Genomic DNA, 109,398 nt, shown 5'->3' on the forward strand with positions numbered 1-109,398 from the left:
CTGAATCTTGGCGGGGTGGGCAACCTGACCTGGGTCGATCCGCTCTGGCCGAAACCCGAGGTCGAGGGCGCGCTGCTGGCGTTCGATACCGGCCCGGCCAATGCGCCGCTGAACGATCTGGTGGCCGAGCGGCTGGGGCTCGACTGCGACCGCGACGGCGCGCTGGCGTCGCGTGGGCGGGTCGTGGAGGGCGCGCTGGAGCTGTTCCTGGAAGAGGCCTATTTCCGCAAGATGCCGCCGAAATCCCTCGACCGGGACGATTTCGCACTGATGCTGGATCTGGTGCGCGAGCTCTCCGATGCCGACGCGGCGGCGACGATGACGGCGATGGCGGCGGCGGCGGTGATGCAGGGGCTGGAGCATTGCCGCAACCAGCCGTCGCGGCTGTTGGTCACCGGCGGCGGGCGCAAGAATCCGGTGATGATGGCGATGCTCGCGGCGGGGCTCGACTGCCCGGTGGAGCCGGTGGAGGCAGTCGGGCTCGACGGCGACATGCTCGAGGCGCAGGCCTTTGCCCATCTCGCGGTGCGGGTGATGCGCGGGCTGCCGATCTCGGCGCCGGAGACGACGGGCGTGGCCGCGCCGGTGAGCGGCGGGCGGATCAGCCGGGTGTGAGATTGTGCGGGTGGCGGTGGGCAGGATTGCCCACCCTACAGGTACTCTGCTGTGTCGCACGCGACCGGGCGCCTTGCTCCGGGCCAGAGCTGTGGGGAGCGTGCAAAGACGACAGTCGCCCTGGCGACCGGCGAGGCCCCGGATCAGGTCCGGGGCAGGTTTTTCTGAGGGTTTTGGCGGCGCGCTGCGACCCGCCTCGCGTAGGGTGGGCAATCCTGCCCACCGCACCCCAACCGTCAACTGCACACTCCCGCAGCGACCGCCCCTTGACGCGCCGCGCGTCCCGACATAGCGCATCGGACATGGCACAGGCACCGCTTCTCCAGCTCTCCGATATCTCGCTCACCTTCGGCGGTGAGCCGGTCTTTTCCGGCCTCTCGCTCAATGTCCAGCCCGGCGACCGCGTCGCGCTGGTGGGGCGCAACGGCTCGGGCAAATCCACGTTGATGAAGGTCATGGCCGGGCTCGTGGAGCCCGACACCGGCACCCGCGTGGTCCCCGCCGGCACCAGCGTCGGCTATATGGAGCAGGAGCCGGATCTTTCGGGCTTCGAGACGCTGGGCGACTATGCGGCCGAGGGGCTGGGACCGGCGGAGATGTATCTGGTCGAGGCTGCGGGGCAGGGGCTGGGCTTCGATCCCGCGCGTCCCGTGGCCACCGCCTCGGGCGGTGAGCGGCGCCGCGCGGCGCTGGCCCGGCTGATGGCGCAGGATCCGGATGTGCTGCTGCTCGACGAGCCCACCAACCACCTTGATATCGCCGCGATCCAGTGGCTGGAAAGCGAGCTCAAGGGCACCCGCAAGGCCTTTGTCCTGATCAGTCACGACCGGCGGTTCCTTGAGGAGCTGACCCGCGCGACGCTGTGGATCGACCGTGGCGCCGTGCGGCGGCAGGAGCAGGGCTTCCGCGCCTTCGAGGAATGGCGCGACAAGATCTGGGCCGAGGAGGACGAGGCGCGCCACAAGCTCGACCGCAAGATCAAATCCGAGGCGAAATGGGCGGTCGAGGGCATCTCGGCCCGGCGCACCCGCAACCAGGGCCGGGTGCGCGCGCTCAAGGCGCTGCGCCAGGAGCGCGCCGGCATGATCCGGCGGCAGGGTGTGGCGGCGATGGAACTGGCCTCGGCACCGACATCGGGCAAGAAGGTGATCGAGGCGCAGGGCATCGCCAAGGCCTTTGGCGACAAGACCATCGTGTCGAATTTCTCGCTCACCGTGCAGCGCGGTGACCGGGTGGCCTTTGTCGGGCCGAACGGCACCGGCAAGACGACGCTGATCCGCATGCTGATCGGCGATCTGGCGCCCGATGACGGTCTCGTCAAGCTCGGCACCAATCTCGTGCCGGCGGTGTTCGACCAGTCGCGTGCGCAGCTCGATCCGGACATGAGCCTCTGGGAAAGCCTCACGGGCGACAAGGAGATGCGGGTCTCGGGCAAGGCCGATCAGGTGCTGGTGCGCGGCGAGCCGCGCCATGTGGTGGGCTATCTCAAGGATTTCCTCTTCGACGAACGTCAGGCCCGCGCGCCGGTGCGCTCGCTCTCGGGCGGCGAAAAGGCGCGGCTGCTGCTGGCCAAGCTGATGGCCAGGGAAAGCAACCTGCTGGTGCTGGACGAACCGACCAACGATCTCGATGTCGAGACGCTGGACCTGTTGCAGGATCTGCTGGGCGAGTACGATGGCACGGTGCTGATCGTCAGCCACGACCGCGATTTCCTCGACCGCATCGCCACCACCACCATCGCCATGGAGGGAGACGGTCGCGCCGTGGTCTATGCCGGCGGCTGGAGCGATTATCAGGCGCAGAAGGCCGAGGCCGCGCCCGCCGCTGCCAAACCCGCGAAACCGGCGAAGGAGGAGGCCGCAAAGGCGAAACCCGCGCCGAAACCGCAGGCGGCGGGGCTGAGCTTTACCGAAAAGCACCGGCTCGAAGAGCTGCCCGGGGTCATCGCGCGGCTGGAGGCGGAGATCGGCAAGCTCGAGCAACTGCTAGCCGATCCAGAGCTTTTCACCCGCGAGCCGGTGAAGTTCCGCAAGGCGACCGAGGCGCTGACCGAACGGCAGGAGCGGCTCGCGGCGGCGGAAGAGGAATGGCTGGAGCTCGAAGAAAAGGCCGAAGCGGCGGGCTGACCCGCCGGGCCGGGCGCACAAGAGTTTTCAAAAACTCTTGCAACGTCCTTCGAAGGACGTTGCGGGCGGACTCAGCCCTCGGACAGGTTCACATGCCGTTCGGCGAGGCTCATGAAGCCCACAGTGAACAGGATCCGCACCACATGGTGCAGACTCACCAGCGCCGGATTGGCGGCGAGGCTGAGCGCCACCACCGACATCTCGGTCACCCCGCCCGGCGAATAGGAAATCATCAGCAGCAGGAAGGGCACGCCGGTGACATGCGCCAGCACCGTGGCAAAGCCCGCCCCCAGCAGCAGCATGAACAGCACCGAGGTCACGCTCAGCCCCAGCGACCGGCGCAGCATCGTCAGGCTGATGCCGGAAAACCGCATCCCCAGCGACACGCCCACCACCACCTGCGCGCCGGCGATCAGCCAGAACGGCAGGTGCAGGTCCACGAGCCCGGTCGCGGTCAGCGCCCCCGAGAGCAGCAGCGGCCCGGTGATCTGTGCCGCCGGCAGGCGGATCACCTGTCCCAGCGCCAGCCCGGCCGCTGCGGCGATGACGATCAGCACCAGCGCCAGCGGCGTCACGGGCTCTGCCGCGCTGCCGCCGAATCCTGCCGCGCTGCCCACCGGATGCCCCACCCAGAGCGACAGCGCCGCCGGCACCAGCGTCACCACGAGGATGATCCGCAGGAATTGCTGCACCGTGAGCTGCGCCGGATCGGCGCCGGCGCGCTCGCCCATCACCAGGCTCTCCATCAGCCCGCCCGGCGTGCCGGAATAATAGGCGGTGGCGCGATCGAACCCGCCGAGCCGCCGGTAGATCAGGTAATTGCCGCCATGCGCCAGCATCACGAAAACCGCCAGCATCGCCAGCGTCAGCAGCATGTCGCCCGCCACGTCCAGCAGCTCGGGCTTGACCTGCGTGCCGATCATCACGCCGATGAGCCCGATGCAGAGCGTGCGGAACCGCATGGGAAAGCTGTAATCGCGCAGCGCCCCGTCCTGGAAAAACGCGATGGCAAGCCCCGAGCTTGCCAGACTGCCCAGCATGAAGGGCATCGGCAGGTGCAGCGCCTTGGCCAGCAGGCCGCTCAGCCCGCCGCAAGCGAGCAGCAGAAGGGTGAGACCGATGGTGCGGAGGGTCAGCGTGGCGCCAAACATGGCGCGACATAAGCGGAAGCGCGCGGGATGTGCAACGGGCGCCGGGCGTTTTCCGCAGCACCTGTGTTGCGCTTTCCGCCGGTGCCGATCCGCCCTAGATAAGCCCCATGCAACGCGCGCTTTTCATCGGTTCCGAGATCTATCGCGGCTCGCGCTACGGCGCCCGCCATCCGCTCTCCATCGAACGGGTGCCGGCGGCGACCGATCTCGCCCGCCTGCTGGGCTGGCTGCCGTCACGGCTCTACCGCACCAGCCCGCGCGCGCGCCCCGCCGCGCTCACGAGCTTTCACAGCCCGGCCTATGTCGCGGCGCTTCAGGCGGCGGAGGCTTCGGGCGCTGTCAGCGACGCGATCCGCGAGCGCCACGGGCTCGGCACACTGTCGAACCCGGTCTTTCCCGAGATGTACCGCCGCCCGGCCACCGCCGTGGGCGGCGGGCTGCTCGCTGCCGAGCTGGTGATGTCGGGGCAGGTCCGCGCGGTCTATAATTCCGGCGGCGGCACCCATCACGCCCTGGCCGACCGCGCCGCCGGGTTCTGCTTTCTCAACGAGCCGGTGCTGACCATCCAGCACCTGCTGCGGCTCGGCGCCCGCCGCGTCGTCTATGTGGATATCGACGCCCATCACGGCGACGGGGTGGAGATCGCCTTTCACGGCTCCTCGCGGGTGCGGGTAATCTCTCTGCACGAGGACCGGCGCTGGCCCTTCACCGGCGCGCTTGCCGATACCGGCGGCGGCGCGGCTTTCAACCTGCCGGTGCCGCGCGGTTTCAACGACAGCGAGTTCGCCTACGCGCTGGAAGAGTTGATCCTGCCCGCCGTCGAAGGGTTCGCGCCCGACGCCGTGTTCCTGCAATGCGGCGCCGACGCGCTCACCGAAGACCCGCTGTCGCGGCTGACGCTCTCCAACAACAGCCATTTCCGCGCGGTATCGGCGCTCTTCGCACTGGCGCCGCGCCTGATCGTCTCGGGTGGCGGCGGTTACAACCCGTGGTCGGTGGCGCGCTGCTGGGCCGGGGTCTGGGCGACGCTCTCGGGACAGGATCTGCCTGAAGATCTGCCCGAAGCCGCCCGGACGCACATGCGCGGGCTCAGCTGGGCGCGCAAGGGACGTCCGGCGCCGGAGCTGCTCGCCACCCTGCGCGACGCACCGCGCGACGGCCCGATCCGCGACGAGATCCGCGCGGGCGTTACTCATCTGCGCCAGCGGCTCTGATCCCCATTTCGGGAAACCCCGAAATACCGCTCAGAGATATTTCGAGGCTTCCCGAAGCGCGAAAGGTTTCATGCGCGGTCCATGGGTCTCGAGAAAGGCCCGGGCGCGCGCCACATCGTGTTTCGACAGATCGCGGAGCCACCAGGCCACCGCCTTCTGGATGAACCAGTCGCGGTCCGGCACATAGCCCGCCGCCCAGCCCAGCACCCGGTCGCGGATCGCCAGATCCGCCTCGGTCGGGTGGTTCATGCGCGCCCATGGCAGGGTGATCACCAGCGCCGCCCGGCGCGTCCACATCAGCGGACTCTGGGTCCAGCTCTCGATCCCGGCGACCCGGCTGCGATCCGCCGTCAGCCGCCGCTGCCCGGCCTGACAGGCGTGATCGGCGATGGCCCAGCTGTCAAAGCTTGGCACCCAGCTCCGGATCAGCGCCCAGACATCCTCGTCAGGACGGATCCTTGCCTGTGTCAGCAGCTTGGCCGCCGCCAGCCGCGCCTCGTAGATATCGGTCTGCCAGAGCCCGTCCGCCAGCGCCACGCGCGCCGGCACGTCCAGGTTCTGCCGCCAGGCGCGGGTGAGATCGTTCAGCACCGGGTTCGGCACGCCGAGATAGCGCCGGTCGATCTTGTGATAGGCGCGCATCTCCTCGGCCTTGCCGGGGATCGCCCCCGCCGCGATCTCGGTCAGCGCGTCGTCCGGTGTCATGTGGCGTCGGCCTCGATCCCGGTGGGGGCACCGTCGAGCGTTGCCGCGTTCTTCTCCGCCCAGTAAGCGCGCAGCCCGTCATATCCCTTGGTCTCGGCCCAGCGGCGCAATGTGTCGCGCTCGCCGGCGAATTCCATGTAGGGCACCGCATAGCCGCAGGAATTCTGCACCAGCTCCACCGCGATCTCGCAGATCTGCCGCGCGCCGGGCAGGTCGGGAAAGAGGTCCAGCATCTCGCCCCAGCCGGGATCGCTGTGCTGGATCATCCGCGCCGTGCCATAGGCGCGCAGGATCAGCGGGCGCTTTTCGAAACCGCACCACATCAGCGTGATCCTGGGATCCTGCAACAGATGCCCCGCCGTCTCGTTGCCCGAGCCGGTGAGGTTCAGAAAGGCGATCCGGTTCGGCCCCAGCACCCGCAGCGTGTCCATGCCCTTGGGGCTGACATTCACCCGGCCCGAGGGCGCGGCGGAGCCCACGAAGAACATGTGCTGCGCCTCGATAAAGGCGATGTGATCCTCGCTCAGCGCGTCGAACTGCTTTGCCATACCAAACCTCCGAAAGACATGCCGCGCCGCAGACTATGCCCGTCTTTCATCTTTCCGCAAATACTCACCGCGACCGTGCTGCCGGGCGCGGGGCCGGGCAGGCTGTGTCGGGTCGGATTATTCCACCGTCACCGACTTCGCCAGGTTGCGCGGCTGGTCCACATCGGTGCCCTTCGCCACCGCTGCGTGATAGGCCAGAAGCTGCGCTGGCAGCGCGTAGAGCAGCGGTGACAGGCGCTCGTCCACCGCCGGCAGGGTGATCACCTGCCAGACGCCTTCGCCGGCCTGGGCCGCGCCCGCCGCGTCGGTGATCAGGCAGACCTTGCCGCCGCGCGCCATGACCTCCTGCATGTTCGAGACGGTCTTGTCGAACAGCGAGTCATGCGGCGCCATCACGATCACCGGCACGCTCTTGTCGATCAGCGCGATGGGGCCGTGCTTCAGCTCTCCTGACGCATAAGCTTCTGCATGTATATAACTGATTTCCTTAAGTTTAAGCGCACCTTCCAGAGCGAGCGGATACATCAGCCCGCGCCCAAGGAACAGCACGTCGCGCGCCTCGGAGATCTGTTTGGCGGCCTTTTCGATGGTCGCGTCGCGGTCGAGCGCCGCGTTGAAGAGCCCCGGCAGCGCGCGCAGTTCGGAGAGCAGCGCGGCGGTGTCGGACACGGGCATGATGCCGCGCGCGACGGCCGCCTTGACTGCCAGTAAAAGCAATACGTTGAGCTGGCATGTGAAGGCTTTGGTGGAGGCGACGCCAACCTCGACACCGGCATGGATCGGCAGCGCCAGATCGCTTTCGCGGGCGATGGAGCTGGTCTCCACATTGACCACGGAGACGATCTTGTCGGCTTTTTCCTTGCAATAGCGCAGGGCGGCCAGCGTGTCGGCGGTCTCGCCCGATTGCGAGACGAAGAGCGCCACGGTGCCCGGCAGCACGGGGGGCTCGCGATAGCGGAATTCCGAGGCGATATCGACCTCCACCGGCAGATGCGCCAGCCGCTCGAACCAGTATTTCGCCGTGAGACAGGCGTAGTACGCGGTCCCGCAGGCCACAAGCGTCAGCCGGTCAATCTTCGTAAAATCAATATCTTCCGAGGGTATATTGATGCTCTCCCCGTCGAGGTAGGCCCCAAGCGCATCCGCCAGCACGCTGGGTTGCTCGGCGATCTCCTTGGCCATGAAATGCTTGAACCCGGCCTTATCGACCCGCGCCGCATCCATGCGGATCTTGCGGGCTTCGCGGTTCACAAGACGGTTCTCCATGTCGAAGATCTGCGCGCCCTTGCGGGTCACAACCGCCCAGTCGCCGTCTTCGAGATAGGTGATCGTGTCGGTGAGCGGCGCCAGCGCGATGGCATCCGAGCCCACGAACATCTCGCCCTCGCCATGGCCGATGGCCAGCGGGGCCCCTTTGCGGGCGCCAATGATCAGGTCGTCCTCGCCGTCGAAGAGAAATGCCAGCGCAAAGGCGCCCTCCAGCCGCGACACGGTTTTCGCCGCTGCCTCGGCGGGGCTCAGCCCGGTGTCGAGATAGTGCCGGGTCAGCATCGCGACCGGCTCGGTATCGGTGTCGGTCTCGGGCAGGAGACCGTACTCGCCAAGCTCTTCGCGCAGCTCGCGGAAATTCTCGATGATGCCGTTATGGACCACCGCCACAGGTCCGCAGCGATGCGGGTGGGCGTTGCGGGTGGAGGGCGCGCCATGGGTGGCCCAGCGGGTCTGGCCAATGCCGGATTTGCCCGCCAGCGGCTCGTGCACCAGCAGGTCGGAAAGGTTGACAAGCTTGCCGACCGCGCGGCGCCGGTCGAGCCGACCGTCGTTCACCGTGGCGATGCCCGCGCTGTCGTAACCGCGATATTCCAGCCGCCGCAGGGCCTCGACCAGCATGGGGGCGACTTCGTGCGACCCCAGAACGCCGACAATTCCACACATATCCGTTACCCCTTGGTCTGTTTTGCTTTTTTGGCGCGCAGCATGTCGAAGAGCCGGGTTGCGAAGCCGGGTTTCATCACCTGTTTCGCACGCCCCAGCGCCAGTGCGCCCGGCGCCACGTCCTCGGTGATGACCGAGCCCGAGCCGGTCATGGCGCCGTCGCCCACGGTGACCGGGGCCACCAGCATCGTGTCGGAGCCGATGAAGGCGCCCTTGCCGATGGTGGTGCGGTGCTTGAACACGCCGTCGTAATTGCAGGTGATGGTGCCGGCGCCGATATTGCTGCCGTCTCCGATATCGGCATCGCCGAGATAGGTCAGGTGGTTGGCTTTCACGCCCTCGCCGAGATAGGCGTTCTTGATCTCGACGAAATTGCCCACATGGCTGTCTTCGGCAAGCTCGGCGCCCGGGCGCAGCCGGGCGAAGGGGCCGACCACAGCGCCGCGGCTGACATGGCAGCCTTCTAGATGGGAAAAGCCGCGAATGTGCGCACCGGATTCCACCGTGACGCCGGGGCCGAAGATCACATTGGGCTCGATTTCCGCATCGCGACCGATGGCGGTGTCCCAGGCAAAAAACACCGTGTCGGGCGCCTGCAACGCCACGCCGTCCGCCATGAGCCGGGCGCGGAGGCCTTGCTGGAACGCCGTCTCGGCGCTGGCCAGTTCGGCGCGGGAGTTGACCCCGAGCGTTTCGGCCTCGGCGCAATGCACGACGCCGGCGGAGAACCCGCGCGCGCGGGCGATGGTGACGATGTCGGGGAGGTAATATTCGCCGGCGGCGTTGTCGTTCGTCACTGCGGCGACCAGCTCCATGAGCGTTTGCGCATCGGCAGAGACAACGCCGGAATTACAAAGTTTTATGGCGCGTTCCTCATCCGTGGCGTCCTTGAATTCCACGATGCGGGTCAGCGCGTCGCCCTCGGTCACCAGCCGCCCGTAGCGACCCGGATCGGCGGCCTCGAAGCCCAGCACCACAACGTCGTGACTGGTACGGGCGCGGGCCATGGCCTCGAGCGTGTCCTGCCCGATAAAGGGCGTGTCGCCGTAAAGCACAATGGCGTCGCCCTCAAAGCCGTCGAGCTCCGGCGCGGCCTGCGCCACCGCATGGGCGGTGCCGAGCTGCTCTTCCTGGATCACCACCCGCGCTTCGGGGTCGTAATCATGCGCGGCCTTGGCCACCTGTTCTGCCTCATGGCCCGCGACCACGATGGTGCGGGCGGGCTCAAGCGTCTGGCCGGCGCGCATGGCGTGCCAGAGCATCGGCGCATGTGCGATGCGGTGCAGCACCTTGGGACGGTCGGACTCCATGCGGGTGCCCTTGCCCGCGGCAAGGATGATCAGGGCGATGCTCATGCCGGTTTCTCGTTTGTGTTCTGCCTGAGCCCGTTTTATCGGGTCAGGGAACAGGGGCAAGATGGTGCGTATCACGTTGGATTTCGGCGTGTGACAGGAAAGGGCGGCACATGCGGACGGTGATCTTCGATCTCGACGGAACGCTGGCGGATACCAGCGGCGACCTGATCGCCGCCGCGAACCGGTGCTTCGAGCGCATGGGCGGGTCGGTGCGGCTCGATCCGGTTGCCGATGCCTCGACGGCGTTTCGCGGCGGTCGCGCCATGCTGCGGCTGGGGCTGGAGCGCGCGGGCACGCCGGACGAGGCGCTGGTGGAGCGCTGGTATCCGGAACTGCTCGACGCTTATGGCGATGCGATCGACACGCACACGGTGCTTTATCCCGGCGCGGTGGCGGCGGTGGAGGCGCTGCGCGCGGCGAATGTGCCGGTGGGCATCTGTACCAACAAGCCCGAGGCGCTGGCCGAGACGTTGCTGCGCCGGCTGGGGGTGCGCGATCTTTTCGGCGCGCTGATCGGGGCGGATACGCTACCGGTACGCAAGCCGGATCCGGCGCCGCTGGCCGAGACGGTCCGGCGTCTGGGCGGGGTGCTGGCGCAAAGCTGCCTCATCGGCGATACCGAAACCGACCGCAAGACCGCCGCCGCGGCGGGCGTGCCCTGCATCCTGGTGACGTTCGGCCCCGATGGCGAGGCGGTGCGGGCGCTGACCCCCGAGGGGGTGATCGGGCATTTCGACGAACTTGGGGCCGAGTTGGCGCGGCTGACGGGGTAAGGCCGGAAAATCTTTCGGAGGAAAGATTTTCGCCGCCGGGGCGGCAAGATTTTTCGTACGAAAAATCTCCGGCGCGGCGCGGATTGACGCGGGCGCCGCGCGGGCGCATGTAAGACGCATGGAAGAGCGCTTTACCGGCAGTTTCACCCAGCAGGAGCCGATCCCCGAAGAGGGCATCGCGGCGGCGCTTTCGGTTTTGCGCCACGGGCGGCTGCATCGCTACAACGTTGCCCCGGGCGAGCTTTCCGAGACCGCGCTGCTGGAGCAGGAATTCGCCGCGATGACCGGCGCGCGCTTTGCGCTGGCGGTGGCGTCGGGCGGCTATGCGCTGGGATGCGCGCTGCGTGCGGTGGGTGTGCAGCCCGGCGACCGGGTGCTGACCAACGCTTTTACCCTGGCGCCGGTGCCCGGGGCCATTGCCTCGGTCGGCGCCGAGCCGGTCTTTGTCGGCGTGACAGAGGATCTGGTGATCGACCTCGGCGATCTGGCGGCCAAGCTCGATCGCGCCCGGGTGCTGATGCTCAGCCATATGCGCGGCCATGTCTGCGACATGGGCCGGCTGATGGCGATGTGCGACGAGGCTGGCGTCACGGTGATCGAGGATTGCGCCCACACCATGGGCGCCGCCTGGGACGGCGTGCCCTCCGGGCGGCACGGCGCGGTGGGCTGCTATTCGACCCAGACCTACAAGCACATGAATTCCGGCGAGGGCGGCTTTCTCGTCACCGATGACGAGGAGATCGCCGCGCGGGCGGTGATCCTCTCGGGCTCCTACATGCTGTATGAGCGGCATCTTGCTGCGCCGGGGCCGGAGGTGTTCGAGCGGGTGAAATACCACACGCCCAACGTTTCGGGTCGCATGGACAATCTGCGCGCCGCGATCCTGCGGCCACAGCTTCGCACGCTCGACGAGCAGGTGGCGCGCTGGAACGCGCGTTATCGCGTGGTCGAGGAGGGGCTGCGCGGCGTGCCCGGGCTGACTCTCATCGCGCGTGATCCGCGCGAGACCTATGTCGGCTCCTCCATCCAGGTCCTGCTGCTCGACTGGGCGCCTGAGGCGCTTCAGGAGGTGCTGGCGCGCTGTGCCGCGCGCGGGGTGGAGCTGAAATGGTTCGGCGGGGCCGAGCCCGTGGCCTTTACCTCACGCTACGATTCCTGGCGCTATGCCGAGACCGAGGCGCTGCCGGCGACCGACCGGGTGCTGGCCGGGATCGTTGACATGCGCCTGCCACTGACCTTCAGTCCCGAGGATTGCGCCCAGATCGCCCGGATCATCCGCGCCGAGGTCTCGGCGGTGTTTCAGCGCGGCTGAGGCGTCGGGCTACAGAACAGCGGCGCGCTGCGCGCCGGAGATATCGGTGGGAGGACCGGTCATGACCACAGTCAACACAATTCCCGAGACCGCGCTCGCCTGGCATCGCGACGGCAGGGGCGCGGTTCTGGCAACGGTGATCGAGACCTGGGGCTCGGCGCCCCGCCGCGTCGGCGCGCAGCTTGTCGTCTCGGGCGCGGGCGAGATCGAGGGCTCGGTCTCCGGCGGCTGCGTCGAGGGCGCGGTGATCGTCGAGGCGCTGGAGGCGCTGGAAGAGGGCGCCGCGCGCGAGCTGGAATTCGGCGTCTCCGATCAGGATGCCTTTGCCGTGGGGCTGGCCTGCGGTGGCACCATCCGCGTGCTGGTCGAGCCGGTGGGTAAGGTGCTGCCCGAGGCGCTGCTGGCCGGGCTCTGCGCCGAGCGCGCGGCGCGGCGGGCGGTGGCCTATGTGGTCGATCTCGACAGCGGTGCGCGGCGGCTCGACAGCACCGGCCACGAGACGCGCTTTCGCATGGATCGCTCAGGGTTCGAAGAGGAGAGCCGGACATTCGTCGCCATCCACAACCCGCCGCTCCGGCTGATCGTGGTGGGGGCGGTGCATATCGCCCAGGCGCTGGTGCCGATGGCCAAGATCGCCGGCTACGACCCCGCCATTGTCGACCCGCGCGAGACCTTCGGCGCAGACTCCCGCTTTCCCGGCGAGACGCTGCTCAACGACTGGCCCGACGAGGCGGTGGAAAAGCTCGGGCTCGACGGGCGCACCGCGCTGGTGCTGCTGACCCACGACCCCAAGCTCGACGATCCGGCGCTGGAGCTGGCGCTGCGCTCGGACTGCTTCTATATCGGCGCGCTCGGCTCCACCCGCACCCATGCCAAGCGCGTGGCGCGGCTGACGGAGGCCGGGTTCTCCGAGGCAGAGATCGCGCGCATCCACGGGCCGGTGGGGCTCGATATCGGCGCCTCGGGCCCCTCGGAGATCGCCGTGTCGATCCTTGCCGAGATGACCCGGGTGCTGAGGAAGGGCGCATGAAATTCGGCCCCGTTCCCCTGGCCGATGCGGTCGGCGGCGTGCTGGCGCATTCCGTCGAGCTTCCGGACGGGCGGCTGCGCAAGGGCAGGGTGATCGCGGCGGAGGATCTGGCGCGGATCGAGGCGGCGGGGCTGCGCGAGCTGGTGGTGGCGCGGCTGGCGCCTGGCGATGTGGGCGAAGACGACGCCGCCGCGCGGTTGGCGCGGGCACTGGTGCCCGATCCGGAAGCGGCGGGGCTGCGGCTCGGCAAGGCGGCGACCGGGCGGGTGAACCTTTTCAGCGCGCGCATCGGAGTGATCGAGATCGACGCAGGCCGCATCTACGCGGTGAATGCGATACATCCGATGATCACCGTCGCGACGCTGCGGCCCTGGGCGCGGCTGCCCTCGCGCGGCATGGTGGCGACGATCAAGATCATCTCCTATGCGGTGCCCGGCGCGGCCTTGGAGGCGGCTTGCGAGGCCGCGCCCGGCGCGCTGCGTCTGCGCCCCGTGTGCTACGGCTCGGCGCAGCTCATCGAGACGGTGATCGGCGGCAAGCCGCATCCCGACAAGGGCCGGCGGTCGGTCGAGGCGCGGCTGACGCGGATGGGGGTCGCGCCGGTCGCGGGCGCGCAGGTGCCGCATGACACCGCCGCGCTGGCGGCGGCGATCGCCGCCTCTCCGGCGGAGGTGGTGCTGATCCTGACCGGCTCGGCGACCTCGGATCTGCACGACACCGCACCCGAAGCGCTGCGCGCGGCGGGCGGGACCGTCACCCATTTCGGCATGCCGGTGGATCCGGGCAACCTGCTGTTTTTCGGCGAGATCGGCGGCAAGCCGGTGATCGGCCTGCCGGGATGCGCGCGCTCGCCGGCGCTGAACGGTGCCGACTGGGTGCTGGAGCGCATTCTCTGCGGCGTCGAGGTGACCTCGCGCGACATCATGGGCATGGGGGTGGGCGGTCTGCTCAAGGAACCGCCCTCGCGTCCGCGTCCGCGCGAAGGCTGATTCCCCGTGCAGAGGGCAGGTGGCCGCGCGGGGGAACTGCCGGGCGGCGGCGGCTCGCGTCGCGCCCGGGGCGACGACGGTCGTTCGGCAAAAAGAAAACCCGCCGGCGATGCGGCGGGTCGTTCCTTTGCCAGGGGCTCGGCGCTTATTTGGCGAGCGGTCCGATCATCATGATCATCTGGCGGCCTTCCATCTTGGGCATGTTCTCGACCTTGCCCAGTTCCTTGACGTCTTCGGCCACACGCTCCAGCAGCTCCCGGCCCAGGTTCTGGTGCGCCATCTCGCGCCCGCGGAACCGCAGCGTGATCTTGACCTTGTCGCCTTTCTCAAGGAATTTCAGTACATTGCGCATTTTCACATCGTAGTCATGCGTGTCAGTGCCGGGACGGAACTTGACCTCTTTGACCTCGATGATCTTCTGCTTCTTGCGGGCTTCGGATTCCCGCTTTTGCTGTTCGTACTTGTACTTGCCGAAATCCATGATCTTACAAACCGGCGGATTGGCGTTCGGCGAAATCTCGACAAGATCCAGCCCCGCCTGCTCTGCCAGTTCGATCGCACGACGCGGCGACTGAACGCCCAGGTTTTCGCCCTCGGCGCCGATCAGGCGGATTTCAGGGGCCCGGATACGGTCGTTGACGCGGGGGCCGGTGTCGCGCGTGGGGGGCGCGTTGTGAGGTCTGCGGGCTATGGTATCGGTCCTTTTTCCGTGAACACTTTGGAGGCGCAAAATAAGCTTGGCCCGGCAGTGATTCAAGCGCCAAATCCGCGGAACCACGCCTATGGCATGTGCGTTCCCCTTGTACTCCATCCAACCGCAAGGCACATCCCGAAACTCAATGGCAGGAACGGGACTTTGACCCGCTGCCGTTCAAACCGAAGAGGGGCAAGTCAATATGAAGAAACTGATTCTCGTTCTCATCGCGCTGGTTGTTCTGGGCGGGATCGCCTGGACGCTGAAAGGCGTGCCGTCCGGAGAGGACATGAGCGAAACCGAAGCAGCGCCGGTGGAAGAGACCGAGACCGCCGTCGAAGAGGCGTCGGATGCCGTAGAGAGCGCCACTGAGACTGCCGAAGAGGCGGCTGACGCTGCCGCCGAGACTGCTGCCGACGCGGCTGCGGATGCCGAGGCCGCTGCGAATGAGGCTGCGGACGCTGTGCGCGAGGCCGTCGAGGATGCCGCCAATGCGGCCGAAGAGGCAGGCGAAGCCGCAGCGAACACCGCAGGTGATGCGGTCGATGCCGTCAACGAAGCCGCTGAGGATATGATCGAGAGCATCACCGGCGCCGAGGACACCGCGACCGAAGAGGCCGCAGAGGCCGCCGCCGACGCGATGGACGCTGCGGAAGACGCTGCCGACAGCGCGGAAACGGCGGCGGAGAACGCCGCGGATGCCGCCACCGACACCGCTGCCGAAACCGCCGAAGGCGCTGCCGAGATGGCCGAGGATGCGGCGGAGAGCGCCGAAAGCGCAACCGAGACCGTGGTCGAGGATGCCGCCGACGCGACTGAAAGCGCGACCGAGACCGTGGTCGAAGATGCCGCTGACGCGACCGAAAGCGCGGCTAACAGCGCCGCCGAGGCCACCGAGAGTGCCACCGAAGCCGGCGATGCAGCAGCAACCGCTGCGACCGAAGAGAGCGCGGCCGATGCTCCTGAAATGCTCACGGTCGACGGGTTCGATTACGATCGTGTCATCGAGTATGTGGACAACTCCGACCTAAGCCCGGTTGTGAAGGCCACCACCAAGACCACGCTGGAGCGGGTGCGCGACAATCCCGCATTGCTCGAAGCCACTCTTGAGAAGCTGCGCGAGCAGCTGGGCATGTAAGAGGCCCTGCCGCGTAGAACGAGAAACGCCGCGCAAGGGATTGCGCGGCGTTTTTCGTTTGCGGCGGTGGCTGTCGATCAGTCGAGAAATGCCTTTTCCACCACATATTGCTTGGGATCGGAATTGGCGCCTTCCTCCAGCCCGTAATCCTCAAGCATCTCCTTCAGTTCGAGGTTGAAGGCGAGGTTGCCGCAGATCATTGCGCGATCGGTCTCGGGGTTGATCGGCTCGACGCCGAGATCGGCAAAGGCCTCGCCCGAGCGCATCAGGTCGGTGATGCGGCCCATCTTGGCGCTCTCTTCGCGGGTGGTGGTCGGGTAGTATTTGATCTTCTTCCAGAAGCCTTCGCCGATGACCTCGTTCAGCAGCTCGTCGGTCTTCAGGCTTTCGATCAGCTCGGCGCCGTATTGCAGCTCGCCCGCCTCACGGCAGGTATGGGTGATGATGACCTCGTCGTAATCCTCATAGGTCTGCGGCTCGCGCAGCAGCGAGGCGAAGGGGGCGAAACCGGTGCCGGTGGCAAAGAACCACAGGCGCTTGCCGGGCAGCAGCGCGTCATGCACCAGCGTGCCGACGGGCTTGGGCCGCAGGATGATCTGGTCGCCCACCTTGATGTGCTGGAGCTTGGAGGTCAGCGGGCCGTCCTGCACCTTGATCGAGTAGAATTCCAGCTCTTCGTCCCAGGAGGGCGAGGCGATGGAATAGGCGCGCAGCAGCGGTTTCTGCTTGCCGGTCTCGGGGTGCGGATCGCCCATCAGGCCGATCATCACGAATTCGCCCGAGCGAAAGCGCAGCGACGCGGGGCGCGTCACGCGGAACGAGAACAGGCGGTCGGTCCAGTGCTTGACCGCGGTCACGGTCTGGGCATCGGGCAGCACCATCTTTTTCGGCGCTTCGGCATTGGCGGCGTTGGCGTTGGTGTCGGTCACGGGCGTCATCTCGGTCATGGCTGATGTCTCGGGCGCTTGCATGCGTATCATTCGCATGCAAACGAAACCCGAGTCCTTTTCTAGGGTGTATTACATGATTTTGAAAGGCGACTTAACCGCGCAGACGGCTCTGATAGTCGTGTTGCCGCCAATTTGATCGGAACTGCCAGTCCGCTTCGGGCTGTCGCGCGGCCAGCTCGTCGGAGATCTCGACATCGTCGAACCCGGCGCGGCGCGCCATGGCGTACTGGTCGGCGATCACGTGGCCGCGCGCGCGCAGTCGTCCGGTATAGCCGCGCAGCCGCAGCAGCCGTGCCAGGGTAAAGCCGCGCCCGTCGGCGAAGCTCGGGAAGTCGATGCGGATCATCTCGACGCCCGGGGCGATCTCCAGCGCTGCCGGATCGGTGTCGGAGGTCAGGTCGAGCGTGGCGCCCTCCCGATCATCATTCCAGTCGTCCGGGCCGAAGCCCGCATCACTCACGATAACGCTCATGTGCTCGGTCCTTTGGTTTCTCCGGCATCCTCGCCGGGCCGCACCATGCGGCCATTGACGAAATGGATCCCGCATTCCTGTTTCTCCTCGCCGCGCCAGCGTCCGGCGCGCGGGTCTTCGCCCTCGGCCACCGGCGAGGTGCAGGGGGCGCAGCCGATCGACGGGTAGCCCCTGGCCACCAGCGGATGCCGGGGCAGGCGGTTCTCGTCCATATAGGCGCGCACATCCTCGGGCGCCCAATGCGCCAGCGGATTGACCTTGATGCGGCCGGTTTCCTCTTCGAGCTCGAAGAATTCCAGCGCCGCGCGGGTGGCCGACTGAAAGCGCTTGCGCCCGGTGATCCAGCCGTCGAAGCCCTGAAGCGCCTTTTCAAGCGGTACGGTCTTGCGCAGGGCGCAGCAGGCATCTGTGCTGGTCTGGCGCAGATCGTCGCTCGGGTCGCGCTCGCGCAGCAGCGCCTCGTCGGTGCGCAGCACGCGCAGGTCCTGAAGGTGCAGCCGCTCGGCCACCTCCTGCTGATAGGCCAGCGTCTCGGGGAAGAGCAGCCGGGTGTCGATGAACAGCACCGGCGTCTTGCGCTCGACCATCGCCACCAGGTGCAGAAGCACCACCGATTCAGCCCCGAACGAGGAGACCAGCGCGATCTGCCCGGCCTCGGGGTCGCGCAGTGCGCCCTCGAGCACCGAGACTGCGCCGTGATGCCGGTAGCGCGCATTCAGCGCATCGACACGGCCACGCAGGTCCCGCAACTCCTCGACGCTGCGCGCGGGCGCGCCTCCGGCGGGAGTATTTGGAGAAAGATGAAAGGTCATGCGCTCAGGCCGCCCTTGCCTTCTTGCCGGTTTCCTCACCGTAGAGCGCGGTCTTGAACGGCGCCATGCCGAGACGGCGATAGGCGGCGAGGAAGGGCTCTTCGGGGCTTTCGCGATGCTCCAGATAGGCCTGCACAACGCGCTCGATGGCGGGCACGATCTCTTCCGCCGAGAATCCGGGCCCGGTGCGGGTGCCGAGGCTGGCGGTCTCGGTGGCATCGCCGCCCAGGGTGATCTGATAGTTCTCCACGCCGGCGCGGTCGAGTCCGAGAATGCCGATATGGCCCACATGGTGGTGGCCGCAGGCATTGATGCAACCGGAGATCTTGATCTTCAGATCGCCGATCTCGTGCTCGATCTTGAGCTCGTCGAAACGGGTGGCGATCTCCTGCGCGATGGGGATCGAGCGCGCGGTGGCGAGCGCGCAGTAATCCATGCCCGGGCAGGCGATGATATCCGAGATCAGCCCGATATTGGCGGTGGCGAGACCGTGCGCCTTGAGGATCTTGTGGATCTCCGGCAGGTCGGATTTGTGCACATGCGGCAGCACCACGTTCTGCTCGTGAGAGATGCGCAGCTCGTCATGGCCGAAGCGGCGGGCGAGATCGGCCATCACGCGCATCTGATCGGCGGTGGCGTCGCCCGGGGTTTGCCCGTGCGGCTTGAGGCTGATCTGCGCGATGGCATAGCCCGGCGCCTTGTGATCCCAGAGATTGGTGTCGGCCCAGGCGCGGAACACCGGGTCGGACTCATAGGCGCTGTCATAGGCGTCGGTCGGCACGTTGCGGAAGGCCGGCGGCAGGAACTGCGCGGCGATCTCGTCGAAGAGCTCCAGATCGGCACCGTTGAAGGCCTGTCTGGTCTCGGCGAAACGGTCTTCGACCAGGCGGCGGATCTCGTCGATGCCGTGCTCGTGCACAGTGATCTTGATGCGCGCCTTGTACTTGTTGTCGCGCCGGCCGAGCAGGTTCCAGACCGAGACTGTCGCCTCGACGAAGGGCAGCAGCTCGGAGAGAGGCACGAATTCCGCCAGCTCCTTGCCGATCATCGGGGTGCGGCCAAGCCCGCCGCCGACCAGCACGCGGTAGCCGATGCGGCCCTCGCGCTCGACGACCTGGATGCCGATATCATGTGCCTTGATCACCGCGCGATCATTCGGCGAGCCGGTGACGGCGATCTTGAACTTGCGCGGCAGGAACTGGAATTCCGGGTGGTCGCTCGACCATTGCCGCAAGAGCTCGGCCACCGGGCGCGGATCGGCGATCTCGTCGGCGGCGGCACCGGCGAAATGATCGGCGGTCACGTTGCGGATCGTGTTGCCGGAGGTCTGGATGGCGTGCATGCCGACCTCGGCCAGCGCATCGAGCATATCGGGCACGTCGCGCAGTTTCGGCCAGTTGTACTGGATGTTCTGGCGGGTGGTGAAATGGCCGTAGCCCTTGTCCCATTTCTCCGCCAGCAGGGCGAGCTGATCCATCTGCGCGCTGTTGAGCGTGCCATAGGGGATGGCGACGCGCAGCATATAGGCGTGCAGCTGGAGATAGAGCCCGTTCATCAGGCGCAGCGGCTTGAATTCGTCCTCGGTGAGATGGCCCGCGATGCGGCGCTCCACCTGCTGACGGAACTGGCGGTTGCGCTCGGCAACGAAGGCTGTGTCAAAATCTGTGTAGCGGTACATCTTGTCTGTCTCCCCGCAAATTCCTTTCAAGGAATTTGCAAATCTTTTCGAAAAGATTTGGCGCGCGGCTCAGCCCTCGGCCTGTTTGCCATGCGCGTAGTTGGACGGGCCGGTGGCGCGGAACGTCTCGCGGAAATGCGTGGTCTGCGGACCCTCGTCGCTGGGTGCCACATCGGCGAGATAAACGCCGACCGCCTCGGCGTGACGCGCCGAGGCGTCGAGCAGCCGGATCTGGGCGACGGCCTCGTCGGTCAGAACTTCGGCCTGCGACAGCGAGCGGACCCAGCTGTCATCGGCGGCGAGATAGATCACGTCGCCCTCGAGCAGCGCGTTGGCGGTGACCACCTTGGGGGTGAAAGCCTTGGGCATCAGGAAACCTCCTGTCTTGCGATTGCGGCGGCGCGCGCGGCCTGCGGGGTAAGCCCCAGCAGCAGCACGGCGGGCCCGTCGAGCTGGGCCGCCTCAAGCGTGGCGGCGAGTGTGGCGAGGGTGGCGGGCAGCTGACGCTCATCGGCGCGCGAGGCGTTTTCCACCACGGTGACCGGGGTCATCGGGTCGGCGCCATGCATCATCAGCCGGCCCTGAAGGAAACGCGCGGCGCGCTTGCCCATATAGATCGCGGCCACCGCGCCGGGGCGCGCGAGCGTGCGCCAGTCCTGTTCGGCAAAGCCCTTGACGTCGTGCCCGGTGAGCAGGCGCAGATCGCTGTTGCGTCCGCGCTTGGTCATCGAGACGCCGAGGCTTGCGGCGGCGGCGGTCGCAGCGGTGAGGCCGGGGGTGACGCGATAGGGGATGCCGGCGGCGTCGAGCGCCTCGGTTTCCTCGTCGAGCCGACCGAACACGCCGGGATCGCCGGATTTCAGCCGCACCACGCGGGCGCCGCCGCGGGCGTGCTCGATGATCAGCGCATTGATCGCGTCCTGCTTCATCGAGGGGCCGAAGCCCTTCTTGCCGACCGGCACCAGGACCGCTTCAGGCGCGGCGAAATCGAGGATCTCCTGTGGTACGAGCTGGTCGTGCAGCAGCACCTCGGCGGCGCCGATCAGCCGCATGGCGCGCAGGGTCAGCAGCTCCGGATCGCCGGGGCCGGCGCCGACAAAGGCCACGTGGCCCTGGGGCAGAAGGGTCTGGGGTCGTGCCATGGGACGGCTCCGCGCTTGGGTGGTGTGTTCTCTCAAATATAGGATATTGTCCCGCTTTCTGGCTAGGAGGGGGCCTGTACTAAGAACTTTGTCCTGTTCAGCGGCTGTGATACGAAAATTCATCTCGCTGCGCCGCAATATGGAGAAAGCCTATGCAGATCGACGCGACCGACCGGAAAATCCTTCGCGAGCTTCAGCAGGACGCGGGCCGATCGCTCGACGATATCGCCCGTGCGGTGGGCTCGTCCAAGACGCCGGTCTGGAACCGGATTCGCAAGATGCGCGATGCTGGCATCATCGGGCCGCAGGTGGTGATCGCCGATCCGGACAAGCTGGGCTTCGAGGCCTGTTTCTTTGTGCTGATCCGCACCTCCGAGCACGATTCCGACTGGCAGCAGCGGTTTCTCAACGCGGTGCGCGCCCGGCCCGAGGTGATGGAGGCGCACCGGCTGGCGGGCGATATCGACTATATCCTCAAGGTGCGGGTGCCGAACGCGCGTGCCTATGACGTGTTCTACCAGTCGCTGATTTCCGAGGTGAAGGTGCACAACGTCACGGCGCTTTTGTCGATGGAGGAGATCAAGGCGACGACGGCGCTGCCGGTGTGAGCGCCGGGGCAGTCCGCCTCGGTTCTTTCATCTTTCTGAAAATACCCAAAAAAATCATCCCTCTGGGCCCTGTTCCGGTTTCGCCTGTTCGCGATGCCGTCTCAAGGCGACCGCGTCACGCGTGTTTGCACCCGGATCTCTCTTCCGCAATGAAAAACGCCTGCCGGGGAGTCCCGGCAGGCGCTCTTAGTTTTTTCGGAGCCGCCGGCGTGGCGGCGCGGCGGTCAGGACTTGGCGAGGTTGCGCAGCACGTAGTGCAGCACGCCGCCATGTTCGACATATTCCTTCTCGATGGCCGTATCGATGCGGCACTTGAGCTGGATCGTCTTGGTCGAACCGTCCGCGAAGGTGATGGTGCAGGGCACCTCGGCCAGCGGGGTCACGCTGTCGAGTCCGTCGATGGCCACCGTTTCCTCGCCGGTCAGGCCCAGCGTCTTGCGGGTGTCGCCGCCGGTGAACTCGAAGGGGATGACGCCCATGCCGACCAGGTTCGAGCGGTGGATACGCTCGAAGCTCTCGGCGATCACGGCTTTCACACCCAGAAGCGCCGTACCCTTGGCCGCCCAGTCACGCGAGGAACCCGCGCCGTAGAGCTCGCCACCGAAGATCACCAGCGGGGTGCCGGCCTCCTGATAGGCCATCGAGGCTTCGTAGATCGAGGTCTGTTCGCCATCGGGGCCCTTGGTGTAGCCGCCTTCGACGCCGTCCAGCATCTCGTTCTTGATGCGGATATTGGCGAAGGTGCCGCGCATCATGACTTCGTGGTTGCCTCGACGCGAGCCGTAGGAGTTGAACTCCCGCACGGGCACCTGATGCTCGACCAGATACTGACCTGCGGGGGTGCTTTCCTTGAAGGAGCCCGCCGGCGAGATGTGGTCGGTGGTGATCATGTCGCCCAGCACGGCAAGGATGCGCGCGCCCGAGATATTGGTGATCTCGCCCGGTTCGGTGCTCATGCCCTGGAAGTAGGGCGGGTTCTGCACATAGGTCGAGGTCGGCGGCCAGTCATAGGTTTCGCCGCCCTTGACTTCCACGCCCTGCCATTTCTCGTCGCCCTTGAAGACGTCGGCATATTTCGCCTGGAACGCCTCGCGGGTGACGACCTTCTCGACCAGCTCGGCGATCTCCTGGTTGGAGGGCCAGATGTCTTTCAGGTAGACGTCCTTGCCGTCCGCCGTCTGGGCGATGGGATCGTTGGCGATGTCGATATTCATGTCGCCGGCCAGTGCGTAGGCCACGACCAGCGGCGGCGAGGCCAGGTAGTTGGCGCGCACATCGGGCGAGATCCGGCCTTCGAAGTTCCGGTTGCCCGAGAGCACCGAGGTTGCGATCAGGTCGTTGTCGTTGATCGCCTTCGAGATTTCCGGCTGAAGCGGGCCGGAGTTGCCGATGCAGGTGGTGCAGCCGTAACCCACGAGGTTGAAGCCCACCGAGTCGAGATCTTCGGTGAGGCCGGCGGCGTCGAGATAATCGGTCACCACCTGGCTGCCGGGGGCAAGCGAGGTCTTCACCCAGGGCTTGCGGTTGAGGCCCAGCTCACGCGCCTTGCGCGCCACGAGCCCGGCGCCGATCAGCACATAGGGGTTCGAGGTGTTGGTGCACGACGTGATCGAGGCGATCACCACCGAACCGTCTTTCAGCTCATACTCTTCGCCATCGACCTTGGCGGTCTTGTGGATGTTGACCGGCTTCGTGGCCACCGGGCCCTCGTCGGCCATGTCCTTGGCGTCGTCCGAGATGTCGATGCCGCGATAATCGGCGACCACCTTGGTGAAGGCCGAAGCGGCTTCGGTCAGCTTCAGGTAATCCTGGGGACGTTTCGGGCCGGAGATCGCGGGCACGATGGTGCCCATGTCGAGCTCCAGCGTGTCGGTGTAGATCGGATCGTAATCCGCGCCGCGCCAGAAGCCGTTTTCCTTGGCATAGGCTTCGACCAGCGCGATACGGTCCTCGTCACGGCCGGTCTGGCGCAGGTAACGCAGGGTTTCGTCGTCGATCGGGAAGAAGCCGCAGGTGGCGCCGTATTCGGGGGCCATGTTGGCGATGGTGGCACGCTGTGCCAGCGGCAGGTTGTCGAGCCCGTCGCCGTAGAATTCGACGAACTTGCCGACCACGCCCTTGGCGCGCAGCATCTCGACGACCTTCAGCACGAGGTCGGTGCCGGTGGTGCCTTCGATCATCTCGCCGGTCAGCTTGAAGCCGACCACTTCGGGGATCAGCATGGAGATCGGCTGGCCGAGCATCGCGGCCTCGGCCTCGATGCCGCCCACGCCCCAGCCCAGAACGGCGGCGCCGTTGACCATGGTGGTGTGGCTGTCGGTGCCGACCAGCGTGTCGGGATAGGCGACTTCCATGCCGTCCTGATCCGCATCGGTCCAGACGGTCTGTGCCAGATATTCCAGGTTCACCTGGTGGCAGATGCCGGTGCCCGGGGGCACGACGCGGAAGTTGTTGAAGGCCGACTGGCCCCATTTCAGGAATTCATAGCGCTCGATATTGCGCTCGTATTCGCGGTCCACGTTCATCTGGAACGCGCGCGGGTTGCCGAACTCGTCGATCATCACCGAGTGGTCGATGACCAGATCCACCGGGTTCAGCGGGTTGATCTTCTGCGCGTCGCCGCCCAGAGCCTTGATGCCGTCACGCATGGCGGCGAGGTCGACCACGGCGGGAACGCCGGTGAAGTCCTGCATCAGCACGCGGGCCGGGCGATAGGCGATCTCGCGCGGGTTCTTGCCGCCGAGCGCGCCCCATTCCGAGAACGCCTTGATGTCGTCCACCGAAACGGTCTTGCCGTCCTCGAAGCGCAGCATGTTTTCCAGCACCACCTTGAGCGCGGCGGGCAGGTGCGAGAAGGCACCGAGCCCGGCTTCTTCGGCGGCGGGGATGGAGTAATAGGCGTAGGTCTTGCCGTTCACCTCGAGCGTCTTGCGCGTCTTGGATGTGTCCTGACCGACTGTGATGGGCATGGTTGGCTCCCTTGCAAGGACTGGAGAAAAGGGTTCGCTTGCCTCGCGTTCTGCCCCATTGGCCGCGCTCGTGCAAGGGGGATGCGCGGTTTTGTATACCGTAGAATACAAAAAAAGACGCCTATGCCGCATCTGCAAAGCTTCACTGCCTCTCGCAAAACCTTGATTGGTTATTTCAGGCGCGCTTCGCTACCTCGGAAAAGGGACACAAACAGGGATTTCGCCGCAGATGAACCGACTCACCTACTGGATCGCAGGGCTGTGTATCGCGCTATCCGGCGCGGCCGCGCGGGCAGAGGACGCTCCGGTTGTGGTGGAGCTCTTCACCTCGCAGGGCTGTTCGTCCTGCCCGCCGGCGGATGCGGTGCTGGCCGAGCTCGGCGAGCATGCGAATGTGATCCCGCTGGCTCTGCATGTGGATTACTGGGATTACATCGGCTGGCCCGACGCCTTTGCCGATCCGGGGTTCACCAAGCGACAGAAGGGCTATGCCCGTGCCGCCGGGCGGCGCTCGATCTACACGCCGCAGATGGTGATCGGCGGGCGTTACGATGTGGTGGGGTCGCGTCCGATGAAGGTTGTCGATGCGATCAACCACGCGGCCGCCAAGCCGGCGCTGGCGCGGCTGACTCTGCTGCGCGAGGGCGATACGCTGGAGATCCGGGCGGAGCCGCTGGCGGCGCTGCCGGTGACGATGGTGCATCTGGTGCGCTACACGCCGCAGACCCGGGTCGAGATTCTCGATGGTGAGAATGCGGGCCGCGCGGTCACCTATACCCATATCGCCCATGGTTGGCAGGCCCTCGGCCGCTGGGACGGCGCCGAGCCGCTCGAGCTGAATGTCCCGGTCGAGGGCGATGATCCGGTTGTGGTGATGCTTCAGGAAGAGGGTTACGGCCCCATTCTCGCCGCCGCGCGCTTGCGCTGACGCCGGGCCTGCCGCCTGGGTTTCCAGCGGCGGTGAATCCAGAACCACTGGCCGGGATCCTCGGCGATGCGCGCCTCCAGCCGCCGCGTCGCCTCCTTCATCATCTCTACCGGATCGCCATGCGGGATCGGCGCCTCGAATACCGCCTCGAAAGAGACGCCATCGGCGCGGCGGATGCCGAAGAAGGGCACAAAGAGTGCATCTGTCTTGAGCGCGATCTCGGCGGCCGAGGTCAGGGTCGGTGCGGGCTGGCCGAGAAAGTCGATGGGGGCGCCATCGCTGCTGTAGACATCGAAGAGCAGCACGCCCATGCCGCCGCCGCGGATATGCTTCAAGAGCCCCATGGTGCCGCGCCGCCCCTGTTCGAAGACCGGGTCGGAGAGCGCATGCATATTGGCGGCGTAATGCTCGTTGAAGAACGGGTTGGCCATGGGCCGGTAAAGCCCGCCAATGCGCCAGCCGCGCGCCACCAGCGCGGCGCGCGGGGCTTCGAAATTGCCGTAATGGCCGGTGACGAAGAGCACCGGACGGCCCTCGGCGCGGGCGCGCTCGATCTCGGGCAGGCCGTCGCCGGTGACCGGCGCGTGTTGCATCCGCGCCAGCAGGCCTTTGACGTCGTAATTCTCGATCATCGTGCGCCCGGCATTCTCGGCCACGCGGTCGGCGATGGCGCGGCGCTCGGCCTCGGGCATCTCGGGCCAGACATGGGCGAGGTTGTCCATGGCGCGCTTGCGGTAGCCCGCCAGCGGCGCGATGACCCGGCGGACCGCCCAGCCCATCAGCCGCAGCCGCGTGCGATGGGGCAGGGCGAGCGCCAGCCGGATCAGCCCGCGCAGCACCCGGTCCGAGATCCAGTCGCCCCAGCCGCCCCGTGCCTTCTCCTCGCCCTTCGCCACGTGTCGCTCTCCTTGTCGTGGGCGCAGAGATAGGACGCGGCGCGGCGCGGCACAAGCGGCCGGGTGGCCGGGTCTAGCCGGGGTGGGCGAGATGGAAGCTCCGCAGCGCCTGCGCGGTCTCATTCGGCGACTGGTCGGGGAAGAAATGCCCGCCGGGGATGGCGCGCGCCTGCATATGTTCCAGCCGCTCGGCCCAGGTGGCGGGCACATCCATCAACCGCGCCATGGCGCCCTCGGCACCGTAGAGCACCTGGGCAGGGCATGCCACGCGGCGGTGCAGGTCGGCGGCGTCGTGGTGAAAATCCACGTCGATGGCGGCGCGGTAATCGTTGCAGCCGGCGCGGATCGCCCCGGGCTGCGCCCAGGCGCGGCGGTATTCCGCCAGCAGCTCGGGCGCGAAATCCGTCAGCGCCGCCTTGCCGAAACCCAGCAGGCAGCGCTCGAAATAGGTTTGCGGATCGTGGCCGATCAGGGTTTCGGGGAACGGCGCGGGCTGGGCGAGAAAGAACCAGTGGTAATAGGCCCGCGCCACCTCCTGCGTGCAATGCGAGAGCAGGTGGTGCGTGGGCACGATATCCATCAGCGTCACTGCGAGCAGGCGCTCCGGCGCATCCAGCGTCAGCCGGTGGCTCACCCGCGCGCCACGGTCGTGCCCGGCGAGGTGAAACCGGTCAAAGCCCAGATGATCCATCAGCGCCAGCATGTCGGCGCCCATATTGCGAAAGCTCATCGCCTCCATCGTCTCGGGCATGGAGCTGTCGCCATAGCCGCGCAGATCGGCGGCGATCACGGTGAAGGCGTCGGAAAGCGCCGGGATCAGAGGGCGCCAGAGCGCGCGGCATTGCGGATAACCGTGCAGCAGCAGAAGCGGCGGGCCGCTGCCCGCGATCTCATAGGCGATGCTCTGTCCGTTGATATCGGCCCTGAGGGGCCTGTCATGCGTCTGGTTCATGCCGGGCAGGGAAGCCCGGTGCGCCGGGCCCGTCAAGCGGCGCGTTTCAGTCGGTGACGATAAAGGCGACGGAGGTCAGCTCGGCGGGGATCGCCTCGCGCACGCCTTGCGAGGTCGCCATGATGAAGGATTGGGAGTCATCGTCGAGCAGGCCGAACCCGGCTTCGAATACGCTTGTGGGCGTATAGACCAGCGCTGCGGCCATGGTCGCCCCGGCCAGCAGCCCGCCGGAATTGCTGCGTGCGGGGCGACCCCGACGCATGAAGGCATAGCGCATGACATGGATGGCGAGCATCACCGCGGAGACAGAGAGCAGAGCGGCCAGCGCGTAGAAGATATAGTCGTGATACTGGGCGGGAATGCTGCCGCGCAGCAGGCTCGTTTCGATGAGGTTGCGCTTTTCGGCGATGGAGAAAATCAGATAGGCCCAGCCAAAGCCAAGCAGCAGGCAAAGGAAAGGGCGTGCGGAGGTGCAGCAGGTTTGCACGTTCGCGGCATTTCCGCCTCGGAAATACTGGGGGTCGAGACGCTCTACGCGGGTATTGAAATCGTCCCGCGTCATCTTGCGGAAAGCGTATTTCCTCATTGCCTCAGTCCTTGACCGTTCCGGGTTTTGATCGCATCGCGGTATCGCTCTGGTTGGTCGCCCGGTTCGGTATGATCCGTTTCTGTTACCACAAGTGTTAACGGCGGATTGTGGCGAATTCATGTGGCGATTGCGTCGGGGCAGCGGCTTGAAGGGGGTAATTTGAGCGAAATCCCGTTTTTTGAGCAAAAAATTCGGGTTGAGCAGGGTTGGCGGAAAATCCTGAAAAAGTATGACGTTGGGTCACCTTTCACATGTGGATAACTACATGTCGCCCGTCGCGGTCGCAGCCGGATGGTCGTTGCTGCGGTGCAGCGTCAGCGGCGCGCCCACCGCCGCCAAAACCGGCCAGTCGGAGCGATCGGCGGCACACTCTTAACGTGTGTGCCGCTGTTGTGGCACTGCTGAGGCGAAACCTCAGGCGGTCATCGCGGCGAGGATGCGCGCCCAGCTGCGGATGCCTTTATGATAGCTTTCCATGTCGTATTTCTCGTTGGGCGAGTGGATCTGATCGTCATCCTTGCCCCAGCCCACGAGCATCGCGTCCATGCCCAGGATCGACTTGAAATAGCCCGCGATGGGGATCGAGCCGCCGCAGCCGGCATAGGCCGCCGGGTCCGGCCATTCGTCCGACAGCGCCATGCGCGCCGCCTCGAACGCCGGATGCTCGGTCGACATCTGCGAGGCGGGCGAGCAGCTGTGATCTTTCCACGCGATTTTGCAGTCGGCGGGCAGCTGCGCCTCGACCCAGGCGCGGAAATTCCTGCGGATCGCTTCAGGATCCTGCGTGCCCACGAGGCGGAAGCTGATCTTGGCATGGGCCTGGCTGGGCAGCACGGTCTTGAAGCCGTCGCCGGTATAGCCGCCCCAGATGCCGTTGATTTCGGCGGTGGGCCGCGCCCAGATCATCTCCAGTGGCGTGACGCTGTCCTCGCCCGCCGGCACCGAGAGGCCGACATCGCCCAGGAACGCCTCGGAATCGAAGCCCAGCCCCTGCCATTGCGCCTTCAGCTCGGGCGACAGCTCCGGCACGCCCTCGTAAAGTGCGGGCACCTGAATGACGCCGTGATCGTCGAAGAGATTGCCGAGGATGCGCGTCAGCACACGGGCGGGATTGATGGCGATGCCGCCATACATGCCCGAATGCAGATCCTTGTCGGGACCGGTGATCGTCAGCTCTTCCCCCAGCAGACCGCGCAGCATGGTCATGATCGCCGGCGTCCTGGACTGAAACAGACCGGTGTCGCAGATCAGCGCGAGATCGGCGTTCAGCTCTTCGGCGTTCTCCTTCATGAAGGGCACCAGCGAGGGCGAGCCGCTCTCTTCCTCGCCCTCAAGGAAGAAGGTGATCTTGCAGGGCAGGCTGCCATATTCGGCCTTCCACGCCCGGCAGGCCTCGATAAAGGTCATGAGCTGGCCCTTGTCATCCGCCGCGCCGCGGCCGCGGATCACCTTGCCCTTGGGCGTCTCCTCGATGGCGGGATCGAACGGGTCGCGGTCCCAGAGCTCCAGCGGATCGACCGGCTGCACGTCGTAATGGCCGTAGAACAGGATATGCGGGCCGTCGCCGTCCACATGGCCCACCACCATCGGATGGCCGGGGGTGGGGCGCTTTTCGACCGTCACACCCAGCGATTGCAGATCCGCCACCAGCCAGTCGGCGGCGCGGTCGCATTCGGCCTTGTAGGCGGGGTCGGTCGAGATCGAGGGGATTCGCAGCAGCTCGAGCAGCCGGTCGGTCGCGGCGGGCAGATCGGTGTCGATACGGGCGAGAACGGCGTCGAGAGACATGGGCGGGCTCCTGTAGCGGGAAAATCTGCCGCGACCCTAGCAGCGCGCGCCCAGCTGTCCAGACCGCCCGGGCGTCAGCCGGCGACCACGACGAGCCCGGCCAGCACCATGCCCGCGCCAAGCGCCTGTTTAAGGCTCGGCCCCTCGCCGATCCAGGCGGCGTAAAGCAGCACCATGAGGGTTTCCACCGCGATGATCGCGATGTAGATCACCGGCAGTTCGGCCTGGCGCATCAGCCAGATCTCAGAGAGGAAGGCGATGAGAAAGCCAAGCACGGTCAATATGATACCTGGCAGGCTCTGGCCCTGTGAGGCGAGTTTTATGCCGATGGTGGCAAGCGCATAGCCGGCGGCGGTGCCGAGGACGAGAAACGGGGCGGGGGGCAGTGAGACGATGAATGCCGACATCCGGACAACCTGATAAAAACGCGAAAGCAGGGCCGCCTGAACGCGGCGGCCGGAATGAAAAAAGCAATGGTGGGACGATGCGCCGATCGGCGGCGTCTGACGAGTATGGGAAACCCGACCCGCGCCTATGACCCAAAAGTCTTGATACAAATCAAGGCCGCGACTCTTAGTCTCTTTCTAAACCGTGGACAGAAAGAGATGTGAACGTTATCCATTCACGAACCTGAATGCGGATGTGTACCGCCGCAAAGAGGCCGCGCAGCATGGATAACGACGTGGCCCTAAGATGAAGGAGGAGACCACGGTGGACTACACCGCGAAGCTCGACGACGCCCTGAACCGCCTGCATGAAGAGGGGCGTTACCGCACCTTTATCGACATCGAACGCAAGAACGGTCAGTTTCCGCACGCCACCTGGCGCAAAGCCGATGGCAGCGAACAGCCGATCACCGTCTGGTGCGGCAACGATTACCTCGGCATGGGCCAGCACCCGGCTGTGCTCGCCGCGATGCACGAGGCCATCGACGCCACCGGCGCCGGTTCGGGCGGCACGCGCAACATCTCGGGCACCACGGTCTATCACAAGCGGCTGGAGTCGGAGCTCGCCGACCTGCATGGCAAGGACGCGGCGCTGGTCTTTTCCTCGGCCTATATCGCCAACGATGCGACGCTCTCGACCCTGCCCAAGCTGTTTCCGGGGCTCATCATCTATTCCGACGAGCTGAACCACGCCTCGATGATCGAGGGGATCAAGCGCAATGGCGGCGCCAAGCGCATCTTCCGGCACAACGATCTGGCGCATCTGCGCGAGCTGCTGGAGGCCGACGATCCGCAGGCGCCGAAGCTCATCGCCTTTGAATCGGTCTATTCGATGGATGGCGATTTCGGCCCCATTGCCGAGATCTGCGATCTCGCCGACGAATTCAACGCGCTGACCTATCTCGACGAGGTGCATGCGGTGGGCATGTACGGCCCGCGCGGGGGCGGCGTGGCCGAGCGCGACCGGCTGGCGCATCGCATCGACATCATCAACGGCACGCTGGGCAAGGCCTTTGGCGTGTTCGGCGGCTATATCGCCGCCAGCGACAAGATGTGCGATGCGATCCGCTCCTATGCGCCGGGCTTTATTTTTACCACCTCGATCCCGCCGGCGGTTGCGGCGGGGGCGGCAGCTTCCATCGCGCATCTCAAGACCGATCAGGCGCTGCGCGACAGGCACCAGACCCAGGCCCGTATCCTCAAGACCCGACTCAAGGGCATGGGCCTGCCGATCATCGACCATGGCAGCCATATCGTGCCGGTGATCGTCGGCGATCCGGTGCATACCAAGCAGCTCTCGGACATGCTGCTCGACGGTTACGGCATCTATGTGCAGCCGATCAACTTCCCCACCGTGCCGCGCGGCACCGAGCGTCTGCGCTTTACGCCCTCGCCGGTGCATGGTCGGAAAGAGATGGACACGCTGATCCGCGCGCTCGACGAACTTTGGTCGCGCTGCGCCCTGAATCGGCAGGAGCTGAGCGCCTGATCCGATCACGCGAGATCACCTCACGGCGTGCTTATCGAGTGACCTCCCGCGTTTCCGCGCGGGAGGTTTTTTGTGGCTCTGCCGAACGGTCGCGTTTCGGCTCGGCGCGCTCGGCAGGGCAGAGCCCGTGCGGGATTCACTATGAAATCAGAATGGGTTCCGCGCCGATCTTACGACACATTTTGACGGATGCCTGGCAGGGGGCGTTGCGCAGAACCACGCTCATGGGGCGTGGAAAGCCTGTAAAACGGGTTGTGATGTGCTAACGTAGTCTCAATAAAACACGCAGCGCGAATCGCGAAAGCGTGAGTGGGCAGGCAATTTTTTGGGACAGCGGTGACTGGGTCGAACGCATGATCGGGCGGAAATCCCTACGTAAGCCGGAAGAGGTGGCCGAGGACGGCCCGCGCGGGTTTGACGACTTCGCGCTGCGGCTCGGTGACGTCATGCGCGGCGAGCGTGCGACGATGGGCAAATCGCTGCTTGATGTGCAGCGTGAGCTGCGCATCAAGGCGAGCTATATTGCCGCCATCGAGAATTGCGACCCTTCCGCCTTCGATACCCCGGGCTTCATTGCCGGCTATGTGCGCTCTTATGCGCGCTATCTGGGCATGGATCCCGACGAGTGTTTCCAGCATTTCTGTGCCGAGAGCGGCTTTGCCGTGGCGCATGGCATGTCCGACAAGGCCTCGACGATCCGCAAGCCGCAGGCCGGCGAAACGCCGCGCCCCGCCGCACGCGATCCGTTCGAAGAGCCGCGCATGCCTTTCGCGCCCTCGGGCGACTCCTTCCTGTCGCGCATCGAACCCGGTGCCATTGGCTCGCTGCTGGTGCTGGTCGCCCTGATCGGCGGTATCGGTTACGGTGGCTGGGCGGTCCTGCGCGAGGTGCAGCGCGTGCAGCTCGCGCCGGTGGACCAGACCCCGGTGGTGCTGAGCGAGCTCGATCCGGTCGAAGGCGCGGGCCTTCCCGAGACCGATGACGTGGCGGGCGACACCGTTGCGCGCGCCGATGGCATGGGGGCCTTCTCGCCGCCCGCCTCGGAAGCGATGGACCGGCTCTACCGTCCGCAGGCGCTCGACGTGCCGGTTCTGGTGGCGCGCGATGCGCCGATTTCCTCGCTCGACCCGGCCACAGTGGGGGCCTTTGCACAGCGCGGCATGACCCCGCCGTCGCCGGTCATGGCGCCGGACGGTTCGGAACGGCAATTCGCGCAAGCGCAGCCCTCGCAGCGCATCGCCGCTTCGGCGACGCTTCCCGGCGCGGTCACGCTGGTGGCGGTGCGTCCGGCCTGGGTCCGCGTGCGCGGCACCACCGGCAATGTGATCTTCGAGCGCGTCATGGAATCCGGCGAGACCTGGACCGTGCCGCGCGACGAGGCCGAGGCCCGGCTCAATGTCGGCGAATCCGGCGCCGTCTATTTCGCCATGAACGGTCGCACCTATGGCCCCGCCGGCCCCAGCGGGACGGTGACCAGCGATCTGCCGCTGGTGCCGGAGCTGATCAACGCCGCCTACACGCCCGCCGATCCGCAGCGCGACGGCGATCTTCAGCGCGTGCTGGCCGACATGACCCAGTTCAACGGCAACGCGGGGCAGGGTGTGCCCGGCAATCCCAAGGTGCTTGAGGATGGCGCGCCCGGCGTGATGATGATTGCCGTTCGTCCGGCCTGGGTGCGGGTGCGCGCCGCCGACGGCTCGGTGATCTACGAGTCGATCATGAATGCCGGCGACACGTTCAAGCTTCCCGCCACCGAGGATCCCGCCACGCTGCGCGTCGGCGAATCCGGAGCGATCTATTTCGCGGTGAACGGCCAGACCTATGGTCCGGCGGGCGAGCGCGGCGCGGTGACCGCCAATCTCGCGCTCTCGGTCGACAATTTGACGCAGACCTATCAGGTCGCCGACGCCTCGCGCGACGCCGATCTCGAGCGCGTCGTGGCCGAGCTGAACAGCGCCGTCGCCACCGCAGACTGAGGTTCCATCCTCCGGATCTTTGTCGCTGCGGGCTTATTCCACACGGTTTTGATTTCTGGCGCCCGGGCCGAGACTGGCGTTCGCGCGCTTGAAAGAGTACGGTTGGCGCGAATTTCAAAGGCGCCCAAGAGGAGCTTCGCGGCATGAGCCACAATCCCATCCGTCCCTGGCGCAGCATCGAGCGGCGCAAGTCGCGCCGGATCATGGTGGGCAATGTGCCCGTGGGCGGCGACGCCCCGATCAGCGTGCAGACCATGACCAACACCGCGACCACCGATGTCAGGGCGACGGTGGAGCAGGTGCAGCGCGCCGCCGAGGCGGGTGCCGATATCGTGCGCGTTTCGGTGCCCGACGAGGCCAGTTCGAAGGCGCTGAAGGAGATCGTGCGCGAAAGCCCGGTGCCGATCGTCGCGGATATCCATTTCCACTACAAGCGCGGCATCGAAAGCGCCGAAGCCGGTGCCGCCTGCCTGCGCATCAACCCCGGCAATATCGGCAGCCCCGAGCGCGTGCGCGAGGTCATCGCCGCCGCCCGCGATCACGGCTGCTCCATGCGCATCGGCGTCAATGGCGGCAGCCTCGAAAAGCACCTGCTGGAGAAATACGGCGAGCCGTGCCCCGAGGCGATGGTGGAAAGCGCGCTCGACCATATCCGCATTCTCGAGGACAACGATTTCCACGAGTTCAAGATCTCGGTGAAGGCGTCCGACGTTTTCCTCTCCGCCGCGGCCTATCAGGGGCTGGCCGAGGTCACCGACAAGCCCATCCATCTCGGCATCACCGAGGCCGGGGGGCTGACCTCGGGCACGATCAAATCCGCCATCGGGCTCGGCAACCTGCTCTGGATGGGCATCGGCGACACGCTGCGCGTCTCGCTCTCCGCCGATCCGGTGGAGGAGATCAAGGTCGGCTACGAGATCCTGAAATCGCTGGGTCTGCGCCATCGCGGCGTGAACATTATCTCCTGCCCGTCCTGCGCGCGGCAGGGCTTCGACGTGATCAAGACCGTCGAGGCGCTGGAGGAGCGGCTGGAGCATATCAAGACGCCGATGAGCCTCTCGATTATTGGCTGCGTGGTGAACGGGCCGGGCGAGGCGCTGATGACGGATGTCGGCTTTACCGGTGGTGGCGCCGGCAGCGGCATGGTCTATCTGGCCGGCAAGGCCAGTCACAAGATGTCGAACGCGCAGATGATCGACCATATCGTCGAGGAGGTCGAGAAGAAGGCTGCCGAGATCGAGGCCGAGGCCTCCAGCGCGCAGGCCGCGGAGTAACGCCGTGGCCGACGGTGCCGGAAAATTGCTGGGCACCGGCTCTGAGACCGTCCCACTTGTCGACTACACACAGATCCGCCGCTTCGAGGCGCCCTTTGCCAACCGGCGCTATCTCCGCCATATGATCCTCGGGATCTGCTGCCTGCTGTTCTGGCACACCTATGGCAACGCGCTGCTGCCCGTTTGGTTCGCCACCTTCATGCTCGCGCAGCTCGTCTATGCGCAGGTGCTGCGCCGCCTGCCGGAAAACGGGCCGCCGCAGCTGATGCGGCGCGTTTTGGGTGTGCAGGCGCTCAACAGCCTGCTGTTCTGCGTGCCCGGGCTCTCTCTCTGGATTGCCGGTGACACACAGGCGTGGCTCTATTCCCTGCTGTTTCTGACCGCGGGCGGGCTCAATGCGCTGGCGATGCGTGCGCATCTCCGCGCGGCGTTGCGCATCGACCTCGCGGTGATCTCGGCGGGGGTGCTGACCCGGATTGGGTGGCTGCTCTGGCAGACGCCGTTCGCGCCGGACAGCTGGATGCTGGCGGTGGCGATGCTGTCGCTCTATGGGGTCTTCATCAAGGCGGCGCTCGACCTGCACGGCATGCATAAGCAGTTGCAGGCGCATATCGCCGAGCGTACCGAGCGCGAGCGCCAGCGCGCGCTGAGCCGCTTCACCGGCGGCGTGGCGCATGATTTCAACAATTTGCTGACTGTCGTGCTGGGCAATATGGAGCTGGCGCGGCTGAGCGACGCGCCGGTCGAGCGCGACGCGCTGATGACCGAGGCGGAGCACGCGGCGCGGCGCGGTGCCGAACTGACCGGGCGGCTGCTGACGCTGTCGAGCAAGGCGCGGCTGAGCCCGGTCGCGCAGCTTCCCGCGTCGGTGCTCGAAACCGTGGCGGGCACCGCGCGGCGCGAGCTTCTCGGTCCCGGGCACCGGCTGACGCTGCGCGTCGCGCCGGGGCTGCGGCCGGTCTATGTGGATCCGCAAAAGCTGCATTCGGCGCTGCTTGAGCTGATCGCCAATGCCCGCGACGCCATGCAATCGGGCGGCGAGATCGTCCTGACCGTCGGGCCGGGGCCGCGCGCCGAGGGGGACATGCTGCGCTTCGGGGTCGCCGACGACGGCGATGGCGTCGCCGATCATCTGCGCGACAAGGTGTTCGAGCCCTATTTCACCACCAAGCCGCGCGGGCACGGTTCCGGGCTCGGCTTGCCCATGGTGCGCGGCTTTGTCGAGCAATCCAACGGCAAGATGGCGCTTGAGGCGCGTGAGGGCGGAGGAGTGCAGATCTGGCTCGATTTGCCGGCGGTGCCTGCATCGGTGCCACCCGGTCGCGATGGATCGGGGAGCGGAGAGGCGCGCCGCTGAGGCGCGCCCCGGGAGGGTTCAGCGGTCCGAGCGGATCTGCGCCGCGATCTCGCGCATGCTGTCGAGCGGCACGTAGCCGCGCAGCATCTCGCCGCCGAAGACAAAGCTCGGCGTGCCGTTGATCTTGAGCCGCGCGGCCAGCGCCCGGGTTTCCTGGATGCGGCGGGTGATCTCTTCGTCCGACATGCGCGCGATGATCGCATCGGCATCCAGACCCAGCGTGTCCGCGAGACGCCGCAGCACCGGCTCCGAGGGGTCACCCTCGAGCGTGATCAGCGCATCATGCATGGATTTGTAGGCCTCGGGCCCCGCCTCCATCAGCGTTGCGATGGCAAAGCGCGAGGAGGTCACCGAGGCTTCGCCTAGGATCGGGAATTCCTTCATGATGATGCGGATATTGCCGTCGCTCTCGATCAGCTCCTCGACCTCGGGAAAGGCCTTGCGGCAATAGCCGCAGCGGTAATCGGAAAACTCGACGATGGTGATGTCGCCATCCGGATTGCCGCCGACCCAGGAATAGCCGTCGCGATAGAGCGCATCGGCATTGTCCGCCACGATCTGCTCGTCGGCGGCGGCCTGCTGTTCGGCCTGCTGCGCTTCGAGCACGCTCACCGCCTCCATGATGACCTGCGGGTTCTCCATCAGATAGGCGCGGACCTGCTCGCCGAAGGCCTGGCGCTGTTCCGGCGTCATGGCGGAAAAGTCGACCTCCTGCGCCCGGGACGGGGCAGGGGCGGCGGCGGCAATCCCGGCGGCGAGCGCAAGCGCGGTGGCGGGTCGGGTCAGTCGGGTCAGCATCGGATCTCCGTTTTCTGTTTTGTCCGCTGTCAGCGGTTTTTTTCGGCACGTTGCGCCGCGTCTAGCACGTCCTGCGCGCGGCGCCATGGGGCGGAACCGCGCGGCAGCAGGCCGAGCGCGCGGGTAGCGTGAATGCCGGCATCCTCCAGGCGGCCTTGCAGCGCATAGCGCTGCGCCGTGGCCTCGGAGGCCATGCCGGCATTGCCCGCCTTGGCATAGGCCACGGCAAGGTCGCGCAGCACCCGGCTGTCGCGCCAGTCGCGGCCACGCGCCTCTTCCAGCGTCTTCAGCGCGGCGCCGTACTGCCCCGCGGCGAGCTGCGCCCGGCCGAGCCCGGCCAGGATCTGGGCGTTGCGCGGCGCCAATTGCCGGGCCTGCGAATAGACCTGGATCGCCGGGCCGGCGCGGCGGGATTCGAGCAGGATCTCGCCCTTGAGATCGTAGAGGAACGGATCGCGCGGGCGCAGCGCGATGGCGGCGTCGATGGCCTTCAGAGCGCGCGGCAGGTCAGACTGCCGGTGCCGCGCCACCGCCTCGCTCATCAGCGCGATATCGCGGCTGGGCGCCCGGTCGAGCCGCCGCAGCGTCCAGTTCGGCGCGCGCAGGAAGGCTGAGAGCTTGGCGCGGCTGCGTGCGTACCAATAATCGGCCTCCGGGTGATCGGCGGCCTTGGCGCCGGCGGCGGCAACCAGACCCTGAAGCGCGCGCAGGCGGTCGCGGGTCAGCGGGTGGGTCTGCATATATGGATCCTGACGGCGGGCGGAGAGCGCCTCCTGACCGCGAAAGATCTCCTGCACTTCCAGCGCGCCGCTCGGGTCGATGCCGGCGCGCACCAGCGTGCGGATCGAGCTGATATCGGCAGAGCTTTCCTCCGCCCTCGTATGGGCGAGGAAATTGCGCATCGCGGCGCTCTGGGTGCCAAGCATGACGCCGGCGAGCGCGTCGCCGCTGCCGGTGGCCACGCCGGTCGCCGCCGCCAGTGCCGCGCCGAGGGCGGCGGCTGTGCGGGCGCTGCGCATATTGCCGAGCCGGCGGGCGATATGGCCGTTGGTGATATGCGCCGCCTCATGCGCGATCACCGCCTGCAAGGCCTCGGGGCTTTCCAGTTTCAGGATCAGGCCGGAATGGATGAAGATGTTCTGCGTGTCGATGATGAAGGCGTTCAGGCTGTTGTCGTCGACCACGATAATGCCAACCTGCGAGGGGCTGAGGCCTGCGGCGCGCAGCACCGGCGCGGCGAGCTCGGCCAGCGCATATTCGATATCGGCGTCGCGCAGCAGCGTCACCGCGCGCGCCGGCACTGCCGAGAGTATCAGCGCCGCGGCGATCAGCAGCGCGGCCAGCGGTCTTGCGGCGGCAGCGGACATTGACCCTCCCTCACATCGCCCGTAAGCGGGAACCCGAGCCACCATGGGAGAGCGAGATGCGAAACTCAAGCCGGGGGGCGGTCGATGCCTTCATTGTGATGGAAGTGATGGAGGCGGCGCGGGCTGCCGAAGAGGCGGGGCGCCACATCGTCCATATGGAAGTGGGACAGCCGTCATCGGGCGCGCCGGCCCATGCCCGCAATGTGCTGGCGGAAACAATGAAGACGGACCCTCTGGGCTATACCATGTCGCTGGGGTTGCCGGAGCTGCGCGCCCGCATCGCGCGGCATTACGGGGAATGGTACGACATCGACCTCGATCCGGCCCGCGTGGTGGTCACACCGGGTTCGTCGGGCGGATTCGTGCTGGCCTTCACCGCGCTGTTCGATGCCGGCGACAATGTCGTTGTCGGGCGGCCCGGCTATCCCTCCTACCGGCAGATCATGAAGGCGCTGGATATCCGGCCTCTGGAGATCCCCGCCTCGGAGAAAAACGGCTATCTGCTGGCGCCGGAGGACCTTGAGGGCGTCGAGTTTCAGGGGCTGATGATGGCCTCGCCCGCCAACCCCACGGGCACGATGCTCGACAGCGAGGGGCTTGGCAAGATGATCGGGCTTTGTCAGGAGCGCGACGCGGCCTTTCTCTCGGACGAGATCTATCACGGCATCGAGCACGAGCGCCGCTCGGTCTCGGCGCTGGAGATCTCCGACGATGTCTTCGTGATCAATTCCTTCTCGAAATATTTCTGTATGACCGGCTGGCGGGTCGGCTGGATGGTGGTGCCCGAGCCGCAGCTGCGTCAGGTCGAACGGCTGGCGCAGAACCTGTTCATCTGCCCGCCGCACGCGGCGCAGGTGGCAGCGCTTGCCGCGATGGATGCGACCGAGGAGCTGGAGGAGAACCGCAAAGTCTATGCGCGCAACCGCAAGCTGATGCTGGACGGGTTGCCCAGGGCAGGGTTCGACCGTATCGCGCCGCCGGACGGGGCCTTTTACGTCTATGCGGATGTCAGCCACCTGACTCATGACAGCCGCGCCTTTGCCGCCGAGATCCTCGACAAGGCCGGGGTCGCGGTAACGCCGGGGCTCGATTTCGATCCCGCGCGCGGTGGCGGCACGCTGCGGTTTTCCTATGCCCAGGGCACGGCGGAGATCGAGGAAGGGCTCGACCGTCTGCGCCGCTTCATGGAGGCGCGCGGCTGAGCCCAGATTTTTCGTACGAAAAATCTTGTGAGCGTCGCGCGGGGTGCGAATCCCGGGCGCGGCGTGGTAGGGTCGGAAAAACCATAATCGAACGGGCGGATGAGCAGGATCTTCCTTTGTATCGCGGCGCTTTTCATCGCCGCCAGCGCCGCCGCGCAGGATCTCGGCGGGCGGGCGCTTTTTACCGAGGGCCGCGTCACCGATGCGCGCTGGGGCGGGGCGGCGGATCTGTCGCTCTCGCTCAGCCAGGGCGTGCCATGGCGGGCCTTCACGCTGACCGATCCCGCCCGGCTGGTGGTGGATTTCCGCGAGGTCGACTGGACCGGCGCCGACGCGGCGCAGATGGATCGCTCCGATGCGGTCACAGCGCTGCGCATGGGCGGCTTCCGCTCCGGCTGGTCGCGGCTGGTGGCCGCCCTTGAGGCGCCCATGGTGATCGGCGAGGCGGGCATGACCGTCGCCGAGGGCTCGGGGACTGCCGAGCTGCGCCTGCGGCTGCTGCCGGCGAGCGCAGACGAGATGCAGGCCGCCTCCGGCGCTCCGCAGGATCCGCGCTGGGATCTGCCGGCGCCCTCCGTGGTGGCGCCCGCGCCGCGCGCCGCGGACGCGCCGCTGCGCATCATGCTCGATCCGGGCCATGGCGGCATCGACCCCGGCGCCGAGCGCGACGGTGTCAACGAGGCGGATCTGATGCTGACCTTCGCCCGCGAGCTACGCGACGTGCTGCGCCGCGCCGGCTTCGAGGCGGTGCTGACCCGCGACGCCGATCACTTCGTGTCGCTGGAGGGCCGCGTGGCGCTGGCGCATGAGGCGCGCGCCGATCTTTTCGTGTCGTTGCATGCGGATGCCATCGAAGAGGGCATCGCCCATGGCGCCACCGTCTACACCCTGGCCGAAGACGCCTCCGACGCCGCCTCCGCCGCGCTGGCCGAGCGCCACGACCGCGACGACATCCTTGCCGGGCTCGATCTCTCGGGCTCCGACGACCGTGTCGCCAATGTGCTGCTCGATCTCGCGCGGCTCGACAATACGCCGCGCAGCCTGTCGCTGGCGCGCCACCTCGTGGATGGCATCGAGAACGCCGTGGGCCGGGTGCACAAGCGCCCGTTGCGCCGCGCCGGGTTTTCGGTGCTGAAGGCCGCTGACATCCCCTCGGTGCTGATCGAGGTCGGGTTCCTCTCGACCGCGCAGGATCTGAAGAACCTCCAGGATTTGGCCTGGCGCGCCGGCATGGCGGCGGGCATCCGCGACGGCATAGAAGCCTGGGCCATCGAGGACGCCGCGCTGGCCCGCCTGCGGCGGCAGTAGGACGCAACGGCAACCGGCGGCGCGCCGCTTTCACAAGCGCGTGTGTTTTGACCGCGGCCCCGGCACGTTATAAAGGGGGCGGACATCTTGAGGGGCTCCCTGCGTGACTCGGTTTATCTTCTCTTTCTTCGGCGGCATCTTCAGCGTTCTGACGCTGGGCTTGATGATGATCGCGCTGACCATCGGCGCGGTGTTCTGGATGTATGGCCAGGACCTGCCGAGCCATGAGAGCCTCGCGCAATATACCCCGCCGACGATCAGCCGGATCTATTCGCAGCAGGGCCGGGTGATCGACGAATTCGCCCAGGAGCGGCGCCTGTTCACCCCCGCCGACCAGATCCCCGATCTGGTGAAGCAGGCCTTCATCTCGGCGGAAGACAAGAATTTCTACACCCACCAGGGCTATGACCCGCGCGGCATCGCCGCCGCCGCCATCGACGCGGTGAAGTCGCGCGGTCGCGACGTGCGTGGCGCCTCGACGATCACCCAGCAGGTGATGAAGAACTTCCTGCTCTCAGGCGATCGCCGCGCCGAGCGCAAGATCAAGGAGATCATCCTCGCCAGCCGCGTCGAGGGCGCGCTCAGCAAAGACAAGATCCTCGAGCTTTATCTGAACGAGATCTTCCTCGGGCAGAACTCCTATGGCGTTACCGCCGCCGCCCAGACCTATTTCAACAAGAGCCTGTCGGAGCTGGCGCCGAACGAGGCCGCCTTCCTTGCCTCGATGCCCAAGGCGCCGTCGGATTTCCATCCCGTACGCAACAAGGACCGGTTGCTCTCGCGCCGCAACTACGTGCTGCGCGAGATGATGGAAAACGGCTATATCGACGAACCAACCTATGAGACGGAGGTCGCCAAGCCGCTGCTTTCGGTACAGAACGGCGATTACGAGCCCTATCAGGATTCGCTGCCGCCGCGCGATTACTTCACCGACGAGATCCGCCGCCAGCTGACCGAGGATTTCGGCGAGGGCGAGTTCTTTTCCGGCGGTCTCAGCGTACGCGCAACGCTCGATCCCGAGATGCAGGTGGAGGCGGCAGAATCGCTGCGCATCGCGCTGGAGCAATACGACCGCGGTCTCGGGCGCTGGCACGGCACCGGCAAGACGCTCCCCGAGGACTCGCTCGGCAGCGAAGAGGCTTGGCGCGCGGCGCTGGCCGGCACATCCGTCGCTCGCGACATCGACCTTGAAAGCCAGTGGCTGCCGGCGGTGGTTCTGGAGGTCGGCGATCAGTCGATGCGTCTTGGCATCGAGGACGTGGCCACCGACGACCCGCGCGGCAATTCCGTGCCGCGCAACGATATCGCCTGGATGCGCGGCAGCTTCCGCGACAATTTCGAACCCGGCGATGTGGTGCATGTGCGGGCCATGATCGAGGATGGCGACGGCAGCTTCATCCGCTGGACGCTGCGCCAGGTGCCGGACGTGCAGGGCGCCTTCATGGCGATGGACGTCAATACCGGCCGGGTGATCGCCATGCAGGGCGGTTTCTCTTATCAGGATTCGGTTTTCAACCGTGCCACCCAGGCGCAGCGCCAGCCGGGCTCCTCCTTCAAGCCCTTCGTCTACGCCTCGGCGCTGGATTCCGGTTTTGCGCCCTCGACCATCATCATCGATGCCCCCATCGAGATCGACACGCCGCAGGGCGTGTGGCGGCCCAAGAACTCGTCGAACACCTATTACGGTCCGACGCCGCTGCGCACCGGGATCGAGCAGTCGCGCAATCTGATGACCATCCGTCTCGCGCAGGAGATCGGCATGGACACGGTGGCGCGCTATGCGGAGAAATTCGGGGTCTATGATCGTATGGGCCGGGTGCTGGCCAATGCGCTCGGCGCCGATGAGACCACGCTTTACAAGATGATCTCGGCCTACGCGATGTTCGCCAATGGCGGCGAGCGGGTGGAGCCGACGCTGGTCGACCGGGTGCAGGACCGCTATGGGCGCACGATCTACAACCACGAGAGCGCCAAGGGCAACGAACGGGTCTGCGAGGATTGCGCCGATCCCAACCTGCCGCCTGGGCGCGGCCCGACCATCCGCAACAACCGCGAGCGCATCATGGACGGGGTGACCGCCTATCAGCTCACCTCGATGATGCAGGGCGTGGTGCAGCGCGGCACCGCCTCGGGTGTGGTCAACCTGCCGGTGCCCACCGCCGGCAAGACCGGCACCACCAACGACGCCAAGGATGTGTGGTTCATCGGCTTTACCTCGAACGTGGTGGCAGGCTGCTATATCGGCTACGACACGCCGCGCCCGCTGGGCCGGGGCGCCTATGGCGCCTCCATGTGCGGGCCGGTGTTCCAGCGCTTCATGACCCAGGCGGTGAAGAAATACGGCGGCGGGCCGTTCAAGGTGCCCGAGGCCTGCGAGTTCATCAAGATCGACCGCTTCACCGGTGCGCGTCTGGGCGAGGGCGCCTCGGGCCCGAACGTGGTGGCCGAGTGTTTCCGCCGTGGCGAAGAGCCGATCTTCGGCATCCAGCTCGATGGCGGCTGGGCGATGACCGGCAATTTCGACGTGATCCAGCCCGACGGCTCGACCCGTGCCCGTCAGGTGACGACCTCCACTGGCAAGAAAGCCGTGGTGGGCCCCAAGGCGAGCTTCGGCACGCTGAGCTCGGGCGGGCTTTATTGATCCAGAGAGTGGTGGGTTTAAAACCCACCCTACGGGGTTTGCGACGGCGGCGCGAGAGGGCGGGCGGTGTGCGGTCTGGCCGATGTGGTGTGAGTATTTTTCAGAAAGATGAAGCGGCAGGTTCCGCGTCCGCGAGCGAGAGGAAGCGCGCCAGCAGGTCGGCCTCGGGATCTCGGGTCAGCAGGCCGCTGCTGCGCCAGGCGATTGAGAGGGCGCATTTCGCCGCCGCCCAGTGCAGCATCCCGGCGGGGCTGACGCCGCTTGCCGCGGCCCAGCGTGCCGCGCGGGCGCGGATGATGGCGGGATCGCGCAGGGCGTCGCCCATGCCGCGCGGATTGCGGAAGGCGTTGGCCCGCTCATAGGGGCGGGGGCCGAGCACGCCCTTGGCGTCGATGGCGCGCGGGCCCGCCCCGGTCAGGATGACATTGTCGTGGTGCAGATCGCCATGCAGCGGGCGGAGGCCCTGATCGTCGCGGAACAGCGTCTCCGCCAGCCGGATCGCGCGGCGCATATCCGCGCGCAGGCTCGGTGCGCAGTCCGCGCCGATGCGCAGCGCAAAGAGCTTTGCCGCGTAGTCGGGCAGGGCGATGGGGCGGAAATCCGGCGGGAAGCTGTGGCGGAAACTGGCCTCGGCGAGGCGGGCGAGGATCTCGCCGGCCTCTTCGTCCCGGCCCGCGCGCGCCAGATCGCCCAGCGGCGGGCCGTCGAGCCAGCCAAAGAGCGCCGCGCCTTTGTCGGGGTCGGCATGGATCACGCCGCAGGAGAGTGCTGGCCCCGCGGCCGCCAGCCAGGCGAACCCGTCGCGCTCATTGCCCGGGTGGCCGCGATGATAGAGCTTCAGCGCCGCCGGCGCGCCGCCCTGCTGCCGCACTTTCCAGACCTGCGCAAGCGCCGTGCGCGCCACCGCCTGCGGGTCGGAGAGCTGCCAGCGGTCCAGCCAGATTTCCGCCGCGCGATCTTTGTCCGTCATCTCCCGCCCTGCCGCTTGTCGAATGCCCGTCTCGTTGGTATCACCCAATCTCTGACGACACGATGCCGAGAGAGCCAGCCATGCGCGCCGAGACCCAGAAATCCGTCGACAAGATCGAGAAATCGCTGGACCTGCTGGGCCAGCGGCTCGACTGGGAGACCGCGCCGCACCGGCTCGAGGAGTTCAACGCGCGGGTCGAGGACCCCAACCTCTGGGACGATCCGCAGGCGGCGCAGAAGCTCATGCGCGACCGGCAGATGCTGGTCGATGCGATGGAGACCTATAACTCGATCAAGCAGGAGCTCTCCGACAATGTCGAACTGATCGAGATGGGCGAGATGGAGGAGGACGAGGAGGTCGTCTCCGAGGCCGAGGCCGCCATCGCAGCGCTGGCCGAGAAGGCCGGCCAGAAGGAGCTGGAGGCGCTGCTCGACGGCGAGGCGGACGGCAACGACACCTTTCTCGAAATCAATGCCGGCGCCGGCGGCACCGAGGCCTGCGACTGGGCGCAGATGCTCCAGCGCATGTATGTCCGCTGGGCCGAAAAGCGCGGCTACGATGTCGAGCTGCAATCGGAGGAGCCGGGCACCGAGGCGGGGATCAAATCGGTGGCCTACAAGATTTCCGGCCCCAACGCCTATGGCTGGCTGAAATCGGAATCCGGCGTGCACCGGCTGGTGCGGATCTCGCCCTTCGGCAAGGGCACGCGCGAGACCTCCTTTGCCAGCGTCTGGGTCTATCCAGTGGTCGACGACAATATCGAGATCGACGTGAATCCCTCCGAGATCCGCATCGACACCTACCGGTCGTCCGGCGCGGGCGGGCAGCACGTCAACACCACCGACTCGGCGGTGCGGATCACCCACATGCCCACCGGCATCGTGGTGACCTCGTCTGAGAAATCCCAGCACCAGAACCGCGATATCGCCATGAAGGCGCTGAAATCGCGGCTTTATCAGATGGAGCTGGACCGCCGGAACGCCGAGATCAACGCCCAGCACGAGGCCAAGGGCGATGCCGGCTGGGGCAACCAGATCCGCTCGTACGTGCTTCAGCCCTATCAGATGGTGAAGGATCTGCGCACCAGCCACGAGACCAGCGACACGCAGGGCGTGCTCGACGGCGATCTCGACCCGTTCATGGCGGCGACGCTGGCGCAGCAGGCCTCGGGCAAGTCGCGCGCCGACGCGCAGGCGGACTGATGCCGGCGGGGTAGTATTCCGCTACTACCCGCGCCCCGCCGCTGTGCCCTAGGCTGCGCCTGAGCACAGCAAGACGCGAGGGGGATATCGTGGCCAAAGCCATTCACAGCATGATCCGGGTTCTCGACGAGGACCGCTCTGTCGCCTTCTACCGCACCGCTTTCGGGCTGGAGATCGCCGATCGGCTCGATTTCAGCGACTTCACCCTGATCTATCTCAGCAATGCCGAGACGGGTTTCGAGGTCGAACTGACGGTGAACAAGGGCCGGACGGAACCCTACGATCTCGGTGACGGTTACGGCCATCTGGCGGTGTCCGTGGCCGATCTCGACGCCGAGCATGCGCGTTTCGAGGCGGAGGGGCTGAACCCGCGCAAGCTGGTGGAATTCGCGCCCGACGGCAAGCTGGTGGGGCGGTTCTTCTTTGTCGCCGATCCCGACGGCTATCAGATCGAGGTGCTGGAGCGCAGCGGCCGATTTCAGTAACGGGGCCTGCTGCCTTGGTCGCATGGCGCGATTGACAGCGGGGGCTATAATCTGGCCATCTGCGCGGTGTTAGCGCCGCAAGCGCCGATGGAGGAGAGTGCCGATTACCCCTGTGACCGATCATATCGACAGAGTTGTGAAGACCGTGGGTTCGGACCGGGCGGCGGCGATGTCGTCGCTGGCGGCGTCCTGGCGGCGGTCGATGCGCCATCACGGGCTCGATCCGTCCGAGCGCCGCGCGCCCGAGCGGCTCGATCAGCGCGCGCTGCACGAGCGGCGTTTGCGGGTCGAGCGGTTTCTGCTGGTGGCCGGGCCGAAGCTCGACCAGCTGTTCGGCCTGGTGGGCAGCTCCGGCTGCGGCGTGCTGCTGACCGATGACGCGGGGCTTGTGCTGGATCAGCGCTGCGCCGATGCCGACAGCGCGGTGTTCCGGGACTGGGGGCTCTGGCCCGGCAGCGACTGGAGCGAGGCCGCCGAGGGCACCAACGGCATCGGTACTTGTCTCGCCGAACAGCGCCGGGTGACCATCCATCGCGGCGATCATTTCCTTGCGCGCAATATCGGCATGAGCTGCATGGACGCGCCGATCTTCGGCCCCGATGGTAGCGTGCTGGCGGCGCTCGACGTCTCTTCGGCCCGGGCCGACCAGACCGAGGGCTTCAACCGGCTGATTGCCGCGACGGTGGCGCAGACCGCGCGCGCCATCGAGGCGGATTTCTTCCGCGCCTCCTTTCCCGATGCGCGCATCGTGGTGGGCGATGGCGACGAGAGCGAGGCGTCGGTGCTGGTGGCGGTCGATTCCGACGATCTGGTGGTCGGCGCTACGCGCGGCGCGCGCAAGGCCTTCCGGCTGGAGGCCAAGGGCGCGTTGAAGCCGCGCCCCGCCGCCGATCTCTTTGGCCAGGGCGATGGGCCCACCGGGTTCGAGAAAGCCGAACGCGCGGCGGTGGTACGGGCGCTGACCCGCGCCGACGGCAATGTCTCGCAGGCGGCGCGCGCGCTTGGGATCGGCCGTGCGACGCTCTATCGCCGGATGAAGCGGCTGGGGCTCGGCGACTAGCCTCAGATGAGCTCGGCACGGATCGCCCGCAGCCGTTCAGCCAGCGCGTCGGCCACCCGCCGAATGCGCGGGCTGCGCGCCTTGTCCTCGTGCAGCGCCAGATAGAGCGGGCGCAAGAGCACCGCGTCATCCACCGGCACCAGCCCCGCCGGGCGGCCTAGAAACACCGGCAAAACCGCGATGCCGAGGCCCTGTCGCGCCGCAGCCAGCATGCTCGGCGGATCGCCGGAATAGAGCGCCACGGCGCGGTTGCCCGCCCAGTTCCGCGCCCAGGCAAAGACTTCGCCACTGCTGTTTTCCGGACGGATCACCGCCTCTGTCGCCGCATCCGGCGCGCGGTAGGGGCGATAGGAGACCTCGGCGAGCTTGCGGGCGCGGATCGTCCGACCCTCCGGCGCGCCCACCCGGAGCGCGATGTCGATCTCGCCGCTTTGCAGATCGGACCGCGCCGCCAGCCCGTCGAGGCGGATCGAGAGATCCGGGTGATCGGCCAGCAGTCCGCCCAGCAGCGGCACCAGGATCCGCGCCTGAAACACCGGCGGCGCCGAGATCCGCACCGGCCCGCCCGCATCGGCGCCCCGCGCCCGGCGGGCGAGCGCCTGCGCGGCCTCTTCCATCGCCTCGGCCTCGGGCAGCAGCGCGTCGGCCTCCGCCGTCGGGCGCCAGCCGCGCGGCAGCCGGTCGAAGAGCTTCAGCGCCAGCGCGCGCTCCAGCCGGTCGATCCGTCGCGCGACGGTGGCGTGTTCGACCCCCAGCTCACGCGCCGCGCCCGAGAGCGAGCCCTGACGCATGAGCGCGAGAAAGACGGTCAGGTCGTGCCAGTTCATCGGGGCGTTTTCTCACATTTATGGGGCGCTTTTTCTGGATTCCCGGGAATTTCCGCACAGATATCCTTGCGGCAGTTCGCAGAGAAAGGAAATCCCTTGCTGGACAAACCCGACACCGCCGCGCCGGCGGAAATGCTGACCCGCCGCTTTCTAGAGGCGCTTTTCGCCGGGGACATGGGGCAGGTGCTCGACATGGTCGCGCCCGATGCCGTGTTCATTCCCGCGCGCCGCGAGGCTTCGGCGGCCAACCCGCTCTTTGGCACCTATTCCGGGCCGGAGGGCGCAGCGCTGTTCTTTGGCCGCTTCGGCGATCTCTTCGCGCCGGAGCGGTTCGACATCGCCGCCGGGTTTGGAGACGCCCACCGCGCCTGCCTTTTCGGGCGGCTGCGCCACATTGTGCGGGCCACCGGCAAGACATTCGCCTCCGACTGGGCGCTGGTCACCGAGTGGCAGAGGGGCAAACTTGTGCTTTATCACTTCTACGAGGACACGGCGGCGCTGGCGGAGGCCATGACCGCCTGACCCTCCGTACGGGCGCAAAGGTCTTGCGCCCGTGCCCGCTTTCCGGGTTACACTCTCCTCCAAGAGGAGTGAGTTGGGTAAAAGGGAGGGCGGGGATGACCGTGACGCCGGAGCCGGGGGTGCCCCCGCTGGCAGAGGTGCGCTTTGCCACGCTGAAGGAGGCGCTGCGCCGGGGCGTGGCCGATCTGAAACGCGCGCCGGGATTTGCGCTGGTCTTTGCGGGCGTCTATGTGCTCGCGGGTCTGCTGATGAGCTGGATCACCTGGGCGACCGGGCAGAGCTACTGGCTGGTGCTGGCGGCGATCGGCTTTCCGCTTCTGGCGCCCTTTGCCGCCGTCGGCTTTTACGATGTCAGCCGGCGGCTGGAACTAGGCTTGCCGCTGGACTGGATGCAGATCTTCAGCGTCATCCTGCGGCAATCGAAACGGCAGCTGCCGTCGATCTGCGCGGTGATCGTCATCGTCTTTCTGTTCTGGTTCTTTCTCGCGCATATGATCTTTGCGCTGTTCATGGGTCTCTCGGTGATGACCAATGTCTCGTCGAGCTACGGGGTGTTTCTGACCGCGAACGGGCTGACCATGCTGGCGGTGGGTTCGGCGGTCGGGGCGGGGTTCGCGGCGCTGCTCTACATGATCACCGTGCTGGCGCTGCCGCTGCTGCTGGACCGTGAAATCGACTTCGTCACCGCGATGATCACGTCGTTCCAGTATGTCGCCGCGCATCCGGCGGTGATGTTCGCCTGGGCGTTCTTCATCGCGGCGGTGACGCTGCTCTCGATGCTGCCGGGCTTTCTCGGGCTGTTCCTGACGCTGCCGGTGCTGGGCCATGCCACATGGCATCTCTACGACCTGCTGAAAACCGGCGCGGCAGCGGACACGGCGGCGCGACCGGTGGCGGTCTGAGCCCCGCGAGGCTCAGACGACGGGCACAGTCTCAGACAAAGGGTTCGTCTATGCGCAGCTGCTTGCGGTGGAAGGGCACCAGTTCCTCTGCCGAGGCATAGCCCGCCGTGCGCGCCGCATCGAGGATGAGCTTGGTGTCGCGACCGAGATATTCATAGACCAGCCGTGCCGCGCGCCGCCCCGTTGGGTTTTCCTGCGTGGTGCGCACGGTGTAGCCGACCCAGTAGGTCTTGGCGAGCGCCGGCACCCGGGCGAGATAGTTGAACGAGGTCGTGACCGCGCCGCGCCGGCTGACCAGCATCGCCAGCCCCTCGGCCTGCGGCATGACCATGCCGCGGAATTCGCGCGTGCGCGGGTCGGTGGGCATGTCATGCATCGACAGCGCCTCCTTTGGCTCGAAGCCGCGCAGGAAGGTGAAGCCCTCGCTGCGCGAGATATGCACGAGCCCGACGACAAATCGGTTTTCCTCGGTGAAGGCCGCGCGGGAGAAGCGGAAAAAGCCCGAAGGGAATTCCTCTTCCGACAGATGGGTGACCCCGGCGCCGATAAAATCGGAGATGAAACTGTGCCCGAGCAGGCTGCGGGGCGTCTGGCTGATCTCTTCTACCGGTTCGAGCAGGATGCGCGCATCGACGCCGAAGAATCGGCAGATCCGATGCAGGACATCCGGGCGCGGAAAGCTTTCTCCGGCCAAATAACGATTGAATTGCGTGCGATTGATGCCAAGATCCCGGCACAGAGCCGAGATTGATTGCGCATCTCGTCCCAGTTTGCGCAAATTGGCTCCGAAAACACCGCGTAATTCGGCCGGGCTTGGTTGTGTATCGTCTCGGCTTAGGTCTCTGGACATTCCGTTTCTTTCCCGCGACGGGGCTGAGCAAGGCGGAAAACCGCCATTTTTGGGCCCTATTTTCTACGGGTTACCGGAAACTGGTGCTTGTTAGCGTCATACGTGATGCCCATTCGCGCCAATTCATAGCGAAACCGACACAAAATGCAACCCAGAGACACGTTTCTTCACATGGGCGAGTGCCAGGAAATACGTAACCCTGTGACAGACGGAGCGGTAAGGGTGTGACAATGTCACAAAAGATGTATGGGGTGGTGCTATGGGCCGACCCCGGAGATCAGAAAGCTGTAATCTGGTGCGAAGACCACGGCGATCTTGCGTTCTATCACGACACAGTGACGAGCGCGCATGAAGGCGTGTCTCTCGATGCCGGGGATCTGATTCAGTTCGATCTGACGCAGGACGAGAATTTGCGTCTCGCCCGCAATCCCAGGCGATTGGTGCAGAGGCAATATCCTGATCTGGCTCAGACTCTGCGCAGCGCCAATGCCGCCGAGGGCGGGGCGTCGCGCTGCCGTGACGCGGCACGCCCGTCGGGCAAGGTCGTTTCCTTTCCCGACAGGCGGTTTCTGGCGGAGACGCTGAAGGCGTCGTGACGTGGTGGTCTGCGGGGTATCAGCTCTGGCCGCGGGCCAGGGCTGCGACGCCGGTACGCGCCACCTGAACCAGCCCCAGGGGCCGCATCAGATCCGCGAAGGCGTCGATCTTGTCCGGCGCGCCGGTGAGCTGGAAGATGAAGCTCTCCAGCGTCGAATCCACCACATTGGCGCGGAAGATATCCGCCAGCCGCAGCGCTTCGACGCGCTTTTCGCCGCTGCCCACCACCTTCATCAGGGCCAGCTCGCGTTCGACCGAGCTGCCCTCGGCGGTGAGGTCGTGCACGTCGCGCACCGAGACGATGCGACCGAGCTGCGCCTTGATCTGCTCGATCACCTGCGGCGTGCCGGTGGTGACGATGGTGATGCGCGACAGGTGCCCCTCGTGGTCGACCTCGGCCACGGTCAGGCTGTCGATATTGTAGCCACGGCCCGAGAACAGGCCGATGACGCGCGCCAGCACGCCGGGCTCGTTTTCCACCAGTACGGTGATCGTGTGCGACTCCTGCACATCCGAGAAGGTCGGGCGCAGGTTGTAGGCCGAGTGTTTGGACGAGCCCTTTTTGATCTGTAGCGCGGACATTGGCATTCCTTTCCGGTCGGAACACGAGAATTTTCATCCGAAAATTCTCGGTTGAAGCAGGGGGCGGCCCGAGATTTTTCGTACGAATAATCTCGGGCGTTCCGGGATCAGACGAGCACGGCGCCCTTGCCGGCAATGGCATTGGTCGCCTTGACGTCGCCGAGCAGCATCTTGTTGTGCGGCTCGCCCGACGGGATCATCGGGAAGCAGTTCTCATGCTTCTCGACCAGGCAGTCGAAGATCACCGGCCCGTCGTAGTTCAGCATCTCCATGATCGCATCGTCCAGATCCTTGGGATCCTTGCAAAGAATGCCCTTGGCGCCGAAGGCTTCGGCGAGCTTGACGAAATCGGGCAGCGCTTCGGACCAGCTCGACGAATAACGTTCGCCATGGAGCAGCTGTTGCCACTGGCGCACCATGCCCAGCCGCTCGTTGTTGAGGATGAACTGCTTGACCGGCAGGCGATACTGCACCGCGGTGCCCATCTCCTGCATGTTCATCAGCCACGAGGCCTCGCCCGCGACGTTGACGACCAGCGAGTCGGGATGGGCCACCTGGACGCCGATGGACGAAGGAGTGCCGTAGCCCATGGTGCCGAGGCCGCCGGAGGTCATCCAGCGGTTGGGATCCTCGAATCCCAGGAACTGCGCGGCCCACATCTGATGCTGGCCGACCTCGGTGCAGATATAGCGGTCCATGCCTTTGGTCAGCGCTTCCAGCCGCTCGAGCGCGTATTGCGGTTTGATGGTGGTTTCGGAGTTTTTGTATTTCAGGCAGTCGACCTGTTTCCACTCCGCGATCTGCCGCCACCATTTCGCCAGCGCCTCGCGGTTGACCTTGCGGCCGCGCGCCTTCCAGACCTTGAGCATGTCCTCCAGCACATGCGCCACGTCGCCGACGATCGGCATATCGGCCTTGATCACCTTGTTGATCGAGCTCGGGTCGATGTCGATATGCGCCTTTTTCGATTTCGGCGAGAACGCGTCGATGCGGCCGGTGATCCGGTCGTCGAAGCGGGCCCCGATATTGATCATCAGATCGCAGCCATGCATCGCGAGGTTGGCCTCGTAGAGCCCATGCATGCCCAGCATGCCCAGCCAGTGCTTGCCGCTGGCCGGATAGGCACCAAGCCCCATCAGGGTCGAGGTGATCGGAATGCCGGTGGCATCGACCAGTTCGCGCAGCAGCTGACTTGCCGCCGGGCCCGAGTTGATCACGCCGCCGCCGGTGTAAAACACCGGGCGCTCGGCGTTTTCCAGCGCCTCGACCAGCTGGGTGATGGTCTCCATGTCGCCCTTGACCTGCGGCTGGTAATGGCCGACCGGCGCCTTGGGCTTGGGCGTGTACTCCGCGCTGGCGAACTGCACGTCCTTGGGAATGTCGACGAGAACCGGGCCAGGCCGGCCCGAGGCCGCCACATGAAACGCCTGATGGATCACCGAGGACAGGTTCGCTGTATCCTTCACCAGCCAGTTATGCTTGGTGCAGGGGCGGGTGATGCCGACGGTATCGGCCTCCTGAAACGCGTCCGAGCCGATCATGAAGGTCGGAACCTGTCCCGAAAGCACGATGATCGGGACGGAATCCATCAGCGCATCGGTGAGTCCGGTGACGGCGTTTGTGGCGCCGGGGCCCGAGGTGACGAGCGCCACGCCGACTTTGCCGGTCGAGCGTGCGTAGCCTTCGGCAGCGTGCACCGCGCCCTGTTCGTGGCGAACGAGGATGTGGCGGATATCGTTCTGCTGAAAGATCTCGTCGTAAATCGGTAGAACCGCGCCACCGGGATAGCCGAATACCGTGTCCACACCCTGATCCTTCAGGGCCTGAACCACCATTTTCGCTCCGGTCATCTGACGTGTCATCGCGTGTCTCCGTTTACGACGTCATTCATTTTTGCGCTGCGCAATAAAAAAGCCCCCGAGAATTTCGGGGGCGCATGGGGATCCGTTATGGTTCCGAGTTACCGGCCCATGCGCCATTTTCCTACAATCAGTACGAGCCGTTCCACGGGGTGGACTCCTTGGTTGCGCGGGGCGGACATTAGGAGCATGGGGCAGGGGCGTCAACCTTGGAATCCGCGAAAAATCACATTCCGCGCGGCTTTGTTTTTGCGAAAGTTTCCAGATGGCGCTTTCAGGCGACATTTTCGGAAAGAATTTGGGCTGTTTTCGAAATGGGGCAGAGATTCAGACACATTTCTCCCGCCCGGCGCAAGGTGGCCGGGCGAGCCGGGTCAAGGCCGGCGCGCGGCTTCGTGATTTGCGTGAAACATGATTTTGCGGCAATCTGAACTTATCGGTTCAGTATCCGCTGAGGGAGGATGACATGGCCATCCATCGCACGTTCCACAAAACCGCCCGCGATTTCACCATGCTTAAGGCGGCGCTGCTTGTGGCGCTTCTAGTGCTGGCGCATCTGCTGGGGCCTGCGCGGGACGCGGGGGGCGAGATTGCTCGGGATGCGGTGAACCACCCCCGGTTGCTTCAAGTGCTGTTGAAAGACTGCGGTGAGAGCCGGGGCGCGGGGCCGTTGATCTAGGCGAACGGGATGCGCGAAGGCAAGCGCGGGTGTTCGGGCACGCCGCGCAGAGGCGCTCTCAAACGTTGACGCCGGTGCCCTGCAAGACGCCATGCTCCAGCGCATAGCGGGTGAGGCCCGCGGTAGAGCTGATGCCGAGCTTGCGCTTGATGTTCTTGCGGTGGGTCTCGACCGTGCGCACCGAGATATCCAGAGCCAGCGCCACCTCCTTGTTGGATTTTCCCTGCGCCAGCTGCAACAGCACCGTCTGTTCGCGGTTGGTGAGCTGTTCGCGCCCGCCTGTCATCACCGGGCGCAGCGCGCCCTCGGCACCGGTGCAGAGATAGCGCCCGCCCGCCATGACCGTGTCGATGGCGCGCTTGATCTCGTCGGTGGGCACGTCCTTGAGCACGTAGCCCACCGCGCCATGCCCCAGCGCCGTCGAAATATATTCCGGCGTGTCATGCATCGACAGCACCAGGATCCTCGTCTCAGGGCGCCGTTCGAGGATCATCTCGGTGGCCGACAGCCCGTTCAGGCCGGGCATGTTGAGATCCATCAGGATCACGTCGGGCGCCAGCTCGTCCAGCGCGTCGATCATCTCCTGTCCGCCGGAGAGCGTGCCCACCACGTCGATCTCGTCATAGCTATCGAGGATCGCCTCGATCCCCTCCGCCACGAGCGGATGATCGTCGACAATGGCAACTCGGGTGGGGCGGGTCATGCGCGGGCCCTCGGCGTCGAAGCGCTGCCATCCTCGGGTGGCAGCAGGTGGGACAGGGGAATTTGCGCCTCGATAACGGTGCCAGAGCGCGAGGACAAGACGCGCAGCGTGCCGCCGAGCTGGTCCATGCGCTCCTGCATGTTGCGCAGCCCGATGCCGCGATGACCCTTGCCGGTCTCCGGGTCGATGCCGTGGCCGTTGTCGGAGACCCGTAGTGTCGCGCCCCGGCGGTGGCCGCGCAGGTCCATATCGACCCGCGTGGCGCCGGAATGGCGCTCGATATTGGTCAGCGCCTCCTGCGCGATGCGGTAGAGCGCGATGCGCCCCTCCTGGTCGATGCGGTTGCGGAACACCACCGTCTCGAACACCGTCTCGATGCCGGTGCGGGCGTGGAAATCGTCGGTCAGCGCCTTCAGCGCCGGCCCGAGCCCGAGATCGTCGAGCGTGCCGGGCCGTAGGTCGCGGCTGATGCGGCGGACCTCCTGAATGGCGCCGAGCAGGTTTTCCTGCCCGCGCTCCAGCGCCTGACCGGCGCGGGCATCGCCGGTGATCAGTCGCCGCCTTGCGATCTCCAGCGCGTATTTCACCCCGACGAGGATCTGGCTGATGCCATCGTGCAGTTCGCGGGCCACGCGACCGCGCTCTTCTTCCTGTGCGTCAAAGACACGTTGGGTCAGCTCCTTGAGCTTGGCATCCGCCAGCCGTCGCTCGCGGATGTTCAGCATCAGCCCCGACAGGAACACCGTCAGCAGCGCCGAGAGGGTGATGCCGCCGATATAAAGGAAGGTGTGCCGCACCCGTTCCTCGACACCCGCCCGCGCCGCCGCCACCTGCTCGACGACATCGTCGATCCAGACGCCGGTGCCCACCGCCCATTGCCAGTCCTGAAAGCCCAGCACGAAGGAGATCATCCGCGCCTCCTCGCCGGTCGAGGGTTTCGGCCAGAGATAGGTGTGATAGCCCGAGCCCTGTCGCGCGATCTCGATCAGCCGGTCGGTGATCGGCGTGCCCTCGCTGTCCTCCAGCCCGGACCAGTCGCGCCCGATCATTTCGGTGCGGCGGGGGGAGACGAGGTTGGTGCCGTCGTAATCATAGACGAAGAACGACCCGTCATCGCCATAGATCATTGCCGCGAGGATCTGCGAGACCCGGGTCTTGGCCTCTTCGTCATCGGGGGCGGCGACACCGTAGATGAAGTAAAAGCCATTGCGCGCCTGGGTGACGTAATTGCGCAGTTCCTGCTTCTTGGTTTCGATGAGCTGGGTCTCCAGCGTGCGGATCTCGCTTTCCGCCATCGCGCGGGATTGCGAGGCCACCACGACCGAAATCGCCGCCGCCGCAACGATCAGCGGCACCGAGGCCAGAAGAAAGAGCTTCTGGCCGTAACTCAGGTGCAGACGGTCGAGAATCGCGGGCATGGCCTCGGATATCGGTTGATTCGTACCCGATCAAACCATGAAACAGGTCCGTTCCCCAACGGCATGCAGTTTTCAGAGCGCTTTATTCCAGGGCTTTCGCGCAAGAATGCTGCCCGTCTACGTAGCACTGGGTATTTTCCTTTGATTGCGCTCTCACTAGGCTGCCGGAACACGAAGATCCGCGCAGTCCGGAGGAGCGGTATTGCGCACGTCAATTCGGGAGGACATCAATGGATCGCCGTTCTTTTCTGAGGGCCACCACGGCCGGTGGCGCTGCCGCCGCCGCGACCTCGCTTGCAGCGCCTGCCTACGCTCAGGGTCGCCGCACGCTCACCCTCGTCACCACCTGGGGCCGCGGCCTCGCAGGTGTACATGACAACGCACAATACTGCGCCGACCAGATCACCGCGGCAACCGACGGTCAGCTGACCGTCGAGCTCAAGGCTGCCGGCGAGCTCGTGGGCGCCTTCGAGGTGTTCGACGCCGTGTCCGCAGGTCAGGCCGACATGTATCACGGGGTGGATTACTACTTCCTCGGCCAGCATCCGGCGATCAGCTTCTTCAGCCAGATCCCGTTCGGCATGAACTTCATGGAATATGCCAACTGGTATTACCATGACGGCGGCATGGCGCTGTGCGACGAGCTCTACTCGATCTTCGGCCTCAAGGCCTTCCCGTCGGGCAATACCGGCCCGCAATCGGGCGGCTGGTTCTCCAAGGAGATCACCTCGCCCGAAGACTTCCAGGGCCTCAAGTTCCGCATGCCGGGGCAGGGCGGTCAGGTGCTGGGCAAGCTCGGCGCATCGGTGCAGAACCTGCCGGGCGCGGAAGTGTACCAGGCGCTCAGCTCGGGCGCGATCGACGGCACCGAGTGGATCGGTCCCTGGGCCGACGAGAAGGCCGGCTTCCAGGAAATCACCAAGACCTACTATACCGCAGGCTTCCATGAGCCGGGGCCGAACCTGAACCTGACGATGAACCTTGAGGTGTACGAGAGCCTGACGCCCGCGCAGCAGGAAATCGTCTCGCAGGTCGCCCGCGCCGGCAACCTCTGGACGATGTCGCTCTTCATGGCCAACAACTCGGCGGCGCTTCAGCGTCTCCAGTCCGGCGGCGTCAAGATCATGGAATTCCCCGACAGCGTCTGGGACGCGTTCGGCGCGGCGGCCAAGGAAGTGGTCGAAGAGCCGATGGGCGACGAGCTCTACAAGCGCTGCTACGACAGCTACATGGCGTCGCTCTCTTCTTCGGCGCAGTGGATCAGCCGCTCCGAAGGCGCCTTCTCGGCGCAGCGGAACCGCGTCATGGGTCTCTGACCCGGCATATCGCGCAGTTGACGCCCCCGCGTATCCCGCGGGGGCGTATCTGCTTTCTAACAAGATCCTGCGGCGGCCCGCCCGAAAGCGGGGCAGAGCACGTCCCGGGACGACACACCGCAAACAGGGGCTCAGGTCATGGAAGACGCAGCCACGGGCGGAGCGTTCGGCGCAATCCTGAACGGCTTGGTCTGGTTCTTCAGCAATATTGCCATGTCCTTCTACAATTTCGGCTACGCGCTGACGCATCCGTCAAGCTGGCTGAACTGGTCGGACAGCGAAGCGGTCATGCGCTTCGTGTATTACGGCGCATCGCCGGAGCTGTTCTTTGTCGTGTTCACGACGGTGCTGGTGCTGACCGTCATCGGGATCTGGCGCAACAGCGTCATGTGGGGCATGGTCCGGGGGCTCGAAGCCTTCGGCAACACCGTGGGCCGCGTCGCCGCCTGGGCGGGGCTGATCATGGTGCTGCAACAGGTGGTGATCATCTTCGTGCAGCGCATCTTTGCCCGGCCCGACCTGTCCTTCGGTTTTGGCGTGCCGGTGACCTTCGATGTGAGCTGGTGGTCGGAAGAGCTTAAGCTCTACAACGCCATCGTCGTGGCGCTGTGCCTTGCCTATACCTTCATCCAGGGCGGCCATGTGCGCGTCGATCTGGTCTATGCGCCGGTGAAATACCGCACCAAAAAGATCATCGACATGTTCGGCAGCCTGTTCTTCATGCTGCCCATGGCCACGCTGATGTGGCTCTATTCCTGGTTCTTCCTGTGGCGCCATCTCATCGTGCCCAAGCCCTCGGCCTCCGAAGGGCTCGACCGGCTGCTGATGAAATCGCGCGCGCTGCGCTGGAATGTCGAGACCATCGGCTTCAGCCCCAACGGCTTTTCCGCCTATTTCCTCTTCAAGATCCTCATCGTCCTGATGTGCGGCTTCATCTTCCTCCAGGGCGTGACCTTCTTCTGGCGCTCCTACCTGGAATGGAAGGAAGGCGAGGAGAGCGAGGGCAAATATCACGATCACGACCGGGTCGAGACGGGCGAAGAAGCCTACGACCACGCGGAATTCTGAGAGGGATCTGACACATGCTATTCGGCCTGGACGGCGTCGAGATCGGTCTGATCATCGTCTTTCTCACGCTCTTTTCCGCCATTCTCTCCGGCTTCCCGGTGGCCTTTGCCATCGGCGGCGCGGGGGTGATCTCCTTTGGCATCATCGCCGCGCTCGACAGCGCGGGGCTGCTGGTGCACCAAGCCATCGACACCGGATCGGAGGCCTATAACGCGCTGGTCGCCAGCGGGGTGAAGGAAGACGCGATTTCGATCTTCCGATACCCGGAGCTGCCGCGCTACGCGATGCCGGTCTTTGACCGCGGCTGGGAAGTGGCGCTCGACCGCAATGTCTCGTTTATCGTCAACCGCATCAACGAGCGGGTGATCGCGGGCCAAAGCATCGAGACGCTGCTCGCGGTGCTGATGTTCGTGATGATGGGCATCGTGCTGGAGCGCTCCAAGATCGCCGACGATCTGCTCAAGACCATGGCGCGGGTCTTTGGCCCGCTGCCCGGCGGTCTGGCGGTTTCCATCGTGGTGGTGGGCGCGTTCCTCGCCGCCTCCACCGGCATCGTCGGCGCCACCGTGGTGACCATGGGCCTGCTGGCCCTGCCCACCATGCTGCGCAACAACTATTCGCCCGAGCTGGCGACCGGGGTCATCGCGGCCTCGGGCACGCTGGGGCAGATTATTCCGCCCTCCATCGTGATCGTGCTTTTGGGCACGCTGGCGGGCGATCTCTATTCGACCGCGCAGGAGGCCCGGGCGCAATCCATGGGCTGCACCGACGCACTGACCTATCTCGGCGAGCCGGCGGTGGTCTCTGTCGGCACGCTCTTTCAGGCGGCGCTGCTGCCGGGGATCCTGCTGGCGGTGCTCTATGCCGCCTATGCCTTCGGCTTTGCCATGTTCAACCCGTCCAAGGCGCCGCCGGTGCATGGCGAGGCGGCCATGGGCGAGCCGGTGACGCGCGGCGAGGCCTTCACCTGGTATCTCGGCGTGCCGCTGCTGCTGATCGTGGCGACCATCGGCCTTAGCCAGGTCAATATGGTCGGTTCGCAGTCGCTGACCGTGTCGAGCTTCTCCGATGTCGGTCAGACCGCCAGCCTGCGCACCAATGTCGGCGAGCAGTGCCAGGAAGCGATGATCGAGCTGCACGGCCAGTCGGCCTGGGACGAGGCCGTCGCGCAGCAGGCCGAGATCGACGCCGCCGGCGGTGTCGATCAGGGTCACCGCCTCACCGATGAGGAACGGGCGGCAGCGCTTCAGGCAAAGATCGACAATGCCGCGCCCATCGGTACCGGCATCGCGGTGATCGCTGTGCTGCTCGGAATCGTGCTGGCCTGGGGCAGGGCGGTTTCGCCCAGCTCCGAGCCGCTGCCGCTGCTCATTGGCGGCGCCGGGCTGGCGCTGGGGCTCATTGTGGATGCGCTCTTCATCGGGCCGCAGATGTCACCGGGTGCTACCGTGGCGTTGATGGCCGTGCCGTGGATCCTGGCGCTGTATGGGGCCAAGCACGCGGCGCAACGCCTGTCGCAGAACGATCTGATCCGGGTGGTCTTCCCGCCGCTGGTGCTGATCGTGGCGGTGCTGGGCTCGATCCTCGGCGGCATCACCAACCCGACGCCGGCGGCCGCGCTCGGCGCCGCGGGGGCGATCATGCTGGCCGCCTACCGCAAGCTGCGCGAACAGGACCGCTCGCCCAAGGTGATCCTGTGGTCGACCTTCGCGGTGGTGGTGATGATCCTCGTCGGCGTCAATTTCGACCTGCGGGTGAATGCGGAGTCGGTGAGTGCCGAGAGCTGGATCGCCTTCCTCGTGGCGCAGGCGGCCTATCTCTATGCGCTCTTCGGCTTGCTCTTTGCCTGCTGGGTGCTGCTCAAGGCCGGGGTTCTGGGGCCGGCGGTGCGCGAGACCGCCAAGGTGACCTCGATGGTGTTCACCATCCTCGTGGCCTCGCAACTCTTGAACCTCGTGGTGATCTCCTTCGGCGGCGAGCACTATATCCAGCAGTTCCTGCAAAGCTTCGACGACGAGCACAAGGTGTTCCTGATCGTCATGCTGGTGCTGTTCATCCTGGGTTTCGTGCTGGATTTCCTCGAGATCATCTACATCGTGGTGCCCATCGTCGGGCCGGTGATCTATGGCGGCTCCTTCGATCCGAAATGGGTGACGATCATGATCGCGGTGAACCTGCAAACCTCGTTCCTGACCCCGCCCTTCGGCTTCGCGCTGTTCTATCTGCGCGGCGTGGCGCCGGCGAGCGTAACCACGGGCCATATCTATCGGGGGGTGCTGCCCTTCGTGGCGATCCAGGTGGCGGGTCTGGCGCTTTTGTGGTTCGCGCCGGGGATCGTGACGATCATCCCGGACCTGATCCCGAACTGATCGGGAATGCTGGTCGAGGCATGGAAAAGCGGGCCTTTTGGCCCGCTTTTTCGGTTTTGGGGGGAGGGAGCGCTATACAGGCAAAGATCCCTAGCTCAATCCCCGCACCTCTGGCCCGGAATCAAGGCGAAGCCGCCGGGCCCAGCGGCTGCCCGTCCTGGCGGGCTGCCGCTTTGGTGACGTTGGCGTATAGCTGAGAGGTCCTTCGGATCTGGCTGGGATAAAGTACGGGATTCAGCGGGCAGAGCGTCAGCCCACGGGCAGCCGCTGGGCCCGGCTTCCGTTGCGCATGTTGTGCGGCAGCCTGTGCTAGACCACCACCGCAGCCCCGTTCGACGCCAGCCCGACATTCTGCCGGAACGCCTCGAACAGCTCGCGCCCGACGCCGTGACCGTTGCCCGTGAGATCCGCCGTCACCGGTTCGCGCGCCTCAAAGCCCTCTTCCAGACAGCTCAGCGTGCCCGCCACCGCGTCGACCCGTACCAGATCGCCGTCGCGCAGCCTGGCCAGCGGCCCGCCATCGGCGGCCTCGGGGCAGATATGGATCGCCGAGGGCACCTTGCCCGACGCGCCCGACATGCGCCCGTCGGTGACCAGCGCCACCTTGAGCCCGCGATCCTGCAACACCGCCAGCGTCGGGGTCAGCGAGTGCAGCTCGGGCATGCCGTTTGATTTCGGCCCCTGAAAGCGCACCACCACAATCGTGTCCTCGGTGAATTCGCCCGCCTTGAAGGCATCCTTCACCTCCGACTGATCGTGAAAGATCCGCGCCTTCGCCTCGATCACATGGCGCTCGGGCGCCACGGCGGAGATCTTCATCATGCCATGGCCGAGATTGCCGTAAAGCTGCTTGAGCCCGCCGGTGGGCTGGAACGCCTCTCCTGCCGGGCGCAGGATCTTGTCGTTCTGGCTGCCCTTCGGCGCCTCTTCATAGCTCACCACACCGTCCCGCAGCTTGGGCTCCTGCGTGTAGAGCGACAGCCCGTCGCCCGCGACGGTTTTCACATCCTCATGCAGCAGGCCTGCGTCCAGCAGCTCGCCGATGAGGAATTGCAGCCCGCCGGCGGCGTGGAAATGGTTCACGTCGGCAAGCCCGTTGGGATAGACCTTGGCCATCAGCGGCGTGACCGAGGAAATCGCGTCGAAATCCTCCAGCGTCAGCTCGATCCCCGCGGCGCGCGCCATGGCGGGCAGGTGCAGCACGAGGTTGGTCGAGCCGCCGGTGGCCATCAGCCCGACAATGCCGTTCACGAATGCCTTGGCGTCGAGGATGTCGCAGACCGGGCGATAATCATTGCCGAGCCGGGTGATCTCCAGCGCCCGCGTCGCGCCCACCGTGGTCAGCGCGTCGCGCAGCGGCGTGTTTGGGTTCACGAAGCTCGCGCCCGGCAGGTGCAGCCCCATGATCTCCATCAGCATCTGGTTGGAATTGGCGGTGCCGTAAAAGGTGCAGGTGCCCGGCCCGTGATAAGAGGCCATCTCCGCCTCCATGAGCTTGTCGCGCCCGACCTCTCCGGCGGCGTATTGCTGGCGCACCTTGGCCTTTTCGTCATTGGGCAGACCGCTGGTCATCGGGCCGGCGGGCAGGAAGATGCCGGGAATATAGCCGAAGGTCGCCGCCGCGATCACCAGCCCCGGCACGATCTTGTCGCAGACGCCGAGATAGACCGCCGCGTCGAAGGTGTTGTGCGAGAGCGCCACCCCCGCCGCCAGCGCGATCACATCGCGCGAAAAGAGCGACAGCTCCATGCCGACCTGGCCCTGGGTGACGCCGTCGCACATGGCGGGCACGCCGCCGGCCACCTGCGCGGTGCCGCCGGCGCCGCGCGCCGCATCGCGGATGATCTGGGGAAAGCGCTCAAAGGGCTGATGCGCCGAGAGCATGTCGTTATAGGCCGAGACGATACCGAGATTGGGCACGTGCCCCTCGGCCAGCGCGCTCTGGTCCACACCCATCGCCGCATAGGCATGGGCCTGGTTGCCACAGGTCAGATGCGCCCGGCGCGGGCCTTCGTCGGCGGCGCGGCGCATGCGGTCGAGATAGGTGGCGCGGCGGGTCTCCGAGCGTGCTTCGATGGCGTCTGTGACCTTGGCGATCGTGGCGTCGAGGGGCATAGCAGGGATCCTTTCTCTGGCCGCCCCGCTTGCGCGGCGGGGCATCGCTTGCCCCAGCATGTAAATCGGTTAGCGCTATCAGTAAAGCGTTAAGCCACGCGCTGGCGGATCGTGGCAGGGATTGGCGGACAGGGTGCGATGGCTCTGCCCTGTTTCCGGGCAATCGCGGACGTCGCGGCAACGCGCGCAAGCTGACTCATTTCCGTGCTTTTCTCGCTCCGGGCGCCGCGCTATGGGAGCATCATGACAGCCGAATTGCCAGTCGTCCGCCTGACGCCCAAAGCCAATGTCCGCGCCATCCGCCGCGGCTTTCCCTGGATCTATGCCAACGAGCTGGTGCTCGACCGCCGCACCAAGGCGCTGGCTCCCGGCACCGTCGCGGTGCTGGAGGATTCCGCGCGCATGCCGGTGGGGCTGGTGGGGGTCACCCCGGCCTCGAAGATCGCCGCGCGCATGCTCGACCGCGACGCAAAGGCCGGGATCGGCTATGACTGGCTGGTGGCGCGGCTGACGCGGGCGCTGGCGCTGCGCGAACGGCTTTATCCGACGCCCTATTACCGGCTGGTCCACGCCGAGGCCGACGGGCTGCCCGGGGTGATCATCGACCGCTTTGGCGACACCGCCGTGATCCAGCCCAATGCCGCCTGGGCCGAAATGCTGCTGACCCCGCTCGCCGAGGCGCTGGCCGAGGTCGCCGGCGTGCGCAATATCCTGAAGAACGCCGGCTCGCGCGGGCGCCAGCTCGAAGGGCTCGACGACACCAATGCCGTGCTGCTGGGCGCCGCGCCCGATGCGCCGCTGCCGGTGGAGATGAACGGCGCCACCTATATGGCCGATCTGACCGGCGGGCAGAAGACCGGGCTCTTCTACGACCAGCGCCCGAACCACGCCTTTGCGGCGCGGCTGGCCGGGGGGCAGGCGGTGCTCGATGTGTTTTCCCATGTGGGCGGCTTTGCCCTGGCCGCGCTGGCCGGCGGCGCCGCTTCGGCGCTGGCGGTGGACGGCTCGGCGCCCGCGCTGGCGCTGGCCGAAGAGGGCGCGCAGCGCATGGGCGCCAGCGCGCGGTTCAGCACCCGTCAGGGCGATGCCTTCGACATGCTGACCGATCTCGGCGACGACGGCGCGCGCTTCGGCCTCGTTGTCTGCGACCCGCCGGCCTTTGCGCCGTCGAAACCGGCGCTCGATGCCGGGCTGCGCGCCTATGAGCGGGTGGCGCGGCTCTCGGCGCCGCTGGTCGAGGAGGGCGGCTATCTGGTGCTCTGCTCCTGCTCGCATGCCGCCGATCTGTCGAGCTTCACCGGCGCCTGCCTGCGTGGCATCGGTCGCGCCGGGCGTCGCGCGCAGCTCCTCCACACCGGTTTTGCCGGTCCCGATCACCCGCTGCTGCCGCAACTGGCGGAGTCGGGCTATCTCAAGGCGCTGGTCTTCCGGCTGTGAAGGTGCTGCTCGACACCTGCGTGCTCTACCCCACGGTGATGCGCGAGGTGCTGCTGGGCGTGGCGGCGGCGGGGCTTTTCACGCCGCTCTGGTCGGAGCGTATCCTTGAGGAATGGGCGCGGGCGGCGCGCAAGCTCGGCCCAATGGGCGAGGTGCAGGCGCGCGGCGAGATCGCGCAGGTGCGCGCCAAATGGCCCGGCGCCGAGGTGAGCTGGAAACCCTCGCTGGAGGCGCGGCTCTGGCTGCCCGATCCGGCGGATCTGCACGTTCTGGCCGCCGCCATTGCCGGCAGTGCCGATCTGATCGTCACCGAAAACGCCAAGGATTTCCCGCGCGGCATCCTCGCCGAAGAGGGCCTGTCGCGGGTCGATGCCGACGGCTTCCTGCGCGGGCTCTACGAGGCGCAGCCGGGGCTGGTGCGCGAGGCCTGCGAGGCGGTGCTGGACGAGGCGCGGCGGCTTTCGGGCGAGGACTGGACCATGCGCCGCCTGCTGAAAAAGGCCCGCCTGCCGCGTCTGGGCAAGGCGCTGGAGGCCGGCGCCTGAACGGGCAGACCCGAGCGCGGCGATATGTAGCGCCGCAACGTCGCAGATCTGTCATCCGCCCGCGTTATGCTGAGCGCCTGTCAAGGCATTCGGGACAAACGGAAAATGAAGGATCTCATCGGCAACGGGATTGGCGCCGCGGCGCTTGCGGCGGAGCTTGAGGGGCTGCTTTCCGAACTGCGCGCCTCGGTCATCGCTGAAGCGGAGGGCACGCTTTCCGGCTGGGCGCCGGCGCTGCACGACACCGCCTTCCGCGAGCGGGCCGAGAACCTCGCGCAATATCTCGCCCTGCGCAAACGCGACCTGACGGATGTGCAGGCGGCGCTCTCGGCGCTGGGGCTGTCCTCGCTGGGCCGGGCGGAGGCGCATGTGATCGCCACGCTCGACTCGGTGATCGCGACGCTTCAGGCGCTGGAGGGCGACGCGCCGGCAACCGACCGTGCGCTGCGGCCCGGCGCGGCGCTCACGGCGCATGTGCTGCGCGACCGTGACCTGATCTTCGGCGCCGATCCCGCCGGCCCCGAGACTCGCATCATGATCACCCTGCCGAGCGAGGCGGCGGATGACCCGGCGTTGGTCGCCTCGCTCATCGCCGCCGGCGCCACCTGCGTGCGGATCAACTGCGCCCATGACACACCCGAGGCCTGGGCGCGCATGGCGCAATATGCCCGCGACGCCGCCGCGCAGCTGGGCCGGGATGTGAAAGTGGTGATGGATCTGGCCGGCCCCAAGGTGCGCACGCTGGATATCCGGATGCCCAAGGCCTTCCTCAAGCGCGAAAAGAAGAAGCGCCTGAAAAAGCTGGAAGAGGCGGGGATCGACCCGCGCGCCGCCGGTCCGAAGCTGATGAGAGGCGACCGCCTGCGCCTCGTCCGGGCGGTGACCGGGGCGGGCGATCTGCCGGAGGCCAGCCTCAGCCACCCCGAGCTGCTCGACCGTGCCGCTGTCGGCGCGCGGCTCTGGTTCGACGATGGCAAGCTCTCGGCGCGGGTGGTGGCGCGTGATGGCGACAGCGCGCTGCTGGAGGTCGAGACCGCCGCGGATACCGGCACGCGGCTGGCGCCCGAGAAGGGTGTGAACCTGCCGGGGATCGACATTGACATCCCGGCACTGGCCGAGGCCGATCAGGACGCGCTCGACACGGTGGTGACGCTGGCGGATGCCATCGGCTTTTCCTTCGTTCAGACGCCGGAGGATATCCGCGCCCTGCACACGGCGCTCGATGCGCGGCTTCCCGAAGGTGCGGCCCGCCCGGCAGTGATCCTAAAGATCGAGACCGAGCGCGCGGTGCGCAACCTGCCGCGGCTGATCGTGCAGGCGGGCAGCGCCGGACCGGTGGCGGTGATGATCGCGCGCGGCGATCTGGCGGTGGAGATCGGGCTGATCCGGCTGGCCGAGATCCAGGAGGAAATCCTGTGGATCTGCGAGGCCGCCGGCGTGCCGGTGGTCTGGGCGACGCAGGTGCTCGAGGGGCTGGCCAAGCTCGGCAGCGCCAGCCGCGCCGAGGCCACCGACGCGGCGATGGCGCAGCGCGCCGAATGTGTCATGCTGAACAAGGGCCCGCACGCGGCGGAGGCGGTGGGGTTTCTCAGCCGCATCCTTCGCCGCATGGACCGGCATTATTCCAAGAAATCCCCCCGGCTCGGGCCGCTGCGCGCCTGGCATGGGCCGCAGGATCTGTAAGGCCTGTGCCAGCTCTGCCGCCGTAGGGTTGCGGGGCGGCATGGGGGCTGGTAATCCCTTTGAGATAATCCGATATTTTTAATCGGAAAGCGCAGAGGGCAGCTCCGCTTGAAGACACCACGGCTGGAAATCCGCGATCTTGTGCGCCGCTTCGAAGGGCGCAGCGTGGTCGATCACGTTTCGCTGACGATCCAGCCCGGCCATGTCACCTGCCTGCTGGGGCCGTCGGGCTGCGGCAAGTCGACGACGCTGCGGATGATCGCCGGCGTCGACATGCAGGACGAGGGCACCATCCATGTGGACGGCAACCTGATCTGCGACACGGTGTTCCGCGTGCCGCCGGAGCGGCGCCGGATCGGGCTGATGTTCCAGGATTTCGCGCTCTTCCCGCATCTCTCGGTGGGCGAGAACGTGGCCTTTGGCCTCAAGGGTCCGAAGGCGGAGAAACGCGCCCGCGCGCTGGAGCTGCTCGAACGGGTGGGGCTCGCGCATTACATCGACGAATATCCGCACCAGCTGTCTGGCGGTGAGCAGCAGCGCGTGGCTTTGGCCCGGGCGCTCGCGCCGCGCCCCAAGATCATGCTGATGGACGAGCCGTTTTCCGGACTCGACAACCGGCTGCGCGACGGCATCCGCGACGAGACGCTGGCGCTTTTGAAAGAGGAAGGCGCCTCGGTGCTGCTGGTCACGCATGAGCCCGAAGAGGCGATGCGCATGGCCGACGAGATCGCGCTGATGCGCGATGGGCGCATCGTGCAGCGCGGCGCACCCTACAATATCTACAACGCGCCCGCCGACAAGGCGGCTGTGGCGTTTTTCAGCGACATCAACGTGTTGCGCGGAAAAGTTCAAGGAGCGCTTACAGAGACTCCCTTTGGCCAGTTCCTGGCGCCGGGGGTGCCCGATGGCGATGAGGTGGAGATTGTCTTCCGTCCGCAGCATGTGGGCATCGACTTCGACCGCGCCGGGCGCGGCCCCAACCCCACCGCCATGGCAGGCACGCCGGCGCGCGGCGTGGTGGAGCGGGCGCGGTTCATGGGGTCGGAAAGCCTCGTGGAATATCGGATGGATTTCAACGGCGAGGTGCTGAAGGCGACGGTGCCCAATGTCTTCCTGCCGAAGCCCGGCACGCCGATGTGGCTGACGGTGCGGCGCGACCGGTGCTTTGTGTTCCCGGTGAAATGACGCCCCTGCCGACACGCTCAACCGCGCCCGTATCCGCTAAGTCGGTGGTGAAGCCAGGCCTTCCCGGTCCCCTCGGAACGGCCCGGCACCTGCCCGCGTTACCGCCCATACGCGGAAGCTACGGGAGAGAACGCGCGAGATGTGGGACTGGATCGGAACGCAGGCACCGGCGCTGAACGCCGTTCTGAACGCGCTGATGCTGGTGATCTGGCTGGCCTATCTTCAGCTTTTCTTTACCAGCTTCCGGCGCGCCAACCGCACGGTGGTGCATATCGGCATGGCGTCGGAAAACGGCGAGGATGCGCGCTGCCTCGTCACCAATATGGGCTCTGACGTCGCCTATATCCTTGCCGTGCTGATCGAGCTGGATTTCGGCGACGAGCGGCGTTCGGCCACCGTCACCGATCGGGTCGAAGACGACGATCCCGTGGGCGGCGATTTCCGCGACAAAACCAATCAGGGGCCGCTGCGCGGTGGCGAGGCCATCGACATCGGGTCGCTGCGCAGGATCGTGAAGCGGGCCGCCCATCAGATGGACGAAGATATGAGCCTCGACCGCTGCGAAGCGGTCGACATCACCGTGGTTGTGGCCGCGCAGCAGGCCCACAAGCTGTCAGGCGGCAGGAAGCGCTACGAGATTTCGCGCGAGGCCGGACGGATGCGCTTCCGCCCGTCTAGCGTGCTTACCGCGCAAGTCGGGTCGCGCCGGCAACAGCGAGAGTTGCTGCAACGGGTCAATGGCTGAGACGGCTCAGCGACCCTGACGCCGCGCCATGAAGGCCAGCCGTTCGAAAAGATGCACATCCTGCTCGTTCTTCAGCAGTGCGCCGTGCAGACGCGGCAGGGCGCTGGCGCCGTCGCGCTTGAGATCCTCGGCATCGAGATCTTCGGCCAGCAGCAGTTTCAACCAGTCCAGCACCTCCGAGGTGGAGGGTTTCTTCTTCAGCCCGCTCTGCTCGCGCAGCTCGTAGAACTGGGTGAGCGCGGCGGTGAGCAGGCTCTGCTTGATGCCCGGGTGATGCACCTCGACAATGCGGCGCAGCGTCTCGTGATCGGGGAACTTGATGTAGTGGAAAAAGCACCGGCGCAGGAAGGCGTCGGGCAGCTCTTTCTCGTTGTTGGAGGTGATGATCACGATCGGGCGCACCCGCGCTTTCACCGTCTCACCGGTCTCGTAGACATGGAACTCCATCTTGTCGAGTTCCTGGAGCAGGTCGTTGGGGAACTCGATATCCGCCTTGTCGACCTCGTCGATCAGCAGCACGACCTTGTTCTCCGCCTCGAAGGCCTGCCAGAGCTTGCCCTTGCGGATATAGTTCGACACGTCATGCACGCGCTCGTCGCCGAGCTGGCTGTCGCGCAGCCGGCTCACCGCGTCGTATTCATAAAGCCCCTGCTGCGCCTTGGTGGTGGATTTGATGTTCCACTCGATCATCGGCAGGCCCAGCCCGGCGGCAACCTGGCGGGCCAGCTCGGTCTTGCCCGTGCCGGGCTCGCCCTTGACCAGAAGCGGCCGTTCCAGCGTGATCGCGGCGTTCACCGCCATGGTCAGATCGTCGGTGGCGACGTAATCGTCGGTGCCGTCAAAGCGCATTGCGGGCTCCTTTGGGATTGCCTGAAAAGGGATAGTGACACATCCCGTGCAGTGCAAGCGGCGCCCCCTGCGACGGTGCGTGACGGGGTGCAAAGCGCCTTTGTTTCCTGCGCGGAAAGCCTCTGCCCGCGGTTTGGGCATTTGTCGCCCGTTGGCCGGGAAATCGCCCGAAAAACGTACGCTTGCCATCTGATTGTGTAGTGACAACCTGCGGGGGTTCGGCTAAGTGCAGCCTCGCAAGGGGTGCTGCCGGGCGGCTGGGCAAACCAGGCCGCCGCGCGGCTTTTCAGAGGGAGCAGAAATGAAGCCCGAAACCTTCCTTCCGGACGACTACCGTCCCGCCGAGGACGAGCCGTTCATGAACGAGCGCCAGCTCGAATATTTCCGCCGCAAGCTGATTGCCTGGAAAAACGACATTCTTGCAGAAAGCCGCGACACCATCGAGGCGCTGCAGGAAGCCACCCGCAATATTCCCGACGTCACCGACCGCGCCAGCGAAGAGACCGACCGTGCCATCGAGCTGCGCACGCGCGATCGTCAGCGCAAGCTGGTCGCCAAGATCGACTCGGCGCTGCGCCGCATCGACGAGGGCGAATACGGCTATTGCGAGGTCACCGGCGAGCCGATCTCGCTCAAGCGCCTCGACGCGCGCCCCATCGCGACCATGAGCCTCGAAGCGCAGGAGCGCCACGAACGCCGCGAAAAGGTGCATCGCGACGACTGATGCCGGCGCGGGGGCCGCGCAGGGCGCGGTTTTCGGGAGAGAGATCACGATCAAAGCGCCGGGGCGACCGCTCCGGCGCTTTGCGTTCCCGGGAAAGCCCGGGCGAGAAGAAGGCAGGTTTCATGGCGCTCACGGGCAGGAAAATCATCGTCGCGGGCGGCGGCATCGGCGGGCTTGCGGCGGCGCTGGCGCTGCGGCGCCACGGCGCCGAGGTGCGGGTGCTGGAACAGGCGGGCGAGATCAACGAGGTCGGTGCCGGCATCCAGGTCAGCCCCAACGGGCTGCGGGTGATCGAGGCGCTGGGGCTGGGGGCGGCGCTGCGCGCGCGCTCCTGCCGGGGCCGGGCGGTGGTGCTGCGCGATCACCGCGAGGGCGAGGCGGTGCTGCGGCTCGATCTCGGGCGGCTGCCGGGCGGGCAGGAATATTACTTCGTGCATCGCGCCGATCTGGTGGATCTCCTCGCTTGCGCCGCGCGCGCGGCGGGGGTCGAGATCCGGCTGCTGCAAAAGGTGCGGGACATCACGTCCGGCGACCGGCCCGCGCTGGAGCTCTGCAATGGCGACCGGGTGGGCGGCGATCTGGTGGTGGGGGCCGACGGGCTGCATTCGGTGATCCGCGCGGCGCTGAACGGCGTGCTGACGCCGTCCTTCACCGGGCAGGTGGCCTGGCGCGCGGTGGTGCCGAACATCTTTGGTCATCCGCCCGAGGTGCATGTGCATATGGGGCCGGGCCGGCATCTGGTGAGCTACCCGCTGCGCGACGGCTCCAGCGTCAACCTCGTCGCCGCCGAGGAGCGCAAAGGCTGGGTTGAGGAAAGCTGGTCGCATGAGGATGCGCCGGAGAACCTGCGCGCGGCCTTTGCCGGCTTTGGCGGTGCGGTACCGGCGATGCTGGGCGCGGTGGACCGGGTCGGGCTCTGGGGGCTCTTCCGCCATCCGGTGGCGCGGCATTGGCATGCGCCGGGCGTGGCGATCCTGGGCGACGCGGCACATCCGACGCTGCCCTTCATGGCGCAGGGGGCGAATATGGCGCTTGAGGATGCCTGGTCGCTGGCGACCTGCCTGGCCTCCGACGCCGATCAGGCGGCGGCGCTGACGCGGTATCAGAGCCGGCGGCGCGACCGCTGCGCGCGGATCGTGGCCGCGGCCACCTCCAATGCCTGGAAATACCACCTGCGCAACCCGCTCATCCGCGGCGCGGCGCATCTGGGGCTGGGTCTGGCCGGGCGCCTGGCGCCCGAGCGCATGTTGCGGCAGTTCGACTGGATCTACGGTCACGACGTGACCTCGATCGCCTGAACGGCAGCTACTGCTCCGAGCCGTAAAGCGGCACGGTGGAGATCGCGAGCTTGGCAGACCCGTCGGCCAGCTCGCGCGCATGCACCAGATAGATCAGCGTCTGGTTTTCCTCGTCGAAGATCCGCTTCACCCGCAGGCTCTTCAGGATGATCGAGCGCGAGGCGCGGAACACGTCCTCGCCTTCCTGGCTGCGGTCGATATCGCCGATCTCGATGGGGCCGGTCTGGCGGCAGGCGATGGAGGCGTTGGACGGATCCTCGAACCAGTTGCCCTTGCTCAGCCGGTCAATGAGTCCCCGGTCGAAATAGGCCACATGGCAGGTCACGCCCTTCACCTCCGGATCGGCGATGGCCTCGATGACGATATCGTTGCCGGTCCAGTCGACACCGACCTCGCCGACCTGCTCGGCGCTGGCGAAGAGAGGGCTCAGGCAGAGCAGGGCGGCGAGGCGGAAAGGTTTCATCGGGCGATTCCTTGCGTAGATCAGAAGACGACGCGACCATGATCGCCCAGATTGGGCATGTCACCCGTCATGTTCGCCTTGGCGATCTCGCGCAGGAAGCTGATGCCGCCGTCGCCTTTCCAGACTTCGGCCTCATGCGGGGTGAATTTCACCAGCTGCACCGCGTCGTCCTCGCGCCCGTCCTTGAACCAGGCGGCAGAGGCAGAGTTCCACAGCTCGCCGAGCTTTTCGGAATCGCGCTCCTCGGTCAGCTTGCCGAAAACATTGGCGTATAGATGCGCTTTCGAATCGGCGATGTGGAACGATGCCTCGCCTCCGCTCTTGGCGGCGCGGTCGGCAGCTGTCCCTTTGGAGGCGATGAACCAGATCGTCGCATCTTCCTTGTCGGCATAGGGCGCCATCGGCACCGGGCGCTCGCCATCTGCGGCCAGAAGCCCGGCGCGCACATCCTTCAGTTGGCTCCAGAAATCGGATTTCAGATCCTTGGGCATAATGTCCTCCTGTTCGTTGCTTTGTCAGCTCCTCAACGCGTCCCGCCCCGTGGCTGTTCCTTTCGCTTGACGCGCGGCGGCTCGGGCGCTTAGATATGAACAAGCGTTCAATAATCGTCGGAGGAGGGCGGACATGTTCAACGCGGTCATGACATACGACCTGGGAGAGGATGTGAACGCGCTGCGCGAAATGGTGCATCGCTGGGCGCAGGAGCGTGTGAAGCCGATGGCGGCGGAGGTCGACAGCTCCAACGCCTTTCCCAACGATCTGTGGCGCGAGATGGGCGAGCTGGGCCTGCTGGGCATCACGGTGCCCGAGGAATATGGCGGCGCCGGCATGGGCTATCTCGCCCATGCCATCGCGGTGGAGGAGATCGCCCGCGCCTCGGCCAGCGTGTCGCTGAGCTATGGCGCGCATTCCAACCTCTGCGTCAATCAGATCAAGCTCAACGGCACCGATGAACAGCGGCGGAAATACCTGCCCGGGCTGATCTCGGGCGAGCATGTGGGCGCGCTGGCAATGTCGGAGCCGGGCGCCGGCTCGGATGTGGTGAGCATGAAGCTGCGGGCGGAGAAGAAAAACGACCGCTACGTGCTCAACGGCAACAAATACTGGATCACCAACGGCCCCGATGCCGATACGCTGGTGGTTTATGCCAAGACCGACCCGGAGGCTGGCAGCAAGGGCATCACCGCTTTCCTCATCGAAAAGACCATGACCGGTTTCTCGACCAGCCCGCATTTCGACAAGCTCGGCATGCGCGGCTCGAACACCGCCGAGCTGATCTTTGACGATGTGGAGGTGCCCTTCGAGAACGTGCTGGGCGAAGAGGGCAAGGGCGTGCGGGTGCTGATGTCCGGGCTCGATTACGAGCGCGTCGTGCTGGCGGGGATCGGCACCGGCATCATGGCCGCCTGTCTCGACGAGGTCATGCCCTATATGGCCGAGCGCAAGCAGTTCGGCCAGCCCATCGGGAACTTCCAGCTCATGCAGGGCAAGATCGCCGATATGTATACGGCGATGAACTCGGCGCGGGCCTATGTCTACGAGGTGGCCAAGGCCTGCGACCGGGGCGATGTGACCCGCCAGGACGCGGCGGCCTGCTGTCTCTACGCCTCGGAACAGGCGATGGTGCAGGCGCATCAGGCGGTGCAGGCGATGGGCGGCGCGGGCTTCCTTGCCGATGCGCCGGTGGCGCGGCTCTTCCGCGATGCCAAGTTGATGGAGATCGGCGCGGGCACGTCGGAGATCCGGCGCATGCTCGTGGGCCGCGAACTGATGTCGGCGATGAGCTGAGCCATGCGGGAGGAGAGAAGCCAGTACCTCGCCGGACAGGCGGGACCGGTCAGAGGGGGCGAGAGGCGGGCCGTTGAAGCCCGCCCCGCGCGAGACTGGTCAGAACTTCCAGATATAGGACATGCCGATCACCCAGGGATCGACCTCAACCGTGCCGATATCCGAGCCGTTCAGGTCCACATCCAGGTCGATGTCGATATAGCGCGCGTCGAGCCGCAGCGATGCCTTGTCGCTGATCGCGTAATCCACGCCGATATGCCCGGCGAGGCCCCAAGAATCCTTGATGTCGAGCCCGGAGATCTTCTGGTCGTCGAGATCGAGGATCGTGGTGTAGTTCACGCCGAGGCCGAAGAACGGGGTCCATGCGGTATTTGTCGGCAGGTGGTAGTTCACCGAGACGGTGGGCGGCAGGTGCTTGACCTTCACCACGTCGGAGCCGTTCAGCTCGACCTGATGGGTGAAGGGGGTGGCGGCCAGCACTTCGACGCCCCAGTTGTCGGCGAAGAAATATTCGAAGGTCAGCGAAAGCTGGGTGTCGTCATCGACATCGGTGTCGAGCGCGCCATTCGCCAGGCTGCCATTGTCATCGCTCGGGTTCACCCAGGCGAGGCCGACACCGACGGTCATGTCGCCCTTGGACTGCGCCAGCGCGCCGGTGGCCGTGAGGGCCAGCACAGCCATGGCGGAGAGGAGTGTGGTCTTGTACATTGTCGTCCCTTTCCAGATCGCACGCAGCGCCATTTCCGCAAAATCGCCCGCAGAAACGTTGATCTGAATCAAGCTTTGAATTCTGTGGGTTACGCTGTTGCCGGAATGTCATATCCGGTGTCGGGGATGCATGTTTCCGGACGGAGGGCTGTCGCATGAAGCTGCCGATGGAGGAGACGCGGCGGCGCCGGATGCTGGCGGACGGGCAGAGCTATGAGGCGCTCTGCGAGGGATTTCGCTGGCCGCGTCCGGAGCGGGTTAACATGGCCGCGCAGGTCTGCGACAGCTGGGCGGCGCTGGCGCCCGACCGGCCGGCGATCCTCGATCTGCGCGGCGGGGCGCTGCGTGTGGTGAGCTATGGCGCCTTGCAGGCGCTGTCGCGGCGGGTCGAGGCCTGGCTGCGGGCGCAGGGCGTGGCACGCGGCGACCGGGTGGGCGTGCTGCTGTCGCAAAGCCCGCTCTGCGCCGCGTCCCATATCGCCGCCTGGCGCATGGGCGCGATTTCGGTGCCGCTCTTCAAGCTCTTCAAGCACGACGCGCTGGACTCGCGGCTGGGCAATAGCGGCGCGCGGGTGGTGGTGAGCGACGAGGAGGGCGCGGAGATGCTGGCGCCGTTCGGGCTGGCGACCGTGACCGAAGAGGCGCTGCCCGAGCCGGGTGTCTGGGACGCGGTGGAGACCGGCCCCGAGGACCCGGCGGTGCTGATCTATACCAGCGGCACCACCGGCAAGCCCAAGGGCGCGCTGCACGGGCATGGCGTGCTGCTGGGGCATCTGCCCGGGGTGGAGATGAGCCACGATCTTCTGGGACAGGAGGGCGATGTGCTCTGGACCCCGGCGGACTGGGCCTGGATCGGCGGGCTCTTCGATGTGCTGATGCCGGGGCTCTATCTCGGCGTGCCGGTGGTGGCGGCGCGGATGCCGCGTTTCGACATCGCGCAATGCCTGAGGATCTGCGCGGAAGCCTCTGTACGCAATGTATTCTTTCCGCCAACCGCTCTGCGCATGCTGAAGGCGGAGGACGCGCGGATCCCGGGGCTGCGCTCGGTCGGTTCCGGCGGCGAGCCGCTCGGCGCCGAGATGTTGGCCTGGGGGCGCGAGGCCTTTGGGGTGGAGATCAACGAATTTTACGGCCAGACCGAATGCAATATGGTCGCCAGCGCCTGTGGCGCGCTGTTTCCCGTCCGTCCCGGCTGTATCGGCAAGCCGGCGCCGGGCTTCCGCATCGGGATCGTCGACGAGGCAGGTCACGAGACGCAGGGAGAGGGAGATGTCGCGGTACATCGCGGCGCGGGCTCCATGATGCTGGAATATTGGAACAATCCGCAGGCGACGGCGGAGAAGTTCCGCGGCGACTGGCTGGTGACCGGCGACCGTGGCATCTGGGAGGACGGCTATCTGCGCTTTGTCGGGCGCGAGGACGACGTGATCACCTCTGCCGGCTACCGCATCGGCCCGGCTGAGATCGAGGATTGCCTGCTCACCCATCCCGCCGTTGCCACGGTGGGCGTGGTCGGCAAGCCCGACCGGCTGCGCACCGAGATCGTCAAGGCCTATGTGGTGGTGAAGCCGGGGCAGAGCCCGAGCGCCGAAGAGCTTCAGGCATGGGTCAAGGAACGGCTCGCAACCTATTCCTATCCAAGAGAAATAGATTTCCTTGAGGCGCTGCCGATGACGGTCACCGGCAAGGTTATCCGCAAGGAACTGAAGGCCCGTGCGGCCAAGGAGAGCACATGAAACTGCAATCGCAAGCGATCCCCACATCCGAGGCGTTTCAGGCCAATCGCACGGCGCATCTTGAGGCGCTGGAGGTGGTGCGCGAGGCGGCGGAACTTGCGGCGGCGGGCGGCGGCGAGAAGGCCCGCGAGCGGCATCTCGGCCGGGGCAAGATGCTGCCGCGCGAGCGGGTGGCCAATCTGCTCGATCCCGGCTCGCCCTTTCTCGAGGTGGGCGCCACGGCGGCGCACGGGCTTTATGACGGCGCGGCACCGGCGGCGGGCATGATCGCGGGCATCGGGCGCGTTCAGGGCCGCGATGTCATGGTGGTGTGCAACGACGCCACGGTGAAGGGCGGCACCTATTACCCGATGTCGGTCAAGAAACACCTGCGCGCGCAGGAGATCGCCGAGGAGAACCGGCTGCCCTGCGTCTATCTGGTCGATAGCGGCGGCGCGAACCTGCCCAATCAGGACGAGGTTTTCCCCGACCGCGACCATTTCGGGCGGATCTTCTACAATCAGGCGCGGATGAGCGCCAAGGGTATCGCGCAGATCGCCGTGGTGATGGGGTCGTGCACGGCGGGCGGCGCCTATGTGCCGGCGATGTCGGATGTGACGATCATTGTGAAGGAGCAGGGCACGATCTTTCTTGCCGGCCCGCCGCTGGTCAAGGCGGCCACCGGCGAGGTGGTCACGGCGGAGGATCTCGGCGGCGGCGACGTGCATACGCGGCTTTCGGGCGTGGCGGATTATCTGGCCGAGGACGACGCCCATGCGCTGGCATTGGCAAGACGCGCGGTGGGCTCGCTGAAGGGCGCGGACGGGGCCGGCCCGGGCGGGCTGCCGGGGGGCGAAGCACCGGCCTACGATCCCGACGAGATCCTCGGCGTGGTACCGGGCGATCTGCGCACGCCCTATGACATTCGCGAGGTGATCGCGCGGGTGGTGGACGGCTCTTATTTCGACGAGTTCAAGCCGCGTTACGGCGAGACGCTGGTGACGGGCTTTGCGCAGATCGAGGGCTGTCCGGTGGGCATCGTCGCCAATAATGGCGTGTTGTTTTCCGAGGCGGCGCAGAAGGGGGCGCATTTCGTCGAGCTCTGTTCGCAGCGCAAGGTGCCGCAGGTGTTCTTGCAGAATATCACCGGCTTCATGGTCGGGCGGAAATACGAGAACGACGGGATCGCGCGACACGGCGCCAAGATGGTGACGGCGGTGGCCACGACCTCGGTGCCCAAGATCACCATGCTGGTGGGCGGCTCCTTTGGGGCGGGCAATTACGGCATGGCGGGACGGGCCTATCAGCCGCGATTCCTCTGGACCTGGCCGAACAGCCGGATCTCGGTGATGGGCGGCGAGCAGGCGGCAGGTGTGCTGGCGACGGTGAAGCGCGACGCCATCGAGCGCGGCGGCGGGAGCTGGTCGCAGGAGGAGGAGGCGGAGTTCAAGCGCCCGACGGTGGAGATGTTCGAGCGCCAGTCGCATCCGCTTTATGCCAGCGCGCGGCTCTGGGACGACGGGATCGTCGATCCGCGCAAGACGCGCGAGGTGCTGGCGCTGTCGCTTTCGGCGGCCTTGAACGCGCCCATCGAGGAGACACGCTTTGGCGTGTTCCGCATGTGACAGGCGCTGGTCTGGCTTTAAGCGGGCGCGCCCCCGCCGGCGGAGCTCCCGCCCGCCCACCCCGCCCCGCCGCCGGGGGCGCGGGGTCATGACGATGACGCTGCAAGACGCGCGTCTGCGCTGGCCGGGATGCGAGAGCTACCGGCCCGGTGACAGCGCGGCGCTCAACGCCGAGATCCTCGGGCTGATGCGCACGGGTGTGAAACGGGCGAGTTGCGAGGCCTGGGAGGTCTTCGAAGACGGTGCCGAGGCGCTGCCGGTCGCGGGGCGCGTGGACATCGCGCTTGACTGGCAGGGGCGCCCGGCGCTGGCCACGCGCACGCTCGAGGTGCTGCGTCTGCCCTTCGAGGAGGTGACCGAGGGCATGGCGCTCGAGCAGGGTGAGTTCCGCGACCTGGCGCATTGGCGCGCGGGGTATCGCGCCTACCTAGAGCGCGCGGGACGCTACAGGCCCGGCTTCGAGATGATGCTGGAGCGGTTTGAGCTGGTGGAGGACCTGGGCACATGAGCGGAAATGGCAGAGCGCAGGACGGGAATGGAAGCCTCTGGGAGGGAAGCGATGTTTGACACGGTGCTGATAGCCAATAGGGGCGAGATCGCCTGCCGGGTGATGGAGACGGCGCGGGCCATGGGGCTGCGCTGCGTCGCGGTCTATTCCGAGGCGGATGCCGGGGCGAAACATGTGGCCATGGCCGATGAGGCGGTCTGCATCGGCGGGGCGGCGCCGGCGGAGAGCTATCTGCGCGGCGAGGCCATCATCGCGGCGGCGCTGGAGACCGGGGCGGGGGCGATCCATCCGGGCTATGGGTTCCTGTCGGAAAACCCCGATTTCGTCGAGGCGGTGGAGGCGGCGGGGCTGGTCTTTGTCGGCCCGTCGGCAAAGGCGATCCGGGCGATGGGCCTCAAGGACGCGGCCAAGCGGCTGATGGCGGAGGCCGGCGTGCCGGTGGTGCCGGGCTATCACGGCGAGGAGCAGGATCCGCAATTCCTCGCGGGCGAGGCGGAGGCCATCGGCTACCCGGTGCTGATCAAGGCGGTTGCGGGCGGCGGTGGCAAGGGCATGCGGCTGGTCGAGCGCGCCGCGGAGTTTGCCGAGGCGCTGAAGAGCGCGCAGGCGGAGGCGCGCGGCGCCTTCGGCAACGAGGCGGTGCTGATCGAGAAATTCGTCACCAAGCCGCGCCATATCGAGGTGCAGGTCTTTGGCGATGGCGAAAAGGCGGTGCATCTTTTCGAGCGGGATTGCTCCTTGCAGCGCCGGCATCAGAAGGTGATCGAGGAGGCGCCGGCGCCGGGTATGACGGCTGAGATGCGTCAGGCCATGGGCGCGGCGGCGGTGCGCGCCGCCGAGGCCATCGGCTACAAGGGCGCGGGCACGGTGGAGTTCATCGTCGACGGCGCGCGCGGGCTGCGCCCGGACGGGTTCTGGTTCATGGAGATGAACACGCGGCTTCAGGTCGAGCATCCGGTGACCGAGGCGATCACCGGCGTCGATCTGGTGGCATGGCAGCTCCGCGTGGCGGCGGGAGAGCCGCTGCCGATGGCGCAGGAGGAGCTGGGTATCGACGGCCACGCCTTCGAGGCGCGGCTTTATGCCGAGGACGTGCCGGCGGGGTTCTTGCCGGCCACCGGGCGGCTGGCGCATCTGGGCTTTCCGGCGGATGTGCGGGCCGATAGCGGGGTGCGTTCGGGCGATGTGATCTCGCCGCATTACGACCCGATGATCGCCAAGCTCATTGTGCACGGGGCCACGCGGGAGATCGCGCTGCGCAAGCTGGCACGTGGGCTGGCGGAGACGCAGGTGGCGGGCACGGTGACCAATCTCGCCTTTCTCGGCGCGCTGGCGCGGCATGCGGGCTTTGCCGCCGGCGAGGTGGATACCGGGCTGATCGGGCGCGATCTGGAGGTGCTGACGGCGGCGCCCGGGCCGTCGCCGCAAATTGTGGCGCAGGCGGTGCAGGCGGCGGCGGGGCTCTGGGAGGCGGCCGCGCCGCAGAGCGGATTTGCGCTCTGGGCGCCGCTGGCGCGCCATGTGCTGCTGCGTCAGGGCGAGGAGGAGCTGCTCTGCGTGCTGCGTGTTGCGGGGCGTGACCGGGCGGAGATCTCGCTCGGAGAGGTCACCGTGCGCGCCGAGCGCGTCGATGGCGGCTGGCGGCTCGACGGGCGGCCGGCACCGGCGCTGTTTCACGAGGGCGCGGAGATCACTGTCTTTGCCGAGGGCGGGCAGGTCTTTGTGGCGGTCGACCCGCTGGAACGCGCGGCGGCGCTCGGCGCCGGCGGCAACCTGATCGAGGCGCCGATGCCGGGCCGGGTGGTCTCGGTGCTCGCAGAGCCCGGGCAGGTGGTGCAGGCGGGCGACCGGCTGGCGGTGCTCGAGGCGATGAAGATGGAGCACACGCTGACGGCGGCGCGCGACGGCGTCGTGGCCGAGGTGCTGGTGGCCGATGGCGCGCAGGTCGAGGCGGGCGCGGCGCTCATCCGGCTGGAGGAGGAAGAGGAGGCGGCGGCGTGATCCGGCTGCACCATGTGCCCGAGAGCCGCTCGATGCGGGTGCTCTGGCTGCTCTATGAGCTGGAGGTGCGGTTCGAGCTCGTGCTGCATCCCTTTGACAAGTCGCTGCGGGCGCAGGAGTATCTGACGCTGTCGCCGGCCGGCCGGGTGCCGGCGCTGGAGATCGAGGGCGAGTGCATGTTCGAGAGCCTCGCGATGATGGAATATCTCTGCGAGCGCTTTCCGGATGCGGGCCTGGGCCGCGCGCCGGGCAGCCCCGACCGCATGGCCTGGCTGAGCTGGCTGCATTTCTCCGAGACGATCTCTCAGCATGCGGCGGCGCTGACCCAGCAGCATCTGATGCTGCGCGAGGATCATATGCGCTCGCCCATTGTCATGCGACTGGAGGCGAAGCGTGTGGAGAAATGTTACGCGGCGCTGGAGGCGCGGCTGTCGGCGCCGCCGGAGACCCGCGATCACATGCTGACCTCAGGGTTTTCGGCGGTGGATATCGCGCTGGGTCAGGCGGTCTATATGGCGAAGCATTTCGCGGCGCTGGACGGATTTCCCGCGCTTGGCGCCTGGTATCGGCGGGTGAGCGGGCGGGCGGCGTTTGCGCGCTGTCTGCCGGAGGCGGGCGAGGGGCTCTATGATCGCGATTTCTACCCGGCCTGGGCGGAGTGATCCGGCGGGGCACGCGATGCGCGCGCAGTTTGTCTCGCCGCGCGCCTGCGGCGGCGGCTCGGGCGGGCGCCCGTGGCGGTGGCATGCCCGGGGCCTGGGCGGTTTGCCTCTGGCGCGGGTCTGCGGGAGTATTTTCAGAAAGATGAAAGGCGGGGTCTGAGAGATGAGCGGATATGTCGAGATCTTCGAGGTGGGCCCGCGCGACGGCTTGCAGAACGAGGAGCGCCGGATCGACGCGGCGGAGAAGATCGCGCTGGTGGATTGTCTGAGCCGGGCGGGGTTCCGGCGCATCGAATGCGCCAGCTTCGTCAGCGCGCGCTGGGTGCCGCAGATGGCCGACTCGGACAAGGTGCTGGCGGGGATCGCGCGGGCGCCGGGCGTGTCCTATGCGGCGCTGACGCCCAATATGAAGGGGTTCGAGGCGGCGATGGCTGCCGGCGCGGACGAGGTGGCGATCTTTGGCGCGGCCTCGGAGAGTTTCAGCCGCGCCAATATCAATGCCTCTATCGAAGAGAGCCTGGAGCGGTTCCGCCCGGTGGCCGAGGCGGCGACGGCGCGCGGGGTGAAGCTGCGGGGCTATATCTCCTGCGTGGTGGAATGCCCCTATGAGGGCGCGGTGGCGCCGGAGGCGGTGGCGCGGGTGGCGGCGGCACTGCGCGATATGGGGTGCTATGAGATTTCGCTTGGCGACACGATCGGGCGCGGCGTGCCCGAGGCGGTGGATGCGATGCTGGGCGCGGTGCTGGAGGAGATCGAGCCGGCGCGGCTGGCGGGGCATTACCACGACACCGGCAAGCGGGCGTTGGAGAATATCGAGGTCTCGCTGGCACGCGGGCTGCGGGTCTTCGATGCCGCCGTGGGCGGCCTGGGCGGCTGCCCCTATGCGCCGGGCGCCGAGGGCAATGTGGCGACCGAGGCGGTGGCGGCGCGGCTGGCGGAGCTTGGCTATGAGACCGGGCTCGACATGGGCGTGCTGGAAAAAGCGGCGGCGATGGCACGGGCGCTGCGCGGGTGAGGCGAGAAGTGGAGGCTGGATGATGGATCTGATCACGGTGACGCGCGACGCGCGCGGGGTGGCGACGCTGTCGCTGGCGCGGGCGGAGAAGCACAACGCGCTCTCGGCGCAGATGATGGGCGAGCTGGAGGCGGCGGCGCGGGCGCTGGCGGAGGACGACTCGGTGCGGGTGGTGGTGCTGGCCGCCGAGGGGCCGACCTTTTGCGCCGGCGCCGATCTGGGCTGGATGCGCGAGCAGTTCGGCATGGATGGCGAGACCCGCAAGGCCGAGTCGCGCCGCATCGCCACGGCGCTCGAGGCGCTGGTGGCGCTGCCGCAGCCGCTGATCGGGCGGGTGCAGGGCAATGCCTTTGGCGGCGGCGTCGGGCTGGTGGCGGTCTGCGATGTGAGCATCGGGGCGCAGGGGCTCAAGATGGCGTTCACCGAGACGCGGCTGGGGCTGATTCCGGCCAATATCGGGCCCTATGTGGTGGCGCGCATGGGCGCGGTGCGGGCGCGCGAGGTATTCATGAACGCGCGGGTCTTTGACGCCGAGGAGGCGGTGCGGCTGAACCTGCTGACCCGCGCAGCGCCGGCAGAAGAGCTGGATGCGGCGGTTGAGGCGGAGGTGGCGCCGTACCTCGCCTGCGCGCCCTTTGCAGTGCGCGACGCCAAGGCGCTGCTCAATGCGCTGGCCGGCGGCGTGACGCCGCAGCAGGTGGATTTCGCCATCGACGGGCTCGCCGCGAGATGGGAGACCGAGGAGGCGCAGGCGGGAATCGCCGCCTTCTTCGACAAGCGAAAGGCGCCCTGGGCGTGACGACTCAGATCGCACATCTTTATGCAACGCTTTGCCTGGCGGGGATCTTTTTCCAGATCGCGCTGATTTCGGGCGCGCCGCTGGGTGCGGTGGCGCCGGGCGGGCAGGCGCCGGGCGGACTTTCGGCGCAGGCGCGGCTGATGGCTGTGCTTTATATACCTTTGCTGGGATTCATGGCGCTGGCGGTGGTTTCGGCGGCGGGGTTTCCCGGGCTGGTCTGGCCGCGCTGGACCGGCTGGGCGGCGCTGGCGGCGCAGGCGCTGATCGCTGTGCTGCATTTTCTGTCGCGCGCACCGGCCGAGCGGCGCTTCTGGGGACCGCTCGCGGCGGTTATGAGTGCCATGGCGCTGGTGGCGATGACCGTGTGAGCGGTGCAAGCGCCGGATTTGTATGCAAAAGTCGACGGGAAAATTGCCGCAGGATCGGGGCTTTGCCAGAGGATCCCCCTTATCCTGTTAATAAATCAGCAATTTAACCTTTCGGGAATATGTGCCGAGCTTGTTGACCCCGCCACGTCACGGGGATAAGTCACGTCTTAGCAAGGCAACATCGCCATGGTCTCCGCGCCGGACGGACGGCGCGCCTCGCAAAGGAGCCAGCACGTGGAAGAGATGCTGCGGGAATACCTCCCGATTCTCATTTTTCTTGCCGTAGCCATCGCGCTCGGTGCCATTCTCATCCTCGCCGCCGTCGTGCTCGCCGTGCGTCACCCAGACCCCGAAAAGGTTTCGGCTTATGAATGCGGGTTCAACGCGTTCGACGACGCGCGGATGAAATTCGACGTCCGGTTCTACCTCGTGTCGATCCTCTTCATCATCTTCGATCTCGAGATCGCCTTCCTGTTCCCCTGGGCCACCGCCTTCAAGGATGTGAGCATGGTGGGGTTCTGGTCGATGATGGTGTTCCTGGCGGTGCTGACCATCGGCTTCGCCTATGAATGGAAGAAAGGGGCGCTGGAATGGGAGTGATGACCGGGGCGAACACCGCCGGGCCCGACCGCGAGGTCGCCACCCAGGCGCTGAACCGCGAATTGTCGGACAAGGGCTTTCTGCTCACATCCGTCGATGACGTGATCAACTGGGCCCGCACCGGCTCGCTGCACTGGATGACCTTCGGCCTTGCGTGCTGCGCGGTCGAGATGATGCAGAGCTCGATGCCGCGCTACGATCTCGAACGCTTCGGCACCGCGCCGCGCGCCAGCCCGCGCCAGTCGGATCTGATGATCGTCGCCGGCACGCTGACCAACAAGATGGCGCCGGCGCTGCGCAAGGTCTACGATCAGATGCCCGAGCCGCGCTACGTGATTTCCATGGGCTCCTGCGCCAATGGCGGTGGCTATTACCACTACAGCTACAGCGTCGTGCGCGGCTGCGACCGCATCGTGCCGGTCGACGTCTATGTGCCCGGCTGCCCGCCGACGGCAGAGGCGCTGATGTACGGGCTGATGGCGCTTCAGAAAAAGATCCGGCGCACCGGAACGATCGTGCGCTGAGGGAGGGCGAGCAATGACGCAGGCACTGAGCGAACTTGGGGCGCATCTCGAACAGAAACGCCCCGATTGCGTGCTGGGCTGGGATGTGGCCTTTGGCGAACTGACCGTCGATGTGGCGCCCGCCAATATCGCGGGCTTTGTCGAGTTCCTGAAGACCGATCCCTCCTGCCGCTTCTCCTCGCTGGTGGACATCACCGCGGTGGATTACCCCGCGCGGCCGAAGCGCTTCGACGTGGTCTATCACTTCCTGAGCATGTATCAGAACCACCGCATCCGCCTGCGCGTCGCGGCGCGCGAGGAGGAGGTCGTGCCCTCGATCACCGCTGTGCATCCGAGCGCCAACTGGTTCGAGCGCGAGGTGTTCGACATGTTCGGCATCGTGTTCTCCGGCCATCCGGATCTGCGCCGCATCCTCACCGATTACGGCTTCCGCGGCCATCCGCTGCGCAAGGACTTCCCGACCACGGGCTATGTCGAGGTGCGCTATGACGAGGAACTCAAGCGCGTGGTCTACGAACCGGTGAGCCTGGTGCAGGAATACCGCCAGTTCGATTTCATGTCGCCCTGGGAAGGTGCGCAATACGTGCTGCCCGGCGACGAAAAGGCGGAGGCGAAGTGATGCGCGCCGCTTCGAGGTCTTGCGAGATTTTTCGGACGAAAAATCTCGCCCGCACCAAGAATTTTCGTTCGAAAATTCTTGGCGCCCCCGCGATGAAAGAGGTGTGAGGATGATGGACGGTTCCAAGTTCGACGACGGCAGCACCGACGCGCTGTCCGGCGAACAGCAAATCCGCAACTTCAACATCAACTTCGGCCCGCAGCACCCGGCGGCCCACGGCGTGCTGCGTCTGGTGCTGGAACTCGACGGCGAGATCGTCGAGCGCTGCGACCCGCATATCGGGCTGCTGCATCGCGGCACCGAGAAGCTGATGGAGAGCCGCACCTATCTGCAGAACCTGCCCTATTTCGACCGGCTCGATTATGTCGGCACGATGAACCAGGAACATGCCTGGTGTCTGGCGATCGAAAAGCTCACCGGCACCGAGGTGCCGCGCCGCGCCTCGCTGATCCGCGTGCTCTACTGCGAGATCGGGCGCATTCTGAACCACCTGCTGAACGTGACCACGCAGGCGATGGACGTGGGCGCGCTGACGCCGCCGCTCTGGGGCTTCGAAGAGCGCGAAAAGCTGATGATCTTCTACGAGCGCGCCTGCGGGGCCCGGCTCCACGCCGCCTATTTCCGCCCCGGCGGCGTGCATCAGGATCTCACGCCCGAGCTGCTCGACGATATCGACGCCTGGTGCGAGAGCTTCCCGAAGGTGCTCGACGATATCGACGGGTTGCTGACCGAGAACCGGATCTTCAAGCAGCGCAACGCCGATATCGGCATCGTCACCGAAGAGGACATTCAGGAACACGGCTATTCCGGCGTCATGGTGCGTGGCTCCGGCTTCGCCTGGGATCTGCGCCGCGCGCAGCCCTATGAGTGCTACGACGAGTTCGAGTTCCAGATCCCGGTCGGCAAGAACGGCGACTGCTACGACCGCTATCTCTGCCGCATGGCCGAGATGCGCGAGTCGACCAGGATCATGAAACAGGCCATCGAAAAGCTGCGCCTGCCGGAGAACAAGGGCGACGTGATGTCCCGGGGCAAGCTGACCCCGCCGAAGCGGTCGGAGATGAAGACCTCGATGGAGGCGCTGATCCACCACTTCAAGCTCTATACCGAGGGCTTCCACGTGCCCGCGGGCGAGGTCTATGCCTGCGTCGAGGCGCCCAAGGGCGAGTTCGGCGTCTATCTGGTGGCGGACGGGTCGAACAAGCCGTATCGCGCCAAGCTGCGCGCGCCGGGCTATCTGCACCTGCAATCCATGGATCACGTCTGCAAGGGGCACCAGCTGGCCGATGTGGCGGCGATCCTCGGCTCGCTCGACATCGTGTTCGGCGAGGTCGACCGCTGAGCGTCTGAACGACAGGCCTTGGGTTCGCGTGTGTGCATCCCGGGCCATCCCGGCCCGCGCGGCCGCAAGAAAAGGAAAGAGGGGTTTGGGGACCGTGATGCTGAAGAAAAGCCTGGCGCTGCTGCCGCTCTTCGCCACCGCCGGCTGTCTGGCGCTGCCACCGCAGGGCACCGATGCCGAGGATATTGCCGCCTTCGACGAGGCGGTCGCCTCGGTCGGGTGCAGCCTCGAACGTGAATCCGATTACCTGCCGGTCGAGCTTCAGACCGGGCTGCCCCGCGAGCAGATCCAGCAGATCGCCCAGTACCGCATCGCCGGCCGTCAGGGTGTGCAGACCGAGGCCGGCGGCTTTCGCTTGACCTCGGGCGCCTGCGCGCCGGTCGAAGAGCCGGCCGCCGAGGTGGCCGAGGCGGGCTGAGCCCGGTGCCCGGCACCGCCATAACCGTTCCGGGCCGCAAGGCCCCCGCGCAAGCCGCGGATCCGACAACCTACGAGAGGCCATCCGACTGATGCTTCGCCGCCTTCATCCCGAACAGCCCGAGAGCTTTGCCTTCACCCAAGCCAACCTGGCCTGGGCCGAGGGGCAGATCAGCAAATATCCCGAAGGCCGTCAGGCCAGCGCGGTCATCCCGCTGCTGTGGCGCGCCCAGGAACAGGAGGGCTGGCTGACCCAGAAGGCGATCGAGACCGTCGCCGACATGCTGGGTATGGCCTATATCCGGGTGCTGGAGGTCGCGACCTTCTACTTCATGTTCCAGCTCCAGCCGGTGGGCTCGGTGGCACATGTGCAGATCTGCGGCACCACCACCTGCATGATCTGCGGCGCCGAGGATCTGATGGCGGTCTGCAAGGAAAAGATCGCGCCGAAGGCGCATATGGTTTCCGACGACGGCAAGTTCTCCTGGGAAGAGGTGGAATGCCTCGGCTCCTGCGCCAACGCGCCGATGGCGCAGATCGGCAAGGATTACTACGAGGATCTGACCGCCGAACGTCTGGCCGAGCTCCTCGACGAGCTTGCCGCCGGCAAGGTGCCGGTGCCGGGCCCGCAGAACGGCCGCTACGCCTCCGAGCCCAAGGGCGGGCCGGTGGTGCTGACCGCCCATGCGGAGGGCCGCGCGCCCTATAACGCCTCGGTTACGCTGGCGACGGATATCGGCGACACGGTGAAGCGCATCGACGGCACCGAGGTGCCGCTGCGCACCCCCTGGCGCGACCGTTCCAATGAAAGCGGCGATGCCGCGCCGACGCCGCACGCGCCCAAGCTTTCCGGTGGCGCGCCCGCCGACGAGACCGGCATCGACAAGCGCGAGGCGCCGGTGACCAGCGCTGGCAAGCCGGCGGCGCCGGTCGAGGGCGAGGAGGCTGTCGGCACCCGTCCCGAGGCGCTGGATGGCCCGCGCGGGGGCGGGGCGGACAATCTCAAGCTGATCAAGGGCGTCGGGCCGAAGCTCGAAGAGCTCTGCAACAGCCTCGGTTTCTACCATTTCGACCAGATCGCCAATTGGTCCGCCGACGAGGTCGCCTGGGTCGACGCCAACCTCACCGGCTTCAAGGGCCGCGTGACGCGCGACGACTGGGTGGCCCAGGCCAAGGTTCTGGCCGAGGGCGGTGAGACGGAATTCGCATCCCGTGTTAAAAAGGGCGATGTATACGATGACGACTGACACGCTCATAAGGAACTGGTGACGAGGGAGACGGGGAATGATGGATACGGCCATTGACGGCGGCTGCCAGAAGAAATGCTGGGGCGCAGCCGCAGTAATCGGGCTTCTGGTGCTGATCTTCGCGCTGGCGGGACACCGGGGGATCGTCGCGGCGATCCTGCTCGGGGTGCTTGCGGCGGTGCTGCTGGGGCTGTTGTTCGTCTGGCTGTTCTGCGCGCCCGTGCCGAAACCGGGCACCCGCCCGGTACCCGCGCCGCTGAAACCGGCGCCTGCGCCGGCCCCCGTCGCGCCGGCTCCTGTGACCACCTCTGCGCCTGCGGCACCGGCGCCCGAACCGGAACCGGCCGAGAAGGCCGCGCCCGCGGCCGAGGAGGCGCCTGCCGCGGTCCAGCCCAGCAAACCGCTGGCCGGCGAGGAAGAGCTGGCAAGCCGCAAGGGCAGCTGGACATACGAGGGCGAGGCCGAGGCGCCCGCCGCTGAAGAAGACGCCGGCGAAACCCGGCCCGAGGCACTGACCGCCGCCCGCGAGGGCGGGCCGGACAACCTCAAGGAAATCAAGGGCGTCGGGCCGAAGCTCGAGTCGCTGCTGCACGAGCTGGGGATCTTCCATTTCGACCAGATCGCCGGCTGGAGCGCCGCCGAGGTGGCCTGGATGGATTCCAACCTCAAGGGCTTCCGGGGCCGGGTGTCGCGCGACGACTGGATCGGTCAGGCAAAGATCCTTGCGGCGGGTGGCGATACCGAGTTCTCGCAGCGCGTCGACAAGGGCGAGGTCTACTGAGGACCGAAGGGACAGACGGGCTCCGGGCCGCCGCAAGGCCCGCGAGCAGGACGAAACAGGGCAGACGGGCAGGGGCCCGGGCGGCGGATCTGGCAGGCAGCGCCTGCATCCCGGGTTCGCGCCGGGCCGATGCCTTTGGAGGCCGAGGGAATGACAGACCAGGACAGCCACACCCGGCAGGGGCGCATCATCGCGCTGGTGATTGCCGGCACCGGGCTGGCCTGGATCGCGGCGACGGCAGCGGGCGAATGGCTCGGCTGGAGTCACCGCACACGGGCTTTCTTCGACCTGGCCGCACTGGCCGGGTTCGGGACGGCGATTTGGATGATCTACGGGCTCTGGCGTGCCCGCCAGAAGGACAAGGACTGATGCGATGCTGAAGGACGAGGACCGCATTTTCACCAATCTCTACGGCATGCATGATCGCACGCTGGCAGGGGCAAAGGCGCGCGGCCACTGGGACGGAACCGCCGGGATCCTCGCGAAGGGCCGCGACTGGATCGTCGACGAGATGAAGGCCTCCGGCCTGCGCGGGCGCGGCGGTGCCGGCTTCCCGACGGGCCTGAAATGGTCCTTCATGCCCAAGGAGAGCGACGGTCGCCCCGCCTATCTGGTGATCAACGCCGACGAATCTGAACCCGCGACCTGCAAGGACCGCGAGATCATGCGCCACGATCCGCACACACTGATCGAAGGCGCGCTGATCGCCAGCTTCGCCATGGGGGCGCATACCTCCTATATCTACATTCGCGGCGAATATATCCGCGAGAAAGAGGCGCTTCAGGCGGCCATCGACGAGGCCTACGATGCCGGCATGATCGGCAAGAACGCCTGCGGGTCTGGCTGGGATTTCGACCTCTACCTGCATCACGGCGCCGGCGCCTATATCTGCGGCGAGGAAACCTCGCTGCTGGAAAGCCTCGAAGGCAAGAAGGGCATGCCCCGGATGAAGCCGCCCTTCCCGGCGGGCGCGGGTCTCTACGGCTGCCCGACCACGGTGAACAATGTCGAATCCATCGCGGTGGTGCCGACGATCCTGCGCCGCGGCGCCACCTGGTTCTCGGGCTTCGGGCGCAAGAACAATGCCGGCACCAAGCTCATGGGGCTCACCGGCCACGTCAACACGCCCTGCGTCTTCGAGGAAGAGATGTCGCTCTCGGTGCGCGAGATCATCGAAAAGCACGGCGGCGGCATTCGCGGCGGCTGGGACAATCTCAAGGCGATCATCCCCGGCGGTGCCTCCTGCCCGGTGCTGCCGCGCGACGCGCTCGAGGATGCGATCTTCGATTTCGACTGGATGCGCGAGAACAAGTCGAGCTTCGGCACCGGCTGCATGATCGTCATGGACAATTCGGTCGATGTGGTGAAAGCCGTCTGGCGCCTGTCGAAATTCTTCAAGCACGAGAGCTGCGGCCAGTGCACGCCCTGCCGCGAGGGCACCGGCTGGATGATGCGCGTCATGGACCGTCTGGTCACCGGCGAGGCGGAGGTCGAGGAGATCGACATGCTGCTCGACGTGACCAAGCAGGTCGAGGGTCACACGATCTGCGCGCTCGGCGACGCGGCGGCCTGGCCGATCCAGGGCCTGATCCGGCATTTCCGCGAGGAGATCGAGGACCGCATCAAGGCCAAGAAGACCGGTCGCATGGGCGCGATGGCGGCGGAGTGAACCGATGCAGCCTGACGGGCATCATCTGGCGGAATTCAACCTCGGGGTTCTCAAATACGATTGGGACGACCCCCGGGTGAAGGATTTTGTCGACGGGATCGGTCGCGTGAATGCCATAGCGCAGCGCAGCGCCGGTTTCGTCTGGATGATGGATGGTGACGAGATGGAATCCGAGCAGCTTGCGCCCGAGGGCGTGCTTGGCGGCAATCCGCGCCTTGCCTCCACGCTGTCGGTCTGGGAAGACGCGGCGCATCTGGAGCATTTCGTCTGGAACACGGTTCACAAGCAGTTCTACGACCGCAAGGCCGAATGGTACGACGCGGTGGATGCGGTGCGACTGGTGATGTGGTGGGTGCCCGAGGGGCACCGCCCGACGACAACCGAGGCGATGGAGCGCTTCCGTCACCTTGAAGCGCATGGCGACAGCGAATTCGCATTCGGCTGGGCGCATCTGAAAGAGGCGGAGCTTTGGAAGACCAAGCAATGCGGAGAGGCGGCATGAGCGGCACGATGAATCTGGCCGAGCTGAACGTGGGCCGCCTGCTGGCGCCGACCGACGATCCGCGCGTGGCCGATTTCATGAATGCGCTCGACCGGATCAACGGCATGGGCAAGCGCATGCCGGGCTTTGTCTGGATGATGGAGGGCTCGGGCGAGCCGGGCACCGGCAATACCGAGAACAATATCGGCGACGATCCGCAATTCGTCGCAAACCTCACCGTCTGGGAAGACGTGGAAAGCCTCGAAACCTTCGTCTGGAAGACCGTGCACCGGCAGTTCTACGACCGCCGGGAGGACTGGTTCGAGATCCTCGGCAAGCAGCATTTCGTCATGTGGTGGGTGCCCGCCGGGCATGAACCCTCGCTCGACGAGGCGCTGGCGCGGCTCGAACATCTGCGCGAGAACGGCCCCTCCGAGCATGCCTTTGGCTGGGCCGAGCTGCCGCAGGCCACCGCCTGGCGCGACAAGGGCTGCCGCGAGGTGGCGGCATGAGTCTGCGCCTGCTCTCGATCCCCGCGCTTCTGGCGCTGCTGGCGGCCTGTCAGGGCCCGTCCGGCGCGGCGCTGCCGTCTGCAAACGCGCCGGCGCGCAGTGCCTCGCTGGCCGAGCGATGGGAACACCGGGTGGTGACCATCAGTGTGGCCGAGCGCATCGCCGATCAGTGCTATGCCGAGGGCATCTCGCTGGCGCCGTCGCCCTGGAGCGGGGCGGTGACCCGCGCCACCGAGGAGCTGGTGGCCGAGGGCGCCGACCGCGCCGCGCTGGACGCGGTCTATGCCAACCATGATTTCAACACCTCCGCGGCGAGCGCCGGGGCCTATCTTGCGGCGCGCGGCGCGCTGCCGGATGTGCCCGAAAGCCTCTGCGCGGTGGGTGAGGCCGAGATTGCACAGGGCTCCGAAGTGGGCCGGGTGCTCCAGAAACTGTGACGGAAGCGATGACCAACGTGACGAACCGGAGCAAGATCAACAGGGTGCTGCTGCTGGGCTGCGCGACGCTGATGCTGTCGCTGGCGGCCTGCGGGAAATATTCCAAGGCCAACCGTTTCGAATATGGCGGTGTGGTGTTTCCGGGAAGCGCCAAGGCGGTGCGGGGCGACCGCAACAGCTTTGTCGCCACTGCCGGTCCGGCGAGCGCCTCGCTCGACGGCGCCATCGCGGCGGCGCGCTATCAGGGCGTGAAATACTGCATCAACTACCTCGGCACCTCGGATATCGACTGGCAGGTGGGCCCCGACACACCGCCGGAGCAGCTGGCGATCGAGGGCGACAAGGTGACTTTCCGGGGGAGCTGCACCGAGTGAGACGCGCAGGTGTCATATCGCGCATCGGGCGCGCCGGTCCTTGCAGGGCCGGCGGTGGCGCCCCCATCTCGGTAAGCGAAGGGGGCCGTGCCAGCGCGCGCCCCGCAATCGCTATCCGGAGCTTTGACATGCGCAAGACGATGACACCGCTTTTCCTCGCTGCCCTCATGGGGCTTTCCGCGATGCCGGCTGACGCCACGGCCAAACCGCCGCTCGGCGACGTGCGCGAGATCCATGACGGGCTGCTCGCCGTGGGCATCGCCGACGAGATCCGCAAGCAATGCGGCAGCATCGGCGCGCGGATGATCACCGCCTACAGCTATCTCGGCAGGCTGAAATCGCACGCCGCCGCGCTGGGTTACAGCGACGAGGAAATCGAGGACTACGTGACCTCGAAATCCGAGAAGAAGAAATACCGTGCCGAGGGCGAGGCCTGGCTGAAGGCCCGCGGCGTGACACTGGGCGTCGAGGCGGGCTATTGCCGCGTCGGGCGCGAGGAAATCGAGAGGGGCTCATCGGTCGGTGCGCTCCTGAGGGCGTGGTGATGACGGGCGGGGCGGATATCGCGGCCCGCGCCGACATGCCTTGCCCGGGACGGCCCCTGTGCCGTGCCGAGAGAAATTCTGTCTGGGAAGATGCCAATGAGTGACCTGCGCAAGATCATCATCGACGGGAACGAGCTAGAGGTCGACGGGGCGATGACCCTGATTCAGGCCTGCGAACAGGCCGGGATCGAAGTGCCGCGTTTCTGCTATCACGAGCGGCTCAGCATCGCGGGCAACTGCCGGATGTGCCTTGTCGAAGTCGTCGGCGGCCCGCCGAAACCCGCCGCCTCCTGCGCCATGCAGGTGCGCGACCTGCGCCCTGGCCCGGAAGGCCAGCCGCCGGTGGTCAAGACCAACTCGCCGATGGTCAAGAAGGCCCGCGAGGGGGTGATGGAGTTCCTGCTCATCAACCACCCGCTCGACTGCCCGATCTGCGACCAGGGCGGCGAATGCGACCTCCAGGATCAGGCCATGGCCTATGGGGTGGATTTCTCGCGCTTCCGCGAGGCCAAGCGCGCGGTGGACGATCTCGATCTCGGGCCGCTGGTCGAAACCCACATGACCCGCTGCATCTCCTGCACCCGCTGCGTGCGCTTCACCACCGAGGTGGCGGGCATCACCCAGATGGGCCAGACCGGGCGCGGCGAGGATGCGGAGATCACCTCCTATCTGAACCAGACGCTCGACTCGAACATGCAGGGCAATATCATCGACCTCTGCCCGGTCGGCGCGCTGGTCTCCAAGCCCTATGCCTTCACCGCCCGCCCGTGGGAGCTGACCAAGACCGAGAGCATCGACGTGATGGATGCGCTCGGCTCCAATATCCGGGTCGATACCAAGGGCCGCGAAGTGATGCGCTTTCTGCCGCGCAACCATGACGGCGTGAACGAGGAGTGGATCTCCGACAAGACGCGCTTTGTCTGGGACGGGCTGCGCCGCCAGCGGCTCGACAAGCCCTATGTGCGCGAGAACGGCAAGCTGCGCCCGGCCACCTGGCCCGAGGCGCTGACCAAGGCCGCCGAGGCGCTGAAGGGCGCCAAGAAACCCGCGGGCCTCGTGGGCGATCTCGCCCCGGTCGAGGCGGCGTTCTCGCTCAAGACGATGATCGAGGGGCTGGGCGGCAATGTGGAATGCCGCACCGATGGCGCGCGGCTGCCCGCCGGCAACCGCTCGGGCTATGTCGGCAATGCCTCCATCGAGGATATCGACGGCGCCAAGTTCATCCAGCTCATCGGCACCAATCCGAGCGATGAGGCGCCGGTGCTGAACGCGCGCATCCGCAAGGCCTATCTCGCCGGTGCGCAGATCGGTCTGGTGGGCGAGGCGGTGGACCTCACCTATGATTACGCCCATGTCGGCACCGACCGCGCCGCGCTCCAGGGCCTGCTCGACAAGGACTATGGCGATGTGCGCGATGCGCCGTCGGTGGTGATCGTCGGGCAGGGCGCCTTGCAGGAGGCCGACGGTGCCGCCGTGCTCGCCGCCGCGATGAAGCTGGCCGAGGATACGCAGTCGAAATTCATGGTGCTGCACACCGCCGCCGGCCGTGTCGGCGCGATGGATGTGGGGGCTGTGACCGAGGGCGGCATGGATGCCGCCATGGACGGCGCGGATGTGATCTGGAATCTCGGCGCCGACGAGGTCGAGATCGCCGATGGCCCCTTCGTGATTTATCAGGGCAGCCATGGCGACCGCGGCGCACACCGTGCCGACGTGATCCTGCCGGGCGCCGCCTATACGGAAGAAAACGGCCTCTTCGTGAACACCGAGGGCCGTCCGCAGCTTGCGCTTCGTGCGAGCTTTGCGCCGGGCGAGGCCAAGGAGAACTGGGCGATCCTGCGCGCGGTCTCTGCCGAGCTGGGCGCGACGCTGCCCTGGGACAGTCTGCCGCAACTGCGTCAGGCGCTTGTGGCCGCCGTGCCGCATCTGGTCGAGATCGACACCGTGCCGGGCAACACCTGGTCGGCGGTCGCCCCGGGCAAGCTGGGCGACGCGAGCTTCCGCTACGCGGTGCGCGACTTCTACCTGAGCAACCCGATCGCGCGCGCCTCGGTGCTGATGGCGGAGCTGTCGGCCAATGCCAAGGCGCGCAAAGAGCGGCCGATGGCTGCGGAGTAAGCATGTGGGCGCGGCTCGGCATACCGATTCTGGCGCTGGCTGCGCTTTGTTCCTGCGAGGAAGCCCCGCAGGACGAGGCGCCCTTTGTGCCGGAATATGCGGGGGTCGAGACGCGGCTGCTCGACGGGGATCTGGTGAACTTCTTCGTCGAGATGCGCGGCGCCCGGGATGCGGGCGACGTGGAAGATTACGCGCGTTGTGCTGCGGCGCAGTATGCGCTGATCCGCGGCTACGGATTTGCGCGGCATCTGCGCACGAATGTCGCGCAAGAGGGTGGCCTCTGGCGCGGAGATGCTGTTTACACGATCTCGGCGGCGCTGCCCCGAGGGCTCAAGACCATCGACGCGGAAGTCGTCGCTCTGGCCTGTGCCGAGAACGGAATACCGATGGTGTGAGGGACACTTGATGGCAGACTTCTTTACCAACACCGGCCTTGGAATCGCTCTCGTCATAGTCGGGCAGATCCTGCTGGTTCTCGTCCCGCTTCTCGTGGCGCTGGCCTTTCTGATGTATATGGACCGCAAGGTCTGGGCCGCCGTGCAGATGCGGCGCGGCCCCAACGTCGTGGGTGTCTTCGGCGTGCTGCAAAGCTTTGCGGACTTTCTGAAATACATCGTCAAGGAGGTGGTGTTTCCGGCGGGCGCCGACAAGGTCGTGTTCCTGCTGGCGCCGATGATCTCGCTGGTGATGGCCTTCATCGCCTGGGCGGTGATTCCCTTCAATGACGGCTGGGTGGTCGCCGATATCAACGTCGCGATCCTCTACATCTTCGCCATCTCCTCACTCGAGGTTTACGGCGTGATCATGGGCGGCTGGGCGTCGAACTCGAAATACCCGTTCCTCGGCTCGCTGCGCTCCGCCGCGCAGATGATTTCTTACGAGGTGTCCATCGGTCTGATCATCATCGGCGTGATCATCTCCACCGGTTCGATGAACCTGACCGACATCGTGCATGCGCAGGACGGGGCGGGGCTCCTGTCCTGGTACTGGCTGCCGCATTTCCCGATGGTCTTCCTGTTCTTCATCTCGGCGCTGGCCGAGACCAACCGCCCGCCCTTCGACCTTCCCGAAGCGGAATCCGAGCTGGTGGCCGGCTATCAGGTGGAATATTCCGCGACGCCCTTCCTGCTCTTCATGATCGGCGAACTGACCGCCGTGGTGCTGATGTGCGCGCTGGTCTCGCTGCTGTTCTTCGGCGGCTGGCTGTCGCCGATCCCGGGCCTGCCCGACGGCATCCTGTGGATGGTCCTCAAGATGGTGTTCTTCTTCTTCATCTTCGCGATGGTGAAGGCGATCACCCCCCGCTACCGCTATGACCAGCTGATGCGGCTGGGCTGGAAAGTCTTCCTGCCCTTCAGCCTCGTCTGGGTGGTCTTCGTCTCCTTCGCAGCAAAATTCGGCTGGTTCTGGGGTGTGTTCACCCGCTGGACCACAGGAGTTTAAGCCATGACCCAAATCGACTACGGTCGCGCCGCGAAATACTTTCTGCTGGCGGATTTCATCAAAGGCTTCGCGCTGGGGATGAAGTATTTCTTCGCGCCCAAGCCGACGCTGAACTATCCGCACGAGAAAGGCCCGCTGAGCCCGCGTTTCCGCGGCGAGCACGCGCTGCGCCGCTACCCCAACGGGGAAGAGCGCTGCATCGCCTGCAAGCTCTGCGAGGCGATCTGCCCGGCGCAGGCCATCACCATCGACGCGGAACCGCGTGACGACGGCTCGCGCCGCACCACGCGCTACGACATCGACATGACGAAATGCATCTATTGCGGCTTCTGCCAGGAAGCCTGCCCGGTGGATGCCATCGTCGAGGGGCCGAATTTCGAGTTCTCCACCGAGACCCGCGAAGAGCTGTTCTACGACAAGCAGAAACTGCTCGAGAACGGCGAGCGCTGGGAAGCCGAGATCGCCCGCAACCTGGAGCTGGACGCACCTTACCGATGAGCCACGCCACGCCGCAGACCGACGCCTGCGCGACAGGCCGCCGCTTTCCCGGGCAGACCGGGGTGGCGGGCGGGCTGCGCGCGCGGCATCTGCGGAACGCGGCGGGCCGCGTGCCTGGGCGGATCGGAGCGGAAGACGGGGAGGGGACCGCATGAGCGAATCCAAGACGCCTTTCGAGCTGATGATGGGCCAGGCGCATGAGATGGCGCGGGCCTTCAATCCGGCGCTGGAGAGCTTCAGCCCCAAGGGGTTCGAGAAACTCTGGCCGACCATGCCCAAGGACGTCATGGAGTTCTGGTTCGGGCGCGGTCTCTCGAAAGAGGGGCTCGACGCCAAGACCCGGCTGCTCTTGACGCTTGCGGGGTTGACGATGCAGGGCGCTCAGGCCGATACGCCGGTGCGCATGACGGTGCGCCACCTGCTCGAAGCCGGTGCCACCAAGGACGAGATCGCCGAGACCATCGCACAGATGTCGATGTTCGCTGGAATACCCGCCATGACCCGCGCCATGGAACTTGCGCGCGAGGTCATGGAAGACAACAAGGATGACGAAGCATGACCGTGTTCGCCTTCTACCTCTTTGCCCTTTGCGTCATCGTCGGGGGGCTTTTCACGGTGATCAGCCGCAATCCGGTGCATTCGGTGCTCTGGCTGATCCTGGCCTTCCTGAGCTCCGCCGGGCTCTTCGTGCTCCTCGGCGCCGAGTTCGTGGCGATGCTGCTGATCATCGTCTATGTCGGCGCGGTGGCGGTGCTCTTCCTCTTCGTGGTGATGATGCTCGACGTGGATTTCGCCGAGCTGCGCGCGGGGATGGCGAAATACATGCCGCTGGCGCTGCTGATCGGGCTGGTCTTCCTGATGGAGCTGGGCATGGCCTTCGGCGCCTGGGAAACCTCCGAGATGGCGGCGACGCAGCTCTCGGCACCGGCGCCGGCGGATGTGCAGAACACCGCCGCGCTCGGCGTGCTGCTCTATGACCGTTACTTCCTGCTGTTCCAGCTTGCCGGGCTCATCCTGCTGGTCGCCATGATCGGCGCCATCGTGCTTACCCTGCGCCACCGCACCGACGTCAAGCGCCAGAACGTGCTGGCGCAGATGTGGCGCGACCCGGCCAAGTCGATGGAGCTGAAGGACGTGAAACCGGGGCAGGGGCTCTAGGCCTCCGCCCGCCCCGGACCCGATCCGGGGCCTACTCCGGGCACGACCTGGGGCCTCCCGCCAGCGATGGCGGGCACCGAAAGAGACAGGGGCTCTTACCGGCCCCGGAAGAAGACAATTGCCCCCAAAGGGGCAGGGATAGGGACAGCGATGAGCGTAGCCAGTTGGATAGCCATCTTTTTCGCGGGGATCTTCGTTCCCGTCGTCCTGGGAATACGTCAATCGCGGCGTCGGAACGGAGATCTCAGATGATCGGACTTGAACATTACCTGACAGTGGCGGCGGTGCTGTTCGTCACCGGCATTTTCGGGATCTTCCTGAACCGGAAGAACGTGATCATCCTGCTGATGAGCATCGAGCTCATCCTGCTCTCGGTGAACATCAATTTCGTGGCCTTCTCCTCCTATCTGGGGGATCTCGCGGGCCAGGTCTTCACGCTCTTCGTCCTGACCGTGGCCGCCGCCGAGGCCGCCATCGGCCTCGCGATCCTCGTCTGCTTCTTCCGCAACCGCGGCTCCATCGCCGTGGAAGACGTCAACGTGATGAAAGGCTGATCCGACATGGAGACGATCATTCTCTTCGCCCCGCTCGTGGGCGCCATCGTCGGGGGCTTCGGCTGGAAGTTCATCGGCGAGAAAGGGGCCCAGTGGGTCACCACCGGGCTGCTGTTCCTCGCCTGTATCCTGTCCTGGATCGTGTTCCTGACGCTGGGCGACGCGCATACCGTCTCGCTCTTCCGTTTCATCGAGAGTGGCACGCTTTCCACCGAATGGGCGATCCGCGTCGACCGGCTGACCGCGATCATGCTGATCGTGGTGACCACGGTCTCGGCGCTCGTGCACCTCTACAGCTTCGGCTACATGGCGCATGACCCGCAGTTCGAGCACACGCCCTACAGGGCGCGTTTCTTCGCCTATCTGTCGCTCTTCACCTTCGCCATGCTGGCGCTGGTGACCTCCGACAACCTGGTGCAGATGTTCTTCGGCTGGGAGGGCGTGGGTCTCGCCTCCTACCTGCTGATCGGCTTCTACTACAAGAAACCCTCGGCCAACGCCGCCGCGATCAAGGCCTTCGTGGTCAACCGGGTCGGCGATTTCGGCTTCGCGCTGGGGATCTTCGCGCTGTTCTTCCTCACCGACAGCATCCAGTTCGACCAGATCTTCAACGAGATCCCGCGCATCGCGGAAACCCAGATCACCTTCCTCTGGACCGACTGGAACGCCGCCAACCTGATCGCCTTCCTGCTCTTCGTGGGCGCGATGGGGAAATCGGCGCAGCTCTTCCTGCACACCTGGCTGCCGGACGCGATGGAAGGCCCGACGCCCGTTTCGGCACTGATCCACGCCGCCACCATGGTGACGGCGGGCGTGTTCCTCGTCTGCCGCATGTCGCCGCTGATGGAATACGCGCCGCAGGCCACCGCCTTCATCACCTTCCTCGGTGCCACCACGGCCTTTGTCGCCGCGACCATCGGTCTGGTGCAGACCGACATCAAGCGCGTGATCGCCTATTCCACCATGTCGCAGCTCGGCTACATGTTCGTGGCCGCCGGTGTCGGCGTCTATTCGGCGGCGATGTTCCACCTGCTGACCCACGCTTTCTTCAAGGCGATGCTGTTCCTCGGCGCCGGCTCGGTCATCCACGCGATGCATCACGAGCAGGACATGCGGAACTACGGCGCGCTGCGCAAAAAGGTGCCCTTCACCTTCTGGGCGATGATGATCGGCACGCTGGCGATCACCGGGGTGGGCATTCCGCTCTCGGGCTGGGTCGGCTTTGCCGGCTTCGTCTCCAAGGATGCGATCATCGAAAGCTCCTGGGCGGGCACCGAGGGCGGCTATGCCTTCTGGATGCTGGTCATCGCGGCGCTTTTCACCTCCTTCTACTCCTGGCGGCTGATGTTCCTGACCTTCTACGGCAAGGCACGGGGCGACAAGCACACCCATGAGCACGCGCATGAAAGCCCGAAGGTCATGCTGATCCCGCTGGGCGTTCTGGCCATCGGCGCGGTGTTCTCCGGCATGGTGTTCTACAAGGCCTTCTTCGGCGATCACGACAAGGTGCTGAGCTTCTTCGGCATGCCCGCGCATCACGCCGAGGCCAGCGAAGCGGGCCACGGCACCGAGACCGCCGCCGCCGGCCATGGCGAAGAGGCTGCGCAAGCGGCCGATGAGCCGGCCACCGAGGAGGCCGCCACGGAAGAGACCGCCGCCGCCGACACGGAGGAGGGCGCAGAGCCCGCCGCCGAGGACGCCGAGGCCCATGCCGCGACCGGGCTCGACTACGGGGCGATCTACATGGCCCCCGACAACGAGGTCATGGACGAGGCGCACCACGCTCCGGTCTGGGTGAAACTCTCGCCCTTCATCGCCATGGTGCTGGGCTTCGTGGTCGCCTACTGGTTCTACATCGTGAACCCGGTGCTGCCGCGCAAGCTCGCCGAGCAGCAGCGTCCGCTCTACCTGTTCCTGCTGAACAAGTGGTATTTCGACGAGGCCTATGACTTCCTCTTCGTGCGCCCCGCCAAGGCGGTGGGCCGCTTCTTCTGGAGGCGCGGCGACGGCAATGTCATCGACGGCACCATCAACGGTGTCGCCATGGGGATCATCCCCTTCTTCACCAAACTCGCGGGACGCGCGCAGTCCGGCTACATCTTCACTTACGCCTTCGCCATGGTGATCGGGATCGCGATCCTGGTGACCTGGATGTCGATCCTCGGAGGGGCCCACTAATGGATAACCTGCTGTCCATCGTCACCTTCCTGCCCGCGCTCGCGGCGCTGATCCTCGCGCTGTTCCTGCGCGGCGGAGACGCCGCGGCGGACCGGAACGCCAAGTGGCTGGCGATGATCGCCACCTCGGCGACCTTCGTGATCTCGCTCTTCATCCTGTTCCAGTTCGACACCTCGGAGACCGGTTTCCAGATGGTCGAAGAGGGAAGCTGGATCATGGGGATGAACTACAAGATGGGCGTCGACGGCATCTCGGTGCTCTTCGTGATGCTCACCACCTTCATGATGCCGCTGACCATCCTCGCAAGCTGGGACGTAAAGACCCGCGTCAAGGAATACATGATCGCCTTCCTGCTGCTGGAAACGCTGATGCTCGGCGTGTTCATGGCGCTGGATCTGGTGCTGTTCTACCTGTTCTTCGAGGCGGGCCTGATCCCGATGTTCCTGATCATCGGCATCTGGGGCGGCAAGAACCGCATCTATGCGAGCTTCAAGTTCTTCCTCTACACCTTCCTCGGCTCGGTGCTGATGCTGGTGGCCATGGTGGCGATGTATGCCGATGCCGGCACCACCGACATCCCGACGCTGCTGGCGCATGAATTCGCCTTCGCCGATTTCGAGGTGCTGGGCATCCATATCGTCGGCGGCATGCAGACCATGCTGTGGCTGGCGTTCTTCGCCAGCTTCGCGGTCAAGATGCCGATGTGGCCGGTGCATACCTGGCTGCCCGACGCGCACGTTCAGGCGCCCACCGCGGGCTCTGTCGTGCTGGCGGCGATCCTGCTGAAGATGGGCGGCTACGGCTTCCTGCGCTTCTCGCTGCCGATGTTCCCGGTGGGCTCCGAGGTCATGGCGCCGCTGGTCTTCTGGATGTCGGCCATCGCCATCGTCTACACCTCGCTGGTGGCGCTGGTGCAGGAGGACATGAAGAAGCTCATCGCCTATTCGTCGGTTGCCCACATGGGCTATGTGACCATGGGCATCTTTGCCGCCAACCAGCAGGGCGTCGACGGCGCGATCTTCCAGATGATCAGCCACGGCTTTGTCTCGGGCGCGCTCTTCCTCTGCGTGGGCGTGATCTACGACCGCATGCACACCCGCGAGATCGACGCCTATGGCGGCCTGGTGAACCGCATGCCGGCCTATGCGCTGATCTTCATGCTCTTCACCATGGCCAATGTCGGCCTGCCCGGCACCTCCGGCTTCATCGGCGAATTCCTGACGCTGATGGGGATCTTCCAGGTCAACACCTGGGTGGCGGCGGTCGCGGCCTCCGGCGTGATCTTCTCGGCGGCCTATGCGCTCTGGCTCTACCGCCGGGTGGTCTTTGGCGATCTCATCAAGGAGAGCCTCAAGACCATCCAGGACATGACCGCCCGCGAGAAATGGATCTTTGCGCCGCTGGTGGTGATGACGCTCTGGCTGGGGGTCTATCCCTCCGCCGCGCTTGATATCATCGGGCCCTCGGTCGAGGCGCTTGTGGACAATTACGATACGGCCATCGCGGCCGCCGATCTCGGCGGACCGGTTGTGGCCGAAGCCAACCACTAAGGGGGCGGGATATGATCTCGGCTGATCTGAACATCATCCTTCCGGAGATCGTGCTGGCGGTCTGGGCCATGCTGGCGCTGGTCGGCGCGGTCTATACCGGCAAGGACAAGATGGCCACGGCTCTGGTCTGGGCCAGCGCCGCGCTCTTCCTGCTCGTGGCGATCTGGATCGGGACCACCGGCAGCGGCGACCGCGCCGCCTTCTCGGGCATGTTCATCGACGATGCGTTCTCGCGCTTCGCCAAGGTGGTGATCCTGGTCTCGGCGGCGGCGGTGCTGCTGATGGGCGAGGGCTACATGTCGCGCCACAAGATCCTGCGCTTCGAATACCCGGTGCTGGTGGTGTTGTCGGTCGTCGGCATGATGATGATGGTCTCGGCGGGCGATCTGATGTCGCTCTATATGGGGCTGGAGCTGCAATCGCTGGCGCTCTACGTGGTCGCCTCGCTGCGCCGCGACAGCGAGCGCTCCACCGAAGCCGGCCTGAAATATTTCGTGCTGGGCGCGCTCAGCTCGGGCCTGCTGCTCTACGGCGCCTCGCTGACCTACGGTTTCGCCGGCACCACGCTGTTCTCGGGCATCATCGCCGCGGCGACCGAGGGGCATCTGTCGCTCGGCGTGCTGATCGGCCTCGTGATGATGATGGCGGGTCTGGCCTTCAAGGTCTCTGCCGTGCCGTTCCACATGTGGACGCCCGACGTCTACGAAGGCTCGCCGACCCCGGTCACCGCCTTCTTCGCCACCGCGCCGAAAGTGGCGGCCATGGGGCTTTTCGCCCGGCTGCTGTTTGACGCCTTCGGCGGCGCCGTTGCCGACTGGAGCCAAGTCGTGGCGCTCTTGTCGCTGCTCTCGATGTTCCTGGGCTCGGTCGCGGCGATCGGCCAGCGCGACATCAAGCGCCTGATGGCCTATTCCTCGATCACCCATATGGGCTATGCGCTGATGGGGCTGGCCTCGGGCACCGAGTTCGGCGTGCAGGCGATGCTGGTCTATATGGCGATCTACGTGACGATGAACGTGGGCACCTTCGCCTTCATCCTGTCGATGACCCATGAGGGCGAGCCGGTGACCGATATCCGCGCGCTCGGCATGTATTCGAAGAAAGAGCCGGGCCGGGCGCTGGCGATGCTAGTGCTGCTGTTCTCGCTCGCCGGCGTGCCGCCGCTGGTCGGTTTCTTCGGCAAGCTCTACGTGCTTCAGGCGGCCTATGGCGCCGGGCTCGTCTGGCTGGCGGTGGCCGGTGTGATCGCGTCGGTGATCGGCGCGTTCTACTACCTGCGCATCGTCTACTACATGTATTTCGGCGAAGACCGCGAGGACGCGCTGGATGCCGGCGGCTCGCCGCTGCTCTGGGGCCTTCTGATGGCCTCGGCCGCGATCATGGTGGTGGGCGTGGTGAACCTCTTCGGGGTCGAGGGCGCCGCGGCGGCTGCGGCGGCGACGCTTGTCAACTGACGCCCGGTTTCGGGCGATGTCCTGTGGTGACGCGCCTCTGGCGCGTCGCCTTTTTTGTAGGGGCGCCAGAGGCGCCCGTGCCTCCGGCGGGGATATTTTCAGCCAATGGAAACCATGGGGCGTCGCCTGAGATGAGCTGGCCTGCGGGATACGGGCGGCGGGTGCTGGCGGAGGTGGACAGCACCAATGCCGAGGCTGCGCGGCTGGCCGGATCGCTGCCCGGGCCGGAATGGATCTGCGCGCTGCGCCAGACCGCCGGGCGCGGACGGCGCGGGCGGGCCTGGGCCAATCCGGAAGGGAACTTCTCGGCGACGCTGCTGCTGATGCCGCGCGAGGCGCCGCAGGTGGTGGCGCTGCGCAGCTTCGTCTCGTCTCTGGCGCTTTACGATGCCTTCGCGCTGGCCACGGGCCGCATCGAGGGGCTGTCGCTGAAATGGCCCAATGACGTGCTGCTGAACGGCGGCAAGGTGGCGGGGATCCTGCTGGAGAGCCTCGGCCCGCGTCGCGGCGTGGCGCATCTGGCCATCGGCTTCGGCGTGAACCTGGCGGTGGCACCCGGCGCGGGCGAGGTCGAGCCTGGGGCGGTCAGGCCGGTCTCGCTGCTCTCGGAGACCGGGATCTCCGTGGCGCCGGAGGCGTTTCTCGACCTGCTCGCCAGTGCCTATGCGGAGCACGAGGCGCGCTTTGTCACCTACGGGTTTGCGCCGCTGCGCGAGGCCTGGCTGGCCCGGGCGGCGCGGCTGGGCGAGGAGATCACCGCGCGCACCGGCACAACCGAGATCGTGGGCCGCTTCGAGACCGTGGACGAGGCGGGCAACCTGATCCTGGCGACGCGGGCGGGCCGGCAGGCCATCGCCGCGGCGGATGTGTTCTTCTGAGGAGGGGGCGGCCATGCTTCTGGCCATTGATTGCGGCAATACCAACACCGTCTTTTCGATCTGGGACGGCACGAAGTTCCTCGCCACCTGGCGCACCTCGACGGAGCATCAGCGCACGGCAGACCAGTATTACGTCTGGCTTTCGACGCTGATGAATATCCACAAGATCGAGGCCGATATCACCGAGATGATCATTTCCTCGACGGTGCCGCGCGTGGTGTTCAACCTGCGGGTTCTGGCGGATCGTTATTTCAACACGCGGCCCTATGTGGTGGGCAAGCCCGACTGCCGGCTGCCGGTGGCGGTGCGGGTCGATGCGGGCACCGCCGTGGGGCCGGACCGGCTGGTCAATACCGTGGCCGGCTACGACCTCTATGGCGGCGACCTGATCGTGGTCGATTTCGGCACCGCCACCACCTTCGACGTGGTGGCGAGCGACGGCGCCTATGTGGGCGGCGTGATCGCGCCGGGGGTGAACCTCAGCCTGGAGGCGCTGCACCAGGCCGCCGCTGCGCTGCCGCATGTGGACATCACCAAGCCGCAGCGCGTGGTCGGCACCAACACCGTCGCCTGTATGCAATCGGGCGTGTTCTGGGGCTATGTCGGCCTCGTGAGAGAAATTTGCGACCGCATCAAGGGCGAGCGAGACCGCCCGATGAAGGTCATATCGACAGGCGGGCTGGCGCCGCTCTTCCAGCAATCCGAGGACCTGTTCGACGAATGGGTCGATGAACTGACCATGCACGGTCTGACAGTCATACATGACTATAATAAAAGACAGGAAACATCATGAGTAACGAGCGGATCATCTATCTGCCCCTGGGCGGCGCCGGCGAGATCGGCATGAACTGCTATGTCTACGGCTATGGCAAGCCGGGCGAGGAACGGCTGATCGTGGTCGATCTGGGCGTCGCCTTCCCGGACATGGATACCACGCCGGGGGTCGACATCATCTTTGCCGATATCGCCTGGCTGGTGGAGAACCGCGCGCGCATCGAGGCGGTGTTCATCACCCATGCGCATGAGGACCATGTGGGCGCGGTGGGCCATTGCTTTGAACGGCTGGGGGCGCCGATCTATGCCCGCGCCTTCACCGCCAATATCGCGCGCGGCAAGCTGGCGGAATACGGGCTCTCCGAGGACACCGTGCGCACCGCGTCGAAATGGCCCGAGACGATCAAGGCCGGCCCCTTCACCGTCGGCTTCCTGCCGATCTCGCATTCGATCCCCGAAAGCTCCGGGCTGGTGATCGACACGCCGCAGGGGCGGCTGATCCATACCGGCGATTTCAAGCTCGACGCGCAGCCGCTGGTGGGCGAGGCCTTTGACCCGGATCTCTGGGCCGAGGTTTCGGCGCCCGGCGTGCGGGCGCTGATCTGCGATTCCACCAATGTGTTCTCGCCCAACCCGGGGCGCTCGGAGGTCGAGGTCGGACCGGAGATCGAGAAACTGGTTGCCGGCGCGCCGCAGCTGGTGGTGGCGACGACCTTTGCCTCCAACGTGGCGCGGGTGAAGACGCTGGCCGATGCCGGCTCCAAGGCCGGGCGCTCGATCTGCCTTTTGGGCCGGGCGATGCGGCGGATGATCGAGGCGGCGATCGAGACCGGCGTGCTGACCGGCTTCCCCAGCGTGGTCAGCGTCGAGGATGCCGCCGCGATCCCGCGCGAGAATCTCATGCTGATCGTCACCGGCAGCCAGGGCGAGCGCCGGGCGGCCAGCGCGCAGCTCTCGCGCGGCAAGTATAACGGCATGGAGCTGAAGGAGGGCGATCTGTTCCTGTTCTCCTCCAAGACCATTCCGGGCAACGAAAAGGACGTGATCCGCATCATCAACAATTTCTCCGAGCGCGGCGTCGATGTGGTCGATGACAGCTCGGGAAAATACCACGTTTCGGGCCATGCCAACGGGCCGGATCTGGCGCGTCTGCACGAGATCGTGCAACCGCAGATCGTGGTGCCCATGCATGGCGAGCACCGGCATCTGCGCGAGCATGTGAAGCTGGCCAAATCAAAGGGGCGCGCGGGCGTGCTGGCGGTCAATGGCATGATGATCGACCTGTCCGGCAACGAGCCCACCGTGGCGCAGTGGATCGACGCCGGACGCACCTATCTCGACGGCTCGGTGCAGATCGGCGCCATGGACGGCATCGTGCGCGACCGTATCCGCATGGCGCTCAACGGCCATGTGGTGGTGACGGTGATCCTCGACGAGGATGACGAGCCGCTGGGCGAGCCGTGGTGCGAGCTCAAGGGCCTGCCGGAGACCGGGCGCAGCCACGCGCCGCTGGTCGAGGTGCTGGAGGAGGATCTGGCGCAGTTCCTCGGTCGCGCCGGCGACAAGACGCTCACCGATGACGACAAGATCGAGGAAGGCATGCGCCGCATCGTGCGCAACACCGCGCAGAACGAGATCGGCAAGAAGCCCGAGGTCACCGTTGTGGTCAGCCGCCTGAGCTGAGGCGGCGGGCGCGCGGGGCGATGCCCCGCAGGATCGTAGGGTGGGCAATACTGCCCACCGCCCCCAGACTTCGGGAGCGGCGTCTCGGCGCACGTCGTCGGCACTCTCTGGACCCGCCCGTCCCAAGCTCCTAATCTTTGCCGGCAACTCCGCTCGATGCCACCTCCCACGGAGCTCCGGTGCCGCTTTTCCTCCGTTCCTTCCTTTGCGCCGGCCTGACGCTGTTCCTCTTCATCGCCGCACCCTCCACCGCCGAGGAGGCGCGTGCGCTGAAGATCGGGGTGCTCGACTTCATGGGCGAGGATGCGGCGCTGACCCGCTGGGCCGCCACCGGCGACGCGCTCAACGCGGCGCTGCCCGATCATCGCTTCGAGCTGGTGGCCCTCGACATCCCGGCGCTGGAGCGCGCGCTGGAGGCGGGCGCGCTGGATTTCGTCATCACCAATCCCGGCCACTACGCCGCGCTGGAATATCGTTTTCACATTAGCCGCATTGCCACCGCAGATGACGGGGATCCGGTTGCTTCGACCCTGGTGGCCAAGGCCTCGCTGGAGGGTCTCGGCGCGCTGGCCGGCAAACGGCTTGCGGTGGTCTCGCCCGAGGCCTTCGGCGGCTTCCAGGTGATCTGGGACGAGATGGTGTCGGCAGATACCGGCCTGCCGGGACGGGTGGAGCTGGTGGTCACCGGCTTTCCCATGCAGCGCGCCGCCGATGCGGTGCTGGCCGGCGAGGCCGACGCTGCCGTGCTGCGCGGCTGCCTGCTGGAAACCCTGCGCAGCGCTGATCCCGCGCGCTACGGCCCGCTGCACGCGGTGGCTACCAGGCCCGCCGCCGAGACTGACTGTGCAGTCTCCAGCGCTGTCTATCCCGGCTGGCCCTTCGCCAAGACGCCAGCGACCTCTCCTGCGCTCGCCAAACAGGTTGCCGTGGCGCTGCTCAGTATGCAGGAGGGTACCCTCTGGACCGTGCCGCTCGATTACCAGCCGGTGCACGATCTGCTGCGCCGGCTGCGCCTCGGCCCCTATGCACGTACCGGCCCGGTGAGCCTTTCGGATTTCATCGCCGATTACCGCGACTGGCTGATCGCGCTCGCCATCGCGCTGGCCTTCTGGGCGCTCTATTCCGTGCGCATCGAAACGCTGGTGCGCCGCCGTACCAGGGCGCTCGACGCCGCCAATGCTGGGCTGAAACGCGAGATGGCCGAGCGCCGCCGCGCCGAAGAGGCTGACCGGCGGCACCGGCGCGAGCTGGAACATGTGGCCCGCCTGTCGATCCTCGGCGAAATGGCGTCCTCCATCGCGCATGAGCTGAACCAGCCGCTCTCGGCGATCTCCAACTACGCGCAGGGTCTGCGGATGCGGCTGCAAACCGGCAATGGCGCACCGGAAGAGCTCGGCCGCGCTGCGGGCGAGATCGCCGGGCAGGCGGACCGCGCGGCGCTGGTGATCAAGCGCATCCGCGCCTTCGTGCGCAAGCGCGAGGGTACGCGCGCGCCGGTCTCCCTCGCAACGCTCCTGCGCGAGACCGAGGCGCTCTATGAGGGCGTGCTGCGCCGCGCGGGCGTGGCTGCGGAGATGCAGGTGGAGAAGGATCTGCCGGAGGTCATGGCCGACCGGGTGCAGCTCCAGCAGGTGCTGCTGAACCTCGTGCAGAACGCGGTGGATGCCATGGATGACACGGTGCCGGCCGAGCGCCGGATCACCCTGCGCTGCGCATGCCACAGAGACCCCGCGCGGGGGCCGGGGATCTGCCTTTCGGTGCGCGACCGGGGCTGCGGGCTGGGGCCGGAGGCGCTGGACCGCTTCGCCGAAGCCTTCTACACCACCAAGCCGGAGGGCATCGGTCTGGGGCTGGCGCTCAGCCGCTCCATCGTCGAGGCGCATGGCGGCTGGATGCGCGCCGAGACGCCGGAGCAGGGCGACGGTTTGCGCGTGCTGGTCTGGCTGCCGGAAAGGGACGAGGCATGAGCGACGCGGTGATCCATATCGTCGACGACGACCGCGCGGCGCGCGAGGGGCTGGGTTTCCTGCTCTCCTCGCTGGGGCTGAGCGTCGCCGATCACGGCTCGGCGGCGGATCTGCTGGGTCGGCTCGATGACAGTGTGCCGGGGGTGATCCTCGCGGATGTGCGCATGCCGGGCATGACCGGGCTGGAGCTGCTGGACGAGTTGCAGCGCCGGGGCTGCCCGATGCCGGTCATCATGATCACCGGGCACGGGGATGTGCCCATGGCGGTGCGGGCGATGCGCGCGGGGGCGATGGATTTCTTCGAGAAACCGGTCAACGGCATGGCGCTGGTCGAGCGCCTCAACGAGGCGCTGCGTCTGGCGCGCGAGCGCCAGGCTGCGGCGCGGGCGCGGGCGGGGGTGCTGGCCAAGGTCGCCAGCCTGACCGCCCGCGAGGCCGAGGTCGCCCGCGCGGTGATGGCGGGATTGCAGAACAAGCAGATCGCCTTTGAGCTGGGGATCAGCCTGAAGACGGTGGAGATCCACCGTCACAATGCCATGGACAAGCTCGGCGCGGGCAGCGCGGCGGAGCTGGTCCGGCTGCTGGTCGCGGCGGGGTGGGGGGAGTAGGGCGTATTCCGTTGAAAAACTCGTGCTTGATCGCGGTGCCTCTGGCTGATTCAATTCCCTCACTGGGTGGGAGGATCGGCAATGATGGGACCGCGGCAGGAGGCGCAGCCGGCGCTGT

Annotated in this window: 104 protein-coding genes (1 of these 104 only partly in view); 72 read left to right on the forward strand and 32 right to left on the reverse strand. The window is 66.4% G+C overall.

The features are described 5' to 3' along the window. Nucleotides 1–615 carry the 3' portion of an anhydro-N-acetylmuramic acid kinase gene (locus tag I6N89_RS11905; RefSeq protein ID WP_419247620.1) on the forward strand. Its footprint begins 441 nt before the window's first position, so the window shows 615 of its 1,056 coding nt (coding positions 442–1,056); its start codon lies beyond the left edge, outside the window; its stop codon occupies nucleotides 613–615. A gap of 302 nt (nucleotides 616–917) precedes the next feature. After that, a complete protein-coding gene (locus tag I6N89_RS11910) occupies nucleotides 918–2,741 on the forward strand; it encodes an ABC-F family ATP-binding cassette domain-containing protein (protein WP_207018671.1) in 1,824 nt (607 codons plus the stop codon). Nucleotides 2,742–2,812: 71 nt separating this feature from the next. Here I6N89_RS11910 and I6N89_RS11915 read toward each other — a convergent pair whose 3' ends face one another. Next, nucleotides 2,813–3,892, reverse strand: a complete 1,080-nt coding sequence (locus I6N89_RS11915; RefSeq protein ID WP_207018672.1) for an AbrB family transcriptional regulator — start codon at nucleotides 3,890–3,892, stop codon at nucleotides 2,813–2,815. Between the two features lie 107 nt (nucleotides 3,893–3,999). Here I6N89_RS11915 and I6N89_RS11920 point away from each other — a divergent pair, with 107 nt between their 5' ends. Further along, nucleotides 4,000–5,106, forward strand: a complete 1,107-nt coding sequence (locus I6N89_RS11920; RefSeq protein ID WP_207018673.1) for an acetoin utilization protein AcuC — start codon at nucleotides 4,000–4,002, stop codon at nucleotides 5,104–5,106. A gap of 30 nt (nucleotides 5,107–5,136) precedes the next feature. Here I6N89_RS11920 and I6N89_RS11925 read toward each other — a convergent pair whose 3' ends face one another. The 4 genes from I6N89_RS11925 to glmU all read right to left on the reverse strand — a co-directional run bounded on the left by I6N89_RS11925 (nucleotide 5,137) and on the right by glmU (nucleotide 9,649). Continuing rightward, nucleotides 5,137–5,811, reverse strand: coding sequence for a DNA alkylation repair protein (locus I6N89_RS11925; RefSeq protein WP_207018674.1), 675 nt, complete (start codon nucleotides 5,809–5,811; stop codon nucleotides 5,137–5,139). After that, nucleotides 5,808–6,359 carry a pyridoxamine 5'-phosphate oxidase family protein gene (locus I6N89_RS11930; RefSeq protein ID WP_207018675.1) on the reverse strand — a complete coding sequence of 184 codons (552 nt, stop codon included), beginning with the start codon at nucleotides 6,357–6,359 and terminating at the stop codon, nucleotides 5,808–5,810. Before I6N89_RS11930 ends, I6N89_RS11925 begins: the two co-directional genes overlap by 4 nt. Before the next feature lie 117 nt (nucleotides 6,360–6,476). After that, a complete protein-coding gene (gene glmS, locus I6N89_RS11935) occupies nucleotides 6,477–8,294 on the reverse strand; it encodes a glutamine--fructose-6-phosphate transaminase (isomerizing) (RefSeq protein WP_207018676.1) in 1,818 nt (605 codons plus the stop codon). 5 nt (nucleotides 8,295–8,299) lie between these two features. Further along, nucleotides 8,300–9,649: a bifunctional UDP-N-acetylglucosamine diphosphorylase/glucosamine-1-phosphate N-acetyltransferase GlmU gene (gene glmU, locus I6N89_RS11940; RefSeq protein WP_207018677.1), complete on the reverse strand. Its 1,350-nt coding sequence runs from the start codon at nucleotides 9,647–9,649 to the stop codon at nucleotides 8,300–8,302. Between the two features lie 110 nt (nucleotides 9,650–9,759). On the opposite strand from glmU, the gene I6N89_RS11945 reads away from it, so the two are divergent. The 4 genes from I6N89_RS11945 to I6N89_RS11960 all read left to right on the forward strand — a co-directional run bounded on the left by I6N89_RS11945 (nucleotide 9,760) and on the right by I6N89_RS11960 (nucleotide 13,753). Then, nucleotides 9,760–10,422 (forward strand): HAD-IA family hydrolase, encoded by a 663-nt coding sequence (locus I6N89_RS11945; protein WP_207018678.1) that lies wholly within the window; start codon nucleotides 9,760–9,762, stop codon nucleotides 10,420–10,422. 118 nt (nucleotides 10,423–10,540) lie between these two features. Next, nucleotides 10,541–11,734: a DegT/DnrJ/EryC1/StrS family aminotransferase gene (locus I6N89_RS11950; protein ID WP_207018679.1), complete on the forward strand. Its 1,194-nt coding sequence runs from the start codon at nucleotides 10,541–10,543 to the stop codon at nucleotides 11,732–11,734. Between the two features lie 61 nt (nucleotides 11,735–11,795). After that, entirely contained in the window at nucleotides 11,796–12,764 is a 969-nt protein-coding gene (locus I6N89_RS11955; RefSeq protein ID WP_207018680.1) for an XdhC family protein, read from the forward strand. After that, nucleotides 12,761–13,753, forward strand: coding sequence for a molybdopterin-binding protein (locus I6N89_RS11960; protein ID WP_207018681.1), 993 nt, complete (start codon nucleotides 12,761–12,763; stop codon nucleotides 13,751–13,753). The genes I6N89_RS11955 and I6N89_RS11960 overlap by 4 nt, the downstream gene beginning before the upstream one ends. Nucleotides 13,754–13,898: 145 nt before the next feature. Here the strand turns inward: I6N89_RS11960 and infC are convergent, their stop codons facing one another. Continuing rightward, on the reverse strand, nucleotides 13,899–14,444 hold the full coding sequence (gene infC, locus I6N89_RS11965; protein WP_419247621.1) for a translation initiation factor IF-3: 546 nt from the start codon (nucleotides 14,442–14,444) through the stop codon (nucleotides 13,899–13,901). A 205-nt stretch (nucleotides 14,445–14,649) separates the two neighbouring features. On the opposite strand from infC, the gene I6N89_RS11970 reads away from it, so the two are divergent. Continuing rightward, nucleotides 14,650–15,585: a translation initiation factor 3 gene (locus I6N89_RS11970; RefSeq protein ID WP_207018683.1), complete on the forward strand. Its 936-nt coding sequence runs from the start codon at nucleotides 14,650–14,652 to the stop codon at nucleotides 15,583–15,585. Nucleotides 15,586–15,662: 77 nt separating this feature from the next. Here the strand turns inward: I6N89_RS11970 and I6N89_RS11975 are convergent, their stop codons facing one another. From I6N89_RS11975 to cobA, 6 genes are all read right to left on the reverse strand, one after another. Continuing rightward, entirely contained in the window at nucleotides 15,663–16,532 is an 870-nt protein-coding gene (locus tag I6N89_RS11975; protein WP_207018684.1) for a ferredoxin--NADP reductase, read from the reverse strand. 94 nt (nucleotides 16,533–16,626) lie between these two features. Continuing rightward, nucleotides 16,627–17,007, reverse strand: a complete 381-nt coding sequence (locus I6N89_RS11980) for a DUF934 domain-containing protein (protein WP_207018685.1) — start codon at nucleotides 17,005–17,007, stop codon at nucleotides 16,627–16,629. Further along, entirely contained in the window at nucleotides 17,004–17,819 is an 816-nt protein-coding gene (locus tag I6N89_RS11985) for a phosphoadenylyl-sulfate reductase (RefSeq protein ID WP_207018686.1), read from the reverse strand. Before I6N89_RS11985 ends, I6N89_RS11980 begins: the two co-directional genes overlap by 4 nt. 4 nt (nucleotides 17,820–17,823) lie before the next feature. Then, the gene (locus tag I6N89_RS11990) at nucleotides 17,824–19,497 is read right to left on the reverse strand and encodes a nitrite/sulfite reductase (protein WP_207018687.1); all 1,674 of its coding nucleotides are present in this window, start codon (nucleotides 19,495–19,497) and stop codon (nucleotides 17,824–17,826) included. A 69-nt stretch (nucleotides 19,498–19,566) separates the two neighbouring features. Next, nucleotides 19,567–19,866: a DUF2849 domain-containing protein gene (locus I6N89_RS11995; RefSeq protein ID WP_207018688.1), complete on the reverse strand. Its 300-nt coding sequence runs from the start codon at nucleotides 19,864–19,866 to the stop codon at nucleotides 19,567–19,569. Next, nucleotides 19,866–20,639, reverse strand: coding sequence for a uroporphyrinogen-III C-methyltransferase (gene cobA, locus I6N89_RS12000; RefSeq protein ID WP_236016572.1), 774 nt, complete (start codon nucleotides 20,637–20,639; stop codon nucleotides 19,866–19,868). The genes I6N89_RS11995 and cobA overlap by 1 nt, the downstream gene beginning before the upstream one ends. 152 nt (nucleotides 20,640–20,791) lie before the next feature. Here cobA and I6N89_RS12005 point away from each other — a divergent pair, with 152 nt between their 5' ends. Beyond that, nucleotides 20,792–21,247 carry an Lrp/AsnC family transcriptional regulator gene (locus I6N89_RS12005; RefSeq protein ID WP_207018690.1) on the forward strand — a complete coding sequence of 152 codons (456 nt, stop codon included), beginning with the start codon at nucleotides 20,792–20,794 and terminating at the stop codon, nucleotides 21,245–21,247. A 224-nt stretch (nucleotides 21,248–21,471) separates the two neighbouring features. On the opposite strand, the gene acnA is transcribed toward I6N89_RS12005, so the two are convergent. Next, complete coding sequence (gene acnA, locus I6N89_RS12010; RefSeq protein WP_236016573.1) at nucleotides 21,472–24,216, reverse strand: aconitate hydratase AcnA; 2,745 nt, start codon at nucleotides 24,214–24,216, stop codon at nucleotides 21,472–21,474. 229 nt (nucleotides 24,217–24,445) lie between these two features. On the opposite strand from acnA, the gene I6N89_RS12015 reads away from it, so the two are divergent. Further along, complete coding sequence (locus tag I6N89_RS12015) at nucleotides 24,446–25,144, forward strand: DUF1223 domain-containing protein (protein WP_207018691.1); 699 nt, start codon at nucleotides 24,446–24,448, stop codon at nucleotides 25,142–25,144. On the opposite strand, the gene I6N89_RS12020 is transcribed toward I6N89_RS12015, so the two are convergent. The 5 genes from I6N89_RS12020 to I6N89_RS12040 form a co-directional block, all read right to left on the reverse strand. Beyond that, on the reverse strand, nucleotides 25,108–26,040 hold the full coding sequence (locus I6N89_RS12020) for a lysophospholipid acyltransferase family protein (RefSeq protein ID WP_207018692.1): 933 nt from the start codon (nucleotides 26,038–26,040) through the stop codon (nucleotides 25,108–25,110). The two genes, I6N89_RS12015 and I6N89_RS12020, sit on opposite strands and share 37 nt — an antisense overlap. Before the next feature lie 73 nt (nucleotides 26,041–26,113). Beyond that, nucleotides 26,114–26,992, reverse strand: coding sequence for an alpha/beta fold hydrolase (locus I6N89_RS12025; RefSeq protein ID WP_207018693.1), 879 nt, complete (start codon nucleotides 26,990–26,992; stop codon nucleotides 26,114–26,116). 46 nt (nucleotides 26,993–27,038) lie between these two features. Further along, nucleotides 27,039–27,578: a hypothetical protein gene (locus I6N89_RS12030; RefSeq protein ID WP_207018694.1), complete on the reverse strand. Its 540-nt coding sequence runs from the start codon at nucleotides 27,576–27,578 to the stop codon at nucleotides 27,039–27,041. Between the two features lie 417 nt (nucleotides 27,579–27,995). Then, entirely contained in the window at nucleotides 27,996–29,369 is a 1,374-nt protein-coding gene (locus tag I6N89_RS12035; protein WP_207018695.1) for a M20/M25/M40 family metallo-hydrolase, read from the reverse strand. 74 nt (nucleotides 29,370–29,443) lie between these two features. Then, on the reverse strand, nucleotides 29,444–29,776 hold the full coding sequence (locus I6N89_RS12040; RefSeq protein WP_207018696.1) for a 5-aminolevulinate synthase: 333 nt from the start codon (nucleotides 29,774–29,776) through the stop codon (nucleotides 29,444–29,446). Between the two features lie 304 nt (nucleotides 29,777–30,080). On the opposite strand from I6N89_RS12040, the gene hemA reads away from it, so the two are divergent. The 4 genes from hemA (at nucleotide 30,081) to I6N89_RS25755 (ending at nucleotide 35,911) form a co-directional block, all read left to right on the forward strand. Then, nucleotides 30,081–31,304 (forward strand): 5-aminolevulinate synthase, encoded by a 1,224-nt coding sequence (gene hemA, locus I6N89_RS12045; protein ID WP_207018697.1) that lies wholly within the window; start codon nucleotides 30,081–30,083, stop codon nucleotides 31,302–31,304. A 353-nt stretch (nucleotides 31,305–31,657) separates the two neighbouring features. Further along, a complete protein-coding gene (locus tag I6N89_RS12050) occupies nucleotides 31,658–33,280 on the forward strand; it encodes a helix-turn-helix domain-containing protein (RefSeq protein ID WP_207018698.1) in 1,623 nt (540 codons plus the stop codon). 143 nt (nucleotides 33,281–33,423) lie between these two features. Next, nucleotides 33,424–34,554, forward strand: coding sequence for a flavodoxin-dependent (E)-4-hydroxy-3-methylbut-2-enyl-diphosphate synthase (ispG, locus tag I6N89_RS12055; protein WP_076706117.1), 1,131 nt, complete (start codon nucleotides 33,424–33,426; stop codon nucleotides 34,552–34,554). A 4-nt stretch (nucleotides 34,555–34,558) separates the two neighbouring features. Further along, complete coding sequence (locus I6N89_RS25755) at nucleotides 34,559–35,911, forward strand: sensor histidine kinase (protein ID WP_207018699.1); 1,353 nt, start codon at nucleotides 34,559–34,561, stop codon at nucleotides 35,909–35,911. Between the two features lie 18 nt (nucleotides 35,912–35,929). On the opposite strand, the gene I6N89_RS12065 is transcribed toward I6N89_RS25755, so the two are convergent. After that, nucleotides 35,930–36,709, reverse strand: coding sequence for a DsbA family protein (locus tag I6N89_RS12065; protein ID WP_207018700.1), 780 nt, complete (start codon nucleotides 36,707–36,709; stop codon nucleotides 35,930–35,932). A gap of 29 nt (nucleotides 36,710–36,738) precedes the next feature. Next, complete coding sequence (locus I6N89_RS12070) at nucleotides 36,739–38,076, reverse strand: M48 family metalloprotease (protein ID WP_207018701.1); 1,338 nt, start codon at nucleotides 38,074–38,076, stop codon at nucleotides 36,739–36,741. Between the two features lie 56 nt (nucleotides 38,077–38,132). On the opposite strand from I6N89_RS12070, the gene I6N89_RS12075 reads away from it, so the two are divergent. The 3 genes from I6N89_RS12075 to I6N89_RS12085 all read left to right on the forward strand — a co-directional run bounded on the left by I6N89_RS12075 (nucleotide 38,133) and on the right by I6N89_RS12085 (nucleotide 43,227). Beyond that, entirely contained in the window at nucleotides 38,133–39,278 is a 1,146-nt protein-coding gene (locus tag I6N89_RS12075) for a pyridoxal phosphate-dependent aminotransferase (RefSeq protein WP_207018702.1), read from the forward strand. A 99-nt stretch (nucleotides 39,279–39,377) separates the two neighbouring features. Beyond that, nucleotides 39,378–40,586, forward strand: a complete 1,209-nt coding sequence (locus tag I6N89_RS12080; RefSeq protein ID WP_207018703.1) for an N-acetylmuramoyl-L-alanine amidase — start codon at nucleotides 39,378–39,380, stop codon at nucleotides 40,584–40,586. A 103-nt stretch (nucleotides 40,587–40,689) separates the two neighbouring features. After that, complete coding sequence (locus tag I6N89_RS12085; protein ID WP_207018704.1) at nucleotides 40,690–43,227, forward strand: penicillin-binding protein 1A; 2,538 nt, start codon at nucleotides 40,690–40,692, stop codon at nucleotides 43,225–43,227. Nucleotides 43,228–43,327: 100 nt separating this feature from the next. On the opposite strand, the gene I6N89_RS12090 is transcribed toward I6N89_RS12085, so the two are convergent. Beyond that, on the reverse strand, nucleotides 43,328–44,197 hold the full coding sequence (locus tag I6N89_RS12090) for an aminoglycoside phosphotransferase family protein (protein WP_207018705.1): 870 nt from the start codon (nucleotides 44,195–44,197) through the stop codon (nucleotides 43,328–43,330). An 80-nt stretch (nucleotides 44,198–44,277) separates the two neighbouring features. Here I6N89_RS12090 and prfB point away from each other — a divergent pair, with 80 nt between their 5' ends. The 3 genes from prfB to I6N89_RS12105 all read left to right on the forward strand — a co-directional run bounded on the left by prfB (nucleotide 44,278) and on the right by I6N89_RS12105 (nucleotide 46,944). Further along, nucleotides 44,278–45,399 (forward strand): peptide chain release factor 2, encoded by a 1,122-nt coding sequence (gene prfB / locus I6N89_RS12095; protein WP_207018706.1) that lies wholly within the window; start codon nucleotides 44,278–44,280, stop codon nucleotides 45,397–45,399. A gap of 89 nt (nucleotides 45,400–45,488) precedes the next feature. Further along, on the forward strand, nucleotides 45,489–45,884 hold the full coding sequence (locus I6N89_RS12100) for a VOC family protein (RefSeq protein WP_207018707.1): 396 nt from the start codon (nucleotides 45,489–45,491) through the stop codon (nucleotides 45,882–45,884). Between the two features lie 103 nt (nucleotides 45,885–45,987). After that, complete coding sequence (locus tag I6N89_RS12105) at nucleotides 45,988–46,944, forward strand: helix-turn-helix domain-containing protein (RefSeq protein WP_380659264.1); 957 nt, start codon at nucleotides 45,988–45,990, stop codon at nucleotides 46,942–46,944. Between the two features lie 2 nt (nucleotides 46,945–46,946). Here the strand turns inward: I6N89_RS12105 and I6N89_RS12110 are convergent, their stop codons facing one another. Continuing rightward, nucleotides 46,947–47,771 carry a LysR family transcriptional regulator gene (locus tag I6N89_RS12110; protein WP_207018708.1) on the reverse strand — a complete coding sequence of 275 codons (825 nt, stop codon included), beginning with the start codon at nucleotides 47,769–47,771 and terminating at the stop codon, nucleotides 46,947–46,949. A 96-nt stretch (nucleotides 47,772–47,867) separates the two neighbouring features. Here I6N89_RS12110 and I6N89_RS12115 point away from each other — a divergent pair, with 96 nt between their 5' ends. Both I6N89_RS12115 and I6N89_RS12120 read left to right on the forward strand, forming a co-directional pair. Next, nucleotides 47,868–48,293 (forward strand): nuclear transport factor 2 family protein, encoded by a 426-nt coding sequence (locus I6N89_RS12115; protein WP_207018709.1) that lies wholly within the window; start codon nucleotides 47,868–47,870, stop codon nucleotides 48,291–48,293. Between the two features lie 95 nt (nucleotides 48,294–48,388). Next, nucleotides 48,389–49,195 carry a DUF2189 domain-containing protein gene (locus I6N89_RS12120; RefSeq protein ID WP_207018710.1) on the forward strand — a complete coding sequence of 269 codons (807 nt, stop codon included), beginning with the start codon at nucleotides 48,389–48,391 and terminating at the stop codon, nucleotides 49,193–49,195. 31 nt (nucleotides 49,196–49,226) lie between these two features. Here I6N89_RS12120 and I6N89_RS12125 read toward each other — a convergent pair whose 3' ends face one another. Then, a complete protein-coding gene (locus I6N89_RS12125) occupies nucleotides 49,227–50,045 on the reverse strand; it encodes a helix-turn-helix domain-containing protein (RefSeq protein WP_207018711.1) in 819 nt (272 codons plus the stop codon). Nucleotides 50,046–50,275: 230 nt separating this feature from the next. Here I6N89_RS12125 and I6N89_RS12130 point away from each other — a divergent pair, with 230 nt between their 5' ends. Further along, nucleotides 50,276–50,641 (forward strand): hypothetical protein, encoded by a 366-nt coding sequence (locus I6N89_RS12130; RefSeq protein ID WP_207018712.1) that lies wholly within the window; start codon nucleotides 50,276–50,278, stop codon nucleotides 50,639–50,641. Nucleotides 50,642–50,660: 19 nt separating this feature from the next. Here the strand turns inward: I6N89_RS12130 and ilvN are convergent, their stop codons facing one another. After that, nucleotides 50,661–51,224: an acetolactate synthase small subunit gene (gene ilvN / locus I6N89_RS12135; RefSeq protein ID WP_207018713.1), complete on the reverse strand. Its 564-nt coding sequence runs from the start codon at nucleotides 51,222–51,224 to the stop codon at nucleotides 50,661–50,663. A gap of 107 nt (nucleotides 51,225–51,331) precedes the next feature. Then, the gene (locus I6N89_RS12140) at nucleotides 51,332–53,086 is read right to left on the reverse strand and encodes an acetolactate synthase 3 large subunit (protein WP_207018714.1); all 1,755 of its coding nucleotides are present in this window, start codon (nucleotides 53,084–53,086) and stop codon (nucleotides 51,332–51,334) included. Between the two features lie 463 nt (nucleotides 53,087–53,549). On the opposite strand from I6N89_RS12140, the gene I6N89_RS12145 reads away from it, so the two are divergent. After that, complete coding sequence (locus I6N89_RS12145; RefSeq protein WP_207018715.1) at nucleotides 53,550–53,762, forward strand: hypothetical protein; 213 nt, start codon at nucleotides 53,550–53,552, stop codon at nucleotides 53,760–53,762. A 58-nt stretch (nucleotides 53,763–53,820) separates the two neighbouring features. Here I6N89_RS12145 and I6N89_RS12150 read toward each other — a convergent pair whose 3' ends face one another. Together I6N89_RS12150 and I6N89_RS12155 are read right to left on the reverse strand one after the other, a co-directional pair. Further along, nucleotides 53,821–54,465 carry a response regulator transcription factor gene (locus I6N89_RS12150; RefSeq protein ID WP_207018716.1) on the reverse strand — a complete coding sequence of 215 codons (645 nt, stop codon included), beginning with the start codon at nucleotides 54,463–54,465 and terminating at the stop codon, nucleotides 53,821–53,823. Continuing rightward, nucleotides 54,462–55,883 carry a cache domain-containing protein gene (locus I6N89_RS12155; RefSeq protein ID WP_207018717.1) on the reverse strand — a complete coding sequence of 474 codons (1,422 nt, stop codon included), beginning with the start codon at nucleotides 55,881–55,883 and terminating at the stop codon, nucleotides 54,462–54,464. The genes I6N89_RS12150 and I6N89_RS12155 overlap by 4 nt, the downstream gene beginning before the upstream one ends. A gap of 230 nt (nucleotides 55,884–56,113) precedes the next feature. On the opposite strand from I6N89_RS12155, the gene I6N89_RS12160 reads away from it, so the two are divergent. The 3 genes from I6N89_RS12160 (at nucleotide 56,114) to I6N89_RS12170 (ending at nucleotide 60,636) form a co-directional block, all read left to right on the forward strand. Further along, nucleotides 56,114–57,199: a TRAP transporter substrate-binding protein gene (locus I6N89_RS12160; RefSeq protein ID WP_207018718.1), complete on the forward strand. Its 1,086-nt coding sequence runs from the start codon at nucleotides 56,114–56,116 to the stop codon at nucleotides 57,197–57,199. Between the two features lie 138 nt (nucleotides 57,200–57,337). Continuing rightward, the gene (locus I6N89_RS12165; RefSeq protein WP_207018719.1) at nucleotides 57,338–58,267 is read left to right on the forward strand and encodes a TRAP transporter small permease subunit; all 930 of its coding nucleotides are present in this window, start codon (nucleotides 57,338–57,340) and stop codon (nucleotides 58,265–58,267) included. Between the two features lie 14 nt (nucleotides 58,268–58,281). Then, entirely contained in the window at nucleotides 58,282–60,636 is a 2,355-nt protein-coding gene (locus tag I6N89_RS12170; RefSeq protein WP_207018720.1) for a TRAP transporter large permease, read from the forward strand. A gap of 309 nt (nucleotides 60,637–60,945) precedes the next feature. On the opposite strand, the gene edd is transcribed toward I6N89_RS12170, so the two are convergent. Then, the gene (gene edd / locus I6N89_RS12175; protein WP_207018721.1) at nucleotides 60,946–62,751 is read right to left on the reverse strand and encodes a phosphogluconate dehydratase; all 1,806 of its coding nucleotides are present in this window, start codon (nucleotides 62,749–62,751) and stop codon (nucleotides 60,946–60,948) included. Nucleotides 62,752–62,994: 243 nt separating this feature from the next. On the opposite strand from edd, the gene I6N89_RS12180 reads away from it, so the two are divergent. From I6N89_RS12180 to I6N89_RS12200, 5 genes are all read left to right on the forward strand, one after another. Next, nucleotides 62,995–64,188 carry an RSP_2647 family RNA methyltransferase gene (locus tag I6N89_RS12180; RefSeq protein ID WP_207018722.1) on the forward strand — a complete coding sequence of 398 codons (1,194 nt, stop codon included), beginning with the start codon at nucleotides 62,995–62,997 and terminating at the stop codon, nucleotides 64,186–64,188. Further along, on the forward strand, nucleotides 64,185–64,733 hold the full coding sequence (locus I6N89_RS12185; RefSeq protein ID WP_207018723.1) for an RSP_2648 family PIN domain-containing protein: 549 nt from the start codon (nucleotides 64,185–64,187) through the stop codon (nucleotides 64,731–64,733). Before I6N89_RS12180 ends, I6N89_RS12185 begins: the two co-directional genes overlap by 4 nt. 105 nt (nucleotides 64,734–64,838) lie before the next feature. Beyond that, complete coding sequence (locus I6N89_RS12190; RefSeq protein WP_207018724.1) at nucleotides 64,839–66,416, forward strand: pyruvate kinase; 1,578 nt, start codon at nucleotides 64,839–64,841, stop codon at nucleotides 66,414–66,416. A gap of 108 nt (nucleotides 66,417–66,524) precedes the next feature. After that, nucleotides 66,525–67,601 carry an ABC transporter ATP-binding protein gene (locus I6N89_RS12195; RefSeq protein WP_207018725.1) on the forward strand — a complete coding sequence of 359 codons (1,077 nt, stop codon included), beginning with the start codon at nucleotides 66,525–66,527 and terminating at the stop codon, nucleotides 67,599–67,601. Nucleotides 67,602–67,740: 139 nt separating this feature from the next. Next, the gene (locus I6N89_RS12200; RefSeq protein WP_207018726.1) at nucleotides 67,741–68,346 is read left to right on the forward strand and encodes a hypothetical protein; all 606 of its coding nucleotides are present in this window, start codon (nucleotides 67,741–67,743) and stop codon (nucleotides 68,344–68,346) included. A 6-nt stretch (nucleotides 68,347–68,352) separates the two neighbouring features. Here I6N89_RS12200 and I6N89_RS12205 read toward each other — a convergent pair whose 3' ends face one another. Further along, the gene (locus tag I6N89_RS12205; protein ID WP_207018727.1) at nucleotides 68,353–69,195 is read right to left on the reverse strand and encodes an AAA family ATPase; all 843 of its coding nucleotides are present in this window, start codon (nucleotides 69,193–69,195) and stop codon (nucleotides 68,353–68,355) included. 301 nt (nucleotides 69,196–69,496) lie between these two features. On the opposite strand from I6N89_RS12205, the gene dksA reads away from it, so the two are divergent. Both dksA and I6N89_RS12215 read left to right on the forward strand, forming a co-directional pair. Then, complete coding sequence (dksA, locus tag I6N89_RS12210; RefSeq protein WP_076705136.1) at nucleotides 69,497–69,919, forward strand: RNA polymerase-binding protein DksA; 423 nt, start codon at nucleotides 69,497–69,499, stop codon at nucleotides 69,917–69,919. 122 nt (nucleotides 69,920–70,041) lie between these two features. After that, complete coding sequence (locus I6N89_RS12215; RefSeq protein ID WP_207018728.1) at nucleotides 70,042–71,217, forward strand: FAD-dependent monooxygenase; 1,176 nt, start codon at nucleotides 70,042–70,044, stop codon at nucleotides 71,215–71,217. Nucleotides 71,218–71,224: 7 nt separating this feature from the next. Here I6N89_RS12215 and I6N89_RS12220 read toward each other — a convergent pair whose 3' ends face one another. Then, nucleotides 71,225–71,680: a CreA family protein gene (locus tag I6N89_RS12220; RefSeq protein WP_207018729.1), complete on the reverse strand. Its 456-nt coding sequence runs from the start codon at nucleotides 71,678–71,680 to the stop codon at nucleotides 71,225–71,227. A 20-nt stretch (nucleotides 71,681–71,700) separates the two neighbouring features. Then, nucleotides 71,701–72,171, reverse strand: a complete 471-nt coding sequence (locus I6N89_RS12225) for a pyridoxamine 5'-phosphate oxidase family protein (RefSeq protein ID WP_207018730.1) — start codon at nucleotides 72,169–72,171, stop codon at nucleotides 71,701–71,703. 133 nt (nucleotides 72,172–72,304) lie between these two features. Between I6N89_RS12225 and I6N89_RS12230 the strand changes: the two genes are divergently transcribed. Continuing rightward, on the forward strand, nucleotides 72,305–73,468 hold the full coding sequence (locus I6N89_RS12230) for an isovaleryl-CoA dehydrogenase (RefSeq protein ID WP_207018731.1): 1,164 nt from the start codon (nucleotides 72,305–72,307) through the stop codon (nucleotides 73,466–73,468). Between the two features lie 99 nt (nucleotides 73,469–73,567). Here I6N89_RS12230 and I6N89_RS12235 read toward each other — a convergent pair whose 3' ends face one another. Further along, nucleotides 73,568–74,176 carry an OmpW/AlkL family protein gene (locus I6N89_RS12235; protein ID WP_207018732.1) on the reverse strand — a complete coding sequence of 203 codons (609 nt, stop codon included), beginning with the start codon at nucleotides 74,174–74,176 and terminating at the stop codon, nucleotides 73,568–73,570. A gap of 155 nt (nucleotides 74,177–74,331) precedes the next feature. Between I6N89_RS12235 and I6N89_RS12240 the strand changes: the two genes are divergently transcribed. The 37 genes from I6N89_RS12240 (at nucleotide 74,332) to I6N89_RS25760 (ending at nucleotide 109,280) form a co-directional block, all read left to right on the forward strand. Next, on the forward strand, nucleotides 74,332–75,912 hold the full coding sequence (locus I6N89_RS12240) for an AMP-binding protein (protein ID WP_207018733.1): 1,581 nt from the start codon (nucleotides 74,332–74,334) through the stop codon (nucleotides 75,910–75,912). After that, complete coding sequence (locus I6N89_RS12245) at nucleotides 75,909–77,516, forward strand: carboxyl transferase domain-containing protein (protein ID WP_207018734.1); 1,608 nt, start codon at nucleotides 75,909–75,911, stop codon at nucleotides 77,514–77,516. The genes I6N89_RS12240 and I6N89_RS12245 overlap by 4 nt, the downstream gene beginning before the upstream one ends. Nucleotides 77,517–77,604: 88 nt before the next feature. Continuing rightward, nucleotides 77,605–78,024: an ASCH domain-containing protein gene (locus tag I6N89_RS12250; protein ID WP_207018735.1), complete on the forward strand. Its 420-nt coding sequence runs from the start codon at nucleotides 77,605–77,607 to the stop codon at nucleotides 78,022–78,024. Between the two features lie 51 nt (nucleotides 78,025–78,075). Then, nucleotides 78,076–80,025: an acetyl/propionyl/methylcrotonyl-CoA carboxylase subunit alpha gene (locus tag I6N89_RS12255; protein WP_207018736.1), complete on the forward strand. Its 1,950-nt coding sequence runs from the start codon at nucleotides 78,076–78,078 to the stop codon at nucleotides 80,023–80,025. Continuing rightward, nucleotides 80,022–80,687, forward strand: a complete 666-nt coding sequence (locus tag I6N89_RS12260; protein ID WP_207018737.1) for a glutathione S-transferase family protein — start codon at nucleotides 80,022–80,024, stop codon at nucleotides 80,685–80,687. Before I6N89_RS12255 ends, I6N89_RS12260 begins: the two co-directional genes overlap by 4 nt. 163 nt (nucleotides 80,688–80,850) lie before the next feature. Next, a complete protein-coding gene (locus I6N89_RS12265; protein WP_207018738.1) occupies nucleotides 80,851–81,702 on the forward strand; it encodes a hydroxymethylglutaryl-CoA lyase in 852 nt (283 codons plus the stop codon). 22 nt (nucleotides 81,703–81,724) lie between these two features. After that, nucleotides 81,725–82,501, forward strand: coding sequence for a crotonase/enoyl-CoA hydratase family protein (locus I6N89_RS12270; protein ID WP_419247622.1), 777 nt, complete (start codon nucleotides 81,725–81,727; stop codon nucleotides 82,499–82,501). Beyond that, nucleotides 82,498–82,869 (forward strand): hypothetical protein, encoded by a 372-nt coding sequence (locus tag I6N89_RS12275; protein ID WP_207018740.1) that lies wholly within the window; start codon nucleotides 82,498–82,500, stop codon nucleotides 82,867–82,869. Before I6N89_RS12270 ends, I6N89_RS12275 begins: the two co-directional genes overlap by 4 nt. A gap of 234 nt (nucleotides 82,870–83,103) precedes the next feature. Continuing rightward, entirely contained in the window at nucleotides 83,104–83,469 is a 366-nt protein-coding gene (locus tag I6N89_RS12280) for an NADH-quinone oxidoreductase subunit A (protein WP_076705101.1), read from the forward strand. Further along, nucleotides 83,460–83,993 carry a NuoB/complex I 20 kDa subunit family protein gene (locus tag I6N89_RS12285; RefSeq protein WP_198039762.1) on the forward strand — a complete coding sequence of 178 codons (534 nt, stop codon included), beginning with the start codon at nucleotides 83,460–83,462 and terminating at the stop codon, nucleotides 83,991–83,993. The genes I6N89_RS12280 and I6N89_RS12285 overlap by 10 nt, the downstream gene beginning before the upstream one ends. Before the next feature lie 13 nt (nucleotides 83,994–84,006). Further along, complete coding sequence (locus I6N89_RS12290) at nucleotides 84,007–84,612, forward strand: NADH-quinone oxidoreductase subunit C (RefSeq protein WP_076705097.1); 606 nt, start codon at nucleotides 84,007–84,009, stop codon at nucleotides 84,610–84,612. Nucleotides 84,613–84,724: 112 nt separating this feature from the next. Further along, nucleotides 84,725–85,954 (forward strand): NADH-quinone oxidoreductase subunit D, encoded by a 1,230-nt coding sequence (locus I6N89_RS12295; protein ID WP_207018763.1) that lies wholly within the window; start codon nucleotides 84,725–84,727, stop codon nucleotides 85,952–85,954. 97 nt (nucleotides 85,955–86,051) lie between these two features. After that, nucleotides 86,052–86,372: a hypothetical protein gene (locus tag I6N89_RS12300; protein ID WP_207018741.1), complete on the forward strand. Its 321-nt coding sequence runs from the start codon at nucleotides 86,052–86,054 to the stop codon at nucleotides 86,370–86,372. A 91-nt stretch (nucleotides 86,373–86,463) separates the two neighbouring features. Next, on the forward strand, nucleotides 86,464–87,618 hold the full coding sequence (locus I6N89_RS12305; protein WP_207018742.1) for an NADH-quinone oxidoreductase subunit E: 1,155 nt from the start codon (nucleotides 86,464–86,466) through the stop codon (nucleotides 87,616–87,618). Nucleotides 87,619–87,655: 37 nt separating this feature from the next. Then, complete coding sequence (locus I6N89_RS12310; RefSeq protein ID WP_207018743.1) at nucleotides 87,656–88,399, forward strand: endonuclease; 744 nt, start codon at nucleotides 87,656–87,658, stop codon at nucleotides 88,397–88,399. Nucleotides 88,400–88,549: 150 nt separating this feature from the next. Further along, complete coding sequence (locus I6N89_RS12315) at nucleotides 88,550–88,768, forward strand: DUF5337 domain-containing protein (protein ID WP_076705089.1); 219 nt, start codon at nucleotides 88,550–88,552, stop codon at nucleotides 88,766–88,768. A 4-nt stretch (nucleotides 88,769–88,772) separates the two neighbouring features. Further along, nucleotides 88,773–90,068: an NADH-quinone oxidoreductase subunit NuoF gene (gene nuoF / locus I6N89_RS12320; RefSeq protein WP_076705087.1), complete on the forward strand. Its 1,296-nt coding sequence runs from the start codon at nucleotides 88,773–88,775 to the stop codon at nucleotides 90,066–90,068. A gap of 4 nt (nucleotides 90,069–90,072) precedes the next feature. Further along, a complete protein-coding gene (locus I6N89_RS12325) occupies nucleotides 90,073–90,570 on the forward strand; it encodes a DUF3291 domain-containing protein (RefSeq protein ID WP_207018744.1) in 498 nt (165 codons plus the stop codon). Beyond that, nucleotides 90,567–91,061 carry a DUF3291 domain-containing protein gene (locus I6N89_RS12330; protein ID WP_236016576.1) on the forward strand — a complete coding sequence of 165 codons (495 nt, stop codon included), beginning with the start codon at nucleotides 90,567–90,569 and terminating at the stop codon, nucleotides 91,059–91,061. The genes I6N89_RS12325 and I6N89_RS12330 overlap by 4 nt, the downstream gene beginning before the upstream one ends. After that, entirely contained in the window at nucleotides 91,058–91,498 is a 441-nt protein-coding gene (locus I6N89_RS12335; protein ID WP_207018745.1) for a DUF5333 family protein, read from the forward strand. Before I6N89_RS12330 ends, I6N89_RS12335 begins: the two co-directional genes overlap by 4 nt. Before the next feature lie 8 nt (nucleotides 91,499–91,506). Further along, nucleotides 91,507–91,872, forward strand: coding sequence for a hypothetical protein (locus tag I6N89_RS12340; protein WP_207018746.1), 366 nt, complete (start codon nucleotides 91,507–91,509; stop codon nucleotides 91,870–91,872). Between the two features lie 128 nt (nucleotides 91,873–92,000). After that, complete coding sequence (locus tag I6N89_RS12345) at nucleotides 92,001–92,417, forward strand: DUF5333 domain-containing protein (protein WP_207018747.1); 417 nt, start codon at nucleotides 92,001–92,003, stop codon at nucleotides 92,415–92,417. A 96-nt stretch (nucleotides 92,418–92,513) separates the two neighbouring features. Continuing rightward, nucleotides 92,514–94,535: an NADH-quinone oxidoreductase subunit NuoG gene (nuoG, locus tag I6N89_RS12350; RefSeq protein WP_207018748.1), complete on the forward strand. Its 2,022-nt coding sequence runs from the start codon at nucleotides 92,514–92,516 to the stop codon at nucleotides 94,533–94,535. 2 nt (nucleotides 94,536–94,537) lie between these two features. Beyond that, on the forward strand, nucleotides 94,538–94,930 hold the full coding sequence (locus I6N89_RS12355; protein ID WP_207018749.1) for a hypothetical protein: 393 nt from the start codon (nucleotides 94,538–94,540) through the stop codon (nucleotides 94,928–94,930). 10 nt (nucleotides 94,931–94,940) lie between these two features. Continuing rightward, a complete protein-coding gene (nuoH, locus tag I6N89_RS12360; protein WP_207018750.1) occupies nucleotides 94,941–95,978 on the forward strand; it encodes an NADH-quinone oxidoreductase subunit NuoH in 1,038 nt (345 codons plus the stop codon). Between the two features lie 3 nt (nucleotides 95,979–95,981). Continuing rightward, entirely contained in the window at nucleotides 95,982–96,476 is a 495-nt protein-coding gene (gene nuoI, locus I6N89_RS12365) for an NADH-quinone oxidoreductase subunit NuoI (RefSeq protein ID WP_076705071.1), read from the forward strand. 151 nt (nucleotides 96,477–96,627) lie between these two features. Then, entirely contained in the window at nucleotides 96,628–97,035 is a 408-nt protein-coding gene (locus tag I6N89_RS12370) for a carboxymuconolactone decarboxylase family protein (protein ID WP_076705069.1), read from the forward strand. Beyond that, nucleotides 97,032–97,634: an NADH-quinone oxidoreductase subunit J gene (locus I6N89_RS12375; RefSeq protein ID WP_076705067.1), complete on the forward strand. Its 603-nt coding sequence runs from the start codon at nucleotides 97,032–97,034 to the stop codon at nucleotides 97,632–97,634. The genes I6N89_RS12370 and I6N89_RS12375 overlap by 4 nt, the downstream gene beginning before the upstream one ends. A gap of 248 nt (nucleotides 97,635–97,882) precedes the next feature. Beyond that, nucleotides 97,883–98,188 (forward strand): NADH-quinone oxidoreductase subunit NuoK, encoded by a 306-nt coding sequence (gene nuoK / locus I6N89_RS12380; protein WP_008884673.1) that lies wholly within the window; start codon nucleotides 97,883–97,885, stop codon nucleotides 98,186–98,188. Between the two features lie 6 nt (nucleotides 98,189–98,194). Continuing rightward, nucleotides 98,195–100,366: an NADH-quinone oxidoreductase subunit L gene (nuoL, locus tag I6N89_RS12385; RefSeq protein ID WP_207018751.1), complete on the forward strand. Its 2,172-nt coding sequence runs from the start codon at nucleotides 98,195–98,197 to the stop codon at nucleotides 100,364–100,366. Continuing rightward, a complete protein-coding gene (locus I6N89_RS12390; RefSeq protein ID WP_207018752.1) occupies nucleotides 100,366–101,916 on the forward strand; it encodes an NADH-quinone oxidoreductase subunit M in 1,551 nt (516 codons plus the stop codon). The genes nuoL and I6N89_RS12390 overlap by 1 nt, the downstream gene beginning before the upstream one ends. A gap of 11 nt (nucleotides 101,917–101,927) precedes the next feature. Then, nucleotides 101,928–103,370, forward strand: coding sequence for an NADH-quinone oxidoreductase subunit NuoN (nuoN, locus tag I6N89_RS12395; protein WP_207018753.1), 1,443 nt, complete (start codon nucleotides 101,928–101,930; stop codon nucleotides 103,368–103,370). A gap of 131 nt (nucleotides 103,371–103,501) precedes the next feature. After that, nucleotides 103,502–104,248, forward strand: a complete 747-nt coding sequence (locus tag I6N89_RS12400; RefSeq protein WP_207018754.1) for a biotin--[acetyl-CoA-carboxylase] ligase — start codon at nucleotides 103,502–103,504, stop codon at nucleotides 104,246–104,248. A 13-nt stretch (nucleotides 104,249–104,261) separates the two neighbouring features. Continuing rightward, nucleotides 104,262–105,041: a type III pantothenate kinase gene (locus tag I6N89_RS12405; protein WP_207018755.1), complete on the forward strand. Its 780-nt coding sequence runs from the start codon at nucleotides 104,262–104,264 to the stop codon at nucleotides 105,039–105,041. Then, entirely contained in the window at nucleotides 105,038–106,705 is a 1,668-nt protein-coding gene (locus tag I6N89_RS12410; protein WP_207018756.1) for a ribonuclease J, read from the forward strand. Before I6N89_RS12405 ends, I6N89_RS12410 begins: the two co-directional genes overlap by 4 nt. Nucleotides 106,706–106,884: 179 nt before the next feature. Beyond that, nucleotides 106,885–108,672 (forward strand): sensor histidine kinase, encoded by a 1,788-nt coding sequence (locus tag I6N89_RS12415; protein WP_207018757.1) that lies wholly within the window; start codon nucleotides 106,885–106,887, stop codon nucleotides 108,670–108,672. Continuing rightward, the gene (locus tag I6N89_RS25760) at nucleotides 108,669–109,280 is read left to right on the forward strand and encodes a response regulator transcription factor (protein WP_207018758.1); all 612 of its coding nucleotides are present in this window, start codon (nucleotides 108,669–108,671) and stop codon (nucleotides 109,278–109,280) included. The genes I6N89_RS12415 and I6N89_RS25760 overlap by 4 nt, the downstream gene beginning before the upstream one ends. Nucleotides 109,281–109,398 lie beyond the last annotated feature (118 nt).

Source organism: Salipiger abyssi, assembly GCF_017311415.1.
GTDB classification, from domain to species: Bacteria; Pseudomonadota; Alphaproteobacteria; order Rhodobacterales; family Rhodobacteraceae; genus Salipiger; species Salipiger abyssi_A.

What these genes read in the sequence shown, in the direction of transcription:
- I6N89_RS12390 (WP_207018752.1), top strand. Translation starts at nt 100,366, where the DNA reads ATGGATAACCTGCTGTCCATCGTCACCTTCCTGCCCGCGCTCGCGGCG.
- I6N89_RS12250 (WP_207018735.1), top strand. Translation starts at nt 77,605, where the DNA reads ATGACGATGACGCTGCAAGACGCGCGTCTGCGCTGGCCGGGATGCGAG.
- I6N89_RS12270 (WP_419247622.1), top strand. Translation starts at nt 81,725, where the DNA reads ATGGATCTGATCACGGTGACGCGCGACGCGCGCGGGGTGGCGACGCTG.
- I6N89_RS12145 (WP_207018715.1), top strand. Translation starts at nt 53,550, where the DNA reads ATGGCCATCCATCGCACGTTCCACAAAACCGCCCGCGATTTCACCATG.
- I6N89_RS12305 (WP_207018742.1), top strand. Translation starts at nt 86,464, where the DNA reads ATGCTTCGCCGCCTTCATCCCGAACAGCCCGAGAGCTTTGCCTTCACC.
- nuoK (WP_008884673.1), top strand. Translation starts at nt 97,883, where the DNA reads ATGATCGGACTTGAACATTACCTGACAGTGGCGGCGGTGCTGTTCGTC.
- I6N89_RS12295 (WP_207018763.1), top strand. Translation starts at nt 84,725, where the DNA reads ATGGACGGTTCCAAGTTCGACGACGGCAGCACCGACGCGCTGTCCGGC.
- nuoI (WP_076705071.1), top strand. Translation starts at nt 95,982, where the DNA reads ATGACCCAAATCGACTACGGTCGCGCCGCGAAATACTTTCTGCTGGCG.
- I6N89_RS25760 (WP_207018758.1), top strand. Translation starts at nt 108,669, where the DNA reads ATGAGCGACGCGGTGATCCATATCGTCGACGACGACCGCGCGGCGCGC.
- I6N89_RS11960 (WP_207018681.1), top strand. Translation starts at nt 12,761, where the DNA reads ATGAAATTCGGCCCCGTTCCCCTGGCCGATGCGGTCGGCGGCGTGCTG.
- prfB (WP_207018706.1), top strand. Translation starts at nt 44,278, where the DNA reads ATGCGCGCCGAGACCCAGAAATCCGTCGACAAGATCGAGAAATCGCTG.
- I6N89_RS12190 (WP_207018724.1), top strand. Translation starts at nt 64,839, where the DNA reads ATGAAGGATCTCATCGGCAACGGGATTGGCGCCGCGGCGCTTGCGGCG.
- I6N89_RS12110 (WP_207018708.1), bottom strand. Translation starts at nt 47,771, where the DNA reads ATGAACTGGCACGACCTGACCGTCTTTCTCGCGCTCATGCGTCAGGGC.
- I6N89_RS12370 (WP_076705069.1), top strand. Translation starts at nt 96,628, where the DNA reads ATGAGCGAATCCAAGACGCCTTTCGAGCTGATGATGGGCCAGGCGCAT.
- I6N89_RS11930 (WP_207018675.1), bottom strand. Translation starts at nt 6,359, where the DNA reads ATGGCAAAGCAGTTCGACGCGCTGAGCGAGGATCACATCGCCTTTATC.
- I6N89_RS11970 (WP_207018683.1), top strand. Translation starts at nt 14,650, where the DNA reads ATGAAGAAACTGATTCTCGTTCTCATCGCGCTGGTTGTTCTGGGCGGG.
- I6N89_RS12240 (WP_207018733.1), top strand. Translation starts at nt 74,332, where the DNA reads ATGAAGCTGCCGATGGAGGAGACGCGGCGGCGCCGGATGCTGGCGGAC.
- I6N89_RS12315 (WP_076705089.1), top strand. Translation starts at nt 88,550, where the DNA reads ATGACAGACCAGGACAGCCACACCCGGCAGGGGCGCATCATCGCGCTG.
- edd (WP_207018721.1), bottom strand. Translation starts at nt 62,751, where the DNA reads ATGCCCCTCGACGCCACGATCGCCAAGGTCACAGACGCCATCGAAGCA.
- I6N89_RS12065 (WP_207018700.1), bottom strand. Translation starts at nt 36,709, where the DNA reads ATGCTGACCCGACTGACCCGACCCGCCACCGCGCTTGCGCTCGCCGCC.
- I6N89_RS12230 (WP_207018731.1), top strand. Translation starts at nt 72,305, where the DNA reads ATGTTCAACGCGGTCATGACATACGACCTGGGAGAGGATGTGAACGCG.
- nuoH (WP_207018750.1), top strand. Translation starts at nt 94,941, where the DNA reads ATGGCAGACTTCTTTACCAACACCGGCCTTGGAATCGCTCTCGTCATA.
- ilvN (WP_207018713.1), bottom strand. Translation starts at nt 51,224, where the DNA reads ATGTCCGCGCTACAGATCAAAAAGGGCTCGTCCAAACACTCGGCCTAC.
- I6N89_RS12220 (WP_207018729.1), bottom strand. Translation starts at nt 71,680, where the DNA reads ATGAAACCTTTCCGCCTCGCCGCCCTGCTCTGCCTGAGCCCTCTCTTC.
- I6N89_RS12410 (WP_207018756.1), top strand. Translation starts at nt 105,038, where the DNA reads ATGAGTAACGAGCGGATCATCTATCTGCCCCTGGGCGGCGCCGGCGAG.
- I6N89_RS12265 (WP_207018738.1), top strand. Translation starts at nt 80,851, where the DNA reads ATGAGCGGATATGTCGAGATCTTCGAGGTGGGCCCGCGCGACGGCTTG.
- I6N89_RS11955 (WP_207018680.1), top strand. Translation starts at nt 11,796, where the DNA reads ATGACCACAGTCAACACAATTCCCGAGACCGCGCTCGCCTGGCATCGC.
- I6N89_RS12325 (WP_207018744.1), top strand. Translation starts at nt 90,073, where the DNA reads ATGCAGCCTGACGGGCATCATCTGGCGGAATTCAACCTCGGGGTTCTC.
- I6N89_RS12405 (WP_207018755.1), top strand. Translation starts at nt 104,262, where the DNA reads ATGCTTCTGGCCATTGATTGCGGCAATACCAACACCGTCTTTTCGATC.
- I6N89_RS12345 (WP_207018747.1), top strand. Translation starts at nt 92,001, where the DNA reads ATGCGCAAGACGATGACACCGCTTTTCCTCGCTGCCCTCATGGGGCTT.
- I6N89_RS12035 (WP_207018695.1), bottom strand. Translation starts at nt 29,369, where the DNA reads ATGTCTCTCGACGCCGTTCTCGCCCGTATCGACACCGATCTGCCCGCC.
- nuoL (WP_207018751.1), top strand. Translation starts at nt 98,195, where the DNA reads ATGGAGACGATCATTCTCTTCGCCCCGCTCGTGGGCGCCATCGTCGGG.
- I6N89_RS12205 (WP_207018727.1), bottom strand. Translation starts at nt 69,195, where the DNA reads ATGCGCTTTGACGGCACCGACGATTACGTCGCCACCGACGATCTGACC.
- I6N89_RS11975 (WP_207018684.1), bottom strand. Translation starts at nt 16,532, where the DNA reads ATGACCGAGATGACGCCCGTGACCGACACCAACGCCAACGCCGCCAAT.
- I6N89_RS12015 (WP_207018691.1), top strand. Translation starts at nt 24,446, where the DNA reads ATGAACCGACTCACCTACTGGATCGCAGGGCTGTGTATCGCGCTATCC.
- I6N89_RS11980 (WP_207018685.1), bottom strand. Translation starts at nt 17,007, where the DNA reads ATGAGCGTTATCGTGAGTGATGCGGGCTTCGGCCCGGACGACTGGAAT.
- I6N89_RS12290 (WP_076705097.1), top strand. Translation starts at nt 84,007, where the DNA reads ATGACGCAGGCACTGAGCGAACTTGGGGCGCATCTCGAACAGAAACGC.
- nuoG (WP_207018748.1), top strand. Translation starts at nt 92,514, where the DNA reads ATGAGTGACCTGCGCAAGATCATCATCGACGGGAACGAGCTAGAGGTC.
- I6N89_RS12180 (WP_207018722.1), top strand. Translation starts at nt 62,995, where the DNA reads ATGACAGCCGAATTGCCAGTCGTCCGCCTGACGCCCAAAGCCAATGTC.
- I6N89_RS11925 (WP_207018674.1), bottom strand. Translation starts at nt 5,811, where the DNA reads ATGACACCGGACGACGCGCTGACCGAGATCGCGGCGGGGGCGATCCCC.
- I6N89_RS12200 (WP_207018726.1), top strand. Translation starts at nt 67,741, where the DNA reads ATGTGGGACTGGATCGGAACGCAGGCACCGGCGCTGAACGCCGTTCTG.
- I6N89_RS12090 (WP_207018705.1), bottom strand. Translation starts at nt 44,197, where the DNA reads ATGACGGACAAAGATCGCGCGGCGGAAATCTGGCTGGACCGCTGGCAG.
- I6N89_RS11995 (WP_207018688.1), bottom strand. Translation starts at nt 19,866, where the DNA reads ATGCCCAAGGCTTTCACCCCCAAGGTGGTCACCGCCAACGCGCTGCTC.
- I6N89_RS12005 (WP_207018690.1), top strand. Translation starts at nt 20,792, where the DNA reads ATGCAGATCGACGCGACCGACCGGAAAATCCTTCGCGAGCTTCAGCAG.
- I6N89_RS12310 (WP_207018743.1), top strand. Translation starts at nt 87,656, where the DNA reads ATGATGGATACGGCCATTGACGGCGGCTGCCAGAAGAAATGCTGGGGC.
- I6N89_RS12125 (WP_207018711.1), bottom strand. Translation starts at nt 50,045, where the DNA reads ATGTCCAGAGACCTAAGCCGAGACGATACACAACCAAGCCCGGCCGAA.
- I6N89_RS12235 (WP_207018732.1), bottom strand. Translation starts at nt 74,176, where the DNA reads ATGTACAAGACCACACTCCTCTCCGCCATGGCTGTGCTGGCCCTCACG.
- glmU (WP_207018677.1), bottom strand. Translation starts at nt 9,649, where the DNA reads ATGAGCATCGCCCTGATCATCCTTGCCGCGGGCAAGGGCACCCGCATG.
- I6N89_RS12155 (WP_207018717.1), bottom strand. Translation starts at nt 55,883, where the DNA reads ATGCCCGCGATTCTCGACCGTCTGCACCTGAGTTACGGCCAGAAGCTC.
- I6N89_RS11920 (WP_207018673.1), top strand. Translation starts at nt 4,000, where the DNA reads ATGCAACGCGCGCTTTTCATCGGTTCCGAGATCTATCGCGGCTCGCGC.
- ispG (WP_076706117.1), top strand. Translation starts at nt 33,424, where the DNA reads ATGAGCCACAATCCCATCCGTCCCTGGCGCAGCATCGAGCGGCGCAAG.
- I6N89_RS12330 (WP_236016576.1), top strand. Translation starts at nt 90,567, where the DNA reads ATGAGCGGCACGATGAATCTGGCCGAGCTGAACGTGGGCCGCCTGCTG.
- dksA (WP_076705136.1), top strand. Translation starts at nt 69,497, where the DNA reads ATGAAGCCCGAAACCTTCCTTCCGGACGACTACCGTCCCGCCGAGGAC.
- I6N89_RS12400 (WP_207018754.1), top strand. Translation starts at nt 103,502, where the DNA reads ATGAGCTGGCCTGCGGGATACGGGCGGCGGGTGCTGGCGGAGGTGGAC.
- I6N89_RS12120 (WP_207018710.1), top strand. Translation starts at nt 48,389, where the DNA reads ATGACCGTGACGCCGGAGCCGGGGGTGCCCCCGCTGGCAGAGGTGCGC.
- I6N89_RS12050 (WP_207018698.1), top strand. Translation starts at nt 31,658, where the DNA reads ATGATCGGGCGGAAATCCCTACGTAAGCCGGAAGAGGTGGCCGAGGAC.
- glmS (WP_207018676.1), bottom strand. Translation starts at nt 8,294, where the DNA reads ATGTGTGGAATTGTCGGCGTTCTGGGGTCGCACGAAGTCGCCCCCATG.
- I6N89_RS12245 (WP_207018734.1), top strand. Translation starts at nt 75,909, where the DNA reads ATGAAACTGCAATCGCAAGCGATCCCCACATCCGAGGCGTTTCAGGCC.
- I6N89_RS12130 (WP_207018712.1), top strand. Translation starts at nt 50,276, where the DNA reads ATGTCACAAAAGATGTATGGGGTGGTGCTATGGGCCGACCCCGGAGAT.
- I6N89_RS12285 (WP_198039762.1), top strand. Translation starts at nt 83,460, where the DNA reads ATGGGAGTGATGACCGGGGCGAACACCGCCGGGCCCGACCGCGAGGTC.
- cobA (WP_236016572.1), bottom strand. Translation starts at nt 20,639, where the DNA reads ATGGCACGACCCCAGACCCTTCTGCCCCAGGGCCACGTGGCCTTTGTC.
- I6N89_RS12255 (WP_207018736.1), top strand. Translation starts at nt 78,076, where the DNA reads ATGTTTGACACGGTGCTGATAGCCAATAGGGGCGAGATCGCCTGCCGG.
- I6N89_RS12070 (WP_207018701.1), bottom strand. Translation starts at nt 38,076, where the DNA reads ATGTCCGCTGCCGCCGCAAGACCGCTGGCCGCGCTGCTGATCGCCGCG.
- I6N89_RS12340 (WP_207018746.1), top strand. Translation starts at nt 91,507, where the DNA reads ATGACCAACGTGACGAACCGGAGCAAGATCAACAGGGTGCTGCTGCTG.
- I6N89_RS11915 (WP_207018672.1), bottom strand. Translation starts at nt 3,892, where the DNA reads ATGTTTGGCGCCACGCTGACCCTCCGCACCATCGGTCTCACCCTTCTG.
- nuoN (WP_207018753.1), top strand. Translation starts at nt 101,928, where the DNA reads ATGATCTCGGCTGATCTGAACATCATCCTTCCGGAGATCGTGCTGGCG.
- I6N89_RS12225 (WP_207018730.1), bottom strand. Translation starts at nt 72,171, where the DNA reads ATGCCCAAGGATCTGAAATCCGATTTCTGGAGCCAACTGAAGGATGTG.
- I6N89_RS12140 (WP_207018714.1), bottom strand. Translation starts at nt 53,086, where the DNA reads ATGACACGTCAGATGACCGGAGCGAAAATGGTGGTTCAGGCCCTGAAG.
- I6N89_RS12150 (WP_207018716.1), bottom strand. Translation starts at nt 54,465, where the DNA reads ATGACCCGCCCCACCCGAGTTGCCATTGTCGACGATCATCCGCTCGTG.
- I6N89_RS12355 (WP_207018749.1), top strand. Translation starts at nt 94,538, where the DNA reads ATGTGGGCGCGGCTCGGCATACCGATTCTGGCGCTGGCTGCGCTTTGT.
- nuoF (WP_076705087.1), top strand. Translation starts at nt 88,773, where the DNA reads ATGCTGAAGGACGAGGACCGCATTTTCACCAATCTCTACGGCATGCAT.
- I6N89_RS12375 (WP_076705067.1), top strand. Translation starts at nt 97,032, where the DNA reads ATGACCGTGTTCGCCTTCTACCTCTTTGCCCTTTGCGTCATCGTCGGG.
- I6N89_RS12165 (WP_207018719.1), top strand. Translation starts at nt 57,338, where the DNA reads ATGGAAGACGCAGCCACGGGCGGAGCGTTCGGCGCAATCCTGAACGGC.
- acnA (WP_236016573.1), bottom strand. Translation starts at nt 24,216, where the DNA reads ATGCCCATCACAGTCGGTCAGGACACATCCAAGACGCGCAAGACGCTC.
- I6N89_RS12300 (WP_207018741.1), top strand. Translation starts at nt 86,052, where the DNA reads ATGCTGAAGAAAAGCCTGGCGCTGCTGCCGCTCTTCGCCACCGCCGGC.
- I6N89_RS12335 (WP_207018745.1), top strand. Translation starts at nt 91,058, where the DNA reads ATGAGTCTGCGCCTGCTCTCGATCCCCGCGCTTCTGGCGCTGCTGGCG.
- I6N89_RS12080 (WP_207018703.1), top strand. Translation starts at nt 39,378, where the DNA reads ATGAGCAGGATCTTCCTTTGTATCGCGGCGCTTTTCATCGCCGCCAGC.
- I6N89_RS11985 (WP_207018686.1), bottom strand. Translation starts at nt 17,819, where the DNA reads ATGACCTTTCATCTTTCTCCAAATACTCCCGCCGGAGGCGCGCCCGCG.
- I6N89_RS12215 (WP_207018728.1), top strand. Translation starts at nt 70,042, where the DNA reads ATGGCGCTCACGGGCAGGAAAATCATCGTCGCGGGCGGCGGCATCGGC.
- I6N89_RS12040 (WP_207018696.1), bottom strand. Translation starts at nt 29,776, where the DNA reads ATGTCGGCATTCATCGTCTCACTGCCCCCCGCCCCGTTTCTCGTCCTC.
- I6N89_RS11945 (WP_207018678.1), top strand. Translation starts at nt 9,760, where the DNA reads ATGCGGACGGTGATCTTCGATCTCGACGGAACGCTGGCGGATACCAGC.
- I6N89_RS12030 (WP_207018694.1), bottom strand. Translation starts at nt 27,578, where the DNA reads ATGAGGAAATACGCTTTCCGCAAGATGACGCGGGACGATTTCAATACC.
- I6N89_RS11990 (WP_207018687.1), bottom strand. Translation starts at nt 19,497, where the DNA reads ATGTACCGCTACACAGATTTTGACACAGCCTTCGTTGCCGAGCGCAAC.
- I6N89_RS12025 (WP_207018693.1), bottom strand. Translation starts at nt 26,992, where the DNA reads ATGAACCAGACGCATGACAGGCCCCTCAGGGCCGATATCAACGGACAG.
- I6N89_RS12075 (WP_207018702.1), top strand. Translation starts at nt 38,133, where the DNA reads ATGCGAAACTCAAGCCGGGGGGCGGTCGATGCCTTCATTGTGATGGAA.
- I6N89_RS12160 (WP_207018718.1), top strand. Translation starts at nt 56,114, where the DNA reads ATGGATCGCCGTTCTTTTCTGAGGGCCACCACGGCCGGTGGCGCTGCC.
- I6N89_RS12170 (WP_207018720.1), top strand. Translation starts at nt 58,282, where the DNA reads ATGCTATTCGGCCTGGACGGCGTCGAGATCGGTCTGATCATCGTCTTT.
- I6N89_RS11950 (WP_207018679.1), top strand. Translation starts at nt 10,541, where the DNA reads ATGGAAGAGCGCTTTACCGGCAGTTTCACCCAGCAGGAGCCGATCCCC.
- I6N89_RS11910 (WP_207018671.1), top strand. Translation starts at nt 918, where the DNA reads ATGGCACAGGCACCGCTTCTCCAGCTCTCCGATATCTCGCTCACCTTC.